Source organism: Streptomyces sp. NPDC021080, assembly GCF_044333225.1.
In the GTDB taxonomy this organism is placed as follows: Bacteria; Actinomycetota; Actinomycetes; order Streptomycetales; family Streptomycetaceae; genus Streptomyces.
Map to the genome: position 1 here is coordinate 1 of NZ_JBIRQM010000021.1, position 113,630 is coordinate 113,630.

99 protein-coding genes, 2 tRNA genes, 1 other RNA gene, 1 pseudogene and 1 riboswitch are annotated in these 113,630 nt (G+C 71.3%); of the genes and pseudogenes, 34 read left to right on the forward strand and 69 right to left on the reverse strand.

Annotation, left to right across the window (positions count from 1 at the left end; all coding sequences use genetic code 11):
• Nucleotides 1-355: 355 nt before the first annotated feature.
• Nucleotides 356-1,201: a helix-turn-helix domain-containing protein gene (locus tag ACH4S8_RS38045; RefSeq protein WP_398402610.1), complete on the forward strand. Its 846-nt coding sequence runs from the start codon at nt 356-358 to the stop codon at nt 1,199-1,201.
• On the forward strand, nt 1,202-1,402 hold the full coding sequence (locus ACH4S8_RS38050; protein WP_398402612.1) for a DUF397 domain-containing protein: 201 nt from the start codon (nt 1,202-1,204) through the stop codon (nt 1,400-1,402).
• 40 nt (nt 1,403-1,442) lie between these two features.
• Here the strand turns inward: ACH4S8_RS38050 and ACH4S8_RS38055 are convergent, their stop codons facing one another.
• Complete coding sequence (locus ACH4S8_RS38055; RefSeq protein WP_398402614.1) at nt 1,443-2,135, reverse strand: hypothetical protein; 693 nt, start codon at nt 2,133-2,135, stop codon at nt 1,443-1,445.
• A gap of 142 nt (nt 2,136-2,277) precedes the next feature.
• Between ACH4S8_RS38055 and ACH4S8_RS38060 the strand changes: the two genes are divergently transcribed.
• Nucleotides 2,278-2,580 carry a hypothetical protein gene (locus ACH4S8_RS38060; RefSeq protein WP_398402616.1) on the forward strand — a complete coding sequence of 101 codons (303 nt, stop codon included), beginning with the start codon at nt 2,278-2,280 and terminating at the stop codon, nt 2,578-2,580.
• A 90-nt stretch (nt 2,581-2,670) separates the two neighbouring features.
• Here ACH4S8_RS38060 and ACH4S8_RS38065 read toward each other — a convergent pair whose 3' ends face one another.
• Nucleotides 2,671-3,636, reverse strand: coding sequence for a GlxA family transcriptional regulator (locus tag ACH4S8_RS38065; protein WP_398402618.1), 966 nt, complete (start codon nt 3,634-3,636; stop codon nt 2,671-2,673).
• Nucleotides 3,637-3,878: 242 nt separating this feature from the next.
• On the opposite strand from ACH4S8_RS38065, the gene ACH4S8_RS38070 reads away from it, so the two are divergent.
• Together ACH4S8_RS38070 and ACH4S8_RS38075 are read left to right on the forward strand one after the other, a co-directional pair.
• Nucleotides 3,879-4,424 carry a hypothetical protein gene (locus ACH4S8_RS38070; protein ID WP_398402620.1) on the forward strand — a complete coding sequence of 182 codons (546 nt, stop codon included), beginning with the start codon at nt 3,879-3,881 and terminating at the stop codon, nt 4,422-4,424.
• 140 nt (nt 4,425-4,564) lie between these two features.
• Nucleotides 4,565-5,074 (forward strand): levansucrase, encoded by a 510-nt coding sequence (locus ACH4S8_RS38075; RefSeq protein ID WP_398402622.1) that lies wholly within the window; start codon nt 4,565-4,567, stop codon nt 5,072-5,074.
• A gap of 33 nt (nt 5,075-5,107) precedes the next feature.
• Here ACH4S8_RS38075 and ACH4S8_RS38080 read toward each other — a convergent pair whose 3' ends face one another.
• Both ACH4S8_RS38080 and ACH4S8_RS38085 read right to left on the reverse strand, forming a co-directional pair.
• Complete coding sequence (locus ACH4S8_RS38080) at nt 5,108-5,581, reverse strand: hypothetical protein (protein WP_398402624.1); 474 nt, start codon at nt 5,579-5,581, stop codon at nt 5,108-5,110.
• A 168-nt stretch (nt 5,582-5,749) separates the two neighbouring features.
• A complete protein-coding gene (locus ACH4S8_RS38085; RefSeq protein ID WP_398402626.1) occupies nt 5,750-7,270 on the reverse strand; it encodes a DUF445 domain-containing protein in 1,521 nt (506 codons plus the stop codon).
• A gap of 294 nt (nt 7,271-7,564) precedes the next feature.
• On the opposite strand from ACH4S8_RS38085, the gene ACH4S8_RS38090 reads away from it, so the two are divergent.
• Nucleotides 7,565-8,896, forward strand: a complete 1,332-nt coding sequence (locus ACH4S8_RS38090; protein ID WP_398402628.1) for an SGNH/GDSL hydrolase family protein — start codon at nt 7,565-7,567, stop codon at nt 8,894-8,896.
• 124 nt (nt 8,897-9,020) lie between these two features.
• Here ACH4S8_RS38090 and ACH4S8_RS38095 read toward each other — a convergent pair whose 3' ends face one another.
• The 4 genes from ACH4S8_RS38095 to ACH4S8_RS38110 all read right to left on the reverse strand — a co-directional run bounded on the left by ACH4S8_RS38095 (nt 9,021) and on the right by ACH4S8_RS38110 (nt 12,667).
• Nucleotides 9,021-9,881 (reverse strand): DUF1707 domain-containing protein, encoded by an 861-nt coding sequence (locus tag ACH4S8_RS38095; protein ID WP_398402630.1) that lies wholly within the window; start codon nt 9,879-9,881, stop codon nt 9,021-9,023.
• Nucleotides 9,882-9,943: 62 nt separating this feature from the next.
• Nucleotides 9,944-10,954, reverse strand: a complete 1,011-nt coding sequence (locus tag ACH4S8_RS38100) for an ATP-binding cassette domain-containing protein (protein WP_398402815.1) — start codon at nt 10,952-10,954, stop codon at nt 9,944-9,946.
• 17 nt (nt 10,955-10,971) lie between these two features.
• On the reverse strand, nt 10,972-11,820 hold the full coding sequence (locus ACH4S8_RS38105) for an ABC transporter permease (RefSeq protein WP_398402817.1): 849 nt from the start codon (nt 11,818-11,820) through the stop codon (nt 10,972-10,974).
• A 46-nt stretch (nt 11,821-11,866) separates the two neighbouring features.
• Complete coding sequence (locus ACH4S8_RS38110) at nt 11,867-12,667, reverse strand: ABC transporter permease (protein ID WP_398402632.1); 801 nt, start codon at nt 12,665-12,667, stop codon at nt 11,867-11,869.
• Between the two features lie 200 nt (nt 12,668-12,867).
• On the opposite strand from ACH4S8_RS38110, the gene ACH4S8_RS38115 reads away from it, so the two are divergent.
• Complete coding sequence (locus ACH4S8_RS38115; RefSeq protein ID WP_398402634.1) at nt 12,868-15,450, forward strand: transglycosylase domain-containing protein; 2,583 nt, start codon at nt 12,868-12,870, stop codon at nt 15,448-15,450.
• Here ACH4S8_RS38115 and bcp read toward each other — a convergent pair.
• Nucleotides 15,431-15,898, reverse strand: coding sequence for a thioredoxin-dependent thiol peroxidase (bcp, locus tag ACH4S8_RS38120; protein ID WP_037619171.1), 468 nt, complete (start codon nt 15,896-15,898; stop codon nt 15,431-15,433). The two genes, ACH4S8_RS38115 and bcp, sit on opposite strands and share 20 nt — an antisense overlap.
• 146 nt (nt 15,899-16,044) lie before the next feature.
• Here bcp and ACH4S8_RS38125 point away from each other — a divergent pair, with 146 nt between their 5' ends.
• The 5 genes from ACH4S8_RS38125 (at nt 16,045) to ACH4S8_RS38145 (ending at nt 18,555) form a co-directional block, all read left to right on the forward strand.
• Nucleotides 16,045-16,383 carry a DUF3618 domain-containing protein gene (locus ACH4S8_RS38125; protein ID WP_398402637.1) on the forward strand — a complete coding sequence of 113 codons (339 nt, stop codon included), beginning with the start codon at nt 16,045-16,047 and terminating at the stop codon, nt 16,381-16,383.
• Nucleotides 16,384-16,480: 97 nt separating this feature from the next.
• The gene (locus ACH4S8_RS38130; protein ID WP_103554526.1) at nt 16,481-16,783 is read left to right on the forward strand and encodes a co-chaperone GroES; all 303 of its coding nucleotides are present in this window, start codon (nt 16,481-16,483) and stop codon (nt 16,781-16,783) included.
• Nucleotides 16,784-16,835: 52 nt separating this feature from the next.
• A riboswitch (guanidine-III (ykkC-III) riboswitch) is annotated at nt 16,836-16,902 on the forward strand.
• A 36-nt stretch (nt 16,903-16,938) separates the two neighbouring features.
• Complete coding sequence (locus tag ACH4S8_RS38135; RefSeq protein ID WP_398402639.1) at nt 16,939-17,259, forward strand: DMT family transporter; 321 nt, start codon at nt 16,939-16,941, stop codon at nt 17,257-17,259.
• Between the two features lie 99 nt (nt 17,260-17,358).
• A complete protein-coding gene (locus ACH4S8_RS38140; RefSeq protein WP_398402641.1) occupies nt 17,359-18,417 on the forward strand; it encodes an HNH endonuclease in 1,059 nt (352 codons plus the stop codon).
• 55 nt (nt 18,418-18,472) lie between these two features.
• Nucleotides 18,473-18,555 (forward strand) — tRNA-Leu (locus ACH4S8_RS38145).
• A gap of 72 nt (nt 18,556-18,627) precedes the next feature.
• On the opposite strand, the gene rdgB is transcribed toward ACH4S8_RS38145, so the two are convergent.
• From rdgB to ACH4S8_RS38165, 4 genes are all read right to left on the reverse strand, one after another.
• Entirely contained in the window at nt 18,628-19,230 is a 603-nt protein-coding gene (gene rdgB / locus ACH4S8_RS38150) for an RdgB/HAM1 family non-canonical purine NTP pyrophosphatase (RefSeq protein WP_398402643.1), read from the reverse strand.
• A 129-nt stretch (nt 19,231-19,359) separates the two neighbouring features.
• On the reverse strand, nt 19,360-19,758 hold the full coding sequence (locus ACH4S8_RS38155) for a hypothetical protein (protein ID WP_398402645.1): 399 nt from the start codon (nt 19,756-19,758) through the stop codon (nt 19,360-19,362).
• Nucleotides 19,759-19,904: 146 nt separating this feature from the next.
• Entirely contained in the window at nt 19,905-20,651 is a 747-nt protein-coding gene (rph, locus tag ACH4S8_RS38160) for a ribonuclease PH (protein WP_398402647.1), read from the reverse strand.
• Nucleotides 20,652-20,785: 134 nt separating this feature from the next.
• Nucleotides 20,786-21,019 (reverse strand): PTS glucose/sucrose transporter subunit IIB, encoded by a 234-nt coding sequence (locus ACH4S8_RS38165; RefSeq protein WP_019065908.1) that lies wholly within the window; start codon nt 21,017-21,019, stop codon nt 20,786-20,788.
• A gap of 172 nt (nt 21,020-21,191) precedes the next feature.
• Here ACH4S8_RS38165 and ACH4S8_RS38170 point away from each other — a divergent pair, with 172 nt between their 5' ends.
• Complete coding sequence (locus tag ACH4S8_RS38170; RefSeq protein WP_398402650.1) at nt 21,192-22,478, forward strand: PTS transporter subunit EIIC; 1,287 nt, start codon at nt 21,192-21,194, stop codon at nt 22,476-22,478.
• Nucleotides 22,479-22,742: 264 nt separating this feature from the next.
• Nucleotides 22,743-23,990, forward strand: coding sequence for a PTS transporter subunit EIIC (locus ACH4S8_RS38175; RefSeq protein WP_398402652.1), 1,248 nt, complete (start codon nt 22,743-22,745; stop codon nt 23,988-23,990).
• 70 nt (nt 23,991-24,060) lie between these two features.
• Here ACH4S8_RS38175 and ACH4S8_RS38180 read toward each other — a convergent pair whose 3' ends face one another.
• On the reverse strand, nt 24,061-24,813 hold the full coding sequence (locus ACH4S8_RS38180; protein WP_398402654.1) for an MBL fold metallo-hydrolase: 753 nt from the start codon (nt 24,811-24,813) through the stop codon (nt 24,061-24,063).
• Nucleotides 24,814-25,064: 251 nt separating this feature from the next.
• Here ACH4S8_RS38180 and ACH4S8_RS38185 point away from each other — a divergent pair, with 251 nt between their 5' ends.
• Complete coding sequence (locus ACH4S8_RS38185) at nt 25,065-25,523, forward strand: type II toxin-antitoxin system PemK/MazF family toxin (protein ID WP_398402656.1); 459 nt, start codon at nt 25,065-25,067, stop codon at nt 25,521-25,523.
• A gap of 169 nt (nt 25,524-25,692) precedes the next feature.
• On the opposite strand, the gene ACH4S8_RS38190 is transcribed toward ACH4S8_RS38185, so the two are convergent.
• The 7 genes from ACH4S8_RS38190 to clpS form a co-directional block, all read right to left on the reverse strand.
• Nucleotides 25,693-26,643, reverse strand: a complete 951-nt coding sequence (locus ACH4S8_RS38190; protein ID WP_365484593.1) for a cysteine synthase — start codon at nt 26,641-26,643, stop codon at nt 25,693-25,695.
• A gap of 17 nt (nt 26,644-26,660) precedes the next feature.
• Nucleotides 26,661-26,939, reverse strand: a complete 279-nt coding sequence (locus ACH4S8_RS38195; RefSeq protein ID WP_355848868.1) for a MoaD/ThiS family protein — start codon at nt 26,937-26,939, stop codon at nt 26,661-26,663.
• 115 nt (nt 26,940-27,054) lie between these two features.
• A complete protein-coding gene (locus ACH4S8_RS38200) occupies nt 27,055-27,156 on the reverse strand; it encodes a putative leader peptide (RefSeq protein ID WP_339129578.1) in 102 nt (33 codons plus the stop codon).
• Nucleotides 27,157-27,235: 79 nt separating this feature from the next.
• The gene (locus tag ACH4S8_RS38205) at nt 27,236-27,658 is read right to left on the reverse strand and encodes a M67 family metallopeptidase (protein ID WP_361681527.1); all 423 of its coding nucleotides are present in this window, start codon (nt 27,656-27,658) and stop codon (nt 27,236-27,238) included.
• A 109-nt stretch (nt 27,659-27,767) separates the two neighbouring features.
• Nucleotides 27,768-29,219, reverse strand: a complete 1,452-nt coding sequence (locus tag ACH4S8_RS38210; protein WP_398402660.1) for an amino acid permease — start codon at nt 29,217-29,219, stop codon at nt 27,768-27,770.
• Between the two features lie 342 nt (nt 29,220-29,561).
• On the reverse strand, nt 29,562-30,167 hold the full coding sequence (locus ACH4S8_RS38215) for a DUF2017 domain-containing protein (protein ID WP_398402662.1): 606 nt from the start codon (nt 30,165-30,167) through the stop codon (nt 29,562-29,564).
• 53 nt (nt 30,168-30,220) lie between these two features.
• Nucleotides 30,221-30,538: an ATP-dependent Clp protease adapter ClpS gene (gene clpS, locus ACH4S8_RS38220; RefSeq protein WP_037619207.1), complete on the reverse strand. Its 318-nt coding sequence runs from the start codon at nt 30,536-30,538 to the stop codon at nt 30,221-30,223.
• A gap of 119 nt (nt 30,539-30,657) precedes the next feature.
• On the opposite strand from clpS, the gene ACH4S8_RS38225 reads away from it, so the two are divergent.
• Nucleotides 30,658-31,986, forward strand: coding sequence for a nicotinate phosphoribosyltransferase (locus ACH4S8_RS38225; RefSeq protein ID WP_398402665.1), 1,329 nt, complete (start codon nt 30,658-30,660; stop codon nt 31,984-31,986).
• A 206-nt stretch (nt 31,987-32,192) separates the two neighbouring features.
• Nucleotides 32,193-32,777 (forward strand): isochorismatase family protein, encoded by a 585-nt coding sequence (locus ACH4S8_RS38230; RefSeq protein WP_398402667.1) that lies wholly within the window; start codon nt 32,193-32,195, stop codon nt 32,775-32,777.
• A gap of 164 nt (nt 32,778-32,941) precedes the next feature.
• Here the strand turns inward: ACH4S8_RS38230 and ACH4S8_RS38235 are convergent, their stop codons facing one another.
• Together ACH4S8_RS38235 and ACH4S8_RS38240 are read right to left on the reverse strand one after the other, a co-directional pair.
• Nucleotides 32,942-33,277, reverse strand: a complete 336-nt coding sequence (locus tag ACH4S8_RS38235) for a hypothetical protein (RefSeq protein ID WP_398402669.1) — start codon at nt 33,275-33,277, stop codon at nt 32,942-32,944.
• Between the two features lie 131 nt (nt 33,278-33,408).
• Nucleotides 33,409-35,763 carry an immune inhibitor A domain-containing protein gene (locus tag ACH4S8_RS38240; RefSeq protein WP_398402671.1) on the reverse strand — a complete coding sequence of 785 codons (2,355 nt, stop codon included), beginning with the start codon at nt 35,761-35,763 and terminating at the stop codon, nt 33,409-33,411.
• 440 nt (nt 35,764-36,203) lie between these two features.
• On the opposite strand from ACH4S8_RS38240, the gene ACH4S8_RS38245 reads away from it, so the two are divergent.
• Nucleotides 36,204-36,497 carry a hypothetical protein gene (locus ACH4S8_RS38245; RefSeq protein ID WP_398402673.1) on the forward strand — a complete coding sequence of 98 codons (294 nt, stop codon included), beginning with the start codon at nt 36,204-36,206 and terminating at the stop codon, nt 36,495-36,497.
• 197 nt (nt 36,498-36,694) lie between these two features.
• On the opposite strand, the gene ACH4S8_RS38250 is transcribed toward ACH4S8_RS38245, so the two are convergent.
• Complete coding sequence (locus tag ACH4S8_RS38250) at nt 36,695-37,432, reverse strand: RDD family protein (protein ID WP_398402675.1); 738 nt, start codon at nt 37,430-37,432, stop codon at nt 36,695-36,697.
• A gap of 63 nt (nt 37,433-37,495) precedes the next feature.
• Complete coding sequence (locus ACH4S8_RS38255) at nt 37,496-39,337, reverse strand: RDD family protein (RefSeq protein ID WP_398402677.1); 1,842 nt, start codon at nt 39,335-39,337, stop codon at nt 37,496-37,498.
• A 269-nt stretch (nt 39,338-39,606) separates the two neighbouring features.
• Here ACH4S8_RS38255 and ACH4S8_RS38260 point away from each other — a divergent pair, with 269 nt between their 5' ends.
• On the forward strand, nt 39,607-40,125 hold the full coding sequence (locus tag ACH4S8_RS38260; protein WP_398402819.1) for an SsgA family sporulation/cell division regulator: 519 nt from the start codon (nt 39,607-39,609) through the stop codon (nt 40,123-40,125).
• 56 nt (nt 40,126-40,181) lie between these two features.
• On the opposite strand, the gene ACH4S8_RS38265 is transcribed toward ACH4S8_RS38260, so the two are convergent.
• Entirely contained in the window at nt 40,182-41,597 is a 1,416-nt protein-coding gene (locus ACH4S8_RS38265) for an FAD-binding oxidoreductase (RefSeq protein WP_398402679.1), read from the reverse strand.
• Between the two features lie 92 nt (nt 41,598-41,689).
• On the opposite strand from ACH4S8_RS38265, the pseudogene ACH4S8_RS38270 reads away from it, so the two are divergent.
• Nucleotides 41,690-43,180, forward strand: a pseudogene (locus ACH4S8_RS38270) (tetratricopeptide repeat protein); the annotation flags it as partial.
• 544 nt (nt 43,181-43,724) lie between these two features.
• On the opposite strand, the gene hppD reads toward ACH4S8_RS38270, so the two are convergent.
• Nucleotides 43,725-44,870: a 4-hydroxyphenylpyruvate dioxygenase gene (gene hppD, locus ACH4S8_RS38275; protein ID WP_398402681.1), complete on the reverse strand. Its 1,146-nt coding sequence runs from the start codon at nt 44,868-44,870 to the stop codon at nt 43,725-43,727.
• 122 nt (nt 44,871-44,992) lie between these two features.
• On the opposite strand from hppD, the gene ACH4S8_RS38280 reads away from it, so the two are divergent.
• From ACH4S8_RS38280 to ACH4S8_RS38290, 3 genes are all read left to right on the forward strand, one after another.
• Nucleotides 44,993-45,463, forward strand: a complete 471-nt coding sequence (locus ACH4S8_RS38280; RefSeq protein WP_398402683.1) for an Lrp/AsnC family transcriptional regulator — start codon at nt 44,993-44,995, stop codon at nt 45,461-45,463.
• 139 nt (nt 45,464-45,602) lie between these two features.
• Nucleotides 45,603-46,247: an ArsR/SmtB family transcription factor gene (locus ACH4S8_RS38285; protein ID WP_398402685.1), complete on the forward strand. Its 645-nt coding sequence runs from the start codon at nt 45,603-45,605 to the stop codon at nt 46,245-46,247.
• 159 nt (nt 46,248-46,406) lie between these two features.
• A complete protein-coding gene (locus ACH4S8_RS38290; RefSeq protein ID WP_398402687.1) occupies nt 46,407-46,595 on the forward strand; it encodes a hypothetical protein in 189 nt (62 codons plus the stop codon).
• A gap of 62 nt (nt 46,596-46,657) precedes the next feature.
• On the opposite strand, the gene ACH4S8_RS38295 is transcribed toward ACH4S8_RS38290, so the two are convergent.
• The 4 genes from ACH4S8_RS38295 to ACH4S8_RS38310 form a co-directional block, all read right to left on the reverse strand.
• Complete coding sequence (locus ACH4S8_RS38295) at nt 46,658-47,446, reverse strand: PDZ domain-containing protein (RefSeq protein ID WP_398402689.1); 789 nt, start codon at nt 47,444-47,446, stop codon at nt 46,658-46,660.
• 186 nt (nt 47,447-47,632) lie between these two features.
• Nucleotides 47,633-48,274, reverse strand: a complete 642-nt coding sequence (locus tag ACH4S8_RS38300) for an IclR family transcriptional regulator (protein WP_398402691.1) — start codon at nt 48,272-48,274, stop codon at nt 47,633-47,635.
• A 507-nt stretch (nt 48,275-48,781) separates the two neighbouring features.
• Nucleotides 48,782-50,584 (reverse strand): DEAD/DEAH box helicase, encoded by a 1,803-nt coding sequence (locus ACH4S8_RS38305; protein WP_398402693.1) that lies wholly within the window; start codon nt 50,582-50,584, stop codon nt 48,782-48,784.
• Between the two features lie 309 nt (nt 50,585-50,893).
• Nucleotides 50,894-52,342, reverse strand: a complete 1,449-nt coding sequence (locus ACH4S8_RS38310; RefSeq protein WP_398402695.1) for an MFS transporter — start codon at nt 52,340-52,342, stop codon at nt 50,894-50,896.
• Nucleotides 52,343-52,590: 248 nt separating this feature from the next.
• On the opposite strand from ACH4S8_RS38310, the gene ACH4S8_RS38315 reads away from it, so the two are divergent.
• Nucleotides 52,591-52,665, forward strand: a tRNA-Cys gene (locus ACH4S8_RS38315).
• A 66-nt stretch (nt 52,666-52,731) separates the two neighbouring features.
• On the opposite strand, the gene ACH4S8_RS38320 is transcribed toward ACH4S8_RS38315, so the two are convergent.
• The 8 genes from ACH4S8_RS38320 to ACH4S8_RS38355 all read right to left on the reverse strand — a co-directional run bounded on the left by ACH4S8_RS38320 (nt 52,732) and on the right by ACH4S8_RS38355 (nt 63,014).
• On the reverse strand, nt 52,732-53,898 hold the full coding sequence (locus tag ACH4S8_RS38320) for an SUKH-4 family immunity protein (protein WP_398402697.1): 1,167 nt from the start codon (nt 53,896-53,898) through the stop codon (nt 52,732-52,734).
• A 211-nt stretch (nt 53,899-54,109) separates the two neighbouring features.
• The gene (locus ACH4S8_RS38325; protein ID WP_398402699.1) at nt 54,110-54,295 is read right to left on the reverse strand and encodes a hypothetical protein; all 186 of its coding nucleotides are present in this window, start codon (nt 54,293-54,295) and stop codon (nt 54,110-54,112) included.
• Nucleotides 54,292-56,598: a xanthine dehydrogenase family protein molybdopterin-binding subunit gene (locus ACH4S8_RS38330; RefSeq protein WP_398402701.1), complete on the reverse strand. Its 2,307-nt coding sequence runs from the start codon at nt 56,596-56,598 to the stop codon at nt 54,292-54,294. Before ACH4S8_RS38330 ends, ACH4S8_RS38325 begins: the two co-directional genes overlap by 4 nt.
• Nucleotides 56,595-58,052 carry a 2Fe-2S iron-sulfur cluster-binding protein gene (locus ACH4S8_RS38335; protein WP_398402703.1) on the reverse strand — a complete coding sequence of 486 codons (1,458 nt, stop codon included), beginning with the start codon at nt 58,050-58,052 and terminating at the stop codon, nt 56,595-56,597. The genes ACH4S8_RS38330 and ACH4S8_RS38335 overlap by 4 nt, the downstream gene beginning before the upstream one ends.
• Nucleotides 58,049-58,942, reverse strand: a complete 894-nt coding sequence (locus tag ACH4S8_RS38340; protein ID WP_398402705.1) for an FAD binding domain-containing protein — start codon at nt 58,940-58,942, stop codon at nt 58,049-58,051. The genes ACH4S8_RS38335 and ACH4S8_RS38340 overlap by 4 nt, the downstream gene beginning before the upstream one ends.
• A 278-nt stretch (nt 58,943-59,220) precedes the next feature.
• On the reverse strand, nt 59,221-60,879 hold the full coding sequence (locus ACH4S8_RS38345; RefSeq protein WP_398402707.1) for a beta-N-acetylhexosaminidase: 1,659 nt from the start codon (nt 60,877-60,879) through the stop codon (nt 59,221-59,223).
• Nucleotides 60,880-62,055: 1,176 nt separating this feature from the next.
• Complete coding sequence (locus ACH4S8_RS38350; protein WP_351861896.1) at nt 62,056-62,355, reverse strand: DUF3039 domain-containing protein; 300 nt, start codon at nt 62,353-62,355, stop codon at nt 62,056-62,058.
• Nucleotides 62,356-62,441: 86 nt separating this feature from the next.
• Complete coding sequence (locus tag ACH4S8_RS38355) at nt 62,442-63,014, reverse strand: YqgE/AlgH family protein (RefSeq protein WP_398402710.1); 573 nt, start codon at nt 63,012-63,014, stop codon at nt 62,442-62,444.
• 281 nt (nt 63,015-63,295) lie between these two features.
• Here ACH4S8_RS38355 and murA point away from each other — a divergent pair, with 281 nt between their 5' ends.
• Nucleotides 63,296-64,636, forward strand: coding sequence for a UDP-N-acetylglucosamine 1-carboxyvinyltransferase (gene murA / locus ACH4S8_RS38360; RefSeq protein ID WP_339129611.1), 1,341 nt, complete (start codon nt 63,296-63,298; stop codon nt 64,634-64,636).
• Nucleotides 64,637-65,045: 409 nt separating this feature from the next.
• Here murA and ACH4S8_RS38365 read toward each other — a convergent pair whose 3' ends face one another.
• From ACH4S8_RS38365 to ACH4S8_RS38405, 9 genes are all read right to left on the reverse strand, one after another.
• Entirely contained in the window at nt 65,046-65,327 is a 282-nt protein-coding gene (locus ACH4S8_RS38365; RefSeq protein ID WP_103549419.1) for an HU family DNA-binding protein, read from the reverse strand.
• Between the two features lie 374 nt (nt 65,328-65,701).
• Nucleotides 65,702-67,135 (reverse strand): NAD-dependent malic enzyme, encoded by a 1,434-nt coding sequence (locus tag ACH4S8_RS38370; protein WP_398402713.1) that lies wholly within the window; start codon nt 67,133-67,135, stop codon nt 65,702-65,704.
• A 415-nt stretch (nt 67,136-67,550) separates the two neighbouring features.
• A complete protein-coding gene (locus tag ACH4S8_RS38375) occupies nt 67,551-69,941 on the reverse strand; it encodes a HelD family protein (RefSeq protein WP_398402715.1) in 2,391 nt (796 codons plus the stop codon).
• A gap of 85 nt (nt 69,942-70,026) precedes the next feature.
• Nucleotides 70,027-70,812 (reverse strand): anti-sigma factor family protein, encoded by a 786-nt coding sequence (locus ACH4S8_RS38380; RefSeq protein ID WP_398402717.1) that lies wholly within the window; start codon nt 70,810-70,812, stop codon nt 70,027-70,029.
• 38 nt (nt 70,813-70,850) lie between these two features.
• Nucleotides 70,851-71,381: a sigma-70 family RNA polymerase sigma factor gene (locus tag ACH4S8_RS38385; RefSeq protein ID WP_037619265.1), complete on the reverse strand. Its 531-nt coding sequence runs from the start codon at nt 71,379-71,381 to the stop codon at nt 70,851-70,853.
• A gap of 225 nt (nt 71,382-71,606) precedes the next feature.
• Nucleotides 71,607-72,194 carry a CGNR zinc finger domain-containing protein gene (locus tag ACH4S8_RS38390; RefSeq protein ID WP_398402719.1) on the reverse strand — a complete coding sequence of 196 codons (588 nt, stop codon included), beginning with the start codon at nt 72,192-72,194 and terminating at the stop codon, nt 71,607-71,609.
• 208 nt (nt 72,195-72,402) lie between these two features.
• Nucleotides 72,403-73,554, reverse strand: coding sequence for a uroporphyrinogen-III synthase (locus ACH4S8_RS38395; RefSeq protein ID WP_398402721.1), 1,152 nt, complete (start codon nt 73,552-73,554; stop codon nt 72,403-72,405).
• Between the two features lie 127 nt (nt 73,555-73,681).
• A complete protein-coding gene (locus tag ACH4S8_RS38400) occupies nt 73,682-75,061 on the reverse strand; it encodes a nitrate/nitrite transporter (RefSeq protein WP_398402723.1) in 1,380 nt (459 codons plus the stop codon).
• 177 nt (nt 75,062-75,238) lie between these two features.
• Complete coding sequence (locus tag ACH4S8_RS38405) at nt 75,239-75,637, reverse strand: SgcJ/EcaC family oxidoreductase (protein WP_398402725.1); 399 nt, start codon at nt 75,635-75,637, stop codon at nt 75,239-75,241.
• Between the two features lie 141 nt (nt 75,638-75,778).
• Between ACH4S8_RS38405 and ACH4S8_RS38410 the strand changes: the two genes are divergently transcribed.
• Nucleotides 75,779-76,921 carry a sigma-70 family RNA polymerase sigma factor gene (locus ACH4S8_RS38410; protein WP_398402727.1) on the forward strand — a complete coding sequence of 381 codons (1,143 nt, stop codon included), beginning with the start codon at nt 75,779-75,781 and terminating at the stop codon, nt 76,919-76,921.
• A 19-nt stretch (nt 76,922-76,940) separates the two neighbouring features.
• Here the strand turns inward: ACH4S8_RS38410 and ACH4S8_RS38415 are convergent, their stop codons facing one another.
• The 11 genes from ACH4S8_RS38415 to ACH4S8_RS38465 form a co-directional block, all read right to left on the reverse strand.
• Nucleotides 76,941-77,846, reverse strand: coding sequence for a hypothetical protein (locus ACH4S8_RS38415; RefSeq protein ID WP_398402729.1), 906 nt, complete (start codon nt 77,844-77,846; stop codon nt 76,941-76,943).
• Between the two features lie 151 nt (nt 77,847-77,997).
• A complete protein-coding gene (locus tag ACH4S8_RS38420) occupies nt 77,998-79,041 on the reverse strand; it encodes a hypothetical protein (protein ID WP_398402731.1) in 1,044 nt (347 codons plus the stop codon).
• Complete coding sequence (locus ACH4S8_RS38425; RefSeq protein ID WP_398402733.1) at nt 79,029-79,688, reverse strand: hypothetical protein; 660 nt, start codon at nt 79,686-79,688, stop codon at nt 79,029-79,031. Before ACH4S8_RS38425 ends, ACH4S8_RS38420 begins: the two co-directional genes overlap by 13 nt.
• A gap of 213 nt (nt 79,689-79,901) precedes the next feature.
• The gene (locus ACH4S8_RS38430) at nt 79,902-80,591 is read right to left on the reverse strand and encodes a hypothetical protein (RefSeq protein WP_398402735.1); all 690 of its coding nucleotides are present in this window, start codon (nt 80,589-80,591) and stop codon (nt 79,902-79,904) included.
• A gap of 20 nt (nt 80,592-80,611) precedes the next feature.
• Nucleotides 80,612-81,235 carry a hypothetical protein gene (locus tag ACH4S8_RS38435; protein WP_398402737.1) on the reverse strand — a complete coding sequence of 208 codons (624 nt, stop codon included), beginning with the start codon at nt 81,233-81,235 and terminating at the stop codon, nt 80,612-80,614.
• A gap of 90 nt (nt 81,236-81,325) precedes the next feature.
• Nucleotides 81,326-82,564, reverse strand: a complete 1,239-nt coding sequence (locus ACH4S8_RS38440) for a hypothetical protein (RefSeq protein ID WP_398402739.1) — start codon at nt 82,562-82,564, stop codon at nt 81,326-81,328.
• Nucleotides 82,561-82,878: a hypothetical protein gene (locus ACH4S8_RS38445; protein WP_398402741.1), complete on the reverse strand. Its 318-nt coding sequence runs from the start codon at nt 82,876-82,878 to the stop codon at nt 82,561-82,563. Before ACH4S8_RS38445 ends, ACH4S8_RS38440 begins: the two co-directional genes overlap by 4 nt.
• 162 nt (nt 82,879-83,040) lie before the next feature.
• Complete coding sequence (locus ACH4S8_RS38450; RefSeq protein WP_398402743.1) at nt 83,041-84,330, reverse strand: acyltransferase; 1,290 nt, start codon at nt 84,328-84,330, stop codon at nt 83,041-83,043.
• Nucleotides 84,327-86,432, reverse strand: a complete 2,106-nt coding sequence (locus ACH4S8_RS38455) for a glycosyltransferase (RefSeq protein WP_398402821.1) — start codon at nt 86,430-86,432, stop codon at nt 84,327-84,329. Before ACH4S8_RS38455 ends, ACH4S8_RS38450 begins: the two co-directional genes overlap by 4 nt.
• A 364-nt stretch (nt 86,433-86,796) precedes the next feature.
• Nucleotides 86,797-87,732, reverse strand: a complete 936-nt coding sequence (locus tag ACH4S8_RS38460) for a hypothetical protein (protein ID WP_398402745.1) — start codon at nt 87,730-87,732, stop codon at nt 86,797-86,799.
• Between the two features lie 399 nt (nt 87,733-88,131).
• Nucleotides 88,132-89,124, reverse strand: coding sequence for a LysR family transcriptional regulator (locus ACH4S8_RS38465; protein WP_398402747.1), 993 nt, complete (start codon nt 89,122-89,124; stop codon nt 88,132-88,134).
• 83 nt (nt 89,125-89,207) lie between these two features.
• Between ACH4S8_RS38465 and ACH4S8_RS38470 the strand changes: the two genes are divergently transcribed.
• The 6 genes from ACH4S8_RS38470 (at nt 89,208) to ACH4S8_RS38495 (ending at nt 96,960) form a co-directional block, all read left to right on the forward strand.
• Nucleotides 89,208-90,485, forward strand: coding sequence for an MFS transporter (locus ACH4S8_RS38470; protein ID WP_398402749.1), 1,278 nt, complete (start codon nt 89,208-89,210; stop codon nt 90,483-90,485).
• Nucleotides 90,486-90,604: 119 nt separating this feature from the next.
• Nucleotides 90,605-91,900 (forward strand): ABC transporter substrate-binding protein, encoded by a 1,296-nt coding sequence (locus tag ACH4S8_RS38475; RefSeq protein ID WP_398402751.1) that lies wholly within the window; start codon nt 90,605-90,607, stop codon nt 91,898-91,900.
• A complete protein-coding gene (locus ACH4S8_RS38480) occupies nt 91,897-92,862 on the forward strand; it encodes a carbohydrate ABC transporter permease (RefSeq protein ID WP_398402753.1) in 966 nt (321 codons plus the stop codon). Before ACH4S8_RS38475 ends, ACH4S8_RS38480 begins: the two co-directional genes overlap by 4 nt.
• A complete protein-coding gene (locus ACH4S8_RS38485) occupies nt 92,859-93,680 on the forward strand; it encodes a carbohydrate ABC transporter permease (protein ID WP_398402755.1) in 822 nt (273 codons plus the stop codon). Before ACH4S8_RS38480 ends, ACH4S8_RS38485 begins: the two co-directional genes overlap by 4 nt.
• Before the next feature lie 11 nt (nt 93,681-93,691).
• Nucleotides 93,692-95,944 (forward strand): alpha-xylosidase, encoded by a 2,253-nt coding sequence (gene yicI, locus ACH4S8_RS38490; RefSeq protein ID WP_398402757.1) that lies wholly within the window; start codon nt 93,692-93,694, stop codon nt 95,942-95,944.
• Nucleotides 95,945-95,946: 2 nt separating this feature from the next.
• Nucleotides 95,947-96,960 (forward strand): LacI family DNA-binding transcriptional regulator, encoded by a 1,014-nt coding sequence (locus ACH4S8_RS38495; RefSeq protein WP_398402759.1) that lies wholly within the window; start codon nt 95,947-95,949, stop codon nt 96,958-96,960.
• Between the two features lie 107 nt (nt 96,961-97,067).
• Here the strand turns inward: ACH4S8_RS38495 and ACH4S8_RS38500 are convergent, their stop codons facing one another.
• The 6 genes from ACH4S8_RS38500 to ftsE form a co-directional block, all read right to left on the reverse strand.
• Nucleotides 97,068-98,456 (reverse strand): hypothetical protein, encoded by a 1,389-nt coding sequence (locus tag ACH4S8_RS38500; RefSeq protein WP_398402761.1) that lies wholly within the window; start codon nt 98,454-98,456, stop codon nt 97,068-97,070.
• Nucleotides 98,457-98,708: 252 nt separating this feature from the next.
• Nucleotides 98,709-99,096, reverse strand: a transfer-messenger RNA (tmRNA) gene (ssrA, locus tag ACH4S8_RS38505).
• A 140-nt stretch (nt 99,097-99,236) separates the two neighbouring features.
• Nucleotides 99,237-99,779: an SsrA-binding protein SmpB gene (gene smpB, locus ACH4S8_RS38510; protein WP_398402823.1), complete on the reverse strand. Its 543-nt coding sequence runs from the start codon at nt 99,777-99,779 to the stop codon at nt 99,237-99,239.
• An 81-nt stretch (nt 99,780-99,860) separates the two neighbouring features.
• Nucleotides 99,861-101,027: a S41 family peptidase gene (locus ACH4S8_RS38515; protein WP_398402763.1), complete on the reverse strand. Its 1,167-nt coding sequence runs from the start codon at nt 101,025-101,027 to the stop codon at nt 99,861-99,863.
• Between the two features lie 67 nt (nt 101,028-101,094).
• Nucleotides 101,095-102,015: a permease-like cell division protein FtsX gene (gene ftsX / locus ACH4S8_RS38520; RefSeq protein WP_398402765.1), complete on the reverse strand. Its 921-nt coding sequence runs from the start codon at nt 102,013-102,015 to the stop codon at nt 101,095-101,097.
• Nucleotides 102,016-102,048: 33 nt separating this feature from the next.
• Entirely contained in the window at nt 102,049-102,738 is a 690-nt protein-coding gene (gene ftsE, locus ACH4S8_RS38525; RefSeq protein ID WP_037619290.1) for a cell division ATP-binding protein FtsE, read from the reverse strand.
• Nucleotides 102,739-103,040: 302 nt separating this feature from the next.
• Here ftsE and ACH4S8_RS38530 point away from each other — a divergent pair, with 302 nt between their 5' ends.
• A complete protein-coding gene (locus ACH4S8_RS38530; RefSeq protein ID WP_028805018.1) occupies nt 103,041-103,232 on the forward strand; it encodes a hypothetical protein in 192 nt (63 codons plus the stop codon).
• Nucleotides 103,233-103,329: 97 nt separating this feature from the next.
• On the opposite strand, the gene ACH4S8_RS38535 is transcribed toward ACH4S8_RS38530, so the two are convergent.
• From ACH4S8_RS38535 to ACH4S8_RS38550, 4 genes are all read right to left on the reverse strand, one after another.
• The gene (locus tag ACH4S8_RS38535; RefSeq protein ID WP_398402769.1) at nt 103,330-103,914 is read right to left on the reverse strand and encodes a hypothetical protein; all 585 of its coding nucleotides are present in this window, start codon (nt 103,912-103,914) and stop codon (nt 103,330-103,332) included.
• A gap of 338 nt (nt 103,915-104,252) precedes the next feature.
• Nucleotides 104,253-105,359, reverse strand: coding sequence for a peptide chain release factor 2 (gene prfB / locus ACH4S8_RS38540; RefSeq protein WP_398402771.1), 1,107 nt, complete (start codon nt 105,357-105,359; stop codon nt 104,253-104,255).
• A gap of 292 nt (nt 105,360-105,651) precedes the next feature.
• Entirely contained in the window at nt 105,652-106,893 is a 1,242-nt protein-coding gene (locus ACH4S8_RS38545) for a serine/threonine-protein kinase (protein WP_398402773.1), read from the reverse strand.
• Nucleotides 106,894-107,022: 129 nt separating this feature from the next.
• A complete protein-coding gene (locus tag ACH4S8_RS38550; protein WP_398402775.1) occupies nt 107,023-108,687 on the reverse strand; it encodes a serine/threonine-protein kinase in 1,665 nt (554 codons plus the stop codon).
• Nucleotides 108,688-109,178: 491 nt separating this feature from the next.
• Here ACH4S8_RS38550 and ACH4S8_RS38555 point away from each other — a divergent pair, with 491 nt between their 5' ends.
• Complete coding sequence (locus tag ACH4S8_RS38555) at nt 109,179-113,075, forward strand: FHA domain-containing protein (RefSeq protein ID WP_398402777.1); 3,897 nt, start codon at nt 109,179-109,181, stop codon at nt 113,073-113,075.
• Nucleotides 113,076-113,630 lie beyond the last annotated feature (555 nt).

The window sequence follows — 113,630 nt, forward strand, 5'->3', positions numbered from 1 at the left end:
AACTCTTCCGGATAAGGCTTGGGCACAGCGACATCCTTCCCACCCGCCCCACAGGGCAAGCCAGTTCAGATGTCACCCAATCGTGCAGCAGACCCGTACGGAACGGAACCGGGGTTCGGTGACTTCGCAGTCAGACATACGGCCACTCCTCTCTTGCACCACACATACGCAGCACCGAACGCGTCTGTACGGATGCGCTGCGTAGCGATCTACAAGCGAGCATCGCACAGAGAACTCTCACCATGTAACTTCTCACGAGGATCCATAGGGTGAATCTGATGGCGGGGCCGCGTTCGCACTGCCCTAGCCTGTGAGGCAGTCCGGGCCTCCGCCCGGCACCTGGCGAGGGAGCCGCATGGCCGAACGAACCACCACCCGGCGACGCCAACTAGGCGCGATGATGCGCAAGTTGCGCACACGTAAGGGCCTGACCCTTGAGGAGGCCGGGCAGGCCGTCGGCGTATCCAAGGCAACGGTCAGCCGTTACGAGACTCAGTCCGGGCCGGTCAAATGGATCGTTGTCGACGCGCTGTGCCGCGAGTATGGAGCAACTGACGCTGAACGTACGGCTGTTGTCGGACTGGCCAAGGACGCCAAGCAGCAAGGCTGGTGGAGTTCCTTCGCCGACTCGATCCCCGAGAGCATGAATCTGCTGCTCACGCTTGAGGACGAGGCCGTACGAGAGAGTCACTTTTCCTGCGTCTACGTTCCCGGCCTCCTGCAGACGCGTGCGTACAGCACCGCGTTGCAGAAGGCGAACGAAGTACCCCTGGAGCCAGCCGAGATCGAGCGGCTGGTCGATATCCGCATGAGGCGGCAGGAGATTCTCGCCCGCCCGAAGCCGTTGCAGCTGTGGGCAATCCTCGACGAGTCCGTCATCCGCCGGGTAGTCGGGTCGCCGCAGGCCATGAGGGAACAGCTCGACCGCCTGCTCGAAGCGAGCGAGTCACGGCACATAACGCTTCAAGTGCTGCCCTTCTCGAAGGGAGCCCATGCCGCCGCGCTCGGGAGTTTCGTGATGATCGGTGGCACCGAACCGGCGCTCGACGTCGCGTACGTGGACTTCCACACAGGCTCCCTCTTCCTGGAAAAGGACGAGGAACTGGAGCGGTACAGACTTGCGTTCGAGTACCTGCGCGCGCAAGCGTTGGACATGGAGGCGTCCTCCGTCATGATCCATCGCGCCCGCAAGGAGTTGTGAATGCCCGTCGGCCTCCAGCCCGCTTCCGAGCCTGCCTGGTTCAAGTCGTCGTACAGCGGCGGTAACACGACCGAGTGTGTGGAAGCGTCTTTCACACCGAGCGGTGTCCTCGTACGGGACTCCAAATACACGGGTGGCCCCATCGTCGCGGTATCAACCGCCGTATGGCGAACCTTCATACGCCACCTGCCCGAACGATGAGCGGCGGAACCAACGAAGTGATCGCCGACGGCGCAGGACGTCACCCCGCAGTCGGCCTCAAGTCGACAGCGAGGGGGTAGCCGATCACTTTGGCCGCCTCGATGACCGTCTCGGCATCAACCGACGGGTTCAGGGCAGCAACGTCCCGTCGCCCGAGCGGGCGCAGGTCGTAGATGTGGCGGAGTGCCTCGATGTCCGCCGGCACCTCGTAGTAGTCCTCGGCGAACGTCTGGAACGCCTCGGGGGTCGGGTCGAGCAGCAGCTCGAAGAGCCGGTTCGAGCCGTCGGGGTCCGGGTGGCCCTCGGGGAAGGTGATCCGGCCCGTCTCCCAGGACGGGGTGTCCGCCGCGCGCCACAGGCACACCGTCACCACGGGGCACCCGTCCTCGTCCGTGAAGGCGGGCTCCTCGACGTGGCGCCGGAAGGCCTCGGGCACCGAGTCCAGCACTCCGGGCCAGGGCCGCGGCACGTCCTCATGGTGGTACGGGCTCAAGGGGGACTCGTGGTCGAAGCCTCGGATGTACGCGCCGTCGGGGGCGAAGACCATGTCGTACTCGTCGCCGGAGCCGTTCCTCATCAAGGCCGCTTCCTCGGTTTCCGACCACTGGGGGCTGTACGAGTAGACGCACTCGCCGTCGGGATTCAGTATCGCCTCGGCCATGGCCATCGATCGGCAGAGGTCCTTCAGGGTGTCGATGCCGGGCAGGGCGGCGGCGATGTCTCGGGCTGTCATGCGGGCCATCCAAACGGGTGCCACCGACAGTGGGTCCGGGGTGGGTCCGAGCAGTGGCCGGGACTCGCTCGGCCTACGGCCACCCGCGCCCCGCCGGGCTCCGGCATCGGGTTAGCCTCGGGTGACGAACAAGGAGGCAGCAATGGCGAAGGTACCGGCCGCGATGGTGGCCGCCGGGGGGCTTGTCGGTGGGTACGGCGTCGCCCGGTGGACGCGGAAGCGGCAGCTCGGCGGGGTCGTGCTCGCCGTCGCCGGGGTCGCCGCCGCGCGGCAGTGGAAGCAGGAGGCCGGAGGCGTGGCCGCCGGGGCGCTGACCGCCGGTTACGTCGCCGCGTTCGCCGGGTCCCATCCGCTGGCCAAGAAGGTGGGCGCCTGGCCCGCCGTCTTCGGCGTCGCCGGTGCCATGGCCCTCGCCTCCTGGGCCGTGGCCGACCGACGGGCCTGAGTCCGGCCCCAGGGGCGCACGGCACGGTCGGCGCCGCCTCAGCCCCGGCCGGGGTCACGTGCACGCCCGCTCGTACGCCACGGCAACGCTTCAGGAGGCCGACTCCTCCGCCCCCCGGAACGCCCTCCGGTACGCGTGCGGGCTCGTCCCCACCACCCGTTTGAAGCGGTCCCGGAATGACGTGGGGGAGCCGAAGCCCGCCTGGGTGGCGATGCGTTCGACCGGGTAGGTGGTCGTCTCCAGGAGGTACTGGGCGCGGCGCACCCGGGCCCGGTGCAGCCACTGGAGCGGGGTCGTGCCGGTCTGTTCGCGGAAGCGGCGGTTGAGGGTGCGGGTGCTCATGCCGGCGTGGACCGCGATGTCCTCCAGGGTCAGCTCCCGCTCCGCGTTCTCCTCCAGCCAGTCCAGGAGCGGCTCCATGGTCGTGCCCGCCGGTGCCGGCGGCTGGGTGTGGACGATGAACTGGGCCTGGCCTCCCTCCCGTTCGAGGGGCATCACGGACAGCCGGGCGGCGTGCGCGGCGACGGCGGAGCCGTGGTCCTTGCGGATCATGTGCAGGCACATGTCCAGCGCCGCCGCCGCGCCCGCCGAGGTCAGGAACTGACCGTTGTCGACGTAGAGCACGTTCGGGTCCACGGTCACCGCCGGGTGCCTGGCCGTCAGCTCCGCGGCCGCGACCCAGTGCGTGGTCGCGCGCAGTCCGTCCAGCAGGCCGGTGGCGGCGAGGACGAAGGCCCCGACGCAGATCGAGGCGATCCGGGTGCCGTTCGCGGCCGCCGCGCGCAGCGCCTCCGCGACGCCCGGCGGGAGCGGGGCGGACGGGTCGGCGACGCCCGGCACGATGATCGTGTCCGCGTCGGCCAGCGCCTCCAGGCCGTACGGGGCACGCAGGGTGAACGCGCCCGCGCTCACCTCCGCGCCCGCCGTGACCGAGCACACCCGGGTCCGGTACGCCGGGCGGCCGTCGGGCAGCCGGGCCCAGCCGAAGGTGTCGATCGGTGCTGCGAGATCGAACGGGATGACCTGGTCGAGAGCCAGTACGGCCACGGTGTGCATGACCAGAGCCTAGGCGTACGCCAGGTTCTCGCCATGCCCGCACAATGGGTCCCCCGTCGTGCCGACCCGTACGAGCGGGCGTGCCGGGGCGCTGATGCCCTTACCCCTCATCAGGCCCCACCAGGCCCTCACCAGGACGGACTCGGCCGAGAAGCCTTGAGCGGAAGCCCTGGCCGGAATCCGTTGGCTCCTGGCAAAAGTGCCGCTTCTCCGTGATCGGCCCGACCGCCTAACGTCACCCCGTGACCAAGTTCCTCCTCGCCGTCCACGTCATCGCCGCGATCGTCGCCATCGGGCCCGTCACCGTCGCCGCGAGCATGTTCCCGCCGGCCGCGCGCAAGGTTCTCGACGCGCCGGACGACCCGGGCGCCCTCGCCACCGCCCGACTGCTGCACCGCATCTGCCAGGTGTACGCCGTGGCGGGCGTCGTCGTCCCCGTCTTCGGGTTCGCCACGGCGAGCGACATGGGCGTACTCGGCGACACCTGGCTGATCGTCTCGATCGCGCTGACCGCGCTGGCCGCCGTGGTCCTCGCCGTGCTGGTCCTGCCCCGGCAGAGCGCGATCCTGGAGGGCGCCGAGAAGGCGGGTATTCAGGAAGGGGACCGGAAAGGGGACCAAGAGGCGGCCGTCCCCGGCGTCCTGGTCCAGCAGGGGACGCTCCGCGATGTGGCCGTGGACCGTGCGGCGACCGTCCGGCTCGCGATGTTCACCGGGATCTTCAACCTGCTGTGGGCCGCCGTCACCGTCCTGATGATCATCCGGCCCGGGTCCACGACGGGCGCCTAGCCGACTCCCCCGACCGGTACGGACGGCAGGCGTCCGACAGTCACCCCGACCGGTACGGACGACAGGTGTCCGGCAGCCGCCCCGACCGGAACCCGCCGCACCCGTTCCGGCAGGCGTTCCGGGACCCTAGGATCCCCGCCATGGAAGCAAACCAGCAGCAATCCGCCGCGAGCACCTATCTGGCCTTTGTGGAGCGGCAGCTGACTGCCGACGGGTGTGCCACGCGGTGGGAGGACTGGGCCGGGATGCCCGTACTCGTGGGGCGGCGGGGCGAGTTCCGGATGCGTTGGATGGGGACGAAACTGCACCTGTTCACGGTGGCCGCGGCCGTCCCGGAGATAACCGTGCAGGCCGTCTCCGGGTTCACCGACCAGGTGATGAAGTACGCCAAGGACACCAAGGGCGGTCTGCCCGTCGGTTTCCAGAACGGCATCGGCGCCTTCCCGTTGCTGGTCAGCGACCGGGTCGATCCCGCGGCCGTGCAGTGGGCCGAGGCGCAGCAGCGGGTCAAGTTCGCCTGTATGACACGGCCCGTCGTGGTCGACAGTTCGCGCCAGTACGTGGGGATGTACCGCGGCAAGCCGGTTCTCGGGCGCGTCTACGCCTCGTACTTCAACGAGAAGAGCTCACGGTACTTCTACGGACAATGAGAGGGCCTGTGCCGTCCGGTCGGCCCCGGTGCCTCACCGCAGGCCGGCCAGGGCCCGTTCCTCTTCCATGGCGTCCACCAGGTCCGGCCTGAACTGCCGTGCCACCGCGCTCACGGTCAGCACCGCGGTGGCCCCGAGCAGCGTGACGGCCGCCCAGGTCAGCGGCCACACCCCGGCGAAGCCGTCCGCGGGGTCGGGATGGGTCCGCAGCGACACGTAGAGCAGGATCGCCGGAGGTGCCGCCACCAGGAGCAGCGGCCAGGCCAGCGCGTCCCGGAGTCCGAAGTGGACGGCCAGGAGCAGCAGGACCGCGGCGAGGGCGAGGACGCCCATGCCCGTCACCGGGGTGGTCTCCACATCGGAGCCCGGTGACTCGAGGCGGTTGCGCAGGTCCCAGGGAAGACAGACGAGGTACGCCGCGCAGGAGAGGGCGGCGCCGAGCACACGCGTCAGCCAGCGTTCCGGCCAGGGGCGCGTTCGCAAGGGGCGGAGCAGTTTCTCGGTCATGCGTACGAGGATTCCGCGCCCGGCGATGCCGCGACAGAGTACGCGTACTCAGAAGCGCCGCCTCGGAAAGGAAGGACTGCCCGTACGGGCTTCTCGCACGGGCTTCTCCTACGGGTTTCTCGTACGGGCATCTCGTACGGCCTCTCCGGGTTCTCGTCCTTGGGCCGGCTAGGCCCCCAGCGCCCGTGACACCACGTAGATCAGCAGTCCGGCCAGCGAGCCGACCACCGTGCCGTTGATCCGGATGAACTGCAGGTCGCGGCCGATGTTCGCCTCGATCTTCCGGGTGGTGTGCTCGGCGTCCCAGCCCGCGACGGTGTCCGTGATGAGCGAGGTGATCTCCTTGCGGTACGTCGTCACGACGTACACGGCGGCGCCCTCCACCCAGCTGTCCACCTTGGCCTGGAGCTTGGGTTCGGTGGCCATCCGGGCGCCGAGGGACAGCAGGGAGGCGCGCACGCGCAGCCGCAGCTCGCTGCGTTCGTCCTCGGCCGCGGACACGATCATCGACCGTACGGCCGTCCAGGCGGAGGCGATCAGGTCCTGGACCTCGCCACGGCCCAGCACCTCGCCCTTGAGGCGCTCCACGCGCGCCCGCGTGTCGGTGTCGGACTGCAGATCGGCGGCGAAGTCGGTGAGGAACCGGTCGAGGGCACCGCGGGCCGGGTGCGACGGGGAGTCACGCATCTCGGTGACGAAGCGGAGCAGTTCCTTGTAGACCCGCTCGCCGACCTTCTTGTCGACGAAACGGGGGGTCCAGCCGGGCGCGCCGCCCTGGACGGCGTCCATCACCTGGGCGTCGTGGAACACCAGCCAGTCGTGGGCCCGGGCGACCACCAGGTCGACGAACCGTTTGTGGCCGCCGTCCACGACGATCTTCTCCAGCATCTTCCCTATGCCGGGCGCGATCTCCTGGGCGTCCGCGCGGCGGGTGATCGCCTCGCCGACGACGGCCTGGACGTCGGAGTCGCGCAGCACGGTCAGCGCGCCCCGGAGCGCGGCGGCCAGTTCGGCGGTGACCCGGTCCGCGTGATCGGGGTCGGCGAGCCAGGCGCCCAGTCTGCTGCCGATGCCGACCGCGCGCAGCCGCTGGCGGACGACCTCCTCGGAGAGGAAGTTCTCGCCGACGAACTCGCCCAGCGAGACGCCCAGCTGGTCCTTCTTCGTGGGGATGATCGCGGTGTGCGGGATGGGCAGGCCGAGCGGGTGCCGGAAGAGGGCCGTGACCGCGAACCAGTCGGCCAGCGCGCCGACCATGCCCGCCTCGGCGGCCGCCGCGACATAGCCGGCCCAGGCGCCCGCGCCCGCGTCCGAGGCCCACTTGGCCAGGACGTAGACGAGGGCGACGAAGAGCAGCAGGCCGGTGGCGGTCGCCTTCATCCGGCGCACTCCCCGGCGCTTCTCCTCGTCGGCGGGGCTGAAGGTGTTCATCGCCCGGCCCGGCGGGGCGGGGGCCGTCCGGCCCTTCGCGATGTCGATGTCGATGTCGGTGTCGGTGTCGATGCCGGGGTCCGAAGCACCCCGTGGGTTCCCGGCGCCCCCGATGTTCCCGGGGTCCGAAGCGCCCCGGGGGTTCCCGGTGTTCCCAGGGGTCCGGGCACCCCCGGTGCTCCCGGCACCCCCGGTGTCCGAAGCGTCCCCGGTGTCACCGGCGTCCCCGGCCGTGCCGGGACGGGCATGCTCTTCCATGCCGTCCGCTCCATCCGAATTCGTGCGTCCCATTCACTCCACCCGTTCGCAGGCCCGATCACGCCCCGTACGCATTGTCCCTTTCTCCCCCTCCTCTTCCCCTCCTCTTCCTCTCCTCCTCACCGACTCCTGGAACGGCGCGGGAGTTCCCGGCGTCCTTCCGGACGGGGAATCGACCAGGAGGTCCCCAAGGGACGCTTCGGGGGGCGCGTCGGAGTCCTCGCACCCCATGACGCATCATGGAGTGATCACATCGGAGCCTCGGGCTCCCTCGTCCGAGGAGAAACGCACCGCATGACCAAGCGTCATGGTTATGCCCTGCTCGCCGCGATCCTTGCCGTGGTCGTGGTCCTTTCCGCGGCCATATACATCGGCGCCGCGGCCGACGACGGCAGCGGCGGCGCCAAGACCACCGTCGCCAGTGGCCACACGTCGCACGACGCCGCCCCCGCCTCCACCGGCACCTGGGTCGGCGCCTGGTCCACCTCCCCGGCCGGGGCCGAGCCCGGCACGGAGCCGGACGGACTGGCGGGCCGCTCCGTGCGCAACGTCGTGCACACGGCCGCCGGGGGCACGAGTGCCCGTATCACGCTGTCCAATCTCTACGGGCAGTCGCCGCTGGTCATCACGCACGCCACGATCGCCGTCGCCGCGACCGCGAACAACGCCGCCGCCGCGGCCGACACCATGCGCCGCCTCACGTTCGACGGCGCCACGACGGTCACGGTCCCGGCCGGCGGACAGGTGATGAGCGACGCCGTACGCATGCGCATCCCGCACGGCGTGGACGTCCTCGTCACGACGTACTCGCCGACCCCGTCCGGCCCCGTCACCTACCACCCGCGCGCCCAGCAGATCTCGTACGTCGCCGACGGCGACCGCACCGAGGACGTCAGCGCCGCCCCGTACACCGAACAGAGCCCCTACTGGCGCTACCTGACCGCGCTCGACGTCCTCAGCGACGAGGCCACGGGCACCGTCGTCGTCCTCGGCGACTCGCTCACCGACGGCATCACCTCCACCGTGGGGGCCGACCGCCGCTGGACGGACGTCCTCGCGGAGCGGCTGCGCGCCTCGGCCGGATCCGGTGACACGCCCCGCTACAGCGTCGTCAACCAGGGCATCAGCGGGAACCAGATCCTCGCCGCGGGGTCCGGACGGCCCGCCGACAACCCCAGCGGGCTCAGCCGGTTCGGACGGGACGTGCTCGCCCGGACGAACGTCAAGGCCGTCGTCATCGACCTCGGCGTCAACGACATCCTGCGCAACCCGGACCAGGTCGACCCGAGCACCGTGACCGACGGCCTGCGGACCCTCGTACGGCAGGCGCACGCCCGTGGACTGCGGGTCGTCGGCGCCACCCTGATGCCCTTCCAGGGGCACCGCGGATCCACGGACGCGCGGGAGGCCGTGCGCCAGGCCGTGAACGCGGAGATCCGGGCCGGGAAGGTGTACGACGCCTACGTGGACTTCGACGCCGCGCTGCGGGACCCGTACGACCCGCGCCGGCTGCGGCCCGACTACGACTCGGGCGACCATCTGCACCCCAGCGACGCGGGGTTCCGGCGGATGGCCGAGGTGTTCGACCTGAACGACCTGAAGGGGTCGGCTCCGGCGGAACTGTGATCCGGCGGAGGCCGACGGCCGACACCGTTCAGGAGCCGCCGCGCCGTCGGCGGCAGACGCTGTCCCGTGGTCACCGCGCCGCCGGCGGCCCGCTGTTCAGGAGCCGCCGCGGACGGCCCGCTGTTCAGTAGTCGCCGCGCCGCCGGCCCTCCCGGCGTTCGCGGTGCCGCTCCCTGCGCTCCTCGTGGCGCAGGCGCCGCTCCTCATGACGCTCACGGCGCTCCTCGTGCCGCTCGCGCCACAGGTCGCGGGCCTCGTCGACCGCGTCGAGCACGTCGTCGAGGTCGCCGCCCCGCGAGCCCTGCAGTTCCTTGCGGGCCTCCCGGCGCTCCAGCCTCTCCTGGCGCCGCTCCTCCTTGAGGCGCTGCCGCTCGGCGCGGGTGAGCTTGCGCTCGACACCGACACCGCCCCAGAACGCGAAGCCCGTGACGACCACCCGGGGCGCGCCGGGGTCGCCCGGCCGGCCCTCCTCACGGTGGTCGAAGCCGCCCATGATGCCGATACCGCGGACGACGACCTCGACCCCGGGAGGCACGACGACGTTCAACCCGCCCATGAACGCGACACAGTTGATGACGACCTCGCGGTCCGCGAAGTTCGCCTCGCGCAGGTCGATCTCGCCACCGCCCATGAAGGCGAAGGAGTTGAAGCGTTTCGGCACCGTCCAGCGGCCCTTGCGCTCGAAGCCGCCCAGAACCGCCACGCCCCACGAGGACGAGCCCTCGCCGCCGACGATCCGGGAGCCCCAACTTCCTTCGTCCACGGGCTGCTTGACCATGGAGATCCGAGGGGCCGTCGCCGCTCCCGGCAGATCGCGGGTGATCGGCGTCAACTCGCCGTAGGTGCGGGCCGCGTACGTCGCCTCCAGCCGCTCCTCGAACTCCTCCATGTCGAGACGGCCCTCCGCGAGGGCGTCCCGCAGCTGTTCGGCGACTCGTTCACGATCGGCGTCGGAGGCACGCAGCTCCGGGAGTTCGTCGGTCATGGACAGCAGCCTACGAGGTCCCCCGCCCGCGGGCCATCCGGCCCGCCCCCGCAACTGCCGTCCTACGAAACCGTTTTCCCGGCGTACATACGGCTGATGACCGCCTCGATGTCCGGCTCCCGCACCGAGAGGTCCACCAGCGGATAGTCCGCCGCGATCCGCGCCACCAGCGGGGCGGCCGACATCGCGGCCGGGAAGGCCAGCCACTGGCGCGGCCCCTCCACCTTCACCACCCGCGCCGACTCCGTCTCGATCGGCGGCAGTTCCCGCTCCAGGTCCACCACCAGGGTCCGCTCGCTCTCCCCCACCGCGTGCAGCCCGCTCAGCGCGCCGTCGTACATCAGCCGCCCGTGGTCGATGACCATCACCCGCCGGCACAGCTGCTCGATGTCGGTGAGATCGTGCGTGGTGAGCAGGACGGTCGTGCCGCGTTCGGCGTTCAGGTCCCGCAGGAACGCGCGGACCCGCACCTTGCTGACCACGTCGAGCCCGATCGTCGGCTCGTCGAGGTAGAGCACCTCGGGGTCGTGCAGCAGGGCCGCCGCGATGTCGCCGCGCATCCGCTGCCCCAGCGACAACTGGCGCACGGGCACGTCCAACAGGGCGCCCAGCTCCAGGAGTTCGACACAGCGGTCGAGGTTCTCCCGGAACCGCGCGTCCGGCACCCGGTACATCCGGTGCATGAGCCGGTAGGAGTCGATCAGCGGGAGGTCCCACCACAGCGTCGTACGCTGCCCGAACACGACACCGATGCGGCGCGCGACCCGCGTGCGCTCGCGGGACGGGTCGAGACCGGCGACCCGCAGCCGGCCGGCGGACGGGGTGAGGATGCCGGTGAGCATCTTGATCGTGGTCGACTTGCCGGCGCCGTTCGGGCCGATGTAACCGACCATCTCACCGCGCTCGACGGTGAACGAGATCGAGTCGACGGCCCGGACCTGCCGCCGCTCGCCGCGCAGGAACCCCGTCCTCCTGCGCACGTCGAAGACCTTCTCGACCCCGTCGAGCTCGATGAGGCGGTTCCCCGGCCCCGCTTCCCCGCCCGGAACCGCCGATTCCCTGTCTGCGGCGATGGCCACGACCGTTTCCCCTAACTTCCCGTGCTCCGGTAGGCGCGCAGCCCCGCGCGCCAGGCGATCCCGGCCAGCGCGCAGCACAGCGCCGCCACGACCGGTGGTGCGAACGCGACCCACGCCGGCAGGTCGAGCGGATAGGGCCGCCCCAGCACGTACAGCGCGGGCAGCCAGTTGACGAAGGCGAGCGGGAGGACGAAGGTCACCCCGCGCAGCATGTCCTTGGCGAAGACGGTCGGCGGGTACTGCAGGAGCGTGTTGCCGCCGTACGTGAAGGAGTTCTGCACCTCGGAGGCGTCCTGGGCGACGAACTGGAACGCCCCGCCCGCCACGAACACCGCCGAGAAGATCCCCGCGCCGCTCAGCAGCATCATCGGCATCATCAGCACCTTGAGCGGTGTCCAGTGGATGTCGAGGACGGCGAGGGCGTAGCCGAGGACGAGGAGCCCCTGGGTGATCCGGCCGAGGCGGCGCAGCGCGAACCGGTCCGCGGCCACCTGCGCGAGCACGGGCGCGGGACGCACCAGCAGCGTGTCCAGCGTGCCGTCGCGCACCCGGCGCCCCAGCCGGTCCATCGAGCCGAGCGCGAGGTCCGCGAACCCGAACGCGACCCCGGACACCCCGTAGAGCAGGGCGACCTCGGGCAGGCTGTAGCCGCCGAGCCGGTCGACCCGCGAGAACATCAGCAGGATCGCCACGAAGTCGAGGGCGGTCGCCGCGAAGTTGCCGAAGGCGGTCATCGCGAACGAGGCCCGGTAGGCCATCGTGGAACGGATCCACATCGCGGTGATCAGCCGGTAGGCGCGCAGCCCGTCCCGCAGCCGTTCGTACGTCCCCTGCCGCTCGAAGGGGTGGACGTCCACCACACGGACGGCCGTCTCACGGACCGCCGTCCCACCTGACTCCACCGGGTCAGCCACCCTGCACCACCACCCTTCGCGTCGCCACCGACTGGACCAGCCGCCCGGCCGCCAGCAGCCCGACCGCCCAGGCCGCCTGCATCGCGTACGTGCCCAGCGGATCCGCCGTGCCGAGCAGGACGTCCACCGGCGCCTGGATCAGCGACGACCACGGCAGCGCCCGTACGACCTCGCCGAGCGCGCCCGGAAAGACGTTCAGCGGCAGCAGCATCCCCGAGCAGAAGATCCCCGCGATCGAGGTCAGCTGGGCCACCCCCGCGCCGTCGAGCAGCCAGAACGCCGACAGCGCCACCAGGAAACGGATCGCGAACCCGACGACCACCCCGAGCGCGACCGCGACCAGGAAGGCCAGCCAGGTCAGCGGATCCGAGGGCAGCGCCAGGTCGAAGACGAACGCGCCGAACAGGAGCGGGACCACCCCGCGGCCCAGCAGATGGAACAGCGCCCGGCCCATGTCCTGGGCGAGCCACCACATCTGGAGATCGGCCGGCCGGTACAGGTCGATCGCGATGTCACCCGTACGGATGCGTTCGATCAGTTCGTCCTCGAAGCCGCCGCCCATCATCGCGACCACCATCAGCAGCCCCTGGCTGACCCACACGTACGTCAGCGCCTGCGCCTGGTCATAGCCGCCGAGGTGCGGCTTGCTGTCCCACAGGGCGATGAACAGGTACGCCAGGATCAGCCCGAAGACGGTGTTGGTGAAGACACCGGCGGCAGTGGCGACCCGATAGGTGGCGTACCGCCGGAACCCGCTGCCCGCGACAGCCGCGTACAACCGCGCCGTGCCCACAACCCGTCCCTTTCCTCCACGTTGAGCCAAAGCGCAGGAGCCTAGCCCCGGCCCGCCGTGGCCCGCCAGGCATTTTCCGGCGCGACACGTGCCGGGATCGGGGAACGGAACACATGACGCAAGAGTCCTCAATACTGGGTGAACCAGACATATAAGGGCGTACGGCACCGTACGACGCGAAACAGGAGTCCGGCGAACAGATGAGCGACGAGCCGCAGCAGCGCAGCCAGGGCTGGGCATCCAGGGAACCGGGAGCGGGCCCCCGCCCGGATCCGGACCCCGCGGCAGGACCGCAGCCAGGCCCGCGTCCGGGGCCGGAAACAGGACCGGGAGCAGGGCCGGGCGGGCCCGGCACGAAGCAGAAGCCGAAGGCGAAGCAGACGGCCAAGCCGAAGCGCAAGCCCCGGCCGAAGCGGACCGGCCTGCGCAGACTCGTCCCGACCTGGCGCATGCTGCTCGGCACCGTCCTCGGCACGGCCCTGTTCCTGGCCGGCCTCTTCGCGCTCGGCTACTTCCTCGTCAAGATCCCCTCCGCGAACGCCGCCGCGGTCAAACAGAGCAACGTCTTCCTGTACGCCGACGGCAGCCAGCTCGCCCGCGACGGCGACGTCAACCGCGAGAACGTCGCACTGGAACACATCGCCAAGAACGCCCAGCACGCCACCCTCGCCGCCGAGGACCGCGACTTCTACAGCGAGTCCGCCATCGACCCCAAGGCGATGATCCGCGCCGGCTGGAACACCGTCACCGGCAAGGGCCGCCAGTCCGGCTCGACCATCACCCAGCAGTACGTCAAGAACTACTACCTCGGCCAGGAACAGACCGTCACCCGCAAGGTGAAGGAGTTCTTCATCTCCATCAAGCTCGACCGGGAGAAGAGCAAGGACGAGATCCTCGAGGGCTACCTCAACACCAGCTACTACGGCCGCAACGCCTACGGCATCCAGGCCGCGGCCCAGGCCTACTACGGCGTGAACGCCCGGGACCTGACCGTCGGCCAGGGCGCCTACCTCGCCGCCCTGCTCAACGCGCCCAGCGAGTACGACGTGATCGCCCACCCCGAGAACAGGGCCGGGGCCCTCGCCCGCTGGAACTACGTCCTCGACGGCATGGTCAAGCAGAAGTGGCTGACCCGGGCCGCGCGCGCCCGGGTCTCCTTCCCGAAACCCCGACAGGCCAAGGGAACAGCGGGCCTGTCGGGCCAGCGCGGCTACCTCGTCCAGGCCGTGACCGCCTATCTGACCTCCAACCGGATCCTCGACGAGGACACGCTCACCCGCGGCGGCTACCGCATCACCACCACCCTGCAGAAACCCAAGCAGGACGCCTTCGTGAAGGCCGTGAACGACCAGATGATGGACCAGCTCGACAGGAAGAACCGCAAGGCGGACACCTACGTCCGCGCCGGCGGCGTCGCCATCGACCCCGCCAGCGGCAAGGTCCTCGCGATGTACGGCGGCATCGACTACACCCGGCAGTACGTCAACAACGCCACCCGCCGCGACTACCAGGTCGGCTCCACCTTCAAGCCGTTCGTCTTCGCCTCGGCCGTCCAGAACGGCTCGCTGACCCAGGACGGCCGCGCCATCACCCCGAACACCGTCTACGACGGCACCGACCAGCGCCCCGTGCAGGGCTGGAACGGCAGCGGCAGCAGCAGCGGCTACGCACCGGAGAACGAGGACGGCAAGTCGTACGGCGACATCTCCGTGCGCACCGCCACCGACAGGTCGGTCAACTCGGTGTACGCGCAGATGGCCGTCGACGTCGGGCCCGCGAACGTGGAGAGGACCGCCGTCGCCCTCGGCCTGCCCGCCGACACCCCCGACCTGACCGCCTCCCCCTCCATCGCGCTCGGCCCCGCCACCGCCAGCGTCCTCGACATGGCGGAGGCGTACGCCACCCTCGCCAACCACGGCAGGCACGGCGCGTACACCCTCGTCGAGAAGATCACCAAGGACGGATCGGAGAACGTACCGCTGCCCGCCCCGGACAGCGCGCCGACCGACCGGCAGGCCGTGAGCCGCGAGGCCGCCGACACGACGACCGACATGCTCCAGGGCGTCGTCGACGGCGGCACCGGACAGGCCGCGCAGAACGCCGGCCGGCCCGCCGCGGGCAAGACCGGCACCGCGGAGGAGGACACGGCCGCGTGGTTCGCGGGCTACACCCCCGACCTCGCCACCGTCGTCGCCGTCATGGGCCAGGACCCCGACACCGGCGCCCACAAGTCCCTGTACGGCGCCCTCGGCCGGGCCCGCATCAACGGCGGCGGCTACCCCGCGCAGATCTGGGCCCAGTTCACCCAGGACGCCCTGGAGGGAACCGAGGTGTCGGACTTCGACCTCCAGCTCCAGCCGGGCGCGGAGGAACCGGAGGAACCCGCCGACGACACCGGTACGCCCGACCCCACCGGCAGCCAGGACAGCGGCGGCGGGCAGAACAGCGGCGGCGCGAATGGCGGCGGCACGAACGGCGGCCAGGACGTCTACGGAACCCAGGGCGGAGCGAACGGCAGCAGGCCGGCGCCGACGCACGGCAGGACACCGGACCGGGGCCGGAGCCAGGGACCGGACCGGGGCCGGAGCCAGGGACCGGCCCACGGCGGGACCGGCGGCACCGGCACCTCCGGCGGCACGAGCGGCACGCACACCGGCGGTCCCCACACCGACGCCCGCACCGACACCCACACCGGTGGTGCCACCACGGGCGGCGGCACCACCGGGACAGCGCCCCGGGACAGCGGCGCGGGGTCGGCGGCGGTCAGATCCCCAAGTCCTTGATGATCTTCGCCACGTGTCCGGTCGCCTTCACGTTGTACAGCGCCCGCTCGACCTTGCCCTCCTCGTCCACGACCACCGTGGAACGGATGACACCGACGACCGTCTTGCCGTACAGCTTCTTCTCACCGAAGGCCCCGTACGCCTCCAGGACCGTCTTGTCGGGGTCGCCGACCAAGGTCACCTTCAGGGACTCCTTCTCACGGAACTTGGCGAGCTTCTCGGGCTTGTCCGGCGAGACACCGATCACGTCGTAACCGGCACCCGCCAGCAGGTCGAGGTTGTCCGTGAAGTCGCAGGCCTGCTTCGTGCAGCCCGGGGTGAGGGCGGCCGGGTAGAAGTAGACGATGACCTTGCGGCCCTTGTGATCGGCGAGGGAGACCTCGTTGCCGTCGGCGTCGGGCAGGGTGAAGGCGGGGGCGGTGTCGCCGGGCTGAAGTCGCTCGCTCATCGGAACCTCACGTGGCCGGGGGATGGAATGGGGTGTGGATGTGGATACGGAACGAGCGTAGTGGGGGGTGCCGGGGGGTGCGGTCCGGTACGAACTGACAGACTGTCCGAATCAGGGAGTCACTACACGACCACGGAGGCAGCGCGGTGTCGGATACGTCGAGAACGCCGGATACCAGGACTCCGGCGCAGATCGAGGCGGACATCAAGCACCGCCGCACAACGCTCGCCGACACGCTCGACGAGATCGGCGTACGGGTGCACCCGAAGACGATCGTCGGAGACGCCAAGGCGAAGGTCGCCTCGAACATCGACCACACCCTGGGACGCGCCTATGTCGGCGTCAACCGTGTCGTCGGCGATGTGAAGGGCCAGTTCGTCACGGAGGACGGCGCGCCCCGGCTGGAGCGCATCGTGCCGGTGGCCCTCGTCGCGGTGGGGCTCGTCGGGCTGCTCGTGGTGGGGACGCGGCGGCGCAAGGGCTGACCCGCCCACGTACGGAACGGGCCGGGACAGGTAGGTTCAGAGCGTGAGCGCCAACCGTGAAACGCACAGCCCCCATGACGACAAGCTGCCCATCCGGATGCTGCACGACCGGGTGCTGGTACGGCAGGACGCCGCCGAGGGCGAGCGGCGCTCCGGCGGCGGCATCCTGATCCCCGCGACGGCGGCCGTGGGCCGACGCCTCGCCTGGGCCGACGTCGTCGCGGTCGGGCAGAACGTCCGTACGGTGGAGCCGGGCGACCGGGTCCTGTACGACCCCGAGGACCGGGCCGAGGTCGAGGTCCGCGGGATCGCCTACGTGCTGATGCGCGAACGGGATCTGCACGCCGTGGCCGCGGACCGCTTCGAGGGGTCCGAGGACTCGACCGGCCTGTATTTGTAGGGCATACGCACCCCGAAGGGGCCGGTGACCATGGTCACCGGCCCCTTCGCCATTCGTTTGCTACGGTGGAGGAACCCCGACGAGACGCGCCGTACCGGGCTCAGCAAAGACGACGCAGCCCTGATGCCGTCGTCTCGCCCCCGGAGGTACGTCCCATGGCCTGGGTCCTGCTGATCGTCGCCGGTCTGCTCGAAGTCGGCTGGTCGATCGGAATGAAGTACACCGACGGCTTCACCCGCCCGGTCCCCAGCATCCTGACCGGCGCGGGCATCGTGGCCAGCATGCTGCTCCTCTCGTACGCGGCCCGCTCCCTCCCCATCGGCACCGCCTACGGCGTCTGGGTCGGCATCGGCGCGGCCGGCGCGGCGATCCTCGGCATGACCCTCCTGGGCGAACCGGCCACAGCCGCCCGCATCTTCTTCATCTGCCTGCTCCTGGCCTCGGTGGTGGGCCTGAAGGCCACATCGGGCCACTGACCCCACCCCGAAACACCCCTCACAGGACATAACCGTCCGATAAACGGTTCGTTAGCCCGTACGGGGTCGCGAACACGCGATCGCAGACGGAGGGGGTACATGAGCGTGCAGAGTGCAGCCGAATCGGTGGCGCCAGCCACCCCGAGTCAGGTGGTGCCGGACTCGGACCCGTACCGCAGGGAACACCTCGCACCGGTCGTGGCCGAGGCGCACAACTGGACCGATCTGATGCGGCGGCTCGGCCTCAGGACCAGCGGAGGCCAACGCCGCGTACTCCAGGAGAAGGTGGCGCAGTACGGACTCGACACACACCACTTCGTCAAGCGCAGCCCATGGCGCAAGTACCCGGACTCCGCCATCGCCGAGGCCGCAGCCTCGTCGTCCTCGCTGCGCGAAGTGGCGCTGAAACTGGGTGCCACCCCGGCCACGGGAACGCTGTCTCACATCCGTCGCCGCATCAGCGCAGCAGGAATCGACATCAGCCACTTCCCGGGCATGGATCGGCCCGAGTTCGACCTGCCCTTCACCCCGGAGGAGCTGAGGGCAGCCGCGGCCACAGCCACGAGCGTGCGCGGCGTGGCCCGCGCACTGAGCGTTCCGGACGACAGCCGCTCGCGCGCGACACTGGGCCGCATGCTGGCGACCCATCGCGTCGACATCGGGCACTTTTCTCACCGGCGCACACGGATCTCCGATGACGCGTTGCGTGATCTCGTGCAAAGCTCCACCAGCTATGCCGACGTGATGCGCGGTCTCGGCATGGACGTCAACGACACCAATCACCGGCGTGTCCGACGCGCGGCTTCCCGCCTCGGTCTCGACACCAGCCACTTCAAGCGCCGGGCCTGGGGCAAGTCAGAGAGCTCCGCCCCCGCGCCGACCGCTCACCGCGTGCTCGTCGTCCTACCCGAGCACGCCGGTCGAACCAACAGGACCCAACTGCACAGAGCCCTGACAGAAGTCGGGGTTCCGTACGTATGCGCAAGTTGCGGCAACCCTGGCAAATGGTTGGGGCGCCGCATCACCCTGCAGATCGACCACATCAACGGAGACTGGCACGACAACCGCCTGGAAAACTTGCGGTATTTGTGCCCGAACTGCCACGCGCTGACAGATACATGGTGCCGACAGAAGGAAAGACTGCCGCTCGCCGGATAGCCGCGGATCGCCGTACACTTGCAGCCGCCCGCCACGCTCGACGACGGGCAGGCTAGCGGCCTTGGCGGAACGGCAGACGCCTCGCGTTTAGGGCGCGATGGGAGTAATCCCGTGAGGGTTCGAATCCCTCAGGCCGCACTCAGTTTCACTTACAAGGTCCGGCTTGCGGCTTCCGCAAGCCGGACCTTGTCTGTACGTGGTGCGCACCCCTCAGCCCAACAGCTCCCGTACCACCGGTGCCAGTGCCCTGAACGCCTTGCCTCGGTGGCTGATTGCGTTCTTCTCCTCCGCCGTCAGTTCCGCGCAGGTGCGGGACTCGTTCTCCGGCTGGAGAATCGGGTCGTAGCCGAAGCCGTTCGTGCCGGCGGGGGTGTGGCGGAGGGTGCCGAGGAGGCGGCCCTCCACGACGCGTTCCGTGCCGTCCGGCAGGGCGAGGGCCGCCGCGCAGGCGAAGTGGGCGCCCCGGTGGGGGGCGTCGATGTCGGAGAGCTGGGCGAGGAGCAGGTCCAGGTTGGCCCGGTCGTCGCCGTGGCGGCCGGCCCAGCGGGCGGAGAAGATGCCGGGCGCGCCGTTCAGGACGTCGACGCACAGGCCCGAGTCGTCGGCGACGGCGGGCAGGCCGGTGGCCCGGGCGAGGGCGTGGGCCTTCAGCAGGGCGTTCTCGGCGAAGGTGACGCCGGTTTCCTTGACGTCGGGGATGTCGGGGTAGGCGTCCGCGCCGACGAGGTCGTGGGTGAGTCCTGCGTCGGCGAGGATCGCCTTCAACTCGGTGAGCTTTCCGGCGTTGCGGGTGGCGAGGATCAGGCGGGTCATGGTCGCCAGTATCGCCGAGCCGGGCACCGAGCCCGGTCCGGGACCGGTTCCTGACGGCCCCGCGGTCCGCCGCGGGTCAGGCCCGCGGTCCGCCGCGGGTCAGGAGTCCGGCCCTGCCCCGCCGGGGCCTTACGGCGTGCACACCTTCGTCAGTTCGCCCGCCGCCGCGGTGACGGGGCTGATGTCGGGGGTGGTGTCGCCGTTCTTGACGGCTGTACGGACGTTCGCGACGGCCTTGTTCAGGTCGTCGACCGCCTTGTTGACGTCGGCGTTGTCGGTCTTGTCGCCGATCTTGTCGAGGTTGTTCTCGATGGCGTTGAGGGACGCGTCCGTCTGCGTCGGGTCGTTCGCGGCGTTCTCGACGGCCTGTTGGAGCGCGGTGACGCTGTCGGCTATCGAGTCGGCGGTCTGCACGCAGTCGAGCGCCTTGCCGACCGCGTCGCAGCCGACGGCCGCGGGCAGGACGACGAGTGCGGCGACGGCGGCGAGTACGGCGGTGCGGCGGCGATTGCGGTGGCGCGCGGCCATGGAACGGTCCCTCCCCGTGGGCATGGTGTGGTGCGGCCACACCGACCGCATCGCGCCGGTCCGCTGCGCGGTCGGCCCGATCCGCCCGAGGGGGCCGGCGGGCGCACGGCAGGACCGTACGCCCGTACCCATAAGAACGCTAAGGGTTAACCCGTGGTTGCCTGTGAGGCTTCTTCGAGTACCGCGCGCTGGATGGCGGCGAGTTCGTCGCAGCCCGCGACGGCGAGGTCGAGCAGGGCGTTGAGTTCCTTGCGGTCGAAGGGCTCGGCCTCGGCGGTGCCCTGGACCTCGACGAATCGGCCGTCGCCGGTGCAGACGACGTTCATGTCGGTGTCGGCCTTGACGTCCTCCTCGTAGCAGAGGTCGAGGAGGGGGACGCCGCCGACGATGCCGACGGAGACGGCGGAGACCGTGCCGGTGAGCGGCTTGCGGCCGGCCTTGATGAGCTTCTTGCCCTGGGCCCAGGTGACGGCGTCGGCGAGGGCGACGTAGGCGCCGGTGATGGCCGCGGTGCGGGTGCCGCCGTCGGCCTGGAGGACGTCGCAGTCGAGGACGATGGTGTTCTCGCCGAGTGCCTTGTAGTCGATGACGGCGCGCAGCGAGCGGCCGATGAGGCGGCTGATCTCGTGGGTGCGGCCGCCGATCTTGCCGCGGACGGATTCGCGGTCGCCGCGGGTGTTGGTGGCGCGGGGGAGCATGGAGTATTCGGCGGTGACCCAGCCTTCGCCGCTGCCCTTGCGCCAGCGCGGGACGCCTTCGGTGACGGAGGCCGTGCAGAAGACCTTGGTGTCGCCGAAGGAGACGAGGACGGAGCCCTCGGCATGCTTGCTCCAGCCACGCTGGATGGTGATGGGGCGCAGCTGTTCGGGGGTGCGGCCGTCGATTCGAGACATGGTGTCGAGCCTATCCGCACAGGCGTGAGGGGCTGTCCGCCGGTGGCGGAATCAGCCCCTCACGGGTGAGCCGGAGCTCCTGAAGCGGTGTGCGGCTCGCGGTCGGCCGGGGTGGCTTCAGTCGGTTCCGTCGCTCACATCAGGTCTTCGATGTCGGCGGCGATCGGGTCGGCGTCGGTGCCGATGACGACCTGGATGGCGGTGCCCATCTTGACGACTCCGTGGGCGCCGGCGGCCTTCAGGGCGGCCTCGTCGACCAGTGAGGGGTCTTTGACCTCGGTGCGCAGGCGGGTGATGCAGCCTTCGACCTCTTCGATGTTGTCGATGCCGCCGAGCCCGGCGACGATCTTCTCAGCCTTGGTGGCCATGTCCTACTCCCTGATCCGAACCGCTTTGTCGCAGTAACCCACAGTTGGCCCAACTTCGCGAGCGGTCATGTCGTCGGTGCCGAAGGATGGCGATCACGACAGAGCGACCCGTCGCGACTGGTCTACACCAGTTGGCGGGCAGTCGCCAAACCGGCCCGCCCGGAGGACGCCCATGAGTGCCGTAAGTGACGTATCGCCGGCGCGCGCTCGCTGGCACAAGGCTTTCCAAGGGCTCCAGAAAATGGGGCGAAGTCTTCAACTGCCCATCGCGGTCCTGCCCGCCGCGGGCATCCTCAACCGGCTGGGCCAGCCGGACGTGTTCGGCGCGGACGGGCTCGGCTGGGACAACCTGTCCAAGGTGATCGGCGCGGCGGGTGGTGCGCTGCTGGACGGCTCCCTCGGGCTGCCGATGCTGTTCTGCGTCGGCGTGGCCATCGGCATGGCGAAGAAGGCGGACGGTTCCACGGCGCTGGCGGCGGTCGTCGGTTTCCTCGTCTACTACAACATCCTGCGCGCGTTTCCGAAGACCTGTCCGGGCGGGAGCGTCAAGATCGCACTGGGCTGCCAGTTGGAGGACAACTCGGTCGTCGAGTTCACGTACCAGAATCCCGGGGTGTTCGGCGGCATCGTCATCGGGCTGCTGTCGGCGTACTTCTGGCAGCACTATCACCGGACGAAGCTGGTGGACTGGCTCGGCTTCTTCAACGGGCGGCGTCTGGTGCCGATCATCATGGCGTTCGTCTCGATCGCGTTCGCCTCGCTGTGCCTGTGGGTCTGGCCGCCGATCGGTACGGCGCTGGAGAACTTCAGTGACTGGCTGGTCGGGCTGGGGGCCTGGGGTTCGGGGGTGTTCGGTCTGGCGAACCGGGCCCTGCTGGTGATCGGTCTGCACCAGTTCCTGAACGTGCCCATCTGGTTCCAGTTCGGCAGTTACACCAAGCCGGACGGTCAGGTGGTGCACGGCGACATCAACATGTTCCTGGCGGGCGACCCGAACGCGGGGCAGTTCCTCACGGGCTTCTTCCCGATCATGATGTTCGCGCTGCCGGCGGCGGCGCTGGCGATGACGCACACGGCGAAGCCGCACCGGCGCAAGGAGATCGGCGGTCTGATGCTCTCGGTGGCGCTGACGTCGTTCGTCACGGGCATCACCGAGCCGATCGAGTACTCGTTCCTGTTCATCGCGCCGCTGTTGTACGCGGTGCACGCGGTGCTCACGGGTGTGTCGATGGCGGTGAGCTGGGGACTCGGGGTGCACGACGGCTTCAGCTTCTCGGCCGGACTGATCGACTACATCATCAACTGGAACCTGGCGACGAAACCGTGGCTGATCATTCCGATCGGTCTGTGCTTCGCCGCGGTGTACTACGCGATCTTCCGGTTCGCGATCACGAAGTTCGACCTGAAGACTCCGGGGCGGGAGCCGGAGGAGGACGTGGAGGACACCACGAAGGCGTAGCCCTCCGCGCCGGTGACCGCGCGGACCGCTCCTGCGCGTTCCCCGCTCGAGGCGAAGGCCCCGGACCTGTCGGTCCGGGGCCTTCGACATGAACGGAATAGCTGACTCCGGTTATGGCCGGGGCCACAAAATTCGCACCTTCCTTATCCGGCCTTCACCGTGCTAGAAACAGGTCTACACCACTGGTGGTGTAGACCACATGGTCGCTGCCGACCTCTGTCGTACCTTCCCGTCCCCCGGCAGCGCCCAGCGCATGGAGGAACTATGAGCACCGCCACCGTCTCGGCGGCACCCGCGAAGAAGCGGGGATCCGGCCTGTTCCAGGGCCTGCAGAAGGTCGGCCGCAGCCTGCAGCTGCCGATCGCCGTGCTTCCGGCGGCGGGCATCCTGCTGCGTCTGGGAGTGCCGGACATCGCCCAGAAGCTGCACCTGCCCGACAAGGTCACGGAGGTGTTCGCCACCGCCGGTCACGCGATCTTCGACAACCTGGCCATGCTGTTCTGCATCGGTGTCGCGATCGGCTTCGCCAAGAAGGCGGACGGTTCCACCGCGCTCGCGGCCCTGGTCGGCTTCCTGGTCTACAACAAGGTGCTCGAGGCCTTCCCGGTCACCGAGGCGAAGATCCAGAAGGGCGCGGACATAGCCGCGACCTACAACAACCCCGGTGTCCTCGGCGGCATCATCATGGGTCTGCTGTCCGCCGTGCTGTGGCAGCGCTACCACCGCAAGAAGCTGGTGGACTGGCTCGGCTTCTTCAACGGCCGCCGCCTGGTGCCGATCATCATGGCGTTCGTCGGCACGGCCATGGGCGTCTTCTTCGGCCTGGTGTGGGAGCCGATCGGTCACGGCATCTCCAACTTCGGCGAGTGGATCACCGGTCTCGGCACCGTCGGAGCGGGTCTGTTCGGTCTCATCAACCGCGCGCTCATCCCGGTCGGCATGCACCAGTTCGTGAACGCCGTGTCCTGGTTCCAGATCGGCGACTTCAAGAACTCCGCGGGCACCGTGGTCCACGGTGACCTCAACCGGTTCTTCGCCGGCGACCCGAGCGCCGGAATGTTCATGTCGGGCTTCTTCCCCATCATGATGTTCGGTCTGCCGGCCGCCGCGATCGCCATCGCGCACTCCGCCCGCCCCGAGCGCCGCAAGGCCGTGATGGGCATGATGATCTCGCTGGCGCTGACCTCGTTCGTGACGGGTGTGACCGAGCCGATCGAGTTCTCGTTCATGTTCATCGCCCCACTCCTGTACGCGATCCACGCGGTGCTCACCGCCCTGTCCCTGGCGGTCACCTGGGCGCTCGGTGTCCACGCGGGCTTCACGTTCTCCGCGGGCTTCATCGACTACGCGCTCAACTGGAACCTGGCCACCAAGCCCTGGATGATCATCCCCATCGGCCTGGTGTTCGCCGCGATCTACTACGTGGTCTTCCGCTTCGCGATCACCAAGTTCAACCTCCCCACCCCGGGCCGTGAGCCCGAGGAGGAGATCGAGGACCTCACGGCGGCGTGAGCCGTCCCTCCCCATGGCCGAAGGCCCCCGGAACCGTCTGGTTCCGGGGGCCTTCGTGCACGCCAGGGCGTCAGATCTCGTACGTCGCCCCCGGTATCGCCAGATCCACCGGGCCCCGGTACGCCGAGCGGGCGTCCGTCAGGTTGGTGTCGGCGTCCGTCCACGGGGGGATGTGGGTCAGGACGAGGCGGCGGGCGCCCGCCCGGGCCGCGGTCTCGCCGGCCTCCAGGCCGTTGAGGTGGAGGCCGGGGATGTTCTCCTTGCCGTGGGTGAACGCGGCCTCGCACAGGAACAGGTCCGTGTCGCGGGCGAGTTCGTCCAGGGCCTCGGTCACCCCGGTGTCACCCGAGTACGTGAGCGACCGTCCGCCGTGCTCCACCCGGATGCCGTACGCCTCCACCGGGTGCGCCACCCGCTCGGTGTGCACGGTGAAGGGGCCGACCTCGAAGGTGGACGGCTTGACCGTGTGGAAGTCGAAGACCTCGCTCATCGAGGACGCGGACGGCGTGTCGGCGTAGGCCGTGGTCAGGCGGTGCTCGGTTCCCTCGGGTCCGTAGACGGGGAGCGGGGCGCAGCGGCCGCCGTCGTGCCGGTAGTAGCGCGCCACGAAGTAGGCGCACATGTCGATGCAGTGGTCGGCGTGCAGATGGCTCAGGAAGATCGCGTCGAGGTCGTAGAGACCGCAGTGACGCTGCAGCTCGCCGAGGGCACCGTTGCCCATGTCGAGAAGCAGCCGGAAGCCGTCGGCCTCTACGAGGTAGCTCGAGCAGGCCGATTCCGCGGACGGGAACGACCCCGAGCAGCCGACGACGGTGAGCTTCATAAAGCAGAAACCTCCGCTGGCGGGTAGCAGCTGGAAACGGGGAGGACGGGGGTCGTGCGGTCCGTCGAGCGTAAGGCGCAAAAGGTCCGGTCGCTCCTCCGCCAGGGGCTGTTGTGGGCGAACTCACCTGTGCTGTCACCGGTTCGGATGGACGTGGGAGGTGGCGTTTGGATCAGTTCGGACGGCCTCCCCGGAACCGGGAGGTGGCGCAGGGCGGGCGCGGGTACACGCGCGCCGGTACCTTCTTTGCTGTGGACACGTCCTGGTGGCTCGCGCTGGCGGCGGTGGTGCTGCTCGCGCTGGTCGCGACGCTGGTGGACGGCTGGGGGCGCCGCGGGCGCCGGCCGGCCGGGCGGACGCGTCCGCCGGGCCGGGCCCGGGGGCCCCGCCGGGGCGGGCCGCTTCCGCGGGCGGCGGAGATCTGGTGGGCGAACGTCCCCTACGAGGACGGGCCGGGGGCCAAGGACCGGCCGTGTCTGGTGCTGGTGGTGCGCGGGAAGCGGGTGACCGTCGCGAAGATCACCAGCAAGTACCACGACGAGCGGCCCGGGGTGATCCCGCTGCCCCCGGGGGCCGTGGGGGACGCCCAGGGGCGGCCGAGCTTCCTGGAGACGGACGAACTGCGCGAGGTGCCGGTCGGCGACTTCCGGCGGCGGGTCGGCGTGGTGGACCCGGTCCTGTGGGACCAGGTCCGCTACCTGGCCCGCTGAGAGGTCTCCTCGGTCCGGTGGAACGCCGAGGGGCGCGAGGACCGTCGGTCGGTCCTCGCGCCCCTCGGTGCAGCCGGTACGGACAGCCGCGGTACAGCCGGTACGGACGGTCTCGGACCGCCGGTACGGGCAGTGCGGTCGGGAACGGTCTTCGCCCGCCGGGGCCGGGCTACGCCCAGAGCTGGCCCTGCAGTGTCTCGATGGCCTCTTCCGTCGTCGCCGCCGTGTAGACGCCCGTCGACAGGTACTTCCAGCCGCCGTCCGCGACCACGAAGGCGATGTCGGCCGGCTCTCCGGCCTTGACGGCCTTGTTGCCGACACCGATCGCGGCGTGCAGCGCGGCTCCCGTGGAGACGCCCGCGAAGATGCCCTCCTGCTGGAGGAGTTCCCGGGTGCGGGTGACCGCGTCCGCCGAGCCGACGGAGAAGCGGGTGGTGAGGACCGAGGCGTCGTACAGCTCCGGTACGAAGCCCTCGTCGAGGTTGCGCAGGCCGTACACCAGGTCGTCGTAGCGCGGCTCCGCGGCGACGATCTTCACGTCCGGCTTGTGCTCGCGCAGGTAGCGGCCGACGCCCATGAGGGTGCCGGTGGTGCCGAGGCCCGCCACGAAGTGGGTGATGGACGGGAGGTCGGCGAGGATCTCCGGGCCCGTCGTGGCGTAGTGGGCGCCGGCGTTGTCCGGGTTGCCGTACTGGTAGAGCATCACCCAGTCGGGGTGCTCGGCCGAGAGTTCCTTGGCGACGCGCACGGCGGTGTTGGAGCCGCCGGCGGCCGGGCTGGGGATGATCTCGGCGCCCCACATGCCGAGGAGGTCACGGCGTTCCTGCGAGGTGTTCTCGGGCATCACGCAGACCATGCGGTAGCCCTTGAGCTTCGCCGCCATGGCCAGGGAGATGCCGGTGTTGCCGCTGGTCGGCTCCAGGATCGTGCAGCCCGGCGTCAGACGGCCGTCCTTCTCCGCCTGCTCGATCATGTGGAGGGCCGGCCGGTCCTTGACGGATCCGGTCGGGTTGCGGTCCTCCAGTTTCGCCCAGATACGGACGTCCGCGGACGGCGACAGCCGCGGCAGGCGCACCAGAGGGGTGTTGCCCACCGCGGCGAGCGGGGAGTCGTAGCGCATCGGAGACCAGGGCCCGATCAGGCCATGCCGCCGGCGACGGCCGGCAGGATGGTGACGTTGTCGCCGTCGGTCAGCTTGGTGTTGATGCCGTCGAGGAAGCGGACGTCCTCGTCGTTGAGGTAGACGTTGACGAAGCGGCGCAGCTCGCCGCCGTCCACGATCCGGGCCCGGATGCCCGCGTGACGGGTGTCGAGGTCGGTGAACAGCTCGGCAAGGGTCGCCCCGCCGCCCTCGACGGCCTTCTCGCCGTCGGTGTAGGTGCGGAGGATGGTGGGGATGCGGACCTCGATGGCCATGGTTGCGGGCTCCTGTCGGAAGGGAAGTCAGGTCGGAAGACGCGCGGCAGCGCGGGCGGGGCAGGGGTACGCCGGTTGCGGAGTCGCGGCTCTCCGGCCGTACGACGGCGGCAGGTCAGTGCGTACAGATGGCGCTCTGCAGCCTGCAGAGGTCGACGTGCAGCCGCGCCACGAGCAGCATGCCCGGCGTCTTGTCGCTCACGTCGTTCAGAACCATGAGCTCATCGTATCGATTCCCGGTACGGGCTCCGGGGTGTGATCTCGCATTCCGGACGCTTTTTGGTCGATGGGTGAGATCAGTAGCTCTCCACCACCTTGACCTCCTCCTCCGTGACCTCGCCGTCCACGATCCGGTAGGAGCGGAACTGGAAGGGGCCGGCGTCGTCGGTGTCCGCCGTGGAGACCAGCACGTAGTGCGCGCCGGGCTCGTTCGCGTAGGCGAGGTCGGTGCGGGAGGGGTACGCCTCGGTCGCGGTGTGCGAGTGGTAGATGACGACGGGCTCCTCGTCGCGGTCGTCCATCTCGCGGTAGAGCTTGAGCAGATCGCCGGAGTCGAACTCGTAGAACGTGGGCGAGCGGGCCGCGTTGAGCATCGGGATGAAGCGCTCGGGGCGGCCCGTGCCGGCGGGGCCCGCGACGACGCCGCACGCCTCGTCGGGGTGGTCCTGGCGCGCGTGGGCGACGATCTGGTCGAACAGGGCCTCGGTGATGGTCAGCATGCTGGTCAGGATAGACAGAAGGGCCGTCCCGTACCGAGGCGTGGTACGGGACGGCCCGTATGCCGGACGTCCTGAGCGGTGGCCTTGTCGGCCGGACCTCCGGTGGCGGTCAGACGGCCTTCTCGAGCTCCGGCTCGCGGCGTTCGGTGACCTGGGGGTTGCGCGCCTTGAGGACCGCCCAGCCGACGGCCAGGACGGCGGCCCAGACGGCCATCACGTACAGGCAGATACGGGATTCGGAGTCGTACGCGATCAGGCCGGTGACGAAGAGGAGGAACGCGACCGCGACGTAGCTGCACTTCGCGCCGCCCGGGGCGGGGAAGGACGAGGCGGGCAGCCGGCCGGCGTCGACCGCGCGGCGGTAGAGGATGTGGCTGACCAGGATCATCAGCCAGGTCCAGATGCCGGCCGCGGTGGCCACCGAGGTGACGTAGCCGAAGGCCTTCCCGGGAGCGACGTAGTTGAGGATCACGCCGATGCCCATGAAGAGCACGGAGACCGTGACGCCGAGCGCGGGCGTCTTGGTGGAGGACAGCTTGCCGAAGACCTTCGGGGCCTCGCCGCTCTCGGCCAGGTTCCGCAGCATGCGGCCCGTGGAGTACATGCCCGAGTTGCAGGAGGACAGGGCTGCGGTGAGGACCACGAAGTTGACGATGCCGGCGCCGGCCGGGATGCCGATCTTCGCGAAGGCCGCGACGAAGGGGCTCACGTTCGGCGCGAACTCCGTCCACTTCACGACGCAGAGGATGACCGTGAGGGCGCCGACGTAGAAGAGGGCGATGCGCCACGGGAGGGTGTTGATGGCCTTCGGGAGGGTCTTCTCGGGGTCCTCGGACTCGCCCGCGGTGACGCCGACGAGTTCGACGGCGAGGTAGGCGAACATGACGCCCTGGAGGGTCATCAGGGACGAGCCGATGCCGTTGGGGAAGAAGCCGTCGAACTGCCAGAGGTTGCCGACCGAGGCGGTGTCACCGGCGGAGCTGAAGCCGAAGGTCAGGACGCCGACACCGATGATGATCATGCCGAGCAGGGCGGTGACCTTGACCATCGAGAACCAGAACTCGATCTCCCCGAAGAGCTTCACCGAGATCAGGTTCGCCACGAACAGGACGACCAGGAAGACCAGCGCGGTCACCCATTGGTGGATCGCCGGGAACCAGTAGTGGACGTAGATCGCGGCGGCCGTGAGCTCGGCCATGCCGGTGACCACCCACATCAGCCAGTACGTCCAGCCGGTGAAGTAGCCGAAGAACGGGCCGAGGAACTCGCGGGAGTACTCCGCGAAGGAGCCCGAGACCGGACGGTAGAGCAGGAGCTCGCCGAGCGCCCGCATGATGAAGAAGATGATCACGCCCGCGAGGGCGTACATCATGATCAGGCTGGGACCGGCCTTGGCGATGTTCGCCCCGGCTCCCAGGAAGAGGCCGACGCCGATGGCGCCGCCGATCGCGATCATCTGGACCTGGCGGCTGCCGAGCCCGCGCTCGTACCCCTCTTCGGGGGCGTCGCCGCGCACGGCCTCACTGCCGTCGTGCTGTCGGCCGACCTGCGATGAGGTCATGTCTGGTGCGCCTTTCTCCATACCGGTCCGAGCCAGTGCCTCGGCTTCGAACCGGCTTCCGATCCCCCCGGACAGGTGGAGCCTGTGCCTGGCCGGCGGTCCGCCGGCTCGGTGGCGCACCCGGCGGACATGGGTGGTGTCCTGCCGGGCGGTCGTGAAGATTTATCACGGCGGCGGCGTCGATCGGTTGAGGGTGATGTTGCGCAGACCACAGGAAGAACCGGACATAACGTCGAACCGCGCCCCAAAGGACGCGGTTACGGTGACGTGATCGTTATTCGGATTTGAGCGTCCTCTGAGCGAACACTCGGGTCGGCGTGCGCGGTGACGGATCCGTACGGATCAGGGCATGAGGGTGGCGACCAGGGTCTCCTGGAGGCCGCCCAGCCAGAGGTACGCCATCACCATCGGCTTGCGCGGGTCCTCGTCGGGGAGGCGGTAGAGGAGGTCGGTGTCCTCCTCGTCGACGACGTCGAGCCGTGAACCGATGGCGAGGCGCAGGTCGTTCAGGGCGCGCAGCCACTGCTCGGACTGCGCGGCGGTCAGCTCCAGGACCGCTCCGCCGTCACCGCCGGGCGTCAGCGCGTCCAGCGAGCGGATCACCGTGAGGGCGTTCTCGCGCTTGCCGGCGCGCAGGTCGTTCTCGGTGAAGCGGCGGAACTCGGCGGAATGGGCCTGCTGCTCCTCGGCCTGTTCGGGCGTGTCGGCCTCGACGCCGGGGCCGCTGTAGGCGTCGGGGAACAGGCGCCTGAGCACCGGGTCGCTCGGCGGCTCGCTGGGGCCCTCGGCGAACAGCTCGGCGAGCGGGTCGGCGGAGGCGTTCTCCGCGGGGCCGGGACCGATGAGCTCCAGGAGCTGGACGGCGAGGGAGCGGATGATGGAGATCTCGACCTCGTCGAGCGCGACGGCCGCGCCGCCGCCGGGGAGCGGTTCGAAGTGTCCGGGCATGGAGTGAGTTCGCTACTTCCGGTCCTGCGGGCGGTCGGTTGACAGGGGGCCGGCTACTTCCGGTCCTGCTGAAGGGTGGCCCACAGACCGTAGCCGTGCATGGCCTGCACGTCGCGCTCCATCTCCTCGCGCGTGCCGCTGGAGACGACGGCCCGGCCCTTGTGATGGACGTCCATCATCAGCTTGGTGGCCTTGTCCTTGGAGTAGCCGAAGTACGTCTGGAAGACATACGTCACGTAGCTCATGAGATTGACCGGGTCGTTGTGGACGATCGTGACCCAGGGGACGTCCGGCTCGGGTACGGCGAAGACCTCCTCCGCCGACTCGGTCTTCTCGATCTCTAGAGGTGCGGGAGCCGTCACATCGCCCATGCTCCCACCAGAGGGGGTCACCCGCATAAACGGACCCCCGAACAGGGGCTCCAGGGCCCGGGAATCGCCGGTCGCGCGAGAAATCGTCAAACTGACGAAATGGGGGTACGATCCCTGCCATGAACACAGCGGACCTTGGGCTGCCGGTCGATGTGCCCTCGACGGCGCTCTTCACTGATCAGTACGAACTGACGATGCTGCAGGCCGCGCTCGCGGCCGGGACGGCCGAGCGGCGCTCGGTCTTCGAGGTCTTCACCCGCAGGCTGCCCGAGGGGCGGCGCTACGGAGTCGTCGCGGGCACCGGGCGCGTCCTGGACGCCGTCGAGAACTTCCGGTTCGACGCGGACGTCCTCGGCTTCCTGCGCGAGCGCGGGATCGTGGACGAGCCGACCCTCCGGTGGCTCGCCTCCTACCGCTTCGGCGGGGACATCTGGGGCTACCCCGAGGGCGAGGTGTACTTCCCGGGCTCGCCGCTGCTGCGGGTCGAGGGCAGCTTCGCGGAGTGCGTGCTCCTGGAGACGGTGATCCTCTCGATCCTCAACCACGACTCCGCCATCGCGGCGGCCGCCTCCCGGATGTCCTCCGCCGCGGGCGGCCGGCCGCTGATCGAGATGGGCGCCCGGCGCACCCACGAGCTGGCGGCGGTGGCCGCGTCGCGGGCCGCGTACGTCGGCGGGTTCACCAGCACCTCCGACCTGGCCGCCGGTTTCCGCTACGGCATCCCGACCGTGGGCACCTCGGCGCACGCCTTCACCCTCCTGCACGACCACGAGCGGGACGCCTTCCGGGCCCAGGTGGACTCGCTGGGCCGGGGCACCACGCTGCTCGTGGACACCTACGACGTCGCCGAGGCGGTCCGCACGGCCGTCGAGGTCGCCGGGCCCGGACTCGGCGCGGTGCGCGTCGACTCCGGCGACCTGCTGCTCGTCGCGCACCGGGTGCGCCGGCAGCTGGACGAGCTGGGCGCGACCGAGACGAAGATCGTCGTGACCTCCGACCTCGACGAGTACGCCATCGCCTCGCTCGCGGCGGCGCCCGTGGACGCGTACGGCGTCGGCACCCAGCTGGTGACGGGATCCGGCCATCCGACGTGCTCCATGGTCTACAAACTGGTCGCCCGCGCGGAGTCCGCCGACCCGAAGGCGCCGCTGGAGCCGGTGGCCAAGAAGTCCACGGGCGGCAAGACGTCCATCGGCGGCCGCAAGTGGGCCGCGCGCCGCCTGGACGGACAGGGGGTCGCGGAGGCCGAGGTCATCGGCGTCGGGCCGGTGCCCGACGGGCTGGCCGATCGGCAGCTCCTGGTCCAGCTGGTCAAGGGCGGACAGGTCCTGTCCCGCGAGCCCCTCGACGCCGTACGCGACCGGCACGTGGAGGCCCTCGCCCGGCTGCCGCTCTCGGCGACCCAGCTCTCGCGCGGCGAGCCGGTGATCCCCACCGAATACGTCTGAGATGCCCGGGACGGGTGGTGCGGGCGTTACCGGGGTGGCACCGCGCATGAACCCTCGGTGAGCGGGAATGCAACGGCAGCGTGCCCACGCGGGCCACCGAAGCCGAATACCCCCTCCCGCACCACCCCGGAATTCTCTAGGCTCGGAAGTTCAACGGCCGGGCCCGCACCCTTGTCTGCCGCACCCATAGCCGAAGGACACAGCCCATGCGCCGCGCCTTGATCGTCGTAGACGTGCAGAACGACTTCTGCGAGGGGGGCAGCCTCGCGGTGGCCGGGGGCGCCGATGTGGCCGCCGCCGTCACGGAACTGATCGGACAGGCCCCCGCCGGCTACCGGCACGTCGTGGCCACCCGCGATCTTCATATCGCCCCCGGGGGCCACTTCGCCGACAACCCCGACTTCGTGCACTCCTGGCCCGCGCACTGCGTGGCCGGCACCGAGGGGGTGGGCTTCCACCCGAACTTCGCCCCGGCCGTCGCCTCCGGCGCGGTCGACGCGGTCTTCGACAAGGGCGCCTACGCGGCGGCGTACAGCGGCTTCGAGGGCGCCGACGAGAACGGGCTGGCGCTGGGCGACTGGCTGCGCGCCCGCGAGATCGGCGAGGTGGACGTGGTCGGCATCGCGACCGACCACTGCGTGAAGGCCACCGCCCTGGACGCGGCGCGGCAGGGCTTCCGCACGACCGTCCTGCTGGACCTGACGGCCGGAGTGGCGGAGGAGACGACGCAGCGGGCGCTGGAGGAACTGCGAGCCGCCGGGGTCGAGCTCACGGGCAAGCCCGTGGTCTAGGGAGGCCGCGGCCGGTCACACCGAGCCACGGCCCGTCGCGTCGAGCGACGCCGGGCCGTGCCCGGGCCCGCCCGCCCGGCCCGCCCGCGCGGTCACGGCTGGAGTGCCGGCCACGGTCACGGCCGGAGTGCCGACTGCGGTCACGGCCGGAGTGCCGACTGCGGTCACGGCTGAGGTGCCGGGCGTCTGAGCAGGGTCCTGACCGGGTGCCACAGCTCCTGGGGCAGCTCGTGGACGCCGTTCTCGGGGGCCGTGCGCCATATGAGCCCGTCGGGATGGTGCAGGACGGCCGTGATCTCGTCGGGGGTCGGCGGGGACCCGTTGCCCCGCAGGTAGACCGCCCGCAGGCCGAGGTTCCGCAGCCGTGTCAGGGCGCGGGCACGGTTCGGGGCGACGACCAGGAACCGCACGCAGCCGCCCGCCGGACCTGCCGGGCTGGGCAGGTTCAGCGCCACGACGACGCTGCCGTTGGGCAGTCTGCAGAAACCTCCTGCGGCCATGCGGTCACACCCCCGTGTGAGTCGGTGTCGATGCCGGTGTCAATAAGCCGGGCACAGGACGCACCTAAACACGATCGGCGGCAACCCGCCAGGGGTTGCCGCCGATACGCTTCTGACCTGCGGAAATGCTGTTACTTCACCGCGGGGCCGACCTTGAGGGAGATCGTGGAGCCATCCTTGGCCTGCTTGACGATCTCGATCTTGGTGTTGGTGTCAGTGACCTTGACGCCGCCGGTCGGGTTCCGGTTGTCGTAGTAGTCGCTGGTGTGGTCGTTGAAGACCGACACGCCCTTCGACGACGGGATCTTCGTGGCGACGTCCGCGCTGTGCAGCGTGATACCGCTCGTGCGGTACAGGCTGAACGGGGAGTCGTAGGCCTGGATGCGGTTGCGCATCAGCGTGCCGTTGTCCCACCACAGGGCCTTCGGGTGCGAGTCGACCGGAAGCGCGAGGCCGACGCCGGGGTGCTCGCTGGTGTTGTTGTCCGCCTGCGAGGTGTCCCACTTCCAGATCAACAGGCCGGTCTGGTACGGGTAGTGCTCCACCCAGTCCGGACGGGTCGTCGAGAAGCCGAAGTTGTACGGGCCGACCTTGAGGGTCTTGTCGTACGAGACGTACTGGCGGTTCTCCGCGAGGTAGTACTGCGCGTAGTTCTTGGTGAACGAGGCGCCGATGCGGGAGAAGCCGGTGGCGGTCCAGTCGGCGTCGGCCGTCTCGGCGTTGTCCGAGAAGAGCGCGGCGCCGTCGGCGATCACGCTGATCTCGTCGGCCGCGAAGCCCTTGAGCGCCACACCGCCGTCGCTCTGGTAGCGGAAGCGGATGTCGATCTTCTTGCCCGCGTAGGCGTCGAGCGGGTACACCAGCTTCTTGTACGCGTCGACCGTGCCGGTGAGGACCGGCTTGTCGCTGCCGTCGCGCGGGATGGCGGCGCCGTCCACCGTGCCGTCCAGGGCGGTCCAGTTGGCGCCGCCGTCGGTCGAGACCTCGGTGTAGAGGTAGTCGTAGTTCGCCTCGATGTCGTACCAGCCGTCGAGGGTCAGCTTCGCCGACGTCTTGCCCGTGAGGTCCACGGACCGGGTCAGCGTGTTCTTCAGGTTGTCACCGCTGCCGCTCCACCACTGGGACGAGCCCTGCGCGGGGTTGACGACCGTGGTCGTGACGGCCTTGTCCGGCAGGTTGACGACGAGCGCCTGCTTGTTCCAGGTGTTGTACTCGGCGACGCCCAGCTTGTGCGTGGACTGCTTGCCGGCCTTGGCGGTGTCGTAGTTCAGCCAGCCCAGCTGCAGCTTGTCCCAGGCGTTGAAGTCGCCCGGGAGGTCGCCGATGGACTGCTTGCCGGTGCCGAGCCACGAACCGGAGGACATCAGGGTCCAGAAACCGGTGGAGTTGTCGCCGCCGGCGGTGTCGTAGTGGTCCGGCAGACCGAGGTCGTGGCCGTACTCGTGGGCGAAGACGCCGAGTCCGCCGTTCTCCGGCTGGATGGTGTAGTCGCCGACCCAGATGCCGGTGTCGCCGATCTGCGCGCCGCCGAGCTTGTTGCCCGCGGGGCCCGTGGCGCCGGCGTCGGTGCCGAAGGCGTACCAGCGGTGGGCCCAGATCGCGTCGGTGCCCTGGGCGCCGCCGCCCGCGGACTCGTCCTCACCGGCGTGCACGATCTGGAAGTGGTCGATGTAACCGTCGGGCTCGTTGAAGTTGCCGTCGCCGTCGTAGTCGTAGCGGTCCCACTGGTCGAACTGGGCCAGGTCCGCCTTGATGGCCGCGTCGGTCTTGCCGGCCGCCTTCTGCTGGGCGACCCAGGCGGTGACGCCGTCGCTGACGACGTTCCACACGCTCGGGCAGTTCTTGCTGCCGCAGGCGTTGTTGCCGTAACGGGCTTCGTTGTAAGGAACCTTGACCCAGTCGGCGACCTCGCCGTCCACCGAGTAGCGGCCCGAGGACTGCGCCTCGTAGAACTTCTTCATCGACTCGGTGTTCTTGCCGGTGCCGAAGTAGAGGTCCTGGAAATGCTTCTGGTTGTAATCCGCCTGCCAGGCCGTGCTGTTGTCCTTCGCACGGTCCGGCGCGGCTATCTGGTTGTGCGAAGGCCCGGCGGTGCCACCGAACTTGGGGTCCGTCTTGTCGCCGAACTCCACCAGGATCGTGAAGATCTTGTCGGTCTTCTCGCGGCCGAGCTCGACGTACTTGGAGTCGCCCTTCTTGCTCTTCAGCTGGACGACGTGCGAACCGTGACGGTTCTGCACCTTGGCGCCGCCGGAGATGACCTGGTTCAGCGCCTCCTGGCGCTGGGCGTTCTGGGTCTTGCTCAGCGGGCCGTCGAGGTCGTGGTCGACCGTGTTCCTGACCGGCTGCGGGTCGTGGCGGTCCACGACGGGTGACGCTGCGGCCGAGTCGGCCTGCGCCACGGCGTACGTCGAGAACGTGGCGGTGGCCGCCGCGAGGGCGACGCCCACCGCGGCTGCTCTGAACGTCCATGGTCTGTTGGTCACTTGATGTCCTCCCCCGCGCACGTTCACGCGGAGGGGGTTCCGGGTCATGGAGGTCCGCGCGCGTCTACGCGATTCAAGTGACGACATTGGACCGGAGTTACCAAAGAAAAAACAGATCTTGACTTGAACCTGGCAAGTGCATTATGCGGAGCGTGCGTTCGGAATCCGGACGCCCCCGAAACCCCTCGACCGGCGCGCCGTCACGCCCACTTGAGGGACGCGATGACTCCGTGCGCCCCCTGTGCACCGGCACCGTGGGTAAGGTCACGCTTACCGGACGTTCCACTCGGGCATGCAGGCGAATAGAGTCGATTGGCGAAGCGTCGGAAGCCGGCGGACAGCCACGTCGACACCGTTGTCTCACCCCCGACATCTATCCGCACCCTCCCCCATCGCGAGAGGCCCCGGGGGGAGAACCCCCATCCGAGGACACGATTGCCATGCCTCGTCCGACCGCCGCACAGCTCGCCTACGGTTCCTGCACCGTGATCTTCTCCACACTCGCCATGCTGCTGCTGTCACAGACGAGTTCGAGTCTGGGGATCGTGCTGATCGCCCTCTCGGCACTCGCTCTCGGACTGCTGGTGGCCATGACGGTCCCGCTGCCGAAGTCCGCACCGGCCGCCGCCACCGCCGTCGTCCACGAGCGAGTACCGGCGCAGCGCGAGACCGCTTCCGTGTCCGCCTCCGCCTCCTCCGCGCCCGAGCCGGTGCGCGAACCCGCGGGGCCCTGAAGTCGCGTACCCGAGCCTGCGCGCCCCGGTTCCCCAGCGGACCGGTGGACCGCCGGCACCCCGGACGCCACGACCTCGTGTCTGAACGGCGGGCCCGTGAACCACGGACCCGCCGTCGTGGTGTGCGCTCCAGTCGTACGAGCCGGCCGCCGGCCCCGTCCGGGCCACCGCCGGGACCCGCCGTAGTCCCGCAGCCGTCAGCCGGTGTCGACCACCACCGTCTTGGCCGCCTTGTCGTGCAGGCCCTGCTTGTAGGGCTTGTCGAAGAAGCTCCAGCCGCCCGCGATGGCCGTCCAGACGCAGGCGCAGCAGAACGCGAACGGGATCCACAGGACCAGGGCGCGGACCAGGGAGGTCTGCACGGAGGGGGTCGAACCGTTGTCGAGGTTGGCGACCCGGTGGTTGAACAGCCGCTTGCCGAGGGTCTGGCCCGTCTTGCTGATCATCACGGTGTCGTAGGAGACGTAGAGCACGGCGGCCACCAGGGACTGCCCGAGCGACTTGCTGAACTCGATCTTGTTCGAGTCCATGTTGTACTCGGTGACCCCGAACGCCCAGGACAGCAGCCACACCACGATGCCCACGAGGATCATGTCCAGGATCCTGGCCAGCACCCGTTTCCCGCTGTCCGCGAGCGGCGGCATGCCGGCGAGCGGATCGCCGCCGTACGGGCCGCCACCGCCGTAGGGGTCGCCGCCTCCCGGGTACGGACCTCCGCCTTCGCCGTAGGGACCGCCGCCGAACGGGGGCGGCTCGCTGCCGTAGGGCGGGGTCCGGTCCCCGGACGAGGGCGGCGGTCCGTAGGGGGAACCGCCCCCGGACGGAGGCGGCGGGTCGTACGGGGAGCCCGCGCCCTCACCCGGCGGGGGCTGTTTCCTGAACGGGTCGTCGTCCGGTGGCCGGTCGGGGCCCGAAGGCGGCGGTTCGCTGCTCATGGCCCGAGTCGACCGCGAACCCCCTGGCTCCGCATCCGGCGAAGGGCCGTCCGGGGGACGGGATTACCGGGCCGGCCCCGCCACGAACGTGTGTGCCGCCTTGTCGTGCCAGCACTGGTTCCAGGGCCTGTCGAACAGGCACCACAGGACACCGACGAAACCGACGAGCAGCAGGCACGGCACGGTGAGGACCAGCCAGCGGAGCAGGGCCCGTCCGAAGGCCGGTGGTTCGTGACCCTCGATGTCGTGGACCTCGATGCCGCACAGCTTCTTGCCCGCGGTGCGGCCCCACTTGGCGGTGGGCAGGACTTCGTAGAGGACGCCGAAGACGAGCAGGACGGCGAGGACGGCGCCGAGGCAGGAGGCGGTCGTGCCGTCGAGGAGCCAGACGGTGACCTTCTCCCCCGACAGCTCGGCCGTGTCGATCTTCTCGTTGATGTGGTCGACCGCTCTGGTGCCCAGCGGCACGGCGGCCGCCGCGGTGACGCCGCCGATGACGAGGGTGTCCACCAGCCGGGCGGCCAGCCGTCGGCCGAGGCCGGACGGTCGGGCCGCCGCCTGCCGGCGTGCGGCCGCCTGGAACGGGTCGTCGACCGGCGGCTTCCACGGAGGGATCCGCGTTCCGTCCTCGGCCGGATCGCCCGCGAGCTGGTGCACCTGCTGGGCCCAGGAGGGCTGACCGCCGCCGGCTCCGGAAGCCACGGGGGCGGAGCCGCCGGGCTGTTGGGGGACGGTGGGGGCGGGAGCGGACGCCCGGGCGGCAGCGCCCGGGAAGGAGTCCTGAGCGGGGCTCTGTGCGACACCCGGGACAGGGCTCTGTGCGGCACCAGGAGCGGGGCTCTGTGCTGCCGGTCCCGCTTCGAAGCCGTCCGGCCCGGCGCCGGGGCCGCCTCCGGGCGACGCGGTGGACTCGGTGAACGGGACGGCCGGGCGGAGTGGAGGCGCCGGGCTCGGCGCGGCCGACCCGGTTCCCCCTCGAGCGGCGGACGCGGCGGACGGACCGGGTGCGGCCGTCGGGCCCGACGCGGCGGACACGCCCGGCGCACTCGCCGGACCCGTGCCCCCGCCCTGCCGCTCCGTACGCGGGGAGGGCGCACGGAACGCCGTGTCGCCTCCGCCGGGAACGGGGTCCGATCCGCCGGCGGTGACGGCCGGATGTCCGGCTCCGGACGGCCCGGCGCCCGCCGAGGCTCCGGCCCCGGGTCCGCCCCAGGCGTCCGCTCCGCCCGAACTCCCGTCACTCGTCAGGCTCGTACCGCCGGTGCCTTCCGGGCCCTCGGGTCCCGTGGAGGGCACCGGACCCGAGGGTCGGCGGAAGACCACGGACCCCGCGGACGCCGGGGGCCGGACGGTGGTGCCGAAGTCGGCGGGCGGGATCGTCGTCGTGCCGTCCGTGCGCGCCGACGCCCCGTCGGGCCGGCTCACCGGGTCGGCGGGTCCCGCGGCACGCGGGTCACGCGGGCCGGACCCCTGGGGCGCGCCCCAGGACACCCGGCGGTCCTGGTCACCGCCGAAGCCCGATTGCCGGGAGCGGTCCGCGCCCCACGAGGCGGCGGGTTCGGGCCGGCTGCCGTGCTGGGACTCGGCCGGGGCGGGGGTGGGTTCGGGCCGAGGGGGCTGCGGGTCCTCGTCGAAGAAGTGCGGGCCCGTCTCCTCCGCGGTGGGGATGCCCGTCCGGCCGCGGGAAGCCGGGGACTCGGGGGACGACGCCGGAGCGGGCACCTGCTGCGCGGGGCGCACGCCGGCAGGCGGGGCGAGCGCCTCGCCTGCCGACGGCGCGGGTCGGCTCGTGCCCGGCACCCAGGCGGCGCCGTTCCAGTACCGGACGTATCCGGGAATGGAGGGGTCCGGGTAATACCCTTCGCGGGGCGTGTCGTCACCAGGGGCCGGGGTTGGGGCGCTCATGTCCGTCGTCCCGTATCTGCTCGGGGATCGTGTGCGAGGTCCACATCTATCAGAACGGCGCACGCGTCACGGCCGGTCCCGCCGTACTCACTCCTTTCGGGCAAGGTTCCTCCTCCCGCGCGCGACCGGACGTCCGAGGCTGTACACCATGGGCCCGCGGCGGGCGGGAAAGAATTCTCCGAACCCGCGTAATGGCCGCGGCGCGAGGCGCTCTCCACTCGTACGAGCCCGTCCTCGGGTGCCCGTACGACGAAAGGGAGCGCATCGACATGTACACCGTGGTGGAACGCGAACTGGAGCTTCATCTCGTCCTGTCGCCCGAACACAGCATCCCGGTACCGGCGCGCCTGAGCTACCGCACCGACGACCCGTACGCCGTCCGCATCGTCTTCCACATCGGATCCGACCATCCCGTCAGCTGGACCTTCGCCCGTGAGCTGCTCGTCGAGGGGGTGTTCCGGCCGTGCGGCCACGGCGACGTGCGGGTGTGGCCGACGAAGGTCGGCGGCCGGAGCGTCGTCCTGATGGCGCTGAACTCGCCGGACGGGGACGCGCTGCTCGAAGCGCCCGCCACGCAGGTCACCGCCTGGCTGGAGCGCACCCTGAGGGCGGTCCCCCCGGGTACCGAGGCCGGGCGGCTCGGCATCGACGCCGGCCTGGCCGAGCTGCTCGCGCCGTCCCCGAGGCTCTCGGCCTCGCTCGACCCGGGAGGAGCCCCGTCGCCCGACGATCTGTGGCTGCGCGACCCGTGGCCGTCGGACGAGTCGACGGACAGCGAGCAGTCCTGACGGGCTTGTCGACGGCGAGCGGTCCTGACGGGCCGGTGGACGACCGGCCCCGGACCTCAGAACAGCTTGCCCGGGTTCAGCAGGCCCAGCGGGTCGAAGGCCGCCTTGACCGCCCGCTGCATCTCCACGCCCACCGGACCGATCTCGCGGGCCAGCCACTCCTTCTTCAGCACGCCCACACCGTGCTCACCGGTGATCGTGCCGCCGAGTTCCAGTCCGAGGGCCATGATCTCGTCGAAGGACTCGCGGGCGCGCCGGGACTCGTCGGGATCGGTTGCGTCGAAGCAGACGGTGGGGTGCGTGTTGCCGTCGCCCGCGTGGGCGCACACACCGATGGTGAGGGCGTACTTCTCGGCGACGCGCTCGATGCCGTCGAGCATGTCGCCGAGCCGCGAGCGCGGCACACACACGTCGTCGATCATCGTGGTGCCCTTGACCGCCTCCAGTGCGGTGAGCGACAACCGCCTTGCCTGGAGCAGGAGTTCGGACTCGGCGGCGTCCTCGGCGGGGACGACCTGGGTCGCGCCGGCGGCCTCGCAGAGTGCGCCCACGAGGGCGAGGTCGGCCGCCGGGTCGTGGCTGTCGAAGGCGGCGAGCAGCAGCGCCTCCGTGGTCTCCGGGAGACCCATGTGCGCGAGGTCGTTGACGGCCTTGACGGTCGTACGGTCCATCAGTTCGAGCAGGGACGGGACATGACCGCCCTCCATGATCTTGCAGACGGCGTCGCAGGCGGCCCGCGCCGAGCCGAACTCGGCCGCCAGCACGAGCTGTCGGGGCGGCTGCGGCTTCAGCGCCAGGACCGCCCGCACGACGATGCCGAGCGATCCCTCGGAGCCCACGAACAGGCGGGTGAGGTCGTAGCCGGCGACGCCCTTGGCGGTCCTGCGCCCGGTGGACATCAGGCGTCCGTCGGCGAGGACGACGTCGAGGCCGAGGACGTACTCGGCCGTCACCCCGTACTTCACGCAGCACAGGCCGCCGGAGGCCGTGCCGATGTTGCCGCCGATGGTGCACGTCTCCCAGCTGGAGGGGTCCGGCGGGTAGTACAGGCCGTGTTCGCCCACGGCGCGGGAGAGCACCGCGTTGACGACGCCGGGTTCGACGACGGCGATGCGGTCGACCGGGTTGATCTCCAGGATGCGGTCCATCCTCACCAGGGACAGCACCACACAGCCGTCGCTGGCGTTGGCCGCTCCGGACAGGCCGGTGCGGGCGCCCTGCGGGACGACGGGGACGCGCAGTTCGGTCGCGACGCGCATGACGTGCTGGACCTGCTCGACCGTGCGCGGCAGGACGACCACGGCGGGTGTGCCCGCCTCGCAGAAGCTCGCCATGTCGTTGGCGTAGGAGGCCGTGACGTCCGGGTCGGTGAGGACGGCCTCGGCCGGCAGGCCGCTCAGCAGACGGTCGAGGAGGCTGCCGGTCGCTGCCGTGTCCTCGTCGTGCGGGGCTTCGATACGGCTCATGATCACAGGTTCGCACCCGGGGCCATCGGTGTGAACCCCATCCGCGCGACGCTTCGCGTGCCGCGGCCCGGTCTTCGTATTGACGCACAGTGAGCCGCATGGAGATCGAAGAGCGACAGCCGGCGCCCGTCGGCTCCGGGCGCGCGGCGCCGCCCGGCCGACGGCCCGAGGAGCCCGCCGGCGAGCGGTCCCCGGCGCCCTCCGGTCCACGCCGCTCCCCGCTCACGCGTCGTCGCTCGCTGATCGCGGCGGCGGCCGGCTGTGCCGTGCTCGGCGGTGTGCTGGTGCTGTCCTCGCCGGACCGGAGCGGGGCGCCGCGGCCCGCGCCGGGTCCGGTGGCGCGGGCGGTGAGCGCGGTGGAAGCCGGAGTGCCCGCGGCGCTGCCCGATCTCGCCGCGCTCATCGACGACCGGGAGGCCCGGGTGCGGGCCCGTCCGCGGGACGACGTGTCGTGGGCGGAGCTCGGCCTCGCGTACACGGAGCGGGCGCGGCGGACGGCGGCGGTCGCGTACTACCCGAAGGCGGAGAAGGCGCTGCGCACCTCGCTGCGGGTGCGGCCCGAGGGCAATGCGGCGGCGCTGGAGGGGCTCGCCTCCCTCGCCGACGCGCGGGGCGACTTCCGGGCCGCGAAGCGGTGGGGCGAGGCCGCGTCGAGGCTGGCGCCGAAGCGGTGGACGACGTATCCGGCGCTCATCGACGCGTACACCGGGCTCGGTGACCACAAGGCCGTGGACAAGACCCTCGCCCGACTGTCGGCCCTGCGTTCCGGCCCGGCGGCGCAGGCCGTCACGGCGCGCGTGTACCGGGACCGCGGCCGGCGCGAGGACGCGGCGGCGGTGCTCTCGGACGCCGCGGCGGGTGCTGCCACTCCGTCCGGACAGGCGGCCTTCCTCGTGCAGGCCGGGGATCTCGCGTGGGAACGCGGCGACGTCCAGGAGTCCCTGGAGCACTACCGGGCGGCGGCGGACGCGGACGCCGACGCGTACGACGCGCAGGCCGGGCAGGGGCGCGCGCTGGCGGCGCTGGGGCGCACGGCGGAGGCGCTGCGCGCGTACCGGGCGGCGCTCGCGAAGCGGCCCGAACCGCGTTACGCGCTGGAGCTGGGCGAGCTGTACGACAAGCTCCGGCTCGGCGCGGACGCGCGGGCGCAGTACGACCTGCTGCGGGATCTGGTGCGGCGGGACGGCGCCGCGGGCGTGGACGACGAACCGGTCGCCGGGCTCTTCGAGGCGGATCACGGCGACCCGCAGGCCGCGGTACGGGCGCTGCGCGCGGAATGGCGGCGGCAGCCCGGCATCGCGGTGGCGGACGCGCTGGGCTGGGCGCTGCACCGCGCCGGGAGTGACGAGGAGGCGCTCGGCTTCGCGGTGCGGGCCACGGACAAGGAGCACGGGGGCGGTGTGCGCAGTGCGCTGTACGCCTACCACCGGGGGCAGATCGAGCGTGATCTGGGGCTGTCCGGTCCGGCCCGCCGGCATCTCTCCGAGGCGCTGCGGATCAACCCGTACTTCTCGCCGCTGCTGGTGCCCGCGGCTCAGGAGGCTCTGGCGGCGCTGGGCGAGCCGCCGGCCGGGGGCCCGCCGCAGGAGTCGGGGGACTCCGGGGACTTCGGGAACTCCGGGGACTTCGGGAACTCCGGGGACTTCGGGAACTCCGGGAACTCCGGGAACTCCGGGAACTCCGGGAACTCCGGGAACTCCGGGAACTCCGGGAACTCCGGGAACTCCGGGGACTCCGGGGACTCGCAGAGGTCGGAGGGTTCGACGGGGCCGGAGGGGTCCGCCCGCTCCGAGCACTCCACCCAGCCCGGTCAGCCCGGTCGGCCCGCCCAACCCGGTCGGCCCGATCCGGCCGGTCGGCCCGGGGAGTCCGGTCCGTCCGAGGGCTCCGGCGACGCGGCGGGGGCGACGGGCGCGGCCGGGCCTTCGGGGGCGGCGGGGACATCGGGGCAGGCCCCGTCACCCGGCTCCCCCGGCCCGGCGGTCCCGCCGGAACAGCCCGCGGCGCGGTGAACTCCCGAGCGGGCAAGTCCGGCGAGCTCCTCGACGGACGAGTCCGGTGGACACCGTGCGGGCGTCCACCGGACTCACCGGGACCGTCGGGCCGCCGTCAGGGACGGCCCGTTCCACGGTCTCAGAGGTTGCCGCGCTTCTCCTGCTCGCGCTCGATCGCCTCGAACAGGGCCTTGAAGTTGCCCTTGCCGAAGCCCATCGAGCCGTGCCGCTCGATGATCTCGAAGAAGACGGTCGGACGGTCCTGGACCGGCTTGGTGAAGATCTGGAGCAGGTAGCCGTCCTCGTCGCGGTCGGCGAGGATCTTCTGCTCGCGCAGGGTCTCGACGGGGACCCGGGTGTCGCCGACCCACTCGCCGAGCGTGTCGTAGTACGAGTCCGGGGTGTCGAGGAACTGGACGCCGGCCGCGCGCATGGTGCGTACGGTCGCGACGATGTCGTTCGTGTTCAGCGCGATGTGCTGGACGCCCGCGCCGCCGTAGAACTCCAGGTACTCGTCGATCTGGGACTTCTTCTTGGCGATGGCGGGCTCGTTGATCGGGAACTTGACCTTGAGCGTGCCGTCGGCCACGACCTTCGACATCAGCGCGCTGTACTCGGTCGCGATGTCGTCGCCCACGAACTCCTTCATGTTCGTGAAGCCCATGACCTTGTTGTAGAAGCCGACCCACTCGTTCATCCGGCCGAGCTCGACGTTGCCCACACAGTGGTCGATGGCCTGGAAGGTGCGCTGGGCGGGCGGCTCGACGATCGGGGCGGCGGCCACGTAACCGGGCAGGTAGGGGCCCTCGTAGCCGCGCCGCTCGACGAGCGTGTGGCGGGTCTTGCCGTACGTGGCGATCGCGGCGAGGACGACCGTGCCGTTCTCGTCCTTCAGCTCGTACGGCTCGGCGATCGAGCGGGCGCCGTGCTCGACGGCGTACGCGTGGGCGGCGCGGGCGTCCGGGACCTCGATGGCGAGGTCGACGACGCCGTCGCCGTGCTCCGCCACGTGCTCGGCCAGGAAGTGGCCCCAGGTGGTGGCGGGCTTGATCACCGAGGTGAACACGAAGCGCGCCGAGCCGTTCTCGAGGACGTACGACGCCGTCTCGCGGCTGCCGTTCTCCGGTCCGGAGTACGCGACGAGCCGCATGCCGAAGGCCGTGGAGTAGTAGTGGGCGGCCTGCTTGGCGTTGCCGACGGCGAAGACGACCGCGTCCATTCCCTTGACCGGGAAGGGATCGGCCTGCCGGGCGGTGTCGGGAGTGTCGTGTGTGGTCTGCGTCATGGCCGCAGGCTCCCTCCGTTCCGCAAGGTGCGCAATAGTTCGCCTGTCAGCTGAACAATGTGTGCAGCGAGAGGCCCGAACGGCCGGGCTTTCTGTACATGATGACCATCTCGGAGGCTCCCATGGCGATCGATCATCTGGACGGGCGGCTGCTCGTGCTGCTGGCGAAGGAGCCGCGCATCGGGGTCCTGGAGATGTCACGGCGGCTCGGGGTGGCCCGGGGGACGGTGCAGGCCCGGCTGGACCGCCTCCAGTCGAACGGAGTCATCCGGGGCTTCGGTCCGCAGGTCGACCCGGCCGCGCTCGGCTATCCGGTCACGGCGTTCGCCACGCTCCAGATCCGGCAGGGACAGGGCGCGGACGTACGCGCCCACCTGACGACCGTGCCGGAGGTGCTGGAACTGCACACGACGACCGGCAGCGGGGACATGCTGTGCCGGCTCGTGGCCCGCTCCAACGCCGATCTCCAGCGCGTGATCGACCGGGTCGTCGGTTTCGACGGCATCGTCCGGGCCTCCACGGCGATCGTCATGGAGAACCCGGTCCCCTTGCGGATCATCCCGCTCGTGGAACAGGCGGCGGCCGAGCGCTGAACCGAGGAGCGGTTCGCACGGCGGGGCGAACGGGCGTACAGGGGCGGCGACTTCACCGCCGCGGCCGGACCGGCGGACCCGGCGGCGAGTTACAAAGAAACCCTTGCAACGGATTCTTTGCAACACTATCTTTGTACGCATGACGGAGCAGCCACCGCTTCCCCCGGAAGCACCCCTCCCGCCGCAGCCACCGCCGCCTCCCCCGCCACCCGAGCCCCCGCAGCACCGCCGTCTCGACGCCCGCTCGCTGCGCGGGATCGCCCACCCTCTGCGCATGGAGCTGCTGAGCAGCCTGCGCCAGAAGGGACCGGCCACCGCCTCGATGCTCGCCGAGCGGCTGGGCGAGTCCAGCGGAGCGACCAGCTACCACCTGCGCCAGCTCGCCGCGCACGGCTTCGTGGAGGACGCCCCCGAGCGGGGCAAGGGGCGCGAGCGCTGGTGGCAGGCCGTGCACCAGGGCCTGGACTTCGGCGAGGACCTGCTCAGCAACCCCGATCCGGCGGTGCGCGGGGCGGCCGACGTGTTCCTGCACGAGGTGGCCACCACCCACGCCCGCGAGCTGTCGACCTGGCTGGGCACCCGGGACGACTGGTCGGACCAGTGGACCCTCGCCAGCGACATGAGCGACTTCACGATCCGGCTGACATCGGCGCAGGCCAAGGAACTCATCAAGAAGATGCACGACCTGCTCGACAGCTACTGCGCTCTCGAACGCCCCGAGGACGACCCCGAGGCGGAACAAGTTCGCTTCCACACGCACGTGTTCCCGCAATCCTCGGACTGATCCGGGCCGGTTCGGGCCGGCCCGAACCGGCCCGGATCGGCCGGACCGGACGGCTCGCACCGCCCGCCCGGCTCGCACGGACCGTTCGCACCGCTCGGCCCGCACGACCACCCCGGCACGACCACCCCGGCTCGATCACACCGAAGAGAGGTCACTCCGATGCATCCCGAAACCCGTCTCCAGCTCCAGCACGTCCGCGCCGCCGACCTGCGTGCGGAGGCGGACGCGTACCGGATCGCCGCCGAGACGAAGAGCCCGGGCCGGCTGCGCGCCCGCGTCGGCTGGACCCTGGTGGAGGTCGGTCTGCGGCTGGCGTCCGCGCCGAGGGCGGCCGTCGCCGCCTGCTGACAGGCCGCGCCACCGGCGGTCGACAGGTCCGGCCGGCAACCGACGACCGACAGGTCCGCCCGCTAGCAGCTCGGAACCGAGCCCTTGTTCCTCTCCAGGGCCACGAGCGCGTTCACCGCTCCTTCGAGGCTGGTCACGGGGATCAGCCGGAGGTTCTTCGGCAGCTCCGCCTTGGCGTCCGAGCACTCCGCCTTCGGCACCAGGAACACGGTCGCACCGTCACGGTGGGCCGCCTGGGTCTTGAGGCTCACCCCGCCGACCGCTCCGACCTTGCCGTCGGCGTCGATCGTCCCCGTACCCGCGATGACACGGCCGCCCGTCAGGTCGCCCCCGCTGCCGTCTCCGTCCAGCTTGTCGACGATCCCGAGCGAGAAGAGGAGTCCGGCGCTCGGTCCGCCGACGTCGGCGAGCTTGAGCGTGACCTTCACGTCGCCCTTCTCGTGCAGATACCCGAGGGCCGCCTCGGTGGCGGCGTCCTGGGACTGCTTCATCTCGTTCGCGTTGTGCTGCTCGATCTCCTTGACGCTGCCGCCGCTCGGATAGACCGAGTCGCGGGGCATCACGGCCTTGTCCGTGGCGAACCAGGCGCTGAGCACGTCGCCGAGGGAGACGTTCGCGTCCGGGCCGGTGGCCTCGATCGTCGTCATCCGCAGCTGGCCGCTGGTGTTGCGGGTGGGCGCCCCGCTGATGGTGATCACCGGCTCGCCCTTGTTCTCGCCGAGGACGTTCGCCGTCAGGCCGGGCTGCGCCAGGGAGAACGGCAGCGGCGCGAACACCGCCGTGGCGAGCAGAGCCACGACGGGGAGGGCGCAGACGGCGACGGCTTTGGGGCGCGTGAGGCGAGAGAGCACGGGGTCAATCTAACGTCACCGCCCGGCGGAGCCTCCGTACAGGTCCCTCGGCCTCCGTCCTCGGTCCCCACCCCGGCTGCCGCACGGACCGCACGCGGCCTCGTACGGACCGGACGCGGCCTCTACGGATCGCACGCGGCCCCGTACGGACCGGACGGCCCGGTCCGGCGCAGGACGTCCGCCGCCTCAGCGCAGGGCGTCCGCCACCTCTCGGGCCGCGTCGACCACACGCGGGCCGACCCGCTCCGGTACAGCGTCCGCCAGCATGACCACTCCCACGCTGCCCTCGACCCCCGTCACCCCGATCAGCGGTGCCGCGGCCCCGCACGCGCCCGCCTCCAACTCGCCGTGGGTGAGCGTGTATCCGGGCTCCTCCACCGGCGTCCGGCGGGCGGCGAGGATCGCGCGGCCCGCGGCTCCCCGGTCCAGGGCGTGCCGGAAACCGGCGCGGTAGGCCACGTGATAGTCCGTCCAGGTCGGCTCGACGACGGCGACGGCGAGCGCCTCCGTCCCGTCGACCAGCGTCAGATGGGCCGTCGCGCCTATGTCCTCGGCCAGCGCCCGCAGTGCGGGCAGCGCGGCCTCGCGGACCAGCGGATGCACCTGGCGGCCCAGGCGCAGCACGCCGAGCCCGACCCGGGCACGGCCGCCCAGATCACGGCGTACGAGAGCGTGCTGCTCCAGTGTGGCGAGCAACCGGTACACCACGGTCCGGTTGACGCCCAGCTTGTTCGAGAGCTCGGTGACGGTCAGCCCGTGATCGGTGTCGGCGAGCAGCTTGAGGACACGCAGTCCCCGGTCGAGCGTCTGAGAGGTCTCCGCGGTCACGACGCCCACTCCTTAGTGGTGAGGTCGACGGCCCCTTCACGGCGGATGCGGCACCGAGTCCCGTCGGCGACGCGCTTCAGAGGCCGCCGGTCGGCCGACGCCCCGGGTTCTTCCCGGGCCGAAAGGGCTTCACGGCTGCGCTCCGCGGCGGCGCTGCCACGGGGCGTGTGCGTAGCCGGACAGTAGCGAGCCGGTCCGCTCAGCGGAAGTCTCCGTCCAGAATCCGGGCATCCGCGGGTGTGAAGTGATTCCGTTTGTCCCAGAACGCGGGGCGTGCACGACTCGGCGCACACCGCTCGTATACACAGCGCACGAGCCGCGGCGGACGCCCACCGGAACACGGCACGCCCCCTCGGTACGGCGTCCGCGGCCCGCGCCCCGGGTTCCGCATACCACCGGCCGCGGAGGTAACCGGTTCACCATGTCACCCCGAGGCAGGGACGCCTCGGGCCCGTGTCCCGGTTCCCCGCGGACGCCACCGGGTCCGCACGCTCCGTCGCCGGTGCGTCACCGCATCCGGGTGGCCCACTCCTGGACCTTGGCGATCCGCTGCCGGAGCTGTCCGGCCGTGGCCTCCGCGCTCGGCGGGCCGCCGCAGACGCGGCGCAGCTCGGTGTGGATCACTCCGTGCGGCTTGCCGCTCTGGTGGACGTACGCGCCGACCATGGTGTTGAGCTGCTTGCGCAGTTCCAGCATCTCCTTGTGGGAGACCACGGGGCGCCGCTCGGCGGGCAGTTCGAGGAGGTCCGCCTCCTCGTCCGGCTTCTTGCGGCTGTGCGCGATCTGCCGGGCCTGCCGCTTCTGGAGCAGCAGCTGCACCTGGTCGGGTTCGAGGAGCCCGGGGATGCCGAGGTAGTCCTGCTCCTCCGCGCTGCCCGGGTGGGCCTGCATGCCGAACTCGGCGCCGTCGTAGAGGACCCGGTCGAAGACGGCCTCGGACTCCAGCGCCTCGAAGGAGAACTGCTCCTGCTCGCCGGTGTCCTCGTCCTGCTCCTTGTTCGCCTCCTCCATCTCCTTCTCGGACTCGGCGTACGGGTCCTCCTCGCCCTCCTTCTTCGGCTTGTCGAGGGCGTGGTCGCGCTCGACCTCCATCTCGTTGGCGAAGGTCAGGAGGTCGGGGACCGTCGGCAGGAACACGGACGCCGTCTCGCCGCGCCTGCGGGACCGCACGAAGCGGCCGACGGCCTGGGCGAAGAAGAGGGGGGTCGAGATGGTGGTGGCGTACACGCCGACGGCCAGGCGCGGCACGTCGACGCCCTCGGACACCATGCGGACGGCGACCATCCACCGGTCGTTGCTCGCCGAGAAGTCGTCGATCCGCTTCGAGGCGCCGGTGTCGTCGGACAGCACGAGGGTGGCCTTGGTGCCGGTGATCTCGCGGATCAGCTTGGCGTACGCGCGCGCGGAGTCCTGGTCCGAGGCGATGACGAGCGCCCCGGCGTCCGGGATGCCCTTGCGCACCTCGGTCAGGCGCTGGTCGGCGGCGCGCAGCACGCTCGGCATCCACTCGCCGCGCGGGTCGAGCGCGGTGCGCCAGGCCTGGCTGATGGCGTCCTTGGTCATCGGCTCGCCGAGCCGGGCCGCGATCTCGTCGCCCGCCTTGGTGCGCCAGCGCATGTTGCCGCTGTAGGAGAGGAAGATGACCGGCCGCACGACGTGGTCGGCCAGCGCGTTGCCGTAGCCGTACGTGTAGTCGGCCGAGGACCGCCGGATGCCGTCGTTGCCCTCCTCGTACGTGACGAAGGGGATGGGGTTGGTGTCGGACCGGAAGGGCGTACCGGTGAGCGCGAGCCGGCGGGTGGCGGGCTCGAACGCCTCCAGGCAGGCCTCGCCCCACGACTTGCTGTCACCGGCGTGGTGGATCTCGTCGAGGATGACGAGGGTCTTGCGCTGCTCGGAGCGGTTGCGGTGCAGCATCGGCCGCACCCCGACACCGGCGTACGTCACCGCGACGCCCTGGTACTCCTTGCTGAGGGGCCCGGCGCTGTACTCGGGATCGAGCTTGATCCCCACCCGCGCGGCGGCCTCGGCCCACTGCTTCTTCAGGTGCTCGGTCGGCGCGACGACGGTCACCTGCTGCACGACGTGGTGGTGCAGCAGCCAGGACGCGAGGGTCAGGGCGAACGTCGTCTTTCCGGCGCCGGGGGTGGCTACGGCGAGGAAGTCGCGCGGCTGCTCCTGGATGTACCTCTCCATCGCCCCCTGCTGCCAGGCACGCAGCTTGTTGGCGGTGCCCCAGGGGGCCCGCCCGGGGAAGGCGGGCGAGAGGTGGTGGGTGTGCGGGGAGGCGCTGGCGGCGGTGGTAGTCACGGTCTCCGGTCTGGGTGTCGATTGGGAGCGTCCGGTCCCGTGCGCGGCGCGTCGGTCGTGCGTGACGGGAGGCGCGCGGGCGGCTCGGCTACGTATGACAACCGGGCCACCTTACCGGCGCCCGGCTGACGACGATGTGCGTACCGGGCCGGGGCGGCGGTGGATGGGACTGAGGTCACAGATCACCCGGCCGCACCACCGGCACCCCGGTCCGCGCCCCGCACGGGCCGCCTCCGGCGATGACGGCGCGTGCCCGGAACCCCGGTGACCGGGGCCGGGCCGGCCGGCGGATCCCCCCTGCCGGGGCGCCTACCGCTCCCGCAGCCGCGTGGTCACCCACGCCCCCACCAGCGCCGTCCCGGCCATCGGCAGGAACACGGCGGCGAAGGCGGCCGGGTGGGAGCTGTGGGCGGCGGACGCCGTCGCCGCGTCGGCCACCGCGCCGCCGCCCAGAGCGGCGAAGGCCGCTCCGCCGACGGCGAGCAGCAGCACGTTGGACAGGGCGTCGGAGATCTGCAGGGCGGCCGAGTTGGCGCCGGCCTCCTCGGGGGGCGAGAGCTGGAGCAGCAGCACGCTGGTCGAGGCGAGCACCAGGCCCATCCCGAAGCAGCCGAACGCCCAGGCGACGGCGACGGTCCACACCGGCACGGCGGGGATCAGCACACTCGGCGCGGCGGCGACGGCAGCCGCGACCAGCAGCATCCCGAGGAACATCAGGCGCTCCCGGTACGGCTCCACGCGGGGCCGCGCCTGCACCCAGGAACCCAGCGCCCAGGTCCCGCCGCCGGCCGCGAGCGAGAGCCCGGCGAGTGTCGGCGACAGCCCCCGCTGGGTGACCAGCATCAGCGGTACGAAGGACTCGGCGGCGATGAAGGAGCCGGCGGAGACCCCGCGCAGCAGTACCACGGACGGCAGCCCGCGGGCCGCCCGCCAGGTGCCGTGGGGCAGCAGCCCGCGCACGGCCGGAACGAGCAGCGCGGCGCCGGCCGCGGCGGGCAGGAGGGAGAGCGGGCGCAGGTCCTGTGCGGCGTACTGGAGCAGCCCCGCGCCCAGCGCGATCGCGAACGCCAGCCGGATGCGCCGCCGGTCCAGCGGCGCGCGGTCGCCCGCCCCGGCGGGCCCGGACGCCCGCCTGCGTATCTGCGGCAGCGCGAGCGCGAGCGGCACGCCGACCAGCGCCGGGATCCCGATGAACACCCAGCGCCAGCCGAGGTGCTCGGTGACCGTGCCCGCGGCGAGCGGTCCGACCACGGACGGCACCACCCAGGCCGCCGCGAACGCCGCCATGATCGCGGGGCGCAGCCGCTGCGGATAGGCCCGCCCGACGACGACGTAGAGCGCGACGATGACGAGCCCGCCGCCGAGTCCCTGGACGGCCCGCCCGAGGATGAACACCCACATGCCGCCGGCCGTCCCGGACAGCAGGAGTCCCGCGGCGAACGCGCCGATGCCCGAGGCCAGCGAGACCAGTGGCCCGTCGCGGTCGGACCACTGCCCGGCGAGCACCATCCCGAACAGGCTCGTCGTGAAGTAGCCGGAGAACGCGAACGCGTACAGGGCGACCCCGTCGAGTTCCCGCGCGGCGACGGGCATCGCCGTCCCCACGGCCGTCGCCTCGAACGCGATGACCAGGACCACGGAGACGATCCCGATGGTGAGCGCCCGGTAGGCCCGGCCCAGCACCCCGTCCTCGTCCTCGCCCTGGCTCCGGCCCGCGGAGAAAACCGTCGCGGCCTCGCCCGCTTCCACTGCTGTCATGCCGGCCAGCGTAAGGTGCGCACCTTTCGTTGACTGCTGTCGGGAGACGGTGATCAAGCAGTCCTTTGGTCCTAGGACCACTCCCCCGGCCGTCGCGCGGCCCTGTTCCGGCGGTCCGCCCCGCCTTTCGTGAACGGCGTGTGGCAGTCGCGTTGCGGCCGCCCCGGAACCCTTGAGCCCGCTCCCGCACCCCGCCTACGGTCGTTCCATCAGGTCCGGAACGAGTGAGCCGTGCCGCACCTGAGAACGACCGTGTGCCCGAGTGGTTCAGGGGCTCGACTGCAACTCGAGTTACGTGGGTTCGAATCCCGCCACGGTCTCCATGCGGAAGCCGGCCGTCCCGTTTCGGGGCGGCCGTTTCCGTCGGTCGGGCGAGGCGGCCGGGGCCGTTACGCGTACAGCATGCCGACGGAGCGGTCCTCGAACAGCTCCGGCCAGTGGCGCCGGCCGTCGTCGCCCGGGAGTGCCGGGGTCCGGTCGCAGGAGGCGGGGTCGACGGTGGCGAGGGTCTGGGTCAGGGTGGCGGCGAGCTGTTCGTAGGAGTCGCTGAGGTGGTGGGCCGCGTCGACGGTCTTCTCCCGGTGCAGGAGCCAGAGGGTGAACGCCAGGGTGGAGATGTCCGCGTTGAGCGGGCGCAGGGTGAGGTCCGGCTCGCTCCAGGCGAGGACGGCGCCCGTGGTGCCGTCCATCACCAGGCTCGTGTCCTCCATGAGGGGGCCGAGGCGTATCAGGCGGTCGGCGGCGGCCGGGAGCAGGCCGGCGGAGAACGCGTCGGGACGCTCGTCCGCGTAGTACTCGGTGAGGGCCGGCAGGGGCATCTCGGTGTCCAGCTGGAAGAGGAAGCCGTCCTCGGGCAGGCCCGACTCCCGCAGGAAGCGGCGGGTCGGCTCGTGCGTCAGGGCGGGCGGGAAGTCGACGTCCTCGAAGCGCATGATCTCGCCCGCGCCGAACTCCTCGTCCAGCAGCCGCTTCGGCAGGCCGAGGACGAGCCCCTCACCGGGTCCGGCGATCCGGGCGAGCGGGCGGATCAGGGCGGCCATCCGCCAGTACGGCGGCACGTCCTCGCCTGCGGCGTCCTCGAAGACGGCGCTCAGCCGGTCCGAGACCTGCGCGACCGCCTTCGGGCCGAACGGGCCGGTACGGCCCCGGGACAGCGTCAGTTCCTCGGTGGCCGCGGCGAAGCTCAGCAGGGCGTCCAGGGAGGGCGCCAGCGGGGAGAGGTCCAGATGGACGGGATTCTGCCGGACGTACGCCGAGGAGACCTCGCCCGTCGTCCCGTCCAGCAGGATCGACTCCAGGTCCCGGTCGAGGCTGCGCAGCGCCCCGACGACGAGCCGGTCGCGCAGTTCCCCGGCGAGTTTGTCGGCGTCGCCCGCCAGGTCGGCGACGGTGCGCAGGCCGTGCTCCCGCAGGGCGCCGAACGCGAGCAGCGCGCCGTCGCGGGGCAGTCCGGGTCCGGTGAGCCGGTCTCGGGTGCCCGTGTGGGTGACGAACGGATCCAGCTCGTCGTCGGTCAGTGTGATCGCGCCGCCGACATCGGTGTCAGTCGTGCTCATGGCTCCCCCGCGCATGTGAACGCTCCGTGCTTCCCCCGGAGGGGAACAGCCGGTCGTTCCACGGCGGTTCCCCATCGAGCCAGAACGATACGCCGCCCCACTGACAACGCCAGGGGGCGCGCGAACAAGCCATCCACGGAACGGAAACCGTCGGGGGCGGGCCCGACGCCGGGGCGGGCGGTGCCGCCGGCGGGTGGTGCCGCGGCGGGTGTCAGGTGAAGTACACGCCGCCCAGGACGACGACGACGGCCGCCAGCACGAACAGCAGCACCCAGGCCAGCAGCTTCCCCATGCTGGGCGGGGGTTCGTAGCGCGGCTGCCCGTCCCCGGCGCCGGGGACGGCCGGGGCGGGGCCGTCCGGCGAGGGGTCGCCGGACACCGGCTCCGGCGCGCTCACGAGGCCGTCACCACGGCCGCCTGCGGGCGGATCGGCAGCCGGTTGACCGGACGGCCGGTGGCCGCCCGTACGGCGGACGCGATGGCCGCGGGCGAGGTCACGACCGGTACCGCACTGGCCGCCTTGGCGCCGAAGGGGGCGACCACGTCGCGCTCCTCGACCAGCTTGACGATGCGGATGTCGGGCACGTCCAGGGCGGTCGGCAGGGCGTAGCCGGTGAGGTCGGGGTGGCGGACGAGGCCGCGGTTGGTCCGCAGGTTCTCGGTCAGCGCCGCGCCCACGCCCTGGGTGACGCCCGCCTCGATACGGGCCGTCAGCTGGGCCGGGTTGAGGATGCGGCCGACGTCCTGGGCGAGCGCGAGCTCCACGACCCGGACCGAGCCGAGTTCGATGTCGACGTCCACCACCGCGCGGATGGCGCAGAAGGCGAGGCCCACGAAGGCGTCGCCCTGGCCGGCCTCGTCCAGCGGTTCGGTCGGGTGCGGGCGGCACTGTGCGGTCGCCCACAGCTCCTTGCCGTCCATCGCCTCGCTGACCGTGGTCGACAGCATTCCGTCGTACGAGGTGATCTTGCCGTCGGTGATCTGGAGCAGCTCGGTGGACATCCCGAACTTGTGCGCCAGGGGCTGCAGCAGCTGCGTACGGACCATCTTGGCCGCGCGCTCCACCGCTCCGCCGGACACCCAGGTGTGCCGTCCGCGGCAGCTCGGACCGGCCGGGGGCTGGTCCGTGTCGACCGGGGCCACGTGCACCTCGTCGATGCCGAGGGTCTCCTGGACGATCTGCCGGGCCAGCGTGGTGAAGCCCTGGCCGGTCTCCACGGCCGCGCAGAGCACGGTGGCGACGCCGTCGTGGACCTTCACGGTGGCCGTCGAGACCTCGTCCGTGCCCTCGGCGCCGAGCATGTGCACCATGCCCAGTCCGTAGCCGACACCTCGGCGCACGGCGCCGGGTTCGCCCGCGCCCTCGGGTCCGCCGGGCAGCAGCCACTCGTCCTCGGGCGTGTCCTTGGGCAGGGCGGGCAGCGGGTAGTCGCGTACGGCCTGGAGCAGCTCGGCGACGGGCGCCGGGCAGGTCACCGTCTGGCCGGTCGGCAGGACGTCGCCCGTGGCCATGACGTTGCGCAGGCGCAGTTCCGCGGGGTCGACGCCGAGTTTCTTGGCCAGCTTGTCCATCTGGGCCTCGTAGGCGGCGCAGACCTGGAGGGCGCCCTCGCCGCGCACGTGCCCCGAGGGGGGGTTGTTGGTGCGGACGGCCCAGCCCTCGATGAAGGCGTTCGGGACGACGTAGGGGCCGCAGGCGAAGGAGACCGCGGCGGCCAGCGACTCGCCGGAGGTGTCGGCGTAGGCGCCCGCGTCGAGCAGGATCTGTGCCTCGACCTTGACCAGATTGCCCTCGGCGTCGGCGTGGTGCCGGTAGCGCAGCAGGGTCGGGTGCCGGTGGGCGTGGCCGAGGAAGGACTCCTCGCGCGTGGCGGTGAGTTTCACCGGGCAGCCGGTCGCCAGGGCGAGCAGGCCGAGCGCCAGCTGGAAGCCCTGGTCCTCGCGGTCGGCGGTGGCTCCGGGGACACCGGTGACGACGACCTTCACGCGCGCGGGTTCGAGGCCGTAGCAGGCGGCGGCCGCGTCGCGGTCGCTGTGCGGGTCGGTGGAGGCGATGTAGAGCTCGACGCCGCCGTCGGGGCGGGGCACGGCGAGTCCGGCCTCGGCGCCGATGGGTGCGGGGTCCTGGCGGCCGATGCGGTACAGGCCCTCGACGACGACCTCGCCGACCGCGTCCGGGTCGCCGTGGCGCAGCGGGATGTGCCGGATCAGGTTGCCGTCGGGGTGCAGCGGTTCGGCCTCGAAGGCGTGCTCCGGGTCGGTGACCGGTTCGAGCACCTCGTACTCGACGATGACGGCGGCGGCGGCCATCCGCGCGGTGTCCGGGTGGTCGGCGGCGACGGCCGCGATGGGCTCGCCGTGGTGGCGTACGACGTCGGAGGCGAACACCGGACGGTCGGCTCTGCCGCGGCCGTGCAGCGGGGTGCCGGGCACGTCCTCGTGGGTGATGACGGCGCGTACGCCGGGCATCTCGCGCGCGTGGCTGGTGTCGATGGACACGATGCGGGCGTGCGGGTGGGGCGAGCGGAGCACGGCGGCCCACAGCAGGCCCTCGGCCCACAGGTCGGCGGCGTACGGGAAGGTGCCCTCGGTCTTGGCACGGTCCTCGGCGGCGGGCAGCGAGACGCCGAGCCCGTGCGGCAGGGGCTCGGGGCCCGCCTCGGGCGCCACCGGTGTCGCGGTCGCGGCTTGGTTGGTCACGCCTGGCCTCCGTCCTGGCCGTACGGCTGGTCGTGCTGTGCCGGTGAACCGTAGGCGACGCCGTCCTGGTAGGCGGACGGGTGGACACCGCCGGCGCCGGGACCGGCCTGGTGCGGGATGCGGGCCTCGTCCGCCTCGGGGGCGGTTTCGGCCGCGGCGGCGGAGTGCGCCTCGCGTTCGGCGACGACCTCGCGCACGGCGTCCAGGACGCCGCGGTAGCCGGAGCAGCGGCACAGGTTGCCGCACAGGGCCTGGCGGGTCTCCAGCTCGGTCGGCGCGGGGTTGCCCTCCAGCAGGTCGTGCAGGGTCATGGCCATGCCGGGTACGCAGAAACCGCACTGCACGGCACCGCACTTGGCCAGCGCCCGCTGGACGTCGGAGGGCTGTCCGTCGGCGGCCAGGCCCTCGACGGTGCGCACCTCGCTGCCGGCGGCGGTGACGCCGGGCACCAGGCAGGACGCCACGAGCCGGCCGTCCACCTGGACGTTGCAGGCGCCGCACTCGCCCTGCGAGCAGCCGTCCTTGGCGCCCGCGAGGCCGAGCCGCTCGCGCAGCACGTAGAGCAGCGACTCGCCGATCCAGGCGTCGGTGACGGGCCGGTCGGTGCCGTTGACGCGCAGGACGTAGGAGGCGAGGGGGTGGTCGTCGTGTCCGGACGGGGCCGGCAGGCCGGTGTCCGGCGTCCCGTCGCCCGCCACGGCGGCCTCGTGCGCCGGATCCGGCTCGGACACCTCGTGCGTCCCCGCGGCCACGGGCTCGGGGTCGGCGGCTGTCTCAGGGGCCTCCTGAGCGGGCTGTACGGACTCCTGGACGGCCTGCGCGGCCGGTCCGGCTCCGGGATGCCCCTCGGGCCCTGCGGGGGCCTCGGTGACCGCCTCGTGGACGTCGGCGGTCCACGGCTGTCCGATCTCGCCGGCCCAGGGCGCGGACGCCCCGCCGGGGAGGGTGGCGGGCGGTGTGCCGCCCCACTGCTCGACGAGCGCCGAGGTGGTGAACTCGCCCGACTCGTCCGGGAGGTCGCCTCCGGCCACCGGGATCGACCACTGCCCGGTCACGTCGTGTCCGGGGTCCTGTCCCTGGCCGCGGCCCGTGCCGTCGTCGAACTGCCACTGTCCGGTGGACCCGGGGTGGTACGCGAACCGGTCGTCGTGGGTGCCCGCTCCCGGCTGTGCGGTGCCGGAAGCCGGCCACTGGCCGGTGCCGTCCTGACCGGCCCAGGTTCCGCCGGCGGCCGGGTCCGCCGCCTCGTGCGGGGCCGGCGTCACGGTGATCTGCGGGGGCACGTAGCCGTGTCCGGGCGCGGCGAGCGGCTCGCGGCTGGCGAGGAGTGCTTCTATGCCGCCCTCGGGGAGCTTGACGAAGGCGGTGGCCCCGTCGTCGTAGTCACCCTGGGGCAGCGGGTCCCAGCGGCTCCCACCGCGCGAAGCGCCCTCTTCGTGCTGGTCGTCGGTCACGACAGTGCCCTTCCAAGTGCTCGTCGGGCCAGCGCGGCGACGGTACGCCGCAGATGCAGTACGGCGGGCGGAAGCGGTGCCAGGGTTCCGTCCTCGGCGGGGACGGGGTCCGGGATGCAGGCCGCGGCCACGTACTCGCCGAAGGCGGTCAGCGCCTCCGGGACGATGGCGCGGTTGTTGTCCCAGTCGATCAGCTGGGCCACCCAGGCCTCGGCGTCCAGCGGCCGCAGCGGCATCGGCGCTATGGCGCCGACGGCGCAGCGCACACCGCGCCGGGCCGGGTCGAGGACGACCGCCACGGAGGCGATGGCGCGCCCGGGTCCGGTGCGGCCGGTGGCCTTCAGGAAGACCTGCGGGGCGTGCAGCAGCGGCACGCGCACGTAGCCGATGAGTTCTCCGCCGCGGAGCATGTCCACGCCGGCGAGCAGGTGCGACACGGGGATCTCGCGGCGGGCTCCGCCCGGCCCCGCGATGATCAGCGTGGCTTCCAGGGCGGCCAGTACGGGCAGCGCGTCGCCCGTGGGAGCGGCCGAGGCGATGTTGCCGCCGAGGGTGCCGGCGTTGCGGATCTGGGGCGGTCCGGCCGCCCGCGCGGCGGCCGCGAGCGCCGGGATGAGGGCGGCGAAGTCGGGTCGGCCCATGCGGGCGTGCGTGAGGCCCGCGCCGAGCAGCGCGTGGCCGTCCTGGTACTGCCAGCCGCGGATCTCGGTGATCCGGCCGAGGCCGACGAGCGCGGCCGGCCTGAGCTGTCCGGAGTTCACCGCGGCCATCAGGTCCGTGCCACCCGCGACCGGAACGGCCGTGGGCATGGCGGACAGCGCCGCCACCGCCTCGTCCAGCGAGACGGGCAGCGTCACGGCCTGCGCCGTCTGCGGTGCGTGCGTGGTCAAACCGGTTGCCCCTTCCCGCTGCCCCACCTGGTCCCACCTGTGCTGCCGTACGGTACGTGCTGACAGGGCGGACGTGGCAACTCTGGCACATCTTCCCGGGCCCTCGACGCAGGGGTCCGCTAGGAGGCATTCGCCCGCCTCACCAGGCAGATGGCCGGTTTTCGCACGGCATCACCGATGGAAACCGATTGTCACCCTTCGGTGACCCCTGGGGCCTTTTTCCTTGCGGCGCAACGGCTCCGGGGCACTGGCGCCGGAGCCGGGCGCCGTGAGCGGTCTCACACGTTCGGGGGCGCTCCCTCGAGCGGGCGTCCGAGCACCCCGGGCCGCCGCTGCCAGGGCCTCGGACCCGCGGGCGCCCGGTAGGCCACGCCGAGGGCGTCGAGCCGCCCGTAGTGGGCGTCCATCCGCCGTTCGAAGCCGGCGAAGTCCCGTTCCCCGGGGGCCGGCAGACGGCTCCAGGCGACCTCGGCGAAGGCGGCGAGCCGCGGGAACGCCTGGTAGTCCACGCGCGCGGGGTCCTCCATCACCTCGGTCCACACGTTGGCCTGCGTGCCCAGCACGTGCCGCGCCTCCGCCTCGGTGAGCTGCGGTGGAACCGGCTCGAAGCGGTAGACGTCCTCCAGGGTGCGCACATAGGCGATCGGCACCGGTTCGTCCTCGCCCGCGGCCTGGCGGTAGTCCAGGTACACGTGCTGCTCGGGGCACATGACGACGTCGTGGCCCGCGCGCGCGGCCGTGACGCCGCCCTGGTAGCCGCGCCACGACGACACCGCGGCGCCCGGCGCGAGACCGCCCTCCAGGATCTCGTCCCAACCGATCAGCCGGCGTCCGCGCGCGGACAGCCAGGTGTCGAAGTGCCGGATGAACCAGGACTGCAGCTCGTCCTCGTCGGCGAGCCCGAGTTCCCTGATGCGCGCCTGCGCGACGGCCGACTCCCGCCATTGGTCCTTGGCGCACTCGTCGCCCCCGATGTGGAAGAAACCGGAGAACTCCGGGAAGCGGCCGGGGTCCGCCGGGAACAGGTCGAGGAGTTCCTCGAAGACCCCCTCGTAGAAGCGCAGGGTGTTGTCAGTGGGGGCGAGTACGTTTTTGGAGACGCCCCAGTTGTCCCAGACGGTCAGGGAGGTCGTGTCGATGACGTCGGTGTTGCCCAGTTCCGGATACGCGGCGATGGCCGCCTGCGAGTGGCCGGGGATGTCGATTTCGGGGACGACGGCGATATGCCGCTCGGCCGCGTAGGCGACGATCTCCCGGATGTCGTCCTGGGTGTAGAAGCCTCCGTGCGGCTTCTCCTCCCACAGCGGTGAGGCACGGTGGCCGAATTTGGTGCGTGCCCGCCAGGAACCGATCTCCGTCAGCCTCGGGTAGCGCTTGATCTGAACACGCCACCCCTGGTCGTCGGTGAGATGAAAGTGGAAGACGTTGAGTTTGTGCGCGGCCAGCAGATCGAGGTAGCGCAGGACGCCTTCCTTGGGCATGAAGTGCCGGGAGACGTCGAGCATCAGACCGCGCCAGCGGAATCGGGGTGCGTCCTCGATGGTTCCGTACTCGATTTCGTACACCGTCCCGGGACGGACCGGGGCGCGGCGGAATGCGTCGGGGCCGAGCAGTTGGCGCAGCGTCTGGGCGCCCCAGAAGACCCCGGCCGCGTCGCCGCCGCGGATCTCGACGCCGTCGTCGCCGACGCCCAGCCGGTACGCCTCCGGCCCCAGGGTGTCGTCGAGGAGCAGGCGTACGGCCCCCGGAGCGTCCTCGGTCCCAGGTCGCAGCGGTAGTCCGAGTGCGGCGCCGAGAGCCGAGGAGAGCCAGCGTCCGGTGGCGTCCGTGCCCGGCGCGGCCCACAGGACGGTGTCCGCGTCCAGCGTGAACCGTCCGTGCGGGGCGCCTTCGACGACGAGGGGAGCGGGAATCAGACCCGTATCCATCATGTCCATCCGTCCTTCAGTCCTTTACCGCCGCCGGGTCCGGAGACGAGTCGCTGGGGGTTCGCGTACGAGGAAGACCGGCACCCGAATCGCCGTCACCACGGAGAGGACCGCCGTACCGTCCGGTCGGGTTCTCCGGCCCGCGCGTGACGGCCGGGGACATCCGCGCGGACCGGCCACGACGGCGCCGGGGAGAAGGGGGCCGGGAAGGGGGCCGGGAAGGGGAAACCCTTCCCTCCCTGCGGGCGCCGGAAAACGTCCCGGCGGCCGCGATCCGGGGAGAAGGGGGCGGGAAAGCGATCCGCCGGAGAAAACGCGCACGACGCGCTCCGGCCGCCTCGCGCGCGTCCGCGACGGCCCGGGGGAAACCGCGGGACAGCACGGTCGCGAAGGGCCGCGAGAAGGCCGCGGGCGGCACGATCGGTGAACGGGCCGCGTGCGGCCGGACGAAGTCCCGCGGGAAGAGGAAGAGAGGTTCTGCGGGGCTTCGGCGGGCATGCCCCGGAGGCCGGGAACATGATCGGCGCGGCGTCCCGGAATCGGAAGCGGAATCGTTCCGGCGCCGCCGCCGGGAGAATTCCGGTGGACGCGGAGACGATCTCGGCAGGGCTTGCCGCGCGCATACCTCCGATACCTCCGGGCGACGGGCGGACAATTCCCGCCGTGTCACGGAGCACGGAAAACCCCCGCGGGAAGACGGCACCCTCCGGAACGGGGACACGACGGCCTCCGCCCGGCCGGCCGGGCACCGGGCGCCCACCGGTCCGGCGTCGGCCCGGCGGTGGCCACCGACCCGACCGTGGCGGTCCGCGGGCACTCGACGCCGAGCGGCGCAGCAGTGGTCCCCGTCCGGGCCGCGGCGGGCCGGGGCGGGTACGGGGCGGGGCCCGGCACGGACCCGGTCACCCCCGGGATCACGGCGGGCCGGGGTGGGCGCTGGGCTTCATCGGGGCCTCCGGGCAGGGTGTTGCGGTATGCGCAATGCCGGTTTCGCGGCGCACAACACTCCGGAGGCTATGGAATACGCGAACCCGGCCACAAGAGGTCTACACCACTCTGTGATCACGGAACTCCGCGGAGAACGGCCCGGCCCCGCGCACGACACGGCCGCGGCACCCCCCACCAGGGGCGTCACGGCCGTGTTCGGTCTGCGCGGCGTACCGCGCCGGGGACGGTGTCCCGGCGCTACTTCTTGTCGCCGCCCTTGCCCTGGTCGCCGCCACCGGCGCCCATGGACTCGAAGATCTCCTTGCACATGGGACACACGGGGTACTTCTTCGGGTCACGGCCCGGCACCCACACCTTGCCGCACAGCGCCACCACGGGCGTGCCGTCCAGCGCGCTCGCCATGATCTTGTCCTTCTGGACGTAATGGGCGAAGCGCTCGTGGTCCCCGTCGCCGTGCGACACCTGCGGCGTCGGCTCCACGAGGGTCCCCGTCCCCGTGCCTCGCTGGGGCTGGGTCTCAGGCTCAAGAGTGCTCATGAACCCAAGGGTACTGGGGCTCGGACCCATCAGTTGAGGGAAGGGGCGCGCGCCTTCGGCACGAGCCTCGGGGGCGGGTGCGCCGGTCAGTTGAGGGAGGGGTCGTCGGGGTACGTCGCCACCATCGCCAGTTCGCTGCGCTGGCGGCGCAGGACCTCGCGCCACAGGCGTTCCGGCGCCGGGGAGGAGACGTCACCGGGCTCGGACTCGACGACGTACCAGGCGCCGTCGACCAGTTCGCTCTCCAGCTGGCCCGGCCCCCAGCCCGCGTATCCGGCGAAGATGCGCAGGGAGCCGAGGGCGGAGGCGAGAAGCTCGGGCGGGGCCTCCAGGTCCACCAGACCGATCGCGCCGTGCACCCGCCGCCAGCCGAGCGGCGCGCGCTCCCCCGCCGTGCCGCCCGGGATGACCGCCACCCCCAGCGCGGAGTCCAGCGAGACGGGGCCGCCCTGGAAGACGACGCCCGGCTCCCCGGCCAGGCCGGCCCAGTTCTCCAGGATGTCGCCGACACCCACCGGGGTCGGACGGTTGAGGACGACACCGAGGGAGCCCTCCTCGTCGTGGTCGAGGAGCAGCACCACCGCACGGTCGAAGTTCGGGTCCGCCAGGGCGGGCGTGGCCACGAGCAGCCGCCCTGTGAGCGAGGACACCTCGGTCATGCCAGACATGATCCCGCACATTCCCTCCATGTGGGGAGCCAATGCACGTACGGGAGTGAATGCAGCTCAGGGCGCAACGAAGCGTTGCCCGCGCACACCGCCGACAGTGACCCCGTGTGCCCGATTCGGAACGGTTCGTGTTGTGTCCAAGCTATGACCCAGCTGAGTCCTGCTCGGGCTTACTGCACCGGGGTGGGGGGCCATTACCCTTGCTGTTCGGCTCCCGTACGACCGGCCTGCCGACGACCCACGCCTGCCCAACTCATCGGAACGCGAGATACATGACCGTCAACGACGATGTCCTGCTTGTCCATGGCGGAACCCCGCTTGAGGGCGAGATCCGTGTCCGCGGTGCGAAGAACCTCGTACCGAAGGCCATGGTCGCCGCCCTGCTGGGCAGCGGGCCGAGCCGGCTGCGCAATGTCCCCGACATCCGCGACGTACGTGTCGTACGCGGGCTGCTGCAGTTGCACGGTGTGACCGTCCGTCCGGGCGAGGAGCCCGGTGAGCTGATCCTCGACCCCTCGCACGTCGAGAGCGCGAACGTCGCCGACATCGATGCCCACGCGGGCTCGTCGCGCATCCCGATCCTCTTCTGCGGCCCGCTGCTGCACCGTCTGGGCCACGCCTTCATCCCGGGCCTCGGCGGCTGCGACATCGGCGGCCGGCCGATCGACTTCCACTTCGAGGTGCTGCGGCAGTTCGGCGCGAAGATCGAGAAGCGGGAGGACGGCCAGTACCTGGAGGCCCCGCAGCGGCTGCGCGGCACCAAGATCCAGCTCCCGTACCCGTCGGTCGGCGCGACCGAGCAGGTGCTGCTGACCGCCGTCCTCGCGGAGGGCGTCACGGAGCTCTCGAACGCGGCCGTGGAGCCGGAGATCGAGGACCTGATCTGCGTCCTGCAGAAGATGGGTGCCATCATCGCGATGGACACCGACCGGACGATCCGCATCACCGGTGTGGACTCGCTCGGCGGTTACACGCACGCGGCCCTCCCGGACCGCCTGGAGGCCGCCTCGTGGGCTTCCGCGGCGCTGGCGACCGAGGGAAACATCTACGTCCGCGGCGCCCAGCAGCGGTCGATGATGACGTTCCTGAACACCTACCGCAAGGTGGGCGGCGCGTTCGAGATCGACGACGAGGGCATCCGCTTCTGGCACCCGGGCTCGCAGCTCAAGTCCATCGCGCTGGAGACGGACGTCCACCCCGGCTTCCAGACGGACTGGCAGCAGCCGCTGGTCGTGGCCCTGACGCAGGCCACCGGCCTGTCGATCATCCACGAGACGGTGTACGAGTCCCGGCTGGGCTTCACGTCCGCGCTGAACCAGATGGGCGCGCACATCCAGCTCTACCGCGAGTGCCTCGGCGGCTCGGTCTGCCGCTTCGGCCAGCGCAACTTCCTGCACTCCGCGGTCGTTTCGGGTCCGACGAAGCTGCAGGGCGCCGACCTGGTCATCCCCGACCTGCGCGGCGGCTTCTCGTACCTGATCGCGGCGCTGGCGGCGCAGGGCACGTCCCGCGTCCACGGCATCGACCTGATCAACCGCGGTTACGAGAACTTCATGGACAAGCTCATCGCGCTGGGCGCGAAGGTCGAACTGCCGGGCAAGGCACTCGGCTGACCCCAGCCTCACGACTCCGCCCCAGCCGGCCGCTCTTCCGGCTGGGGGCCCGGGGGTCACCCCCCCGGACAGACACAGCACGGACAAGCCCATCGCGCTGGGCGCGAAGGCCGAACTGCCGGGCAAGGCACTCGGCTGACCCCAGCCTCACGACTCCGCCCCAGCCGGCCGCTCTTCCGGCTGGGGGCCCGGGGGTCACCCCCCCCCCGGACAGACACAGCACGGACAAGCCCATCGCGCTGGGCGCGAAGGCCGAACTGCCGGGCAAAGCGCTCGGCTGGCAGCACGGCGGACCGATCCGCCCACGACGATGGGGCGGCCCCCCTGAAAGGGGCCGCCCCATCGGCGTTTGCTGGGCCTGGTACGGCTCCCGCGTCCCGCGTCCGCGGGGAACGTACCGGCGCCGGGCTTACTTGCCCTTGGCGGCTTCCTTGAGCTTGCTGCCCGCGGAGACCTTCACGCTGAAGCCGGCCGGGATCTGGATCGGGTCGCCGGTCTGCGGGTTGCGCGCGGTGCGAGCGGCACGGTGGGTGCGCTCGAAGGTCAGGAAGCCGGGGATGGTCACCTTCTCGTCGCCCTTGGCGACGATCTCGCCGACGGTCTCGGCGAAAGCGGCCAGAACGGCGTCGGCGTCCTTGCGGGTCACCTCGGCGCGGTCGGCCAGCGCGGCCACCAGCTCACTGCGGTTCATGTTGTTACTCCCGTGTTCTTCTTGCTGTTGAGGCGTGCCACGCGGCGGAGCCGCATATCGGGCACAGTGAAGCCGATGCTGCCAGGGACCTCGGTCGGCTCCCGGACCCGGGTCCGTAGCCAGACCGTCGCGCCCGAAGACGCATCCTGCCCCCACCTGCGGCGGGAAAGCCAATCCGGCACCCCTGGGAGTCACACGAACACCCTTGGGGGTCACACGAAGAGGCCCCTGCGAGGCCTGAACCTGGCCGCCACCCTAGAGGCGGCCACTGGCCCCGCGTTCCGCGACGCGCCGGGTTACGGGCGGTCGTGGCGGCCGTCACAGGCGCCGCGACGGCCTGTGGGGCACCGTCTCGCGGCCCGGCTCGACCCGTGCTACACGGTCGTGTTGGCCGCGTCACCCGCCCCCGCGGCCTTCGCCGCGTCGCGCACCGCTCCGGCGACCGCGCCCGCGACCTTGTCGTTGAAGACGCTGGGGATGATGTAGTTCGGGTTGAGCTCGTCCTCGGTCACCACGTTCGCGAGCGCGGCCGCGGCGGCGAGCATCATGTCCGTGTTGACGGTACGCGACTGGGCGTCCAGGAGGCCACGGAAGACTCCCGGGAACACCAGGACGTTGTTGATCTGGTTGGGGAAGTCGGAGCGGCCGGTGGCGACAACTGCCGCCGTCTGGCGGGCGATTGCCGGGTCGACCTCGGGGTCGGGGTTCGCGAGCGCGAACACGATGGAGTTCTCGGCCATCGAGGCCACGTCGTCGCCGTCAATCACGTTCGGGGCCGAGACGCCGATGAAAACGTCGGCGCCCTGCACCGCCTCTTTCAACGTGCCCGTGAGGCCTTCGAGGTTGGTGTTGTCGGCGATCCAGCGCAGCGGCGAGTCCGCGGCGGCGTCGACGAGATCGGCGCGGTCCGCGTGCACGACGCCGTGGATGTCGGCGACGACAGCGTGCTTCACACCCGCGGCAATCAGCAGCTTGAGGATGGCCGTGCCGGCCGCTCCCGCGCCGGACATGACGACCCTGATGTCGCCGATCGCCTTGCCCGCGACGCGAAGTGCGTTGGTCAGGGCGGCGAGGACGACGATCGCGGTGCCGTGCTGGTCGTCGTGGAAGACGGGGATGTCGAGGGCCTCGCGCAGGCGCGCCTCGATCTCGAAGCAGCGCGGCGCGGAGATGTCCTCCAGGTTGATCCCCGCGAAGCCGGGGGCGATCGCCTTGACGATCTCGACGATCGCGTCGGTGTCCTGGGTGTCCAGGCACAGCGGCCAGGCGTCGATGCCGGCGAAGCGCTTGAAGAGGGCCGCCTTGCCCTCCATGACGGGCAGCGCGGCCATCGGGCCGATGTTGCCGAGACCCAGCACCGCGGAGCCGTCCGTCACGACCGCAACGGAATTGCGCTTGATCGTGAGACGGCGCGCGTCCTCGGGGTTCTCGGCGATCGCCATGCACACCCGGGCCACACCCGGGGTGTAGATCATGGAGAGGTCGTCACGGTTGCGGATCGGGTGCTTGGACTGCATCTCGATCTTGCCGCCGAGGTGCATGAGGAACGTACGGTCGGAGACCTTGCCGAGGGTCACGCCCTCGATGTGCCGCAGCTGCTCGACGATCTCGTCCGCGTGCGCGGTGGAGCTCGCCGCGATGGTGACGTCGATCCGGAGCTTCTCGTGGCCCGAGGCGGTCACGTCGAGGCCGGTCACCGAGCCTCCGTGGGACTCCACGGCCGTGGTGAGCTGGGAGACCGCGGTTCCGCTCGCGGGCACCTCCAGCCGGACCGTCATCGAGTAGGAGACGCTGGGCGCCGTTGCCATGGCCGACTTCCTCTGCTTTTCACCGAGTCACTGCTGTGTGCCGTCCGATCGTCGCACCTACCCCTGAGTACGCGGTAGTCGCCCCGGATTGCGAACGTTTTGGTCACCGGAGGTTCGCCGTTTCGGAAAACGGATTCCACTCTACGAGAGTGGCTCGGGTGACGAAAGAGGCCCACGTCACGGATGACGTGGGCCTCTTCGGGTCCCTCGGTGAGGGACGACGTTCAAATGGCACCGACCCGCCATGCTCGCCTCGCGGCAAGTGGTCGCTCGTAGCGACGAAGGTTGGGCCCGGGGGCTTGGATCGGGCCGGTGCCACGTCAAAGGTAACAAAGGATTCCCGTGGAGCAATTCCCGTCCCGGGAGATCTTTTCGGCCGGGACGGGACGCGGGCGGACGGGGGACGCGGGGGGCGTCAGTCCCGCAGCAGGTCGGGCACTCCGTCCGCGTCGGGTTCGTCGCGGTCGCTGGAGACGACGGTCAGCTGCTGCGTGGCCCGGGTCAGGGCGACGTACAGCACCCGCAGTCCCGCGGGCGACTCGTCGGCGATCTCCGCGGGCGAGACGACCACCGTGGCGTCGTACTCCAGGCCCTTGGCCTCCAGGCTCCCGAGGGCCACCACGCGGTCCCCGAGCCCGGCGAGCCAGCGGGCGGCCTCCTCGCGCCGGTTCATGGCGACGACGACGCCCACGGTGCCGTCGACCCGGTCGAGGAGCCGGGCGGCCTCGGCGCGCACGGTCTGCGCCAGGGAGTCCCGTACGACCGCGAACCGGGGCTCGACGCCCGTGGAGCGGACGGCGGACGGGGACGCGGAGCCCGGCATGGCGAGGGCGAGGACCTTGGCGGCCAGCTCGGCGATCTCCGCCGGGTTGCGGTAGTTGACGGTGAGGGTGAAGCGGCGCCTCGGACGGGTGCCGAGTGCCTCGTCCCGGGCCTCGGCCGCCTCGTCGGGGTCGGACCAGGAGGACTGGGCCGGGTCGCCGACGACCGTCCAGGTGGCGTGCCGGCCGCGCCGGCCGACCATCCGCCACTGCATGGGCGTGAGGTCCTGCGCCTCGTCGACGATGACGTGCGCGTACTCGGTCCGCTCCTGCGCCAGCCGCTCGGCGCGCTCGCGCTGTGTCTCCTCGCGCACCGGCATGAGCTCCTCCAGACCGGTGAGCTGGTCCAGCGGGTCGAGGTCGCGGCGCTTCCTGGGCCGGGCGGGCGTCCCGACGATCGCCTCCAGCTCGTCGAGCATCGCCACGTCGTGCACGGAGAAGCCGTCCCGCTTGAGCGAGCGGGCCACCCTGCGGACCTCGCCGGGGTTGAGGATCCGGCGCGCCCAGCGGCCGAGGCGCCGTTCGTCGGCCATGGCGGCCAGCACCCCGCGCGGGGTCAGCTCCGGCCACCACGCGTCCAGGAACGCCACGAAGCTGTCCTCGGAGGTGACGTCCTCGTCGAAGGAGGACCGCAGCTCGGCGGCCAGCTCCGGGTCCGCGTGCCGGGTCCCGGCACCCGACTTCGACCACAGCGCGTCCAGCAGCAGCCTGCGGGCGCGCGGGCGCAGCAGGTTGACCGGCGCGGTCCCGCCGAGCGCGTTGTGCTTGATGCGGTCCAGCTCGGCGGACTCCAGCTCCAGCCGGCGCCCGAAGGCGACGACCCGCAGCCGGGTGGGGGCGCCCGCGGGGGCCGGGTCCGGCTCACTGAGGGCGAGCTGGCCGGTGTTACCGCCGGTCGCGCCGCGCGGGGCCTCCAGCGCCCCGCGCGCCGCCTTCCGCAGCACCCTCAGCATCCGGGACGAGCCCTTGGCACGGGCCACCGCCGGGGAGTCGTAGAGCGTGGCGGCCACGCCGTCGACGAGCGAGCCGATCGCGCGGATCGCGACCTGGCCCTCCTCGCCGAGCGAGGGCAGCACGCCCTCGGTGTAGGCGACGAGCAGCGGGGTCGGGGAGACGATCAGGATGCCGCCCGCGTACCGGCGGCGGTCCTGGTAGAGGAGATAGGCGGCCCGGTGCAGGGCGACGGCCGTCTTGCCGGTGCCGGGGCCGCCCTCCACGTAGGTCACGGACGCGGCGGGCGCGCGGATCACCATGTCCTGCTCGGCCTGGATGGACGCCACGATGTCGCGCATGGTGTGGCTGCGGGCCTGCCCGAGCGCGGCCATGAGCGCGCCGTCGCCGATGACGGGCAGCTCACGGCCGTCGAGGGAGGCCTTCACCTGCGGGCGCATGAGGTCGTCCTCGACCCCGAGGACCCGGCGGCCCTTGGAGCGGATGACCCGGCGGCGCACGACCCGGCCGGGGTCGACCGGGGTGGAGCGGTAGAACGGGGCGGCGGCCGGTGCCCGCCAGTCGATCACCAGCGGCGCGTACTCGGCGTCCAGGACACCGATACGGCCGATGTGGAGCGTCTCCGCGATGTCGGCGGTGTTGTCCTCGCGTACCACGCCGTCGGCGGGTTCCACCGCGGTGTAGGCGCCGTCGGGCCCCTTCACGCCGTCCTTGCCGCGGAGCAGGTCGATACGGCCGAAGAGGAAGTCCTCGAACTCGTTGTTGAGACGGTTCAGGTGGATTCCCGCGCGGAACACCTGGGCGTCCCGCTCCGCGAGCGCCCCCGGTGTGCCGACGTGACCGCGCTGGGCGGCGTCGTGCATGAGGAACTCGGCCTCGTGGATCTTCTCCTCGAGGCGCCGGTAGACCCGGTCCAGATGTTCCTGTTCGACGGCGATCTCACGGTCCCGTACGGAGTCGTCCTTGACGGATTCGTACGGTACGGACGTGCGGACCGAGTCGAGCGCGGTTTCCTGCTGAGCCTGAGTGGCCACCGGGCGCCCCCTTCTGACGTGCTGGGCAGCCGTCAACCGTACGCGAAGGGAGGCCCGCCGGGCTACGTGCGCGCCCGGAGTCCGCTCACGCCTTCACCTCGACGAGGCGCTTCCCACCGAACGTCATGACCTCGAAGTGGTCGATCTGGTTCGGCTCGAAGGCCGCGCCGCCGTGGACGTAGAGGGGCTCCTTGGCCTGCTCGGTCTTGGCGTTGGGAGTGCCGTAACCCCACTCCGGGACCGACCAGGACGTCACCGTCTCGCGCTCGCCGTTCTTGCCCACGGCGATCAGGGAGCACTTCTCCGGGCCCGTGACGTTCTTGAGCTGGAGGACCGCGTGGGTGCCCCAGTCCTTCGGCTCGATCGCGACGACGGCGCTGACCTTGGTCTTCGGATCCGTGGCCGACGACTTGTCGGTCATGACCTGGAAGGCGGCCTTGGCCGGGCTGGTGGCCATCGCCTGCGGCGTGTTCGTCCCGGTGTCGCTGCCGCCGTTGACCGCCATGACGGTCAGCGGGCCGCCGATGATCAGCGCGGCCGCGGCCGCCACCAGGTACATGCCGCGGCGGCGCTTCTGGGCGCGGCGCGTCGAGACCTCGTCGACCAGCCGTTCCGCGAGCCGTGGGCTCGGGCGGGCCGAGAGGGACTCGGCGATGGCCGGGCTGCCCTGCGAGGCGGGCAGGTCGGCGAGGGCCGCGAGCATCGGTTCCATGCCGGCGAGCTCGTCGAGCTGCTGGGCGCACCACTCGCAGGAGGCGAGGTGCTCCTCGAAGGCGGTCGCCTCGATGTCGTCGAGAATGCCGAGCGCGTAGGCGCCGACAGTCTCGTGAACGTTGTCCCCGGACCCTTGCTGTCCTCGTGGACCTTGCATGGCTCCCGGACCACCTGTTCCGTAACCCCCGTACGTGTTCATGCCGTCACCCCCCGCTCCTCAAGAGCCAGCTTCATCGACCGAAGGGCGTAGAAAACCCGTGAGCGCACAGTGCCGCTGGGAATGCCGAGCGTTTCGGCCGCCTCATTGACGGTACGCCCTTTGAAGTATGTTTCGACCAATACTTCCCTGTGAGCAGGGGTCAGGTCGTCCAGCGCGTCCGACAGTGTCATCAGCCACAACGCCTTGTCGATCTCGTCCTCCGCGGGGATGACCTCCAGCGGCGACGGGTCGACCTCCTGCGGCCGGGCCTGCCGACTGCGGTGGCCGTCGATGACGATGCGCCGGGCGACCGTCACCAGCCAGGGGCGTACAGAACCGGTCGCTCGATTGAGCTGGCCGGCGTTCTTCCAGGCACGGATGAGTGTTTCCTGCACAACGTCTTCGGCGCGCTGCCGGTCTCCGGCCACCAGGCGCAGCACGTAGGCCAGCAACGGCCCCGCGTGTTCCCGGTACAGCGCACGCATCAGCTCCTCGTCGGGTTCGGTCGACGAGGACTGCTGAGACATGCGATGTCGGGCCCTTGGCCTGTGTTCATCAGCCACGGCTGAATCCTTGCGCACGCCTACCTCCGGTGTCCGGGGGTTCCCCCAGTCGGTCGCTCATCACCGGGTACGTGTGCCGGTACGCGAGTGTTCAAAGTGTTCAGGATTTTTTCTGTTGAAGATGTGTAGACAGCGAAAAGAATGCATACCGATCACCTCACGTCACTGGAGGATCACGGAAAGGTGTGATCAGGCCTGTGCCAGAGCCACCCGCCGCCGGTGCCGGGCCACTCGCTCCCGATTTCCGCACACCTCGCTGGAACACCAGCGCCGGCGTCGGCCGCGCGAGGTGTCGAGGTAGACGATCGGGCAGTTGTCACCCTCACACTGTCTCAGACTCCCCCGCGCGTCAGGGTCGGTGAGCAGGTCGAGGGCGTCCCGGGCCACCACGGAGAGCAGTTCACCGCAGCGGGGCGGATTCTGCAGCTCCCGGTACAGCGAGCCGTCGTCGGCGCGGACGGCGCACGGGGCGGGCGGAGCCGCGAGGGCGACGGCGTTGACGCGGGCGAGCGCGCCGTCCGCGGGCCGCCCGTCCAGCTCGCCGCGCACCAACCGGGCGACATGTCCGCGCAGTTCCCTGAAGCCGAGCAGCCACGAGGCGTCGACGGCGGCCAGCACGGTGCCCGCGGGCACCAGCCCGGACGCGAGGACCCAGGCGCCCAACCGGGCGGCGGAGTCGAGGCGTTCCTCGGGATGGGTGGTCGCCGTCAGGTCCAGGCAGATCCGCCCGGAGTCGAACCGCAGCTCGTACGAGGCTGTGGCCGTGCCCGATGCCATGCGCCTGTCACCGCCTTGGGGTCACCTGCCGTCGTACCCCCTACAGTGCATCCCCCGGCGCCCGGCCGGAAGACTCGGTACCGGTCCCGTACCGGACACGCACCGGACACGCACCGGACGACTGCCGGCCGCGTCCGGTCCGCGGGCCGGACGGGAGTCCGGGACGCCACCGTCCGCGAGCCTCGTGCGGCGGCCTCGTACGGTGGCCTCAGGCGTCGGCGTACTTGGCGTCCGCGGCGGGGTCGAGCGCGAGGCGGTAGCCGCGCTTGACGACCGTCTGGATCAGCTTGGGTGCGCCGAGCGCCGTCCGCAGCCGGGCCATCGCGGTCTCCACGGCGTGCTCGTCGCGGCCGGATCCCGGCAGCGCGCGCAGCAGTTCGGCCCGCGCCACCACCCAGCCGGGCCGCCGCGCGAGGGCGCGCAGCAGCGACATGCCGGCGGGCGGTACGGGCCGCAGCGACCCGTCCACCAGCACGGCGTGCCCGCGGATCTCCACCTGGTGCCCGGCGATGGGCAACGCCCGTGCCCGGCCGGGCAGTTCCTGGCAGAGCAGCTGGACGAGGGGGCCGAGCCGGAAGCGTTCGGGCTGGACGGTGTCGATGCCGTGGGCCTGCAACGGCAGGGCGGTGACCGGGCCGACGCAGGCGGGCAGGACGTCGTGGTGCAGTGCGGCGAGGAACTCCGCGTGCACGCCCCGTTCCTCGGCCCGGGACAGCAGGGAGGCCGCGGCGGGGGCGCTGGTGAAGGTGAGCGCGTCCAGGCCGCGGGTGAGGGCCGCGTCGAGCAGCCGGTCGACCGGGCCGATGTCCTCCGGCGGCATCCACCGGTACACGGGCACGAGGACGACCTCGGCGCCGGCGGCCCGCAGCGACTCGACGAACCCGGGCAGCGGTTCCCCGTGCAGCTGTACGGCGATACGGCGGCCGTCCACGCCCTCTTCGAGCAGCCGGTCGAGGACCTCGGCCATCGACTCGGAGGACGGCGACCACTCCTCGGTCAGGCCCTGGGCCCGGACCGCGCCCTTCACCTTGGGCCCGCGGGCGAGCAGTTCGACGCCCCGCAGCCGCGCGAGCAGTTCCTCGCCCAGACCCCAGCCGTCGGCGGCCTCGACCCAGCCGCGGAATCCGATGGCGGTGGTGGCCACCACCACGTCCGGCGCGTTGTCGACCAACTCCTTGGTCGCGGTGAGCAGTTCGCCGTCGTCGGCGAGGGGAACGATCCGCAGGGCCGGCGCGTGCACGACGGTGGCCCCGCGCCGCTGGAGCAGCACGCCCAGTTCGTCGGCGCGGCGCGCGGCGGTCACCCCCACGGTGAACCCGGAGAGTGGCCCGTGCTCGGGTCGCTGCTGTTCATCGTGCATGGGGGTCTCGTCTCGCGCTCGTCGAGTCGTCGTACGGGGTCCGTGCCGTGTCGTACGTCCGTGGCTGATCCGAGCCTGTCAACGGACCGTGACAGGCTCGGATCAAGGTGATGTCGGGCGTGTTACGTCACACCTCGGCGTAGCTGAGCTGGGCCTTCGCCTCGGCGGTGGTGCTCGCCCGGGGCGCGGCGGCCGGGCGGCGAAGGTATACGGCCCAGGTGACCACGAAGGCGACCGCGTAGAAGGCGAGGAAGGTGACGAAGGCACCGGTGCCGGAGCCGGAGCTGAGGAACGACTGGCGGAAGGCGAGGTTGATGCCGACACCGCCGAGCGCGCCCACCGCGCCGATGAGTCCCATGGCGGCGCCGGAGAGCCGCCGTCCGTGGCGGGCGGCCTCCTCCCCTTCGAGCCCCGCTTCCAGCGCCTTCTTCTGGAAGATGCCGGGGATCATCTTGTACGTCGACCCGTTGCCGAGTCCGCTGAGCACGAAGAGGACCACGAAGACCGAGACGAACAGCGGCAGTGACTTCTCACTGCTGGCGAACACCAGGACCCCGGTCGCGGCGGCCATGGCGACGAAGTTCCACAGGGTGATCCTCGCGCCGCCGTAGCGGTCGGCGAGCCATCCGCCGACGGGCCGGATCAGCGAGCCGAGCAGCGGGCCGATGAAGGTGAGGTAGGCGGCCTGGAGCGGGGTGCGTCCGAACTCGACCTGGAGCACCTGCCCGAAGGCGAAGGCGTAGCCGATGAACGACCCGAAGGTCCCGATGTACAGGAACGCCATGATCCAGGTGTGCGCGTCCCTCGCGGCGTCCAGGGCGGCGCCGGTGTCGTTCTTCACGGTGGTGAGGTTGTCCATGAAGAGGGCGGCGAGGACGGCGGCCACGACGACGAGCGGGATGTAGATCCCGAGGAGCACCCGGGGTCCGCCGGTCGCCCCGATGACGGCGAGCGCCACGAGCTGGATGACGGGGACGCCGATGTTGCCGCCGCCCGCGTTGAGACCGAGCGCCCAGCCCTTCTTGCGCAGCGGGAAGAAGGCGTTGATGTTGGTCATGCTGGAGGCGAAGTTGCCGCCGCCGACGCCGGCCAGCAGCCCGACCACGAGGAACGTGCCGAACGAGGTGCCGGGCTTCATCACCACGAACGCGGCGACGGTCGGTACGAGCAGCAGACTCGCGGACACGATGGTCCAGTTCCGGCCGCCGAAGAGCGCGACGGCGAAGGTGTAGGGCACCCGCACCACCGCGCCGACCAGGGTCACCATCGAGGTGAGCAGGAACTTGTCGGCCGGGGTGAGCCCGTACTCCGGTCCCATGAACAGGACCAGCACCGACCACATGGTCCACACGGAGAACCCGATGTGCTCGGACAGCACGGAGAAGAGCAGATTGCGCCGGGCGATCCTCTCCCCCTTCCGTGCCCAGAAGACCTCGTCCTCCGGATCCCACTCCTCGATCCAGCGACCGCCCCGCGCGGGGGCCGTACTCGTGGCTGGGGCAGTCATCTCACGCCTCCATTGGTTCTCCGGGCTTACCGACCTGCTGTTTCCCGAAGGTAGGGAGGGCGCGTTTCGGCCCTGTGGCTGTGAGTGACCTGAAGGGAACGTTGCTCTCACCCGGTCCCGGGCCCGGCGGTGAGGACGGGCCCGGGAGCGGGCGTACGGCGTGCTCGGCCCCTGCGGTCAGACGGCCGCGTTGTGGTACGAGGTGATGGCCCAGGTCCCGTCGCCGGGATCGCGGACGAGCACCCAGGTCGCCCGGTGCTGCCGGTCGGCCGGCACCTCGCTCTCCCCGGCCAGGACGATCCCGGCCTCGCTGACGACGACGGCGGTGCCGGGCCGCGGGAACCGGATCCGCCGGGGCTCGTCGACCGGCCGGGACCCCTTCAGCGGTCCGTCGAACGCCGCCGCGATGTACGCCCGGATCTCCTCCCGGCCGTCGTTGAAGACGCCCGGCATCACGACGGTCGCGTCCTCGGTGTAGAGCGCGGCGAAGGCGTCGGCGTCGTAGTCGGCCCACGCGGAGTAGAGACGGTCGAGGACGGTTCGGATGTCCTGGCTGTCGTCGGTGGTGGTGGTCATGATGATTCCTTCCGCTCGATCGGGTTCGGCACCGGTACGTACTTCCGGGCCGCCTCGAACTCATCGGTGGCGCGGCGATGAGTCCGGGCGGGCCGGGAGGTAGATACCGGTGAGCGACGGGACGCAGCCGAGGAGCAGACCATGGGGACACACGACGCCGACCGCTTCGACGGGGACGACGGGGGCGGCAGTCGCTTCGACGGGGGTGACGGGCTCTTCGGCGGGGACGACGGTCACGGCGCCCGCTCCGGCCGGCGCGACGCCCGCTCCGATCAGTGCGACGACGGCTTCGGGCAGCGGGACGACTTCGAGAGACGGACGGCGCCCTACCGCCGCGAGCTGCTGGCCCACTGCTACCGGATGGTCGGTTCGGTGCACGAGGCCGAGGACCTGGTGCAGGACACGATGCTGCGGGCCTGGCTCGCCTACGACCGCTACGACGCCGGCCGCGCGTCCCTGCGCACCTGGCTGTACCGCATCGCCACCAACCGCTGTCTGACCTCGCTGCGCGGCCGCACCCGCAGGCCCCTGCCCTCGGGCCTGGTCGGCGCGCTGGAGGATCCGGGGGCGCCGATGACCCTGGGGGCGGAGGTGCCGTGGCTCGAACCGTTCCCGGACCGGGGCACGGCCGGGACCGCCTTCGGCGCCGGGGCGGCGGCCGGGGATCCCGCGGGCGTGGTCGCCGCCCGGGGCAGTCTGCGCCTCGCGCTGATCGCCGCGATGCAGTTGCTGCCCCCGCGGCAGCGGGCGGTCCTCATCCTGCGCGATGTACTGGCCTGGCCGGCGACCGAGGTGGCCGAGGCCCTCGGCGCGTCGACCGCCTCCGTGAACAGCGCGCTCCAGCGGGCCCGCGCACGACTGGGCGAGGCGGGTCTGACGGAGGACGAGGTGACCGAGCCGCCGGACCACGGGCAGCGCGTGGTGATCGACCGCTATCTGCGCGCCTTCGAGGACGCCGACCTCGACGCGCTGCGCGCCCTGCTCACCGAGGACGTCGTCCTGGAGATGCCCCCGGTCCTCAACTGGTACGTCGGCCCCGACGCCTACGTCGCCTTCATCGCCCGCGTCTTCTCGATGCGCGGCAGGGACTGGCGGCTGCGCCCCGCCTCGGCGAACAGCCAGCCGGCGCTCGCGGCCTACGTCCGCGCACCCGGCGACGACGAGCACCGCCTGCACACCCTGCAGGTCTTCACGGCGGACCAGGGCGCGGTGAGTCACACGGTGGTCTTCCAACTCCCCACGGTCTTCGCCGCGTTCGGACTGCCGGAAGTCTGGGAGGGATAGCCGCGCCGGGCCGACGGGGTCACCGGGGCGGCTGCGGCGGCACGGGGCCGGGCTGGGCGGCGTACGGGTTGCCGGGCGCGCCCGGGGCGGTGGCGGGAGGCTGCTGGGCATAGGGGCCGGGGGCCGGGGAGGCGTAAGGGGGCTGACCCGCGTACGGGGCCTGCGGAGGCTTCGGGGACTGGCCGGCGTGGGGGCCCTGACCCGCGTACGGAGGCTGACCCGCGTACGGAGGCTGGGGAGCCTGGGCGGCATACGGGGGCGGAGGAGCCTGCGGAGCCTGGGCGGCGTACGGGGCGTAGGGGCCGTACGGGCCGGTGGGCTGTCCGGCATACCCCGCCGTCGGCGGCAGATACCTCACCCGCCCGCCCTCCTCCGTCACGGGCGCGAACCCGGCCGCGGCCAGCAACGCCGCGAACTTGGCGTTGCGCTTGCGCGTGACGACGAGACCGACACCGAGGACGACCATCAGCACGGCCCACAGGATGCCGGCCCCGGCGAAGGCGACGGAACTCCCGCCCGCCCGTACCGCGAGGACGGCACACCCGACGGTGAGCCCGAGGGCCGCGTACACCATCCGCTTCTCGGCGTTCTTGCCGGTGAGGTCGAAGTTGATGCGGGCCTTGAGGAGTTCCAGGGCGTCGGGAACGACGGGCGGCAACGAGACCCCGTCGCCGGCCCGCGGGTACTGCGCCCAGTTCTGCGCGGCACGCGCCTGAGCCTGCGGGCCGGGGTCGGGCACGATGAGCATCGTGAGCGCGTTGTTGCGGCCGGAGCCCTGGCGCACGTCCGCGTACTCGTAGCCGAACTGCTGGGCGATGAAGGCGAGTCGGGCCAGCTTCTTCACGGAGGCCATGGGGCTCGTGAGCTCCACCGCCTGCCCCTGAGCCATCAGTCGGAACATCTTCCGGATCTGCCGCTTGCTCATCGCGTCCCCCGAATCCCCTGTCGAACTGTCCTGTTCACGCCAGCAACGACCTGCTCCACCCTTTCACGCGCGGAGACCCCGCAGAACAGCCGAGCAGCCCGGTTTACCGGTGCTTGACCCGACGTCGCCGGGCCGGCCGACGGTCCCGGGCTCAGCGGTTGACGGACTGGATCTCCTGCACGACGACGTCCTGATCGGCTCCGAAGGTGCCGTCCGGCAGGTTCCGCGCGTCGGGAACGCCCGTGCCCGTCCAGTGGATCTTCCAGGTGACGGTGGCCCTCAGCTTGTACGAGCCGTCACCCGAGGAACGCAGGTACTTCACCCCGCAGGGCGGCGTCTCCCCGGCCTTGCCCTTCGCGTACGCCTCACCGATGCGGTCGCCCTTGATCTCGCAGACCCCCGACGCGGGATACGTCTGCGCGTCCGCCGTGCCGGGCTCGATCCTGAGCGAGACCGGCTCGGCCGTCGTCGTCGCCGTCACGCCGAGCAGGGGCACCGAGGCGGTCACCGACACCGGCTTGAACTTCGCCGTGTCCAGCCAGGCCCACGTCGGCAGGTTCACCTTCGTGGTGCCCTCGGGAGCGAGGTCCACCTTGGTCGACGGCACGCGTATCTCCGCGTACGCGAGTTGCGCCAGCACCTCCGGAGTGATCGCCTGCGGAACGTCCGCCGGCGGGGCCGCGCCCTTGTCCACCCAGAAGATCGGCTCGTCGCAGTCCAGCGCGTGCGGGTCGCCCTCACGGCCTTCGGTGACGTACGAGTCCCACCAGTAGCCCTTGCCGGTCTTGGCCTTGTTGAAGTCCTTGGCCACGCCGCCGTTGACGTACTTGTCCCGCTGCTCCTGGTCCCACTGAGGACCGGTGGAGTCGACGTTCCAGATCGGCTCCAGGTACTTCTGCAGCTCGTCCGGGGTGTACTTCGGGGCGTAGTAGCAGGCGGGCGGGGTCCAGTTCCCGGAGGAGGAGGTCACCGGCCCGGCGGAGTCACCGGACCCGTTCCTGGACCGATCGAAGACGACGGCACCGGCGGTGGCCGAGAGGCCGCCCTTACCGTCCGAGTCGCCGTGCTGCTGCGTCTGTCCGACGTTGCCGTCGCCACCACGTCCGCCCGCGTATGCGACCCCGGGGGTCAAGGCCGCTACGGCCATCACCGTCGCGGCCGTCACCAGCCTGGACGCTTGCTTCACGGCTGGCATGCCTTGGCCCCCCGGTCCGAGATGATGTTCGTCGTCTGCCACACTCCGTGACTGTTCTTGACCAGCTTGGCGTTGTAGAACACGTAGCTGTCCGCTGTCGTGGGTGTGTTCTTCCTCTTCTTGGTCTTTCGGTTCTCGAGGAACGACTTGCTCTCGTCCGAGCAGTAGACAACGGTCGCCGACGTAACGCCGGCCAGGGTCACGCGCCGGTTGAAATATCGCGTGGTACCGACCCACGTGTCCCCCTTGTCGAGGTAGCCCTGGACATAGGTGATCGCAGCGTTGAGCGCCTTGCCCGAGTTGTAGAACCCGAGTGCTTCGGTGTCGACGCTGCCCTGGAAGATCGCATCGTCCATGGAGTTGACGCTGAGGGCACTGTCCGCGAGAACAGCGTCCTTCGTCGGGTCACCCGTCTTCTGACCCTCGAAGACGTTCTTGACGCCGGAAGGAAAAGTGATCTCAGGGCGCGCGGTATCCACCGCCGAGGCCGTCGCGCTCGGGGAGGCCGAGGTCTTGTTGCCGGTGTCCGCGCCGGCGATCTTGTCGCTGGTCTTCGGGTCGTGACCGCCTCCGCCGCACGCGGTCAAAAGCAGCGTGGCTGACGCTCCGACAGCGACTGTGGCAAGCAGGCGGGAACGGCGGTTCACGGCAGACTCCTGTGCGGCATGGGGTGAGGAAGGGAACCAACACGCTAGCGGGGGCCTGTGCGACGACACCAGCGCGAACGGTGCCAAGGGCGTAACAGTGGTTGCCGATAGAGCCCCAAAGCATGACCAACTGGCCTCCCCACAGCCCTGATCGGGCTGTCGGGACCGACAGGACGGTTCACCCGGTTGCTGTCCGCAAAGCCCCGGCCACGATCACGACCTCTCCGCGGAAGCCGGATGCAGCGGGTTGTCGAAACTGGTCAGCGCCGCGATCCGGCGAAGAATCGCACGGTACTGCTCACTGCGCCCGGCAGCCGCGGTGCTCAGCGTGAACACGGCCAGCCGCTTGCAGTCCGGATGCGGCAGGTACGCCCGGAACTGGACCAAGGTCACCTGAGGAAGTCCGCCGACGGCCCTGGGAGTGTGAAGGGCCTCGCTGAACGTGACCGGCCCGCAAGGAAGTTCGGCGTACTCGACACGCGCCCGCGCGTCGAGGCCGCTCACCGCACGGGCAGCCGTCACGGCTCGCGGCGACACCGCCGTGGAGCGCCAGGAGACGGTGAAGAACGACAGCAGCGGCCGGCCACCGCTCGCGTCCCCCTCCTCGGCGTCGTCACGGTGCAACCCGATCGAACAGTGAACGGTTCCCACCTCCCTCAACGCGCCGAGCAGTTGCTGCCCTTGGGCGAACCGGGCGATGAACTGCCGTCGTGCCGGCTCGTCGGGAGCCGCCCGGAGGAACGGCTCGACGGCGGCGCGCAGACCGTCCGATGCCGGGGAGCCGGGTGCGGGCAGCAACGCGTCGAGGGGCACGGCGGTGAAACCTGCGGGTTCCGCGAACCAGATGGCGGCGTCGGGGTCTTCGGCCGAGTCCGCGACGGTGAAACGAGGGGCCGTGGTCATCGAAGCCTGCCGGGTGCGAGTCAGTGGGGACGCGCGTGCGGGCGCACCGCGTCGGGAACATGGGCGCCGGAACGACGGGCCCGTTCGAGGGCGGCCGGGCTCGCGTTCCAGTCGGTCGGCTCGATGCCCCGGCGGCCCGTGGCCGTGCGCTGATAGAGCAGGTGCAGCCTCTTGGGCGCCTCGCCGTTCCGCCTGGAGGCCGCGATGACGGCGATGAAACGGGGGTCGCCGGCGAACCAGAGCGGCTCGATCTCCGCCTTGAGCTCCGGTTTCGTACGAGCGGTACCGAACCGTCGCATCCACCAGAAGGTGCGCATACCGGAAAGGAACAGCAGAGGAATCCGCTCCCCCGGCTCCTCAGGATTGACCAACTCCAGCCACATCTCGTCCTCCTGCACCCGCGGATGCCGGTTCCGCCCCCGGGGGACATCCGTAAGGAGCTGCCAGGGGTACTGCCAGAGAACGCGCTGGATGTAGACGGAGGGACGGATGTAGGCGAGCTGGAGAACGGCCCGGAATGCCGAGTAGAGGAGCACTGGAATGAAGAGAAATGCATAGCCTGGGCTCAGAAACGAGACCAGAACTCCGAGCGAGCCGATCCAGACCGCGACCCAGCCCACTAGTCGCACAGCGATCATGGTCATGTGCTGAACCCAAGCCCGTCGGGTCGGCGGATGGTCCCATGCGGTCTGGTACGTAGTCGGGTGCATAGAGCTGGAGCCTCCTGCTCGGACCTAGAAGACGTGACGGGCGAGGTCGAAAAGGGCTCCGCTATCAAGGCCCAACCGGACTCCGTCAATACTTGCCACTGAGCCGTCCTTGATGCCGTCGTCATCCGTGTCTGCGGCGGTCATGGCCAAACCGAAGCCTGCGGTTGTGACACCGACCGAAGCGGACGTGACCTCGACGGCTCTGGTGATTTGTGCCGCTCGGGCTCCTCTGATCGTGAACCCGAGCAAGGAGTTCTCCAGCTCTGAGATGGCTTTCGCGTGCTCCATCGTTTCGCCCCCGAAACGGGCCATGCGTTGACCGATCGCGAGGGCCTCCCCCGCCTCACCGGTGGTCCTCAGCGCGACTACCGCACCCTTCCCGGCGGCACCAAGGCCGGGCAGCGCGCCAAGTGCATCACCGCCGACGGTGACGAAGTTGCTCCAGAAGTCCGTGTCGATCTCACCTTTGGTGAACCCGTCCTTGAGCGATGCCCACACGGTCGGATCCTGGGTGATCCGGAGCGACAACGACGTCGCACTCAGAGCCGAAGCAACCAGCAGCAACGCCGCCGCCACCGTCCCGCCCGACACCACGAACAGCGCGACCAGCCCGATCACGGCCCCCACCGTGCTCAGGATGTCCGGCAGGTTCTCGGTGACCCAGTCGAGTGCCGAGTCGAACCAGCCCGGTTCGTGCGGGGTCAGCTTCTTCGTGGCGTCGCGGATCTTGCCCGCCCGGTGCCGAGCCCGGTGCTCGTGTTCGTCGGCGAGTTCGCGCGCCTTGCCGCGGATCCTGCGCAGCGCGTCCTCGGCGTCGTCCACCGCCGTGTTCGCCCTGGTCAGCGCCTTCTGTGCCGCCTCGTGCGCGGCGCCCTTCCCGTCCAGGTCGGGGCTGTCACCCGCCGTCGTGGCGTGGCCCTTCGCCCGGTCCACGGCGGCCTGCGCGCCCTTCGCGTCCTGTTCGAGCCGCTTCGCCCGCCGCTGGAGGTCGTCCAGTTCGCCTTCCCAGCGGCCGAGTTGGCCGGCCGCCCTGCGGATGGAGTGCGCGGCGTTCTTCAGGTTCAGGGGAAGCGGGCCGCCGTCCAGCTGTTCGCGGAAGGCGACGGCGGCGTCGCCCTTCCAGTAGCTGCCGTCCATCAGCCGGGTGACCAGGCCGTGCGTCTCTTCGAGAACCTTCGCGCACCCCGTGAGCTTCTTGCGCAGGCCGCTCACGGTCTCCGTACTGCCCGGCACCGGATCGAACCCGAGATGGGGATAGGTCACCTCGTACCGCCGCCCCCGCCGTCCCCGGACCTCCGCAGGGCTTGTTCCAGGGCCTGGTCGACCTCGCGGTAGCCGTCCCTGCTCTTCCCGATGATCCGGGCCAGGTCCGCGGTCTGCTCACCGATCCGGTCGGCCCCGTACTTCCAGTCGTCCTGGAAGTCCCCGCAGGCGCGATCGAGATCGTCCGTTCCCAGGCCGGTGACCGTGGCGTCCTCCAGCGCCCTGCGCAGGCCCTGTAACGACTCCGTCGATTTCCGGAGCATCTTCATGAAGTGCGACAGCTCATCGCCGTCGACGGCCAACCGCTCTGCCACGCCCTCTGTCTCTTACGGATCTCGCCGAGCCCGGAGAACCGGACCCGGCGGTTGCTGGACAGATCACGCTAGCGGGGCTTCCGCGGTGACACCGGGGTGCGGAGTCCGAAGCATTCGATCGAGTGACAACACGGGACGAACCGGACGGGTACGCCCTGCCGCTCAGGTCTTGGCCCCGCTCCCCCTGGTCTCCGAACGCTCCCTGCTCTCCAAACGCCGCTTGGTCTCCGAACGCCCCTTGGGCCTGCGGCTCTTGGATCCGTTCGGCCAGAGGCGCGGGCTTCGCCGGGCGGCTATGTCCTCGATCCAGCCGAAGGCCAGGACGGTCAGGCCGATCAGTGGCCACACCAGGACGAACATCCACAGGGTGTAGGTCGAGTCGAGGACCGCGGTCGCCCGGTCGTCCTCCATGAAGGGGAGGTTGTACAGCTGGTCGAGGATCGGGACCGTGGCCATGATGAGCATGTTGTGCCACAGGTAGATCGTGACCGCGCGGTTGTTGGACAGCGTCACCAGCTTGTCCCAGCGGGCGAGGCGGCCCGGCAGTTCCCGCCAGGACGGGCTGTACTGGAGCAGGATCACCACGAAACCGAAGGACCACATCGCGTCGGCCAGCGGGATGTCGTTCAAGTCCCAGCCGTCGGGGCCCAGATGACCCGAGGCCCACCACAGGCCGAAGCCCATCATCAGGGCCGAGCACGAGATGGCGAGGTAGCGCGGGACCTTCGCGAGCATCCCCTCGTGGTGCGCGAAGCCCAGGATCCAGCAGCCCCCGTAGACGGCGAAGTCCGTGACGGCGTTGCCCGTCTCGCCGGGGACGGTGACCAGACCGGTACCGACCACCGCCGTCAGGGCGAGAGGGGCCAGCACGGTCGCCCGGGGAGCGCGGCGGAACGCCCACAGCATGAACGGGGACGCGACCACGAACCACAGGTACGCGCGCAGGTACCAGAGGACGCCCGCGGCCTCGACCGCCCAGCTGTCCTCCAGCAGGCCCGACGGGGAGCCGAGGTGCCAGGGGAACGGAGGGGCGCCGACCGGGACGACGTAGTCGAACAGGTCGACCAGGCCCCAGGTCCCGCCGAGGTCGGGGTCCTTGGCGGGGTTCCAGTCGGCCAGGAACATCATGGTCAGCACCACCGCGCCGAACGCCCAGAACGGGGGCAGCAGACGCCTGAGCCGTCCCCGGATCACGTTCAGCGGCGGCCTGTTCAGCGAGCGCGCCATCAGGGAGCCCGCCAGTGCGAACATCACGCCCATGGACGGGAAGACGACCGTCAGCCAGCCCCAGCCGAACAGGTGGTACACGACCACACGGATCAGCGCCAGGGAGCGGAGCAGGTCCAGATAGCGGTCGCGGCCGGGGCGGCGCGGGGCCGGCTCGCGCTCCGGGTCCTCCGGCTCCGCCGACAGCGGCGCGGTCGCCCCCACCGGGTACTCGTGCGTGGTCATCCGACCGGCCTCCGTTCGTTCCCGCCGTGTGACGCCCGCCGCTGCGGGACCGCCACCGGCGCCGACCCCACGACGCCCGTGCGGCGCAGCTTCTGCCAGCGCAGCCGGCCGCCGGTGAGGGCCGTGATCCAGGACTGCAGCAGCACGACGTACATCAGTTGCCGGTAGAGGATCTGCTGCAGGGGCAGCGAGACCAGATGGGTCATGCGTTCCTTGTCCAGGCGGAAGGCGTACGCCGCGCACACCGCCTGGATGCCGAGGACACCGAGCCAGGCCACGATCGTCCTCCCGGTCGGGCCGAAGACGACGCCGTACAGGAGGAAGAGGTCGATCAGGGGCGCCAGGAGCGGGGCCAGGACCATGAAGAGGGAGACCAGGGGCAGGCCGACCCGGCCGAAGCGGCCCGAAGGGCCCCGTTCGACCAGGGCACGGCGGTGCTTCCAGATCGCCTGCATGGTGCCGTAGCACCAGCGGTAGCGCTGGGACCACAGCTGCTGGACGGACTCCGGGGCCTCGGTCCAGGCGCGCGCGTTCTCCGCGTAGACGACGCGCCAGCCGTCGCGGTGCAGGGCCATCGTGATGTCGGTGTCCTCGGCGAGCGTGTCCTCGCTCATGCCGCCGACGCGCTCGAGTGCCGTACGGCGGAAGGCGCCGACCGCGCCGGGGATGGTGGGCATGCAGCGCAGCAGGTCGTACATGCGGCGGTCGAGGTTGAAGCCCATCACGTACTCGATGTGCTGCCAGGCGCCGATGAGGGAGTCCCGGTTGCCGACCTTGGCGTTGCCCGCGACCGCGCCGACCCCGGGGTCGGCGAAGGGCTGGACGAGTTCGCGGACGGTCGCGGGTTCGAAGACCGTGTCACCGTCCATCATCACGATGATGTCGTGGCGGGCGTTCGCCAGACCCCGGTTGAGGGCCGCGGGCTTGCCGGCGTTGAACTGGCGCACCACGCGTACGTTCGGCAGGCGCATGTCCTCGACGATGCGGGCGGTGCCGTCGTTCGACCCGTCGTCGATGACGACAACCTCGATGGGATGCTCGCTCGCCGTCAGGGAGTTCACGGTGTTCTCGATGCACTTGGCCTCGTTGTACGCCGGGACCAGCACCGACACCGGTTCGGTGACCGGGGCGGTGCCCCGGCGGAAGTCCTTTCGGCGGACCCGGCGGGCGTGCAGCGCGGAGAGCAGGAGCATCATCCCGAAGCGGGTGAAGACCAGCACGCCGGTGATCGCGATGCCGACGACCAGGATGTCGGTGGTCCTCTCCGAGGCCTGCACCAGGAAGATCCAGGTCCTGCCCTTCCACAGGTCGAGACCCGTGACCGGGATGTTCGCGCTCGGCGCGTCGAGTGCCTCGGTGAGGTTCTGGAACTCGTAGCCCTCCCGCTGGAGCCGGGGAACGAACTCGGCGAGCGCCTGCACGGTCTGGTGGCGGTCGCCGCCCGAGTCGTGCATCAGGACGACGGCGCCCTTGCTGCCCTGGGGCGTGGCACGGCGGATGATCTCGTCGACGCCCGGCTTCTGCCAGTCCTCGCTGTCGGTGTTGTTGACGACGGTGATGTAGCCGCGCGTCCCGACGTACTGCGTCACCGGCCAGGACGCGTCGTCCATGGCGTCGGCGAACGAGGAGTACGGGGGACGGAACAGGGAGCTGCGGATGCCCGCCGCGCCCTCCAGCGCCAGCTGGTTCTGCGACAGCTCCCAGTCGATGCGGCTCTTGGACTGGTACGACAGGTCGGGGTGGCTGAAGGTGTGCAGGCCTACCTCGTGGCCCTCCTTCACCATGCGCCGGACCAGATCCGGGTAGCGCGAGGCCATGGTGCCGGTGACGAAGAAGACCGCGTGGGCGTGGTTCGCCTTGAGGACGTCGAGCACCTTGGGGGTCCAGGTCGGGTCCGGGCCGTCGTCGAAGGTGAGGACGAGACGGTGGTCCGGGATACCGAGGCTGGTCGTGCGGCCGCTGCGGGTGTCGATGACCGGCCCGCCGTCGAGGATCTTCTGCGGCACCTTGTCCGTGGCCGCCTCGGGCCTGATGCGGTGGTCCGCGAGGATCTCGCTGTGCACGTAGCCGTGCAGCATCAGCATCGCCGTCATCGCGAGCATGACGAGCAGGGGCAGCACGAAACGCAGGGGAAGGCGGCGGCGCCGGGCGTCGTGGCCTCGTCGCGGGGCGGTTCCGGATCCGCCGCCCGGCGCGCTGGGGGCGGGACCGTCACCCGCCGGACCGGGGACGGGACCGTCACCCGACGTACTGGGAGCGGGTCCGTCACCCGCCGCACCGGGGACAAGACCGTCACCTGCCGTGCCGGGCGCGGGGCCGTCGTCCACCGTGCCGGACGCGGGACCGTCACCCGCCGCACCGGGCGCGGGGCCGTCGTCCACCGCACCGGGCGCGGGACCGTCGTCCACCGCACCGGGCTCGGTGGTGGGAGCGTGCTTCTGCCGGGTGGGCGCGCGCCGACCGAGGTCACTCATTCGGTGCCGCCCCCGCTCCGGTGGATCCGGGGGTGCCCGCGGTCTCCGTGGGGGCGGCCGTGCCGGCGGGGGTGGTCGCCGTGACGGGGGCCGTGGGCCGGCCGTCCGCCGAGGAGGACGGCCTGGGGTCGGGGGCCGGGCTCTTGGTGGTGACACCGGGTTTCGGCTTCTTGGTCGCCGAGGCGCTGGGCTTCGGGTGGCCGGACGCGGCCGTGGCGGAGGGGGAGGCGCCGGCCGAGGCGGTCGAGCCGGCCGAGGGTCTCACGCCGCCGCCGGCGGTGGCCACCGCGCGCGGTGCGGTGGCGCCGCGCGTACCGGACCGCTTCACCGGTTGCGTGGGCAGCGGTGAGGTCTTGACCTGCCCGGCCGGCATGTCCTCCTCCTGGCCCGGCACCGGGAGCCAGGGTGCGTTCGAGTTGCCCGACAGCAGCGTGGCGACGATCACGACGGCGTAGACCGCGCAGGCCACGGCGACGAGCATGCCGAGGCGGCGGAAGCGGCGGCTGCGGCGGCCGGACGCGTCGACGAAGACGGGGCCCTCGGATGCCTCGCCGGCCGCCGAAACGTTCTTGCCCGGCTGGACCGTGCCGCGCGCCCGCAGGCTCACGCCGCCGAGCTGGACGGTGACCTCGTTCGGGTCGTGGCCGTTCGCCGGTGCGCCGGAGTTCTCCGCGGACGCGGGCAGCGGACGGCCGGCGTCCGGCGTCGCTCCGGGGAGCGGCTCGGCCGACGGACCGTCATGAAGGGGCGGCCCGCCGCCGAAAGCCCGCGCCGGGGCGGTACGGGTGGGGGCGGTACGGATCGGGGACGACGGGGCCGTCGTCCTGCCCGCGGCGCCGGGCCACGCCACCGGCCCGGGCCCGGGCGGTCCCGCCTCGGGCCACCGGCCGGAGAACACGTCCGTCGCCGCCACGGGACCGACGAGCACTTCGGTCTCCGGTTCCGGGATTCGCCCGGGACGTCCGCCGACTGCTCGCTCGGCGCGTTCCCCACGCTCAGGACCGATGTCAACTCCCATATCCGGCCACGGCATCGCGTCGCCGGCCGTGGGACGGGCGATCGGCTCCCCGGCTTCTCGCCCCGGCGGCGGATCGACGCGGCACCCGCCACGCCCGTCGATGTCCCGCTCGGCCGGCCGGGTGTCTTTCCGCCAGTTCTCAACGCGCACGTATATCCCCCAAGGGACTGCCGACGGGTGCGCGACGGCTCCGGGCACATGCTGTCCGTGTCGTCGGGACGGGCCCCCACCCAGCCCAAGCGCCCCCAATATCACACCCTGCCCGGGGGGGAGAAACGTAGCGCACGTGTGGGAGTCGTGTGTTTCAGATCATGTACGGCTCATCGAAACAAGGGCGTCCATGGCCGGAATCCACCCTTTCCGGGGACTCAGCAGCCACTCTTCTTCGCTCGCGAGTTCGGCGGCGGCTCGTACGAGCGCATCGATCCCCGGGTGGACAAGCCCCTTGCGCCACACCAGCGACACGGGTGACAGGGGAACGGGGTCGATCAGCGGCCTCGAGACCGAACCGGGCATGGCCGGAAACTCCACCGCGGCCAGCACGGGATTCCGGTGCTTCGCCATGATCCGCCGGAACTCCTCGGCTCCGACCGCCACCGGCGCGGGTGACGCGAGTCGGATACCCCGTCCCTCGAACAGGTGGTGTGCCAGGTCGGTCCACTCCAGCGTCCTGGGGTTCCCCGCCCCCGCGTACACGGTCTCGCCCGCGAGCGCGGCCAGCGGCACCGCGTCCAGGGCGGCGAGGTAATGGTCCTCGGGCAGGATGACGGCCATCGGCTCGTAGCGCACGATCCGCTGCTCCAGCCGGGCCCGGACGGCGGGGTCGAGCCCGGCGAACCGGCCGAACGACACGTCCAGGCGGCCGGCGAGCAGATCGGCCGCCGCGCCCGTGAGCCCGCTCTCGTAGCGGGCCATCAGTTCGCTGCCGGGGGCGAGGGCGCGGGCCCGGTCGAGGATGCGGCTGGAGACCAGACCGGGCGTGTTGACGTCGACGAGCAGCGGCCTCTCCTCGCCGCCGGGCCGCGCGAAGGCGTCCAGCAGCGCGTCGTGCGCCTCCAGCAGGCGCCGCGCGTACGGCAGCAGCCGCTCGGCGTCCACCGTCGGCGTCACCTGCCGGGTCGTCCGCACGAACAGCTCCGCCCCGAGTTCGCGCTCCAGCCGGCGGATGTCACGGCTCAGGGCCTGCTGGGCGACGTACAGACGAGCGGCGGCACGGGTGAAGTGCAGCTCCTCGGCGACCGCGAGGAAGGCGCGCAGCAGACGCGGGTCCAGATGACCGGGAAAGGGGCGTTGACCAGGCATCACGTGAACCTACAACGAAGGTGCGTGAATCGCGACGCAGTAAGTGTTGGACCGCTCCCCGGATTCCGGGCGACGGTTCACCCATGTCACCGCTCACCCCGTACCGCCGTCTCTTCGCGTTGCCCGGCACCCGTGCCTTCACCCTCGGAAATCTCGTCGCCCGGCTGCCCATGGGCATGTTCAGCGTGAGTGCGGTCATCATGATCGCCGGCGCCCGGGGCTCCTACGCGCTCGCCGGCGCCGTCACCGCGACGGGTCTCGCGACGACGGCCGTGGTCGCCCCGTGGACCGCTCGGCTCGTCGACCGGTACGGGCAGGCCGAGGTGGCCGTGCCCGCCACGGCCGTCGCGCTGCTCGGCGGGACGGGACTGGTGGCGTGCGTGCGCTTCGGCGCGCCCGACTGGACCCTCTTCGCCGCGTACGCCGCCACCGCCACGACCCCCAACACGGGCGGGATGTCCCGCGCCCGCTGGGCCCACCTCCTGAAGGGGGACGCGGCAGCGCTGCACACCGCGAACTCCTTCGAGCAGGCCGTGGACGAGCTGTGCTTCATGCTGGGCCCGGTGCTCGCGGCCTTCCTGTGCACGGCGCTCTCCCCGATGGCGGGCATGCTCACGGGGTCCGCGCTGCTGATGACGGGTGTCCTGCTCTTCGCCGCACAGCGTTCGACGCAGCCGCCGCTCCGGCCGGCCACGACGGCGGGCTCGCCCGTGCTCGCGCCCGGAATGCCTCCGCTGCTGCTCTCCTTCCTCGCCACCGGCGCGGTCTTCGGCGCGATGGAGGTGGCCACGATCGCGTTCGCGGACGAGCAGGGGCACAAGTCCGCCGCGGGCGTGGTCCTCGCCCTCCAGGCGGCGGGGTCGTGCGTGGCGGGTCTGGTGTTCGGCGCGGTGAAACGGGACGTCCCGGTCGACGCCGAGGCGTTCGCCTCGCGGCGGTACGCGGTGTGCGTCGGTGCCATGGCGGTTCTGCTGACGCTGCCCCTTCTCGCGGTCCGGCTCACCGGCTCGCTCCCGGTGCTCGCGAGTGCGCTGCTCGTGGCCGGCATGGCGACCGCTCCGACCATGGTCACCGGCATGACGCTGGTCCAGCGGCGCACGCCCGAAGGCCGGCTGAACGAGGGCATGACGCTCGCGGTGACCGGCCTGCTGGGCGGGATAGCCGGCGGTTCCGCCGTGGGCGGATGGGTGGTGGAGCACCTCTCACCGGCCACCGGGTACACGGTCCCGGTCGTGGCGGCGACGACCGCGCTGGTGATCGCCGTGCTGGGCGCGAGGACCCACTCCCCGGCCCGCCCGCCCCGGCACACCCCGCTGTCCGGCCCGTCGAACCCCGTCCACCATTCCGGTTCAACCCATTGACCTGCTGACCGCTCACCCCTACCTTCCCTCGTCGAAGCGCTTCGACGTTCTGCATCGAAACGATTCGACGAACGATGCGGGACGGTCCGATACCCATCCAACTCCCCTGGAGGCAGTGGATGCCGACGAAACGACGGCGCCTGACGGCGATGGCGGCGGTGACCTTGGCAAGTGCCCTGCTGGCGACGGCCTGCGGCGGCTCGGACAGTGGCTCCTCCGACGGCAAGACCCTGAGACTGTGGCACTACGAAGCGCCGAACAGCGCGATGGGGGTGGCCTGGAAGGAGGCCATCAAGGAATTCGAAGCGCAACACCCGGGTGTGCAGGTGAAGTTCGAGGAGAAGGGCTTCGAGCAGATCCAGAAGACGGCGCCCATGGTCCTCAACTCGGACGACGCCCCCGACCTCATGGAGTACAACAAGGGCAACGCGACGGCGGGCCTGCTGTCCAAGCAGGGGCTGCTGACCGACCTCACGGCCGAGGCCACCGAGCGCGGCTGGGACAAGAAGCTCAGCGCCGGGGTGAGGACCACGAGCCAGTACGACACGAACGGCGTCATGGGCTCCGGCAAGTGGTACGGCGTGCCCGACTACGCCGAGTACACGATGGCGTTCTACAACAAGGACCTCTTCAAGAAGTACGGGATCGCGGAGCCGACCACGTACGACGAACTGGTCTCCGCGATGGACGCGTTCGTGGCGAAGGGCGTGACCCCGCTCGCCAACGCGGGCGCCGAGTACATCGCCCAGCAGTACCTCTACCAGCTCGCCCTCTCCAAGGCCGACCGCTCCTGGGTCGACACCTACGAGCTGTACAAGGGCAAGGCCGACTTCCACGACACGGCCTGGAGCTACGCGGCGAACACCTTCGCCGACTGGGTGAAGAAGGGGTACATCTCCAAGAAGTCCAGCGGCACGAAGGCCGAGGACGCGGGCGTGTCCTGGCTCCAGGGCAAGTCGCCGATCCTCTTCTCCGGAAGCTGGTGGTACGGCCGCTTCGAGTCGGAGGCCACGTTCGACTGGGACTCCGGCCTGTTCCCGGGCTCGAACCTCACCCTGGGCTCCGGCGGCAACCTGTGGGTGGTCCCCAAGGGCGCCAAGAACAAGGAACTGGCCTACGACTTCATCGACATCACCATGTCGAAGAAGATCCAGAACCTGCTGGGCAACAAGGGCGGCGTCCCGGTGGCCGCGGACACCTCCGCGATCACCGACGCCAGGACCAAGACCCTGATAGCCGACTACAACACCCTCTCGGGGCGTGACGGGCTCGCCTTCTATCCGGACTGGCCGGTGGCGGGCTTCTACGACACCCTCGTCTCCGAGACGCAGAAACTGATCACCGGCAGCGAGAAGCCCGACGCCTACCTGGACAACCTCCAGAAGGCGTACGACAAGGGCGTGCCGCGGCGATGACGGTGACCGCCGAACGCGGCGGACGGGTGACCGGCCTGAAGGCCCGGGCCGGTCACCCGAGCCGCCCGCACACCTCCTACGCGCTGTTCCTGCTGCCCGGCGCGCTCGCCTTCACGGCCGTCGTCGTCGTGCCGTTCCTGATGAACACCGGGATCGGCTTCACCGACTGGCAGGGGGTCGGGACCCCTTCGTGGACCGGGCTCGCCAACTACCGCGAGCTGCTGGACGACTCCGAGTTCTGGGCGTCCTTCCGGCACAGCCTGTCCATGGTCGTCGCGATGGCCGTCGTGCCGACCGCCCTCGGACTGGTCCTGGCCGCCGCCCTGTTCGACTTCGTCGCCAAGCACTTCGGGACGCGGACGGCGGCCGTGCTCCGGGCCTGCTTCTACCTGCCCCAGGTGCTGCCGATCGCCGTCGCCGGGATCGTGTGGAGCTGGATCCTCGCGCCCGACGGCGGATCGCTGAACGAACTGCTCAAGGCCGTCGGCCTCGGCTCCTGGCAGCAGGACTGGCTGGGCGACCCCGACATCGCGCTCTACAGCGTCATGGGCGTGATGGTGTGGGTGCAGCTCGGCTTCCCGCTCGTCGTCTTCATGGCGGGACTGCAGCGCGTGGACCCGCAGCTGTACGAGGCCGCAGAGCTGGACGGCGCGGGCTGGTGGCGGCGGTTCTGGCACATCACGCTGCCGCAGATCCGCCCCGAGATCTCGGTCGTCCTGCTGTGGTGCACGATCGCCGCGCTGAAGGTGTTCGGGGCGGTCTACGTCCTGACGAAGGGCGGCCCGGGCGGCGCCACCGACGTGCCGTCGTACTTCTCCTTCACGACGTTCTTCGAGAAGACCCAGGTCGGGTACGGGGCCGCGATCTCCACCGTCCTGACCGTGGTCGTCCTGGCGCTGGCGCTGATCGGGCTGCGGTTCCAGACCCGCGCCGAGGACGCCGAGGAAGGGGGCCACGCATGACCGCGCTCCGCCGTTACCCGGTGCTCGCGGCCCTCGTCGTCGGCGCGCTGTTCATGGTGCTGCCCTTCGCCGTCGTGGCCCTCAACGCGGTCAAGTCGCCCGCCGAGTACGCCGCGCACGGCCCGCTCGGTCTTCCGCACGGCCTCTACCTGGACGGGATCGAGGACTTCTGGCGGCGCGTCGACTTCGGGCGAAAGCTCCTGAACTCGGTGCTGATCTCCGGCTCGGTGGCCGTCGGGGCCGCGGTGCTGTCCGTCCTGAACGCGTACGCGATCGGCATCGGCCGGATCAGGGGCCGCACCTGGGTGCTCGCCTTCTTCGTCCTCGCGAACACCCTGCCGCAGGAGTCGCTGGTCTATCCGCTGTACTACCTGAGCAAGCAGGCCGGCCTCTACGACACCCGGCTCAGCGTGATCATCGTGTTCACGGTGATCCAGGCGGCCTTCGGCACCTATCTCCTCTCCTCCGTCCTCGGACGGTTCCCGCGCGAGATCATCGAGGCCGCGCGGATCGACGGGGCGAACCGGTGGCAGGTGCTGTGGCGGATCGTGGTCCCGGTCAGCCGCCCCACGATCGGGGTGCTCCTCGTCTTCTTCTTCATCTGGACGTGGAACGAGTTCCTGCTGCCGCTGGTCATGCTGATCTCCAACGACAACCAGACGGTGTCGGTGGCCCTCGGCGTCCTGCAGGGGCAGCGTCTGATGGACGCCACGATGACGAACGCGGCCGCCCTCCTCGGCGTGCTGCCCGCCATCGTCTTCTTCCTGCTCTTCCAGCGGACCCTGACCCGCGGTATCGCCGTCGGCGCAGTCAAGTAGGGGGTACGACAGTGAAGTTCACGGACGGCTACTGGCTGCTGCGCGAGGGCGTCACCGCGGCCCATCCGGTCGAGGTCCTCGACGTGACCTCGGGCCCCGGCGGCCTGGAGATCCACGCGCCGACCCAGCCCATCCGGCACCGCGGCGACCTGCTGAAAGGACCGGTCGTGACGATCAGCGCCCACGCGCCGATGCCCGACGTCATCGGCGTCACGTTCACCCACTTCCAGGGCGAGGAGCCCCGGGGCCCCCGGTTCGAGCTGCACGGAACCGGGTTCACCCCGCGCACCGAGTACGACGACGGCCACGCGACCCTGACCTCGGGCGCCCTGTCCGTCCGGGTCGCCCGCACCGCTCCCTGGCACATCGACTTCCTCGCGCACGGCCGCACCCTGACCAGCAGCGGCCCCAAGGGCATGGGCATCATGCGGGACGCGACCGGCGCCCACTATCTGCGCGAGCAGCTGGACCTCGGCGTCGGCACCCGGGTCTTCGGTCTCGGCGAGCGGTTCGGACCGCTCGTCAAGAACGGCCAGGTGGTGGACATGTGGAACGCGGACGGCGGCACCGCCACCGAACAGGCCTACAAGAACGTGCCGTTCTATCTGACGGACGCGGGCTACGGCGTGTTCGTCGACCACCCCGGGCGGGTCTCCTTCGAGGTCGGTTCGGAGGCCGTCTCCCGGGTCCAGTTCAGCGCCGAGACACAGGAGCTGACGTACTACGTCATCCACGGCCCGACCCCGAAGGACATCCTGCGCAAGTACACCGCGCTCACCGGGCGTCCGGCCCTGCCGCCCGCGTGGTCCTTCGGGCTGTGGCTGTCGACGTCCTTCACCACCTCCTACGACGAGGACACCGTCACCTCCTTCATCGACGGCATGCGGGAGCGTGAACTGCCGCTGTCCGTCTTCCACTTCGACTGCTTCTGGATGCGCGAGTTCAACTGGTGCGACTTCCGCTGGGACCCGCGGGTGTTCCCCGACCCGGAGGGCATGCTCGCGCGGCTGAAGGACAAGGGGCTGCGGATCAGCGTCTGGATCAACCCGTACATCGCGCAGCGCTCACCGCTGTTCGCCGAGGGGCGGGCCCTCGGGCATCTGCTGCGGCGGCCCGACGGCAGCGTGTGGCAGTGGGACCTGTGGCAGCCGGGCATGGCCCTGGTCGACTTCACCAGCGCGGCCGCCCGGGACTGGTACGCCTCGAAGCTGGAGGCGCTGCTCGACCAGGGCGTCGACTGCTTCAAGACCGACTTCGGCGAGCGGGTCCCGGTGGACGTGGCCTACGCCGACGGCGCCGACCCGGAGCGCATGCACAACTACTACACGTACCTCTACAACCGGACCGTGTTCGATGTGCTGCGCAAACACCGCGGGGAGCACGAGGCCGTCGTCTTCGCCCGGTCGGCGACCGTGGGCAGCCAGCGGTTCCCGGTGCACTGGGGCGGCGACTGCGAGGCGACGTACGCGTCGATGGCCGAGTCGCTGCGCGGCGGACTCAGTCTCGGCATGTCGGGGTTCGGGTTCTGGAGCCACGACATCGGCGGCTTCGAGGGGACACCGTCGCCCGCGCTGTTCAAGCGGTGGATCGCCTTCGGGCTGCTGTCCTCGCACAGCCGGCTGCACGGCTCGTCCTCGTACCGCGTGCCCTGGCTGTTCGACGAGGAGGCCGTGGACGTCCTGCGGCTGTTCACCCGCCTCAAGCTCGGCCTCATGCCGTATCTGTACGAGGCCGCCCGCACCGCCCACGCGGAGGGGGTGCCGATGATGCGGGCGATGGTCCTGGAGTTCCCGGACGATCCGGGGTGCGCGCATCTGGAGCGGCAGTACATGCTCGGCCCGGACCTGCTGGTCGCGCCCGTCTTCAGCGACGAGGGGGACGTCTCGTACTACGTGCCCGAGGGCACCTGGACCCCCTACCTCGGCGGGCCGCCGGTGACCGGACCGCGCTGGGTGCGCGAGCGGCACGGTTTCACCAGCGTGCCGCTGCTCGTGCGGCCGGGCGCGGTGATCCCGGTCGGCGCGGTGGACGACCGCCCCGAGTACGACCACGCCGACGGGGTCACCCTGCGCGCGTACGGCCTGGAGCGGGGCGCGCGGGTGACGGTGCCGGTCGGGCAGGTCACCTTCACCGTCGTGCGCGAGGGGAACACCCTGCGCGCGTCCTGCGGCGATCCGTCCAGGCCCTGGGGGCTGGCCGCGGGCGGACGCGAGGTCCGGGCCGGTGCCGGGACGGGCTTTCTCTCCCTCGATCTGGAGTCGTAGCGATGGTCAAGATCACCGATGTGGCGCGGCACGCCGGGGTGTCCCCGAGCACCGTCTCCTACGCCCTCAGCGGCAAGCGGCCGATCTCCGAGGCGACCCGGCTGCGCGTCGAGGAGGCCATCCGCCGGCTCGGCTACCGTCCGCACGCGGGGGCCAGGGCGCTGGCCAGCAGCCGGTCCAACGTCCTGGCGCTGGTCGTACCGCTGCGGGCGGGCATCCATGTGCCGGTGGTGATGCAGTTCGCGGTGTCGGTGGTGACGGCGGCCCGGCGGCACGACCACGACGTCCTGCTGCTCACCCAGGAGGAGGGCGAGGAGGGACTGCGCCGGGTCGCGGACACCGCGCTGGTGGACGCGCTGATCGTGATGGACGTCCAGCTCCACGATCCCCGGCTGCCGCTGCTGCGCGCGCTGGAGAGGCCGTCGGTGCTCATCGGCTTCCCGGCCGCCCCCGACGGGCTCACCTGCATCGACCTGGACTTCGAGGCGGCCGGCGAGCTGTGTGTGGAGCGGCTCGCGGGGCTCGGGCACCGGGTGGTCGCGCTGGTCGGCTCACCGCCGGAGGTGTATCTGCGGGGCACGGCGTTCGCGCAGCGGGTGGTGCAGGGGTTCACGGCCGCCGCCGACCGCAACGGGCTGGCCTCGTCCGTCCACCCCTGTGCGGCCTCGCCCGCCGCGGCCCGCCTGATCGCCGAGCAACTCCTGCGCGAACAGCCCGCGTTGACCGGTGTCGTCGTCCACAACGAGGCGGTCCTGGAACCGCTGATCGACGCCTTCGAGCAGCTCGGCCTGCGGATTCCGGCCGATCTGTCCGTCACCGCGATCTGCCCGGACGAGCTCGCCGGGGGCCTGCGCGTGCCGGTCACCTCGATCGCCATCCCCTCCGCCGAAGTGGGCGCGCGAGCGGTCGACCTGCTGATGAACAAGCTGGACGGCACGCCCTGCCCGGAGGCGACCCTGCTCACCCCCCGGATGACGGAGCGGGCCAGCACGGCACCCCGCACACTGAGTTCCTGAGGAGCCATGACACGGGGCCGGGCGGTCGAAGGCGCGCGGGACGGCGACCCCGTACGACCACGCGACGGCGGCCGCCTCCCACCACGTCCACCCTGCGCCGGGGCCGGTCAGCCGGTCTCGATCAGGTGGTCCACGTCGGAGACATGGAACTCGCCGTATCCGAAGCGCTCGCCGATCGCCCGGTACCGGTCGTACTGCTCCTGCGTGAGGGACGCCTGCACCCTGCTCAGGACACGGAGGAACAACCGGAATCCGAGATCGGGGTCGATCCGGGTGACCACGTGTTCCAGCGCGTCCATGACCTCCGTCGCGGGCACGGGGCGCCAGTGGCGGCTGACGGCCTTGTCCGCCACCGTGGGTGCCGTCTCCCGGAGTTCACGCAGCACGGTGTCGGTGAGTTCGGTACGGGCGGGCGCCACGACGGGGCTGTACGCGGGGGCGACCTCCCTCAGCCGCTCACGGCACACGTCCGCGATCAGCCGGAGCCAGTCCCGGCCGTCGGTGCTCCGCGGCTCGTCCGAGGCCCCGGACCACAGGGCGGAGACCGCCGCGTCGGGCAGCGCGGAGCGCAGCAGGCGGAGCGCGTCCTCCAGGAGGACGGCCGCCGCGGAGCCCGGGGTCTGCCCGATGTCGTCGCCCTCGGCCGCCCTCCGGATGTCCTCCCGGTTTCCGTGCCACTCCTGGTGGGCCTGCCCGGCGAGGCCGGAGAGACCGAAGTCCCAGACGGTGTCCCGGCGGGCGGGGTCGACGGGCGGCCACGCGACGTCGAGACCGGTGTCGATCAGAGAAGAGTGGTGGCCGAACCTGTCACCCAGCGCCTGGAACCGGTCGTACCGCTCCTTGTCGATCCGCACGGAGCACGCCTTCAGCGCGCGGAGGAAGAGCCGGAAGGCAAGTTCGGGACGAGCGTGGACGGCCACCTCCTCGAGGGCCGACAGAGTGCCGGGGGAAGGGAGGGAACCTGCCGGCCGCTCGCGGCAGGAACGGATCTCCGCGACGACGTCGTCCCGCACCTCGTCGGCCGACGGCGGCCGGGCGTCCCACATCAGGGAAGGTGCCGGGCGCCGCCCGGGGATCCTCCGGGGCGGGCGCGCGGCACAGGTCTCCTCGACGCACCGCAGCCAGTCACGGGTGCTCATGCCGTGCGCCGCCGGATCCCACACGCCCCCGGCTGCCACTCGCCACACGGCCTGGATCGCCTCGTCCGACAGCGGCGACTCGACGAGGGTGCGCACGTCGTCGCGCAGATCGTCGGCGTACCCCCACTCGTCGTGGCTGGTGTCGTAACCGAGGATGCTCCGCTGATCCGCGCCGAGATGGTCGACGCTGCCCACGGGCGTCTCACGGTCGTACGCGTCGAGCTTCGCCGTGACGAGGCCGAGTGCCGCGCGGGCGTTCTCGGGGGGAGCGGGTGAGAGGGCGAACGCCTCGGCCAGCCCGCTGAGCCCGAAGTCCCCGTCGTAGCAGACGTAGTACGGCTCCTGCCGTCCCGTCACGGTCGTCCCCTCCGGTTCTCGATGCCTCTCACGGACCTGCGGCCCCTCACCGGTCGTGTCCGGCGGACGCTCCCGAATCTCCGACAACGGACTTCCCGAAGCCCGGGCATGCGTTCCTCGCGGGACGAAAAACGTACGGGGCAGGGAATCGGCCGGGAACGGAAGTCGCCCCCTATCGGCCACCACGCCCGGCACACGGCATGACACAGGCCCCGTCGCTCGAAAGCGGCGGGGCCTGTGCCCACATGGGATGAGTGGAGATGGCGGGAATCGAACCCGCGTCCAACGGTGCAAAATCAGGGCTTCTCCGTGTGCAGTTCGCTGCGATTTTCTCAGCCCCGGTGATCACGCGAACAAGTCGCCGACGGGCTCAGTCACTGTTTGATTTCCCATCGAACCCCGTGACCGGGCTCGCTGGTTTAGTTCCCTAGATTATGCCAGGATCCGGGCCGGGAACACTCCCGGGCTGACACCCTTTAGGGTCCCTCACTCACTGCTTATTAGGCAGCGAGGGCGAAGGACTGGGAATCGCTCTTGGTATTGGCGATTATTTTTTGCGACATATGGTTTACGAGATCATTGCCGCTTCCTCGACACGCTTCCCCTGCTTCAACAGCCGCTGTCGAAACCGATCATCCCCATGTTGATTTTTCAAAACAAGCCCGGCCCCTCCGAGGAGGAACCACATACCCGCTGTGGGGCACGTTGCCATCGTACGTGACCGACGCACGACGGTGCCAGCCTATTCCGGCGCGGCCGCCCGCCGCGCCGTCCGGCACGTCACTCGCCGCGCTGTTTCCGCTTGGCCGCGGCGATGGCCCGGTCCGACTCGCGCCGGTCCTGCTTCTCGCGCAGGGTCTGCCGCTTGTCGTACTCCTTCTTGCCCCGTGCGAGCGCGATCTCCGCCTTCGCCCGGCCGTCCTTGAAGTACAGGACGAGCGGCACGATCGTGTGGCCCGTCTCCTCGGACTTCACGGACAGCTTGTCGATCTCCTCGCGGTGCAGCAGCAGCTTGCGCTTGCGGCGCGCGGAGTGGTTGGTCCAGCTGCCCTGGTTGTACTCCGGGATGTGGGCGTTGTGCAGCCACGCCTCGCCCCCGTCGATCTGGACGAACCCGTCGGCCAGCGAGCTCCGGCCCTGGCGCAGCGACTTGACCTCGGTACCGGTCAGGACGAGCCCGGCCTCGTAGGTGTCGATGATCGCGTAGTCGTGGCGGGCCTTCTTGTTCTGCGCGACGATCTTGCGCTTGCCGCCCTTCTCGCCGTCCCTGGACTTGGCGGCAGCCCCGCCCTGCTTGGGCTGGGACTCCTTCGGTACGTACATTCCCTTGCTCATAGTGCTGGCCATTTTCGCACTACAGGGGGGCTCGGGGGAAAGCCGATTACCGGGTCCGCGGCCGGCGCGTCAGGGAAGGTCCCCGAGACCGCTCAGCACGGTCTCGGCCCGCTTCAGCGACTCCTTGTCCGCCTCCAGGTCGGGAGTGATGCCCCGGCCGTCGACGGAGCGGCCCGCGGGGGTGCGGTAGTGGCCGACGGTCAGCTCGGCGACGGAGCCGTCGGGCAGCCGGCTCGGCATCTGGACCGAGCCCTTGCCGAAGGTCCTGGACCCCACGACGACCGCGCGCCCCCGGTCCTGGAGGGCTCCGGTGAGCATCTCGGCCGCGCTCATCGTGCCGCCGTCGACGAGCGCGACCAGGGGTCTGGTGGTGTCGCCGCCCGCCTCCGCGTGCAGGGCGCGCTGGGAGCCGTTCACGTCGTACGTGGCGACGAGGCCGCCGTCGAGGAAGACGGAGGCGGTGGTGACGGCCTCGGCGACCAGGCCGCCGGAATTGCCGCGCAGGTCGAGGACGATCCCGGCCCGGCCCGGCGCCCGGCCGACCGCGGTCCGTACGGCGTCGCCGACCCCCTTGGTGAAGGCGTCGACCTTGATCAGGGTGACCCCGCCGGGCAGCCTGCCGACGGTCACCGAGTCCGTGGAGAGCCGGGCGCGGCGCAGGGTCCGGCTCCACGACTGCGTGCCGCGCTCCAGACCGAGGGAGACCTTCGTGCCGGCACTCGCGTCGTCCGCGTCGCCGCGCAGTAACGAGACGACCTCCGTGACCGGTCGGCCGTCCACCTCCGCGCCGTCGACGGTGCGCAGCCGGTCGCCCTTGCGGATGCCCGCGGCGGCGGCGGGCGAGCCGGCGCTGACGCGGGTGACCTCGATGCGTCCGTCGCGCTCACGGCGGGCCCACAGGCCGACGCCGGTGTACTGACCGTCGAGGGCCTCCTCGAACTCCTCGTACTCGCCCTGGGAGTAGACGGCGCCCCAGCGGTCCCCGCTGCGGCTGACGGCCCTCTCGGCGGCCTCCATGGGGGACTTGCCGTCGGCCATCGCCTCGGCGGCGGCCCGGGTGACCTCGTCGTGATGGCGTGCCGACGCCGAACCGGGCGCCTCGGGACCGGTCTTGCGGGCGGGGTCGGAGAACGATCCGGTCGCCGCTCCGGCGACGAGGAGACTCGCGAACACCAATGTCAGGGCCGCCCCGCGGCGGATGCGGCGGGGCTCGCAGAACAGGTCACGGCCTGACATGCCGGTGAGTCTAGGACAACGCGAAGGGCCGCACCGCCGGTTGACGGTACGGCCCTCTTGGGATGCGTCACACCTTCAGGTACTTGCGCAAAGCGAAGAACGCGGCCACCGCGGGCATCAGCAGGCTCGTCGCGAGGATGAGCGGGAGCTTGGTCAGCACGGCGTCCCAGCCGATGAAGTTGATCAGGTTCAGCTTGTGGGACAGGTCCAGGCCGTGGTCGATGATGAAGTACCGGGCGATCAGCAGGAATCCGCAGGCGACGCCGCCGCCGATGAGTCCGGCGACCGAGGCCTCCGCGATGAACGGCGCCTGGATGTAGAAGCCGGAGGCGCCGACGAGCCGCATGATCCCCGTCTCACGCCGTCGGCTGAACGCCGAGACGCGCACGGTGTTGACGATCAGCATCAGCGCGACGACGAGCATCATCGCCATCACCGCGCGCGCGGCCCAGTTCATGCCGTTGAGGAGCCCGAACAGGTTGTCCAGGATGCCCTTCTGGTCCTGGACGGACTGCACGCCGTCACGGCCGTCGAAGGCGGTCGCGATGACCTGGTACTTCTCCGGGTCCTTCAGCTTGATCCGGTACGACTCCTGCATCTGGTCCGGCGTGAGGGAGCTGGCCAGCGGGGAGTCGCCGAACTGCTCCTTGTAGTGCTTGTACGCCTGGTCGGAGGACTCGTAGGTGACCTTCTGGACGACCGAGGACATCTTGTCCAGGTCGGCGACGATCTGCTTCTTCTGGTCGCTGGTGACCGCACCCCTGGCGCAGTGCGGGTCGGACTCGGCGTCGCTCTTGTTGCAGAGGAAGATCGAGACGTTGACCTTGTCGTACCAGTAGCCCTTCATGGTGTTCACCTGGTCGCTCATCAGGAGCGAGCCGCCGAACAGGGCGAGCGAGAGGGCGACCGAGACGACGACCGCGAAGGTCATGGTCAGGTTGCGGCGGAGACCGACACCGATCTCCGACAGAACGAACTGCGCGCGCATGGCGTCTTCCTCAGACCTTTCCGTGGACGATGATCAGTGCTGGTAGCCGTAGACGCCGCGCGCCTGGTCGCGGACGAGACGGCCCTTCTCCAGCTCGATGACGCGCTTGCGCATCTGGTCCACGATGTTCTGGTCGTGCGTCGCCATCAGGACCGTGGTGCCCGTCCGGTTGATCCGGTCGAGCAGTTTCATGATGCCCACGGAGGTCTGTGGGTCGAGGTTTCCGGTCGGCTCGTCGGCGATGAGGAGCTTGGGCCGGTTCACGAAGGCTCTCGCGATGGCCACACGCTGCTGCTCACCACCGGAGAGCTCGCCGGGCATCCGGTCCTCCTTGCCGCCCAGGCCGACGAGGTCGAGCACCTGGGGCACGGACTTGCGGATCTCGCCGCGGGACTTGCCGATGACCTCCTGGGCGAAGGCCACGTTCTCGGCGACCGTCTTGTTGGGCAGGAGGCGGAAGTCCTGGAACACGGTCCCCAGCTGGCGGCGCATCTGCGGCACCTTCCAGTTGGAGAGGCGCGCGAGGTCCTTGCCCAGGACGTGCACCTGGCCCTGGCTGGTCCGCTCCTCGCGGAGGATCAGCCGCAGGAAGGTGGACTTTCCGGAGCCGGAGGACCCCACGAGGAACACGAATTCTCCGCGCTCGACCTCCAGGGAGACATCCCTGAGAGCGGGGCGGGTCTGCTTGGGGTAGACCTTGGAGACATTGTCGAATCGGATCACGGGTGCACCACGGGTCGCCGGGGGTAGGTGTGCGTGACCATACGCGAACCCGGTGTGCGAGCGCAGTCGGCGTACGCGGTTGCGCGCGGCTTGCACGATTTGTCACGGATCTGAGGCGAGATTCACACCCGGTCCGAGGGGCTGGGGGCACCCCGGGCGGGGCAGGAAAAGGGGGAGCCGCGCCGAATTCCACGGAACCTGGCACAGTGGTAGGGGAACGGTTGCGTTCGCCGCAGCGTTAAGAGAGCGACGTGTACGCGAGAGAGCTGCGTATGCGGAGACGTCGCAAGGAGGGCCGGCGCATGACGTACGACCGATTGGTATGCGCTAACTGCGCGGCACCCGTCAGCGAGGGCCGCTGCCCCGTCTGCCGTGCGAACCGCGAGCGGCTCCAGCAGGAGAGCCCCTTCGCGGGACTCAACCCCATGGCGCTGATCGCCCTGCTCGCGGTACTGATCGCGGCGCTGGCGCTGGTGGCCCACCAGACGGTGTGAGGGGCCCGGGGACGGCCCGGCACGGCCCGCCGTCACCCCCGACCCGGAAAGGGCCCGGAGCGAGCTGCTCCGGGCCCTTCGGCGTACGTGCGGAGCGTCAGGCGGCGGCACCGCCGCGGCCGCCCGCGAGGCGCGGCAGCAGACGGAAGCCGACGCCGCCGGCGATCATCGTGGCGGCGCCGGCGATCAGGAACGCGGTCTGGCCGGCACCCGTCTCGGCGAGCGCGCCGTCCTTGCCCTGGGCCTGGGTGTCCGAGCCGGTGTCGGTGAGGGCCGAGGAGCCCTCCTCCTGGGCGCTGGACCCGCCGTTGGGGTCGGCGTCGTTGCCGCCCGTGCCGTTCCCGGCGGGGGCCGTGGTGCTGCCGGAGGAGGGGTCCTCGGTCGGCTCGGTCGGGTTGCCGGTGGGCGCCGTGGTGGTCGGGGCCTGCGACGTCGGGGGCACCTGCGTGGGAGCCTGCGAGGTCGGCGGTATCTCCGTGGGAGGCTGCGACGTCGGGGGCTCCTGCGTGGGAGCGGTGGGAGCCGGGGACTCCGGGATACCCGTGACGGTCGCGGTCGGAGTCGGAGTCGGGCCGTCGGCGCCGGTCGCCGAGGCGACACCGGCCACGGTCAGCGAAGCGCCGGCCGCGATCACCGCGCCGGCCGCTATGCGAGCCGCGAGAATCCGCGTCTTCTTGGTCATCTGCCTGCTACCCCCAGTAGCTGATCGTCAATGGAGCAGCGCCCGGGGCCACGGCGTCACAGGAGGCGTTCGCTCAACCCCCCGGTTCACATGCGCCCCGGAGATACGCATGCCACACGTCACCCTTCCCAGATTCCACAGCAGCGTCAAGGTCGTTGCGTACGCGATGTCCGGAACACCATCGTTTGCCCGGCCTGAGGACATGTGACTGTGACGGAAAACCCATACAGCCCCTACAAACGAAGGCAACTGCCGCCCGACGGGCGGCAGTTGCCTTGTCGACAAAGCTGTTTCAGCGGGGGCGGCGAACGTCCGCCCGCACCGCTTCTGTCGTGTCCTTACTTCTCCTGCTGCTTGCGCCAGCGAATTCCGGCCTCCAGGAAGCCGTCGATCTCGCCGCCGAACACGGCCTCGGGGTTGCCGACTTCGAACTCCGTGCGCAGGTCCTTGACCATCTGGTACGGGTGCAGGACGTACGAACGCATCTGGTTTCCCCAGGAGTTGCCGCCGTCGCCCTTGAGGGCGTCCATCGCGGCCTGCTCCTCCTGCCGGCGCCGCTCGAGGAGCTTGGCCTGCAGGACGTTCATGGCCGAGGCCTTGTTCTGGATCTGCGACCGCTCGTTCTGGCAGGAGACGACGATGCCGGTGGGGAGGTGGGTCAGACGCACCGCGGAGTCCGTGGTGTTGACGCCCTGGCCGCCGGGACCGGACGAGCGGTACACGTCGATCCGCAGCTCGGACTCGTCGATCTCGATGTGGTCGGTCTGCTCGACCACCGGCAGGATCTCGACACCGGCGAAGGAGGTCTGGCGGCGCCCCTGGTTGTCGAACGGCGAGATGCGCACCAGCCGGTGCGTGCCCTGCTCCACGGAGAGCGTGCCGTACGCGTACGGCACGTGGACGGCGAAGGTGGTGGACTTGATGCCCGCCTCCTCCGCGTACGAGGTCTCGTACAGCTCCGTCTTGTAGCCGTGGCGCTCGGCCCAGCGCAGGTACATGCGCTGGAGCTTCTCGGCGAAGTCGGAGGCGTCGACGCCGCCGGCCTCGGCACGGATGGTGACGACGGCCTCACGCGAGTCGTACTCGCCGGACAGGAGGGTACGGACCTCCATCTCGTCCAGCGCCTTCCTGACGGCGACGAGCTCGGCGTCGGCCTCGGCACGGGTGTCCGGGTCGTCCTCCTCCTCGGCCATCTCGAAGAGCACGCTCAGATCGTCGATGCGCCCGCGGAGCGCCTCGGCCTTCCTGACCTCCGCCTGGAGGTGGCTCAGCTTGCTGGTGATCTTCTGCGCCTCGTCCGGGTCGTCCCACAGGGACGGCGCGGCCGCCTGCTCCTCGAGCACGGCGACATCTGCCCTCAGCTTGTCGAGGTCCAGGACGGCCTCGATCGACTCCATGGTCGAGGAGAGGGACTTGAGCTCTTCGGAAACATCGACGACTGCCACGCCTCCAGCGTAACGGTTGCGGCAACCGGGCCTCGCCGGGTCTCGCCCCGTCCGCCCCTTCCCGTCCCGTGACGGGGGCGCTGCCCCCGGCCCCTCGCTCCTCGAGCGCCGGAGGGGCTGGCTTTTCGGCCCGTCCGGCGCTCGAGGACGAGGCCGTCGGGCCGAAGCCGGGGTCCGGGGGCGGCAGCCCCCAGGGACGACGGGGGTCCCCCTGGTCGAGCGAAGCCGAGACCTTGGGGGAGGGAAGGGGCGGAGGGGGCGACGAACGTCCGTCCGGGGCGCCGGCCCGGGTTCAGGGGGAGGCCGGGGCCGAGTTCTTCGTGTCCTGGGGAGCCGCGTCACCGTCGTCGGAGGTGGCGAGCCAGGTACCGACGCCCGCCGCGGCGACCAGGACGACGGCCGCCACCCCCAGGGTGATGCGCCGCCGGCGGGCGGAGGCACGGTGCCGGGCGGAGCCCGGACGGGGAGCGCCCGCGGCGCGCGGCGCGCGGGCGGTCCCCCGGGCCCCGCCGGCCAGCTCGTCGGGCGCCGGCACCCGCATCGAGGTGTGCGTGTCCCGGTTCGAGTCGGTGGCGGCCCCGGGCACGAGGGGCACGGCCCCGCGCCGCTCACGCGCCGCGGCGGGCTCGGACGGCTCCGCGCTCTCCTCGTACTCCTCCTCCGGCTCCTCGGAGTCCGCGTCCGGGGAGTCCACGTCCAGCGGCGGCATACCGGCCAGCAGCGGCAGCTGCTCCCGCAGCCGTGCGCCCAGCTCGGAGGCCCGCAGCCGGGACGCGGGCGCCTTGGCCAGGCACTGCACGATCAGCTGCCACAGCTCGTCCGGGATGCCCGGGAGCGGCACCACCGTCTCGGTGACGTGGCGGCGCAGGACCGCGCCGGGGTGTCCGCCCCCGAAGGGCGTGAATCCGGCGAGCAGCTCGTAGAGCACGGTCGCCAGCGCGTAGATGTCGACGGCGGCGCGCGGCGGCAGGCCCTCGATGATCTCGGGCGCGAGGTAGTCGGGCGTCCCGATGATCTTCGTGACCTTGGTGCGGCGCGGTGAGTCGATGAGCTTGGCCACTCCGAAGTCGGTCAGGAGGGCCGGGTGGGAGCCGCCGGGGCCGAGCGGGCCCTGCATGTCGAGCAGGACGTTCTCGGGCTTCACGTCGCGGTGGACGACCCCCGCGGCGTGCGCGGCGGCGAGTCCGTCCGCCACGTCGGCGACGATCGCGACCGCGGCCTCCGGGGCGAGCCTGCGTTCCCGGTCGAGCCGGGTGCGCAGGTCGGTGCCCCGGACGAGGTCCATGACGAGGGCGAGGTCGTTTCCGTCCACCACCAGGTCGCGCACCGCCACCACGTGGGGGTGGTCGAGGCCGAGCAGCGCGGTGCGCTCCTGGACGAAGCGCCCCACCAGCTCCTGGTCGGACGCGAGGTCCTCGCGCAGCAGCTTGATGGCGACGGGCCCCTCGGGCCCCTCGCCCAGCCACACCGTGCCGGCGCTCCCCCGCCCCAGGATCTGGTTCGCGGTGTACCTGCTGCCGATCTTGCGTGCCAAGACTGCTCCTACAGACGCGTGTTGCCGCTTAAAGTACGCGCCCGAGGAGGCAACCTTCACGCCCGAGGCCGAAATCACCCGTCAGATGTCGACAAGTCCCCAGAGTCGGCCGCTCCGGGGTGTCTCGGGTCAGTTCTTCGTGGGGTCCTTCGAGCCGAGATCCCCGATCCAGCCGCTGACCTGGTGGTACCAGTGGGTGAGCTCCCCCCAGAAGCTCCTGGTCGTGCCGATCCAGTCCTGGAGGGGGCTGAATTCCCAGATCAGCCAGCCGGCCACGAACAGGATGACGACCGTGAACAGGCACCCCTTGAGGCAGCCGAGTCCCGGGATCTTCATCGGGTTGGCGCTGCCCTGCCGGGGTTCGCGCTGACGCGGGGCGGGCTGCTGGGGCCGCTGCGGCTCGGGCGCGTACCGCTGCGGCTGGGGCTGCTGCTGGGGCGCGGGGGCGTAGCGCTGCTGCTGCGGCGCGTACTGCTGCTGTTGCTGCTGCTGCTGCGGATAGCCGTATCCGGGCGGCGGCTGCTGGCCCCGCTGCGGGCGCTGCTGCTGCGGCTGGGGCTGCTGCCGCTGCGGGCGCGCGACCTGGCGCTGCGGGCGGTGGCGCAGCGGGTCCTCGTTCGGGTCGAGGTACTGGACCTGCGTCTGTTCGTTGCGGTCGCGGGCCGCGCGCAACTGGTTCTGCCAGGGGTGCGGGTCCTCGCCCTGGCCGGGCGCTCCGCCCGGCTGGTTCTGGGGCACGGGCGGCAGCACGGCGGTCGGGTCGGCCGCTCCGGCGGTGTGCGGCAGCACGCTGGTCGCGCCGTACGGGTCGTACGAGGCCGCGCCCTGCGGGAGCACCTGGGTGGCGTCGGCCGCGCCGGGGACGTCCGGGACGTACGCCGGGGCTGGGTCGGGCCCGAGCAGCGCGCCCACGCCGTCGGCGGCGGCGATCTGCGCGGGTGACGCGTGCACCCCGACACCCGCGGCGACGGCGCGCAGTCCGCGCGCGAGGTTCTCGGCGCTGGGCCGCTGGTCGGGGTTCTTGCGCAGGCAGCGCTCTATGACGGTCCACAGCGGGTCCGGGACGGTCGAGGGGCGGCGCGGTTCGGCGCTCAGGTGCTGGTGCAGCACTTCGAGGGCGGACTCGCCCGCGAACGGCGGGCGCCCGGTGACCAGCTCGTACATCAGGATGCCGGCGCCGTAGATGTCCACGGCGGACGTCTGCGGGCGTCCCTCGGCGGACTCCGGGGCGACGTACGCGGGCGTGCCGACGAATTCGTGGGTCCGGGTCAGGCCGGGGGAATCGGCGAGCCGCGCGATGCCGAAGTCGGTCAGCATCGGGTGCATCTGGCCGGCGTCCTGCTTGAGCAGCACGTTCGCGGGCTTCAGGTCGCGGTGCACGACGCCGTCGGCGTGGCTGGCGGCGAGCGCGTCGGCGATCTGAGCGGTGAGCAGGGCGGCGGCGACGGGCGAGAACGGTCCGTTCTCGCGCAGGTAGCGGTGCAGGTCGGGGCCGTCGACGAGGTCCATGACGAGGGCGAGGAGATCGCCTTCGACGACGAGGTCGCGCACCCGCACGATGTTCGGGTGGGTCAGGCGCAGCAGCACCGACCGCTCCCGGAGGAACCGCATCACGATGTCGGCGTCGCTCGCGAGCTCTTCCTTCAGGACCTTGATCGCCACGGTCTCGCCGGGCTGTCCGGCGACGGCCGCCTCGGCGCCCGCGGTCTCCCGCTGGCGGGCTCGCCAGACCGTGCCCGTGGCGCCGCGCCCCAGCGGTTCCTCAAGGAGGTACTTGCTCCCTACCGGCCGCACGTCATGCGCTCCCTGTTGCTTGCTTGCCTGGTCCGTCCACCGTGATCACCGTGGTACAGGAGTTTCCGACCCACTGTAGTGCCGCCCCGCCCGGCACAGGGCGGTCCTCCTGGTGTGCTTTCCCATAGGTCCCGTGCGCACCTGTGGTCCGCATAAGCGCATACGTGGGCGCACCCGTCCATGTTCGACGGAAAGCCGCTCCCGTGCGTTCGACGGAAAGACGCTCACTTCGGTCGGTTGGTTGCCGGGACCGGGCGTGAGCGATCTCAAGCCGACATCGGGCGGGCACTGGTCAGGAACTTTTACGGGCAGAGCCGACCAATCAAGATCACTTACAGGTGGGGGGCGGGCGCGTTGTCGGCGGCAGGTGCGAGGATGCCTCCAGTTACTGGCCGACGTGCCCGTGTGCGGTGGGGGGAACTGCGGTGGGGGACCGCAGCGCAGCCTCGTCCTCGTCGCGGACACCTGCGCGGAAGGGACCCCTGACGGCGATGCAGATCCGGCTGACCGTCGTAGACCCGCTGGGCCCGCCATCGGAGCCGCGGGGGCGAGCCACGGCCTGCGATGTGCTGGTCACCGCGCCCGCCGGGACGGCGCTGGCCGCGGTCGCGTCGGGGCTGGCCGCGGCGGTCGGGGGAAGCGGGGGCGCCTCCCAGGGCGAGCGGGGCCGTGAGCCCGGCGGGGGCCAGATCGTGCTCTACGCGGGCGCGGAGCGGCTCGACGCCCAGCGCTGCACCCTCGGCGAGCCGCCGCTGACCGACGGCGCCGTGCTGTCCCTGGGCGCGCCCGCCGAGCCCGGTCCCGACCTGGACGACGTCTCGGCCCAGCTCCATGTGGTCGCGGGACCCGACGCCGGCGGCGTGCACCTGCTGCACGGCGGCCAGATCCGCATCGGCCGCTCCGCGGACGCCGACGTGCCCCTGGACGACCCGGACGTGTCCCGCCTGCACTGCGCGGTCACCGTCACCCCGGAGGGCCGTGTCTCGGTCGCCGACATCGGGTCCACGAACGGCACGACGCTCGACGGCTCCCGGGTCGGCGGCCGTCCCGTCCCCTTCACCGCGGGCGCGCTGCTGCGCGTCGGCGAGTCCGCCCTGCGGCTCGCCCTGCCGGGAGGTCCCGGCGTCGTGGAGACGGCGCCGGACGGCGAGGGCCACGTGCGGGTGAGGACCGGGTCCGCCGGCGACACCCCGCGGGCCGGCGCCTTCGACGAACACGGTGGTCCGGCCGGCGCCGGGACCGCCGCCCGCCGGGGCACGGCCGCCGCGGACGGCTTCCCGGCGCAGGCCCCGCCGGCCGGTTCCGGCACCGGGCCGGGCGCCCCCGCCACCCCGCCGGATTCCCCGCGGAGCGCCTCGCAGCCGCGCGGTGCCGTGCCGCACGCGCGCGGGGAGAGCGCCTCCCTCGCCCGAGGGAGCGGTCTGCCGCCCGCGGACGAGACGCATCACGCCTACGGGACCGCGGCATGGGGGGCCTCCGCCGGCGGCGCCCCCGGGGCGCTGGAGCACGGACGGGCGGCGGCGCCCCCGGCCGTGCCGGAGCAGAGCGGGGCTCCCCGGATCGAGACCGGGCCGCGGGGAGCGACGGCGCAGGGCCGCGGCAGCGGCTCCGGCGCGCCCGCGCGGGAGGCCGGCCGCACCGCCGGGCCCGCGGACTCCGGCGGCCGGGACGGGACGGGTGCCGCGGAAGCGGGAACCTTCGGCCCCGCAGCCGGCGGCACGTCCGGCACCTCCGCCGCGGGCATCCCCGGCGCGCGCCGGGGCACCCCGACACGGGGCACGGACGTCCCGCCGGGGGTGCGCAGGCGGGGCGGCATCGGCGCGTGGGCGCGCCGTCTGACCGGCGGCCGCGGCGGGGCGGCCCAGGCCGCGCGGGAGGCGTACGAGGACGGAGCCGTCGCGGTGGAGGAGCTCCTTCCCGCCGTACGGCGCTCGCCCGAGAGCTGGCCCGACCCGGCGACCCTGCTGCTCACCGCGCTGGGACCCGGTCCCAGGCTGTGGGAACGGGGCCCCGGCCATCCCGAGGCACTGACGGTACGGCTGGGCACGGCCGACCGGGCGGCGCCGGACGGCTCGGGCCTGCTGCCCGTGGTGCCGGTGACCGCCGGGCTGCGGGAGGCCGGCTCCCTGGGCCTGGCCGGACCGCGGGCACGCCTGTCGGGACTGGCCCGCGCGGTCGTCGCGCAGCTCGCCGCGCTGCACTCCCCCGACACCCTGGAGATCGTCCTCCTCAGCACCGACCGGGTCCGCCCGGTCGAGGAGCGCACCGCCGAGTGGTCCTGGCTCGGCTGGCTCCCCCATCTGCGTCCCGCCCACGGCCAGGACTGCCGTCTGCTGCTCGCGTACGACCGTGAACAGGCGGCGGCGCGCACGGACGAGCTGCTGCGCCGCCTGGAGGACCACCTGGAGGCGGCGGGCGCGCCACGCGTGCGTGGCCCGCTCCCCGCGGGCTCCGGCGCCGGGGCCACGGTTCCGGCCGCCCGGTCCGGGACGCACGACGACGTGCGCGGCGATCGCGTCGCCCCGTCCGGCGACGCCGGCTCACGGGGCCCGGCACGAAGGCCGTCCTGGGCGCGGGCCGACGACACGGAGGACGGGTACGACGGCCCGTACACGGTGGTGATCGTGGACGGGGACCCCGGGAGCGCCGACGTACGCGAGGGCGTGATGCGCCTCGCACGGGAGGGCGCGCGGGCCGGCATCCACCTGGTGTGCCTGGCCGAGACCGCCGCGGCCTCCCCCGCGTCCCCGGTGACCGAGACCTACGAAGCGGCGTGCGCGGCCTCTCCCGCGTTCCGTGAGTGCGGGGCGGTGGCGCTGCTGAGCGGGGACGTGGCGACGGCGCTGCGGCTGATGCGGGTGGCGCCGGGCGGTGCCGGCGAAGGTGCCCCGGCGCGGGCCCCGGGGGCCGGTTCCTCCCCCGCCGGTTCCCGGCACGGCGGACCCGACGGCGCCGGGCGGAAGTCCTCCGCTCCCGCCGCTCCCCTGCCCGACGGAGCCACCCACACCGGCATCCCGCACCCCGCGCCGGGGCGGACGGCCGCTCCCGCGGGCAGCGGCGGACGCGCCGGCACGGCCGGGCAGTTCCCCCGCGGTCCCGTGGGGCACGGCACGGTCGCCGCCGTGGACGCCGTGTCCCTCGCCTGGGCCGAGCGGTTCGCCCGGTCCCTCGCGCCCCTGCGCACGGACGGTTCCCCCGGGGACCGGCACACGCGCGTGTCGGCGCCCCTGCCTCAGTCGGCGCGTCTGCTCGACGAGCTGGGGCTGGCGCGGGCCACCCCCGCTTCCCTGATGGCGCGTTGGGCGGACGCCGCGGACGACAGCGAGGCGTTCGGCGGACGGGCGCGGGCGGTGCTCGGCGCGGGCCCGCGCGGACCCGTCGCCGTCGACCTGCCCGTCGAGGGCCCGCACCTGCTGATCGAGGGCCCGCCGGGCAGCGGCCGTACGGAACTGCTGCGCTCGGTCGCCGCGTCCCTCGCCGCCGCCGAACGGCCCGACCGGCTCGGGATCGTCCTCATGGACGGGCGGGACGCGGCGGCCTCCCAGGGCGCCGCGGGCGGCGGGGAAGGGCTCCAGGTCTGCACCGACCTGCCGCACGTCACCACGCACCTCACGGCCAACGACCCGGTCCGGATGCGGGAGTTCGCCCAGTCGCTGAGTGCCGAGCTGAAGCGGCGGTCCGAGCTGCTGGGCCGGCTCGGCTTCGCGGAGTGGCATGCCGGGCGCACGGTGCCCGGCCGGATCGTGGCCCAGCGCACGGGCGGAAGCGCGCCGGGCGGGACCTCGTCCCCGGGCGCCGCCGACCTCGACACACCGCCGAGTTCGACGCTGCGGCTGCGCCCCGGCGCCGGGCACCGGCAGACCGAGCCGGGCCCTCCGCTGGCCCGTCTGGTCGTGGTGGTCGACGATCTGGACGCCCTGCTGGCACCGCCGTTGGGTTCCCCGGGACGCCCGGCGGCCGGTTCGGTCGTACGGGCTCTGGAGGCCGTCGTCCGGGAAGGGGACCGGCTCGGGGTGCACCTCGTGGCGGCGTCCGGCGCCGGCGGCCGTACGGCCCCGTCGGAGCTGACCCGTTCCGTCGCGTTGCGCGTCACCCTCGACGCGCCGTCGCCCGGACCCGACGAACCCGCCCCCGGGCGGGGCCGGCTGCGTACCGCCGACGGCCGGGAGACCCCGTTCCAGGGCGGGCGGGTCACGGGCCGAATTCCCCGTACGGCGACACTGCGCCCCACGGTCGTGGCCCTGGAGTGGCACCGCATGGGCGACCCGCCGGCCCGCCGCCCGGTCCGCGAGCTGGGCAACGGACCCACCGACCTGGCCCTGCTCGCCAGCGCCCTGGAGCGGGCGGCGCGTTCGGTCTCCGCGGCCGAGATGCCCTCGCTGCTCTAGGGCCTGTCGTCACATTCCCGTCGTCGCCCGGAGGGCGGCCTCGCGGCGTCCGGTGCGTGCTCTCGGCGTGCCGGGTGGAAGCCCTCGTACTGGACGTACTCGGGCTTTCGCCCGGTGCGGCGAGTGGGGGTCCCCCTGCTCGAAGAGCTCGGGGGAGCGTGCCAGGCGTTGCGGGGCGGACGGGAATGTGACGACAGGCCCCAGCACGCGGCGGAGCGCGGGCGCCGCCCGGCACCCGGGCGCGGCAGAAGGCCGACGCGCCTGCCCGAGCGGGGCGGAAGGCCGACACCGGCGTCCTGCCCCGGTGCGGCAGAGGTCGGTCCTGTTCGATGCCCGGCCGGGGCTGAGGGCCGGCGCCGCACCGGTCCGAACGGGGCAGGACACCCGCGCCGCTTCCGCCCCGGTGCGGCAGGGCGGTGCTGTCGCCATGGCGTCGGCGCGCGCGGCCCCCGCGTCGGCGCACCGCGCCCCCTGGGGAATCGCGCAGCCCTGGCGTCCGCACACCAACAGCCTTTCCGGCAGCCTCTGTTCGCCCCGCCGACGCACCCCGAAGCG

Excerpts from the sequence above, each read along its gene's own strand:
- ACH4S8_RS38045 (WP_398402610.1), top strand. The coding sequence starts at position 356 with ATGGCCGAACGAACCACCACCCGGCGACGCCAACTAGGCGCGATGATG.
- ACH4S8_RS38050 (WP_398402612.1), top strand. The coding sequence starts at position 1,202 with ATGCCCGTCGGCCTCCAGCCCGCTTCCGAGCCTGCCTGGTTCAAGTCG.
- ACH4S8_RS38055 (WP_398402614.1), bottom strand. The coding sequence starts at position 2,135 with ATGACAGCCCGAGACATCGCCGCCGCCCTGCCCGGCATCGACACCCTG.
- ACH4S8_RS38060 (WP_398402616.1), top strand. The coding sequence starts at position 2,278 with ATGGCGAAGGTACCGGCCGCGATGGTGGCCGCCGGGGGGCTTGTCGGT.
- ACH4S8_RS38065 (WP_398402618.1), bottom strand. The coding sequence starts at position 3,636 with ATGCACACCGTGGCCGTACTGGCTCTCGACCAGGTCATCCCGTTCGAT.
- ACH4S8_RS38075 (WP_398402622.1), top strand. The coding sequence starts at position 4,565 with ATGGAAGCAAACCAGCAGCAATCCGCCGCGAGCACCTATCTGGCCTTT.
- ACH4S8_RS38080 (WP_398402624.1), bottom strand. The coding sequence starts at position 5,581 with ATGACCGAGAAACTGCTCCGCCCCTTGCGAACGCGCCCCTGGCCGGAA.
- ACH4S8_RS38085 (WP_398402626.1), bottom strand. The coding sequence starts at position 7,270 with ATGGAAGAGCATGCCCGTCCCGGCACGGCCGGGGACGCCGGTGACACC.
- ACH4S8_RS38090 (WP_398402628.1), top strand. The coding sequence starts at position 7,565 with ATGACCAAGCGTCATGGTTATGCCCTGCTCGCCGCGATCCTTGCCGTG.
- ACH4S8_RS38095 (WP_398402630.1), bottom strand. The coding sequence starts at position 9,881 with ATGACCGACGAACTCCCGGAGCTGCGTGCCTCCGACGCCGATCGTGAA.
- ACH4S8_RS38115 (WP_398402634.1), top strand. The coding sequence starts at position 12,868 with ATGAGCGACGAGCCGCAGCAGCGCAGCCAGGGCTGGGCATCCAGGGAA.
- bcp (WP_037619171.1), bottom strand. The coding sequence starts at position 15,898 with ATGAGCGAGCGACTTCAGCCCGGCGACACCGCCCCCGCCTTCACCCTG.
- ACH4S8_RS38130 (WP_103554526.1), top strand. The coding sequence starts at position 16,481 with ATGCTGCACGACCGGGTGCTGGTACGGCAGGACGCCGCCGAGGGCGAG.
- ACH4S8_RS38135 (WP_398402639.1), top strand. The coding sequence starts at position 16,939 with ATGGCCTGGGTCCTGCTGATCGTCGCCGGTCTGCTCGAAGTCGGCTGG.
- ACH4S8_RS38140 (WP_398402641.1), top strand. The coding sequence starts at position 17,359 with ATGAGCGTGCAGAGTGCAGCCGAATCGGTGGCGCCAGCCACCCCGAGT.
- rdgB (WP_398402643.1), bottom strand. The coding sequence starts at position 19,230 with ATGACCCGCCTGATCCTCGCCACCCGCAACGCCGGAAAGCTCACCGAG.
- ACH4S8_RS38155 (WP_398402645.1), bottom strand. The coding sequence starts at position 19,758 with ATGGCCGCGCGCCACCGCAATCGCCGCCGCACCGCCGTACTCGCCGCC.
- rph (WP_398402647.1), bottom strand. The coding sequence starts at position 20,651 with ATGTCTCGAATCGACGGCCGCACCCCCGAACAGCTGCGCCCCATCACC.
- ACH4S8_RS38165 (WP_019065908.1), bottom strand. The coding sequence starts at position 21,019 with ATGGCCACCAAGGCTGAGAAGATCGTCGCCGGGCTCGGCGGCATCGAC.
- ACH4S8_RS38170 (WP_398402650.1), top strand. The coding sequence starts at position 21,192 with ATGAGTGCCGTAAGTGACGTATCGCCGGCGCGCGCTCGCTGGCACAAG.
- ACH4S8_RS38175 (WP_398402652.1), top strand. The coding sequence starts at position 22,743 with ATGAGCACCGCCACCGTCTCGGCGGCACCCGCGAAGAAGCGGGGATCC.
- ACH4S8_RS38180 (WP_398402654.1), bottom strand. The coding sequence starts at position 24,813 with ATGAAGCTCACCGTCGTCGGCTGCTCGGGGTCGTTCCCGTCCGCGGAA.
- ACH4S8_RS38190 (WP_365484593.1), bottom strand. The coding sequence starts at position 26,643 with ATGCGCTACGACTCCCCGCTCGCCGCGGTGGGCAACACCCCTCTGGTG.
- ACH4S8_RS38195 (WP_355848868.1), bottom strand. The coding sequence starts at position 26,939 with ATGGCCATCGAGGTCCGCATCCCCACCATCCTCCGCACCTACACCGAC.
- ACH4S8_RS38200 (WP_339129578.1), bottom strand. The coding sequence starts at position 27,156 with ATGGTTCTGAACGACGTGAGCGACAAGACGCCGGGCATGCTGCTCGTG.
- ACH4S8_RS38205 (WP_361681527.1), bottom strand. The coding sequence starts at position 27,658 with ATGCTGACCATCACCGAGGCCCTGTTCGACCAGATCGTCGCCCACGCG.
- ACH4S8_RS38210 (WP_398402660.1), bottom strand. The coding sequence starts at position 29,219 with ATGACCTCATCGCAGGTCGGCCGACAGCACGACGGCAGTGAGGCCGTG.
- ACH4S8_RS38215 (WP_398402662.1), bottom strand. The coding sequence starts at position 30,167 with ATGCCCGGACACTTCGAACCGCTCCCCGGCGGCGGCGCGGCCGTCGCG.
- clpS (WP_037619207.1), bottom strand. The coding sequence starts at position 30,538 with ATGGGCGATGTGACGGCTCCCGCACCTCTAGAGATCGAGAAGACCGAG.
- ACH4S8_RS38225 (WP_398402665.1), top strand. The coding sequence starts at position 30,658 with ATGAACACAGCGGACCTTGGGCTGCCGGTCGATGTGCCCTCGACGGCG.
- ACH4S8_RS38230 (WP_398402667.1), top strand. The coding sequence starts at position 32,193 with ATGCGCCGCGCCTTGATCGTCGTAGACGTGCAGAACGACTTCTGCGAG.
- ACH4S8_RS38235 (WP_398402669.1), bottom strand. The coding sequence starts at position 33,277 with ATGGCCGCAGGAGGTTTCTGCAGACTGCCCAACGGCAGCGTCGTCGTG.
- ACH4S8_RS38245 (WP_398402673.1), top strand. The coding sequence starts at position 36,204 with ATGCCTCGTCCGACCGCCGCACAGCTCGCCTACGGTTCCTGCACCGTG.
- ACH4S8_RS38250 (WP_398402675.1), bottom strand. The coding sequence starts at position 37,432 with ATGAGCAGCGAACCGCCGCCTTCGGGCCCCGACCGGCCACCGGACGAC.
- ACH4S8_RS38255 (WP_398402677.1), bottom strand. The coding sequence starts at position 39,337 with ATGAGCGCCCCAACCCCGGCCCCTGGTGACGACACGCCCCGCGAAGGG.
- ACH4S8_RS38260 (WP_398402819.1), top strand. The coding sequence starts at position 39,607 with ATGTACACCGTGGTGGAACGCGAACTGGAGCTTCATCTCGTCCTGTCG.
- hppD (WP_398402681.1), bottom strand. The coding sequence starts at position 44,870 with ATGACGCAGACCACACACGACACTCCCGACACCGCCCGGCAGGCCGAT.
- ACH4S8_RS38280 (WP_398402683.1), top strand. The coding sequence starts at position 44,993 with ATGGCGATCGATCATCTGGACGGGCGGCTGCTCGTGCTGCTGGCGAAG.
- ACH4S8_RS38285 (WP_398402685.1), top strand. The coding sequence starts at position 45,603 with ATGACGGAGCAGCCACCGCTTCCCCCGGAAGCACCCCTCCCGCCGCAG.
- ACH4S8_RS38290 (WP_398402687.1), top strand. The coding sequence starts at position 46,407 with ATGCATCCCGAAACCCGTCTCCAGCTCCAGCACGTCCGCGCCGCCGAC.
- ACH4S8_RS38310 (WP_398402695.1), bottom strand. The coding sequence starts at position 52,342 with ATGACAGCAGTGGAAGCGGGCGAGGCCGCGACGGTTTTCTCCGCGGGC.
- ACH4S8_RS38320 (WP_398402697.1), bottom strand. The coding sequence starts at position 53,898 with ATGAGCACGACTGACACCGATGTCGGCGGCGCGATCACACTGACCGAC.
- ACH4S8_RS38345 (WP_398402707.1), bottom strand. The coding sequence starts at position 60,879 with ATGGACATGATGGATACGGGTCTGATTCCCGCTCCCCTCGTCGTCGAA.
- ACH4S8_RS38350 (WP_351861896.1), bottom strand. The coding sequence starts at position 62,355 with ATGAGCACTCTTGAGCCTGAGACCCAGCCCCAGCGAGGCACGGGGACG.
- ACH4S8_RS38355 (WP_398402710.1), bottom strand. The coding sequence starts at position 63,014 with ATGACCGAGGTGTCCTCGCTCACAGGGCGGCTGCTCGTGGCCACGCCC.
- murA (WP_339129611.1), top strand. The coding sequence starts at position 63,296 with ATGACCGTCAACGACGATGTCCTGCTTGTCCATGGCGGAACCCCGCTT.
- ACH4S8_RS38365 (WP_103549419.1), bottom strand. The coding sequence starts at position 65,327 with ATGAACCGCAGTGAGCTGGTGGCCGCGCTGGCCGACCGCGCCGAGGTG.
- ACH4S8_RS38370 (WP_398402713.1), bottom strand. The coding sequence starts at position 67,135 with ATGGCAACGGCGCCCAGCGTCTCCTACTCGATGACGGTCCGGCTGGAG.
- ACH4S8_RS38380 (WP_398402717.1), bottom strand. The coding sequence starts at position 70,812 with ATGCAAGGTCCACGAGGACAGCAAGGGTCCGGGGACAACGTTCACGAG.
- ACH4S8_RS38385 (WP_037619265.1), bottom strand. The coding sequence starts at position 71,381 with ATGTCTCAGCAGTCCTCGTCGACCGAACCCGACGAGGAGCTGATGCGT.
- ACH4S8_RS38390 (WP_398402719.1), bottom strand. The coding sequence starts at position 72,194 with ATGGCATCGGGCACGGCCACAGCCTCGTACGAGCTGCGGTTCGACTCC.
- ACH4S8_RS38395 (WP_398402721.1), bottom strand. The coding sequence starts at position 73,554 with ATGCACGATGAACAGCAGCGACCCGAGCACGGGCCACTCTCCGGGTTC.
- ACH4S8_RS38400 (WP_398402723.1), bottom strand. The coding sequence starts at position 75,061 with ATGACTGCCCCAGCCACGAGTACGGCCCCCGCGCGGGGCGGTCGCTGG.
- ACH4S8_RS38405 (WP_398402725.1), bottom strand. The coding sequence starts at position 75,637 with ATGACCACCACCACCGACGACAGCCAGGACATCCGAACCGTCCTCGAC.
- ACH4S8_RS38410 (WP_398402727.1), top strand. The coding sequence starts at position 75,779 with ATGGGGACACACGACGCCGACCGCTTCGACGGGGACGACGGGGGCGGC.
- ACH4S8_RS38415 (WP_398402729.1), bottom strand. The coding sequence starts at position 77,846 with ATGAGCAAGCGGCAGATCCGGAAGATGTTCCGACTGATGGCTCAGGGG.
- ACH4S8_RS38420 (WP_398402731.1), bottom strand. The coding sequence starts at position 79,041 with ATGCCAGCCGTGAAGCAAGCGTCCAGGCTGGTGACGGCCGCGACGGTG.
- ACH4S8_RS38430 (WP_398402735.1), bottom strand. The coding sequence starts at position 80,591 with ATGACCACGGCCCCTCGTTTCACCGTCGCGGACTCGGCCGAAGACCCC.
- ACH4S8_RS38435 (WP_398402737.1), bottom strand. The coding sequence starts at position 81,235 with ATGACCATGATCGCTGTGCGACTAGTGGGCTGGGTCGCGGTCTGGATC.
- ACH4S8_RS38450 (WP_398402743.1), bottom strand. The coding sequence starts at position 84,330 with ATGACCACGCACGAGTACCCGGTGGGGGCGACCGCGCCGCTGTCGGCG.
- ACH4S8_RS38455 (WP_398402821.1), bottom strand. The coding sequence starts at position 86,432 with ATGCTCGCGATGACGGCGATGCTGATGCTGCACGGCTACGTGCACAGC.
- ACH4S8_RS38465 (WP_398402747.1), bottom strand. The coding sequence starts at position 89,124 with ATGCCTGGTCAACGCCCCTTTCCCGGTCATCTGGACCCGCGTCTGCTG.
- ACH4S8_RS38470 (WP_398402749.1), top strand. The coding sequence starts at position 89,208 with ATGTCACCGCTCACCCCGTACCGCCGTCTCTTCGCGTTGCCCGGCACC.
- ACH4S8_RS38475 (WP_398402751.1), top strand. The coding sequence starts at position 90,605 with ATGCCGACGAAACGACGGCGCCTGACGGCGATGGCGGCGGTGACCTTG.
- ACH4S8_RS38480 (WP_398402753.1), top strand. The coding sequence starts at position 91,897 with ATGACGGTGACCGCCGAACGCGGCGGACGGGTGACCGGCCTGAAGGCC.
- ACH4S8_RS38485 (WP_398402755.1), top strand. The coding sequence starts at position 92,859 with ATGACCGCGCTCCGCCGTTACCCGGTGCTCGCGGCCCTCGTCGTCGGC.
- ACH4S8_RS38495 (WP_398402759.1), top strand. The coding sequence starts at position 95,947 with ATGGTCAAGATCACCGATGTGGCGCGGCACGCCGGGGTGTCCCCGAGC.
- smpB (WP_398402823.1), bottom strand. The coding sequence starts at position 99,779 with ATGTACGTACCGAAGGAGTCCCAGCCCAAGCAGGGCGGGGCTGCCGCC.
- ACH4S8_RS38515 (WP_398402763.1), bottom strand. The coding sequence starts at position 101,027 with ATGTCAGGCCGTGACCTGTTCTGCGAGCCCCGCCGCATCCGCCGCGGG.
- ftsX (WP_398402765.1), bottom strand. The coding sequence starts at position 102,015 with ATGCGCGCGCAGTTCGTTCTGTCGGAGATCGGTGTCGGTCTCCGCCGC.
- ACH4S8_RS38530 (WP_028805018.1), top strand. The coding sequence starts at position 103,041 with ATGACGTACGACCGATTGGTATGCGCTAACTGCGCGGCACCCGTCAGC.
- ACH4S8_RS38535 (WP_398402769.1), bottom strand. The coding sequence starts at position 103,914 with ATGACCAAGAAGACGCGGATTCTCGCGGCTCGCATAGCGGCCGGCGCG.
- ACH4S8_RS38555 (WP_398402777.1), top strand. The coding sequence starts at position 109,179 with ATGCAGATCCGGCTGACCGTCGTAGACCCGCTGGGCCCGCCATCGGAG.